Raw genomic sequence first — 114,021 nt, 5'->3', positions numbered from 1 at the left:
GTGAAGGATCCGATCAGCCGGTTGAACGGCGTCGGTACCGTCACGCTGTTCGGCTCGCAGTACGCGATGCGGATCTGGCTCGACCCGAACCGCCTGACGAACTACGGCCTCACGCCGGTCGACGTCAGCTCCGCGATCACCGCGCAGAACGTGCAGATCGCGGGCGGCCAGATTGGCGGCACGCCGGCGAAGCCGGGCACCATGCTGCAGGCGACGATCACCGAATCGACGCTGCTGCAGACGCCCGAGCAGTTCGGCAACATCCTGCTGAAGGTCAACCAGGACGGCTCGCAGGTTCGCCTGAAGGACGTCGCGCAGATCGGCCTCGGCGGCGAAAACTACAACTTCGACACGAAGTACAATGGTCAGCCGACCGCGGCACTCGGTATCCAGCTCGCGACCAACGCGAACGCGCTCGCAACCGCGAAGGCCGTGCGCGCGAAGATCGACGAACTGGCACCGTTCTTCCCGCACGGCCTCGTCGTGAAGTACCCGTACGACACGACGCCGTTCGTGAAGCTGTCGATCGAGGAAGTGGTCAAGACGCTGCTCGAAGGTATCGTGCTCGTGTTCCTCGTGATGTATCTGTTCCTGCAGAACCTGCGGGCGACGATCATCCCGACGATCGCGGTGCCGGTCGTGCTGCTCGGCACGTTCGCGATCATGTCGATGGTGGGCTTCTCGATCAACACGCTGTCGATGTTCGGCCTCGTGCTCGCGATCGGCCTGCTGGTCGACGATGCGATCGTGGTGGTCGAGAACGTCGAGCGCGTGATGGCCGAAGAGGGCTTGTCACCGAAGGAGGCGACCCGCAAGGCGATGGGCCAGATCACCGGCGCACTCGTCGGCGTGGCGCTGGTGCTGTCGGCGGTGTTCGTGCCGGTGGCGTTCTCGGGCGGTTCGGTCGGTGCAATCTATCGCCAGTTCTCGCTGACGATCGTGTCGGCGATGGTGCTGTCGGTGCTCGTCGCGTTGATCCTGACGCCGGCACTGTGCGCGACGATCCTCAAGCCGATCCCGCAAGGGCATCACGAAGAGAAGAAGGGCTTCTTCGGCTGGTTCAACCGCACGTTCAACAACAGCCGCGACAAGTACCACGTCGGCGTGCACCACGTGATCAAGCGCTCGGGCCGCTGGCTCATCATCTATCTGGTCGTGATCGTCGCGGTCGGCCTGCTGTTCGTGCGCCTGCCGAAGTCGTTCCTGCCCGATGAAGACCAGGGCCTGATGTTCGTGATCGTGCAGACGCCGTCGGGTTCGACGCAGGAAACGACCGCGAAGACGCTCGCGAACATTTCCGACTACCTGCTGAAGGACGAGAAGGAAATCGTCGAATCGGCGTTCACGGTCAACGGCTTCAGCTTCGCGGGCCGCGGCCAGAACTCCGGTCTCGTGTTCGTTCGCCTGAAGGACTACTCGCAGCGTCAGCATGCGAACCAGAAGGTGCAGGCGCTGATCGGCCGGATGTTCGGGCGCTACTCGGGTTACAAGGACGCAGTGGTGATCCCGTTCAACCCGCCGTCGATTCCTGAACTCGGTACGGCTGCCGGCTTCGACTTCGAACTGACCGACAACGCCGGTCTCGGCCACGATGCGCTGATGGCCGCGCGTAACCAGCTGCTCGGGATGGCTTCGAAGGATCCGACGCTGCAGGGCGTGCGCCCGAACGGCCTGAACGATACGCCGCAGTACAAGGTCGACATCGACCGCGAGAAGGCGAATGCACTCGGCGTGACGGCGGATGCGATCGACCAGACGTTCTCGATCGCATGGGCATCGAAGTACGTGAACAACTTCCTGGATACCGACGGCCGGATCAAGAAGGTGTACGTGCAGGCGGATGCACCGTTCCGGATGACGCCGGAAGACCTGAACATCTGGTACGTGCGCAACGGATCGGGCGGGATGGTGCCGTTCAGCTCGTTCGCGACCGGTCACTGGACGTACGGTTCGCCGAAGCTCGAGCGCTACAACGGCGTGTCGGCGATGGAAATCCAGGGTCAGGCCGCACCGGGCAAGTCGACCGGTCAGGCGATGGCCGCGATGGAAGGGCTCGCGAAGAAGCTGCCGGTCGGTATCGGCTATTCGTGGACCGGCCTGTCGTTCCAGGAAATCCAGTCCGGCTCGCAGGCGCCGATCCTGTACGCGATCTCGATCCTCGTCGTGTTCCTGTGTCTCGCGGCACTGTATGAAAGCTGGTCGATCCCGTTCTCGGTGATCATGGTGGTGCCGCTCGGCGTGATCGGTGCACTGCTTGCGGCGACGATGCGCGGTCTGGAAAACGACGTGTTCTTCCAGGTCGGCCTGCTGACGACCGTGGGCTTGTCCGCGAAGAACGCGATCCTGATCGTGGAGTTCGCGCGCGAACTGCAGCAGACGGAGAAGATGGGGCCGATCGAGGCCGCGCTGGAAGCAGCGCGCCTGCGGCTGCGTCCGATCCTGATGACGTCGCTCGCGTTCATTCTCGGCGTGATGCCGCTCGCGATCAGCAACGGCGCGGGTTCGGCCAGCCAGCACGCAATCGGTACGGGCGTGATCGGCGGGATGATCACGGCGACGTTCCTCGCGATCTTCATGATCCCGATGTTCTTCGTGAAGATCCGTGCGATCTTCAGCGGCGAGAAGGAAGACGTCGACGAGGCGCTGCGCCTGGCTCAGGAGCACTCGCACCACGAAGAGAAGCCGGGCAACGGCGACGAAGGCAACAAGGGACAGTGATGATGCAAAAACACGCTTTGACTGCAATCGCGGTCGCGCTCTTTGCCACGGGCTGCACGATGGCGCCGCATTACAAGCGGCCCGACGCGCCCGTCGCACAGGCGTACCCGGCCGGCGGCGTCTACGCGACGCAGCCGGGTGCGGCCGGCGCGCGCAGCGCGAACGGCCAGGCAGCGACCGCCATCGGCTGGCGCGAGTTCTTCGTCGATCCGCGCCTGCAGCGGCTGATCGAGATCGCGCTGAAAAACAACCGCGACCTGCGCGTGTCGGTGCTGAACATCGAGGCGGCGCGCGCGCAGTACCAGATCACGCGCGCGGAGCTGTTCCCGACGCTCGACGGCACGGGCACGGGCAGCATCCAGCGCGTGCCGCAAGGTCTGTCGCAGACGGGGGCGCCGTATATCTCGCGTGCCTACAACGTCGGTTTGTCCGCGTCGTGGGAGCTCGACCTGTTCGGCCGCGTGCAGAGCCTGAAGGACCAGGCACTCGCGCAGTACCTGTCGACGTCGTATGCACGGCAGGCATTCGAGATCTCGCTGGTGTCGCAGGTGGCCGATCAATACCTGACGCTGTTGTCGACCGACGACCTGCTGAAGGTCACGGAGGACACGCTGAAGTCCGCTCAGGCGCAGTACGACCTGACCAAGCTGCGGTTCGACAACGGCACGGGCTCCGAGCTCGAGCTGCGTCAGGCGCAGACAGTGGTCGAGCAGGCGCTGTCGAACCAGCAGCAGCAGGCGCGTGCGCGCGCTCAGGCACTGAACATGCTGGTGCAACTGATCGGCGAGCCGCTGCCGGACGACCTGCCGGCAGGCATGCCGCTCGACGCGCAGAACCTGCTGACGGACGTGCCGGCCGGGTTGCCGTCGGATCTGCTGACACGTCGTCCGGACGTGATGCAGGCCGAGCAGACGCTGCTGGCCGCGAATGCGAACATCGGTGCGGCACGCGCGGCGTTCTTCCCGCGCATCTCGCTGACGGGCGCATTCGGTACCGGCAGCCCGACGCTGGGCGGCCTGTTCAAGGCCGGCACGGCGGCGTGGTCGTTCGCGCCGCAGATCACGATGCCGATCTTCGAAGGCGGGCAGAACATCGCGAACCTGAATCTCGCGAACGTGCAGAAACGCATCGAGATCGCGAACTACGAGAAGGCGATCCAGTCGGCATTCCGCGAAGTGGCGGATGGTCTTGCCGCACGCGGCACGTACGACCAGCAGATCGCGGCGCTCGAGCGCAACGAGCACGCACAGCAGCGACGTTTCGACCTGTCGGACCTGCGTTACAAGAACGGCGTCGACAGCTACCTGTCGGTGCTGACCGCGCAGACGGATCTGTACTCCGCGCAGCAGACGCTGATCAACGCACGTCTGGCGCGCTGGACGAACCTCGTCACGCTGTACCGCGCATTGGGCGGCGGGTGGATCCAGCGGGCCGGCGAGACGCCGCGCGCGCCGGATGCGCCGGTCGACTACGACAAGGCGGCCGCTCCGGCGCCTGCGTCGTCGGCGGCGACGAACGGGTAAGTGAAAGGCGGGGCAGGAGCGGGCAACCGCTTCTGCCTGCCGGACCGGCGCGATGCAAAAGCGAAAACGCCACGGATGAAAATCCGTGGCGTTTTCGTTTTTGCGGCCGAATCGTGCGAGACCACGACGGTCGGCGTGACGATGACTGCATCGGATGCCGCTGATGCCGATCACGGCAGATACGCGTCCAGGTGCGATCAACCAGGCAGCCTGTACCGCACCGCACCGCACCGCACTGCAGGCGGCCCCCCCGAGCGCGCGAGGCACCCCGCGTAGCCCGGCCCCGCCAAGCAAAAACGCCACGGCATGCCGTGGCGTTTTCCGTTACCGCTTCGCGCCGTCGTCCGGCGCGTCGTGATCAGTGATGCACGTCGGCCGGGCGGCCGTCGAAGTCGTGTCCGGCGCGGCGGATCTCGCAGCGCGCATCCTTCTCGCCTTTCACGCCGTTGAACACGATGTTCAGGATCACGGCCGATGCCGACGCCAGCAGGATGCCGCTGTGCAGGATCGGGGCGAGCGCGGGCGGCAGCTTCGAGAAGAAGTGCGGCGACACGACCGGCACGAGGCCCATGCCGACGCTCACGGCGACGATGAACAGGTTGTGCGAGTTGTTCACGAAGTCGACCTTCGACAGCACCTTGATGCCGTTCGCGGCCACCATCCCGAACATCACGATGCCCGCACCGCCGAGCACGAACGGCGGCACCGATGCGACCACCTGCGCCATCTTCGGGAACAGGCCGAGCAGCACGAGAATCACGCCGCCCGTCGCACACACGAACCGGCTTTTCACGCCCGTCACGCCGATCAGGCCGACGTTCTGCGAGAACGACGTATGCGGGAACGAGTTGAAGATGCCGCCGATCAGCGTGCCGAGGCCGTCGACGCGCAGGCCGCGCACGAGGCGCTCCTGGTTGACCGGACGATCGACCATGTCGCCGACCGCGAGGAACATGCCGGTCGATTCGATGAACGTGACGAACATCACCGTGACCATCGTCACGATCGACAGCGGGTCGAAGTGCGGCATGCCGAAGTGGAACGGCATCACGATGCCGACCCACGGTGCGTGCGCGACGCCGTCGGTATTCACGCGGCCGATCGCGAACGCGATCGCGAAGCCGGCGACGATGCCGAGCAGCACCGAGATGTTCGCGATGAAGCCGCGGCCGAACTTGTTGATCAGCAGGATCAGCGTCAGCACGAGCAGCGACAGGCCGAGATAGACGGGGCTGCCGTACTCGGGGTTGCCGACGCCGCCGGCCGCCCAGTTGATGCCGACTTCCATCAGCGACAGCCCGATCACCGCGATCACGGTGCCGACCACCACTGGCGGGAAGAACCGCAACAGCTTGCCGATCATCGGCGCGAGCACGATGCCGATGATGCCGGCCGCGATCGTCGAGCCGAAGATGTCGAGAATGCCGAGGCCGGGGTTCGTGCCGATCGCGATCATCGGGCCGACTGCCGCGAACGTGCAGCCCATGATGACGGGCAGGCGGATCCCGAAGATCCACAGGCCCAGCGTCTGGATCAGCGTGGCGATGCCGCACGAAAACAGATCGGCGCTGATCAGGAACGCGATCTGGTCTTTCGGCAGCTTGAGTGCGGCGCCAACGATAAGCGGCACGGCAACAGCGCCGGCGTACATGACGAGGACGTGTTGCAGGCCAAGCGTTACCAGCTTGCCGGTCGGCAGCACCTCATCGCACGGATGGACCGTGTTCGATTGCATCTGTCTCACTCCATGATCTTGTTTTCGGGGTGATACGAAGTTATGCGGAATGAATCCACGCAACAAGAGCGCTGGGTACTATTCCGCTCTTTGCTGGTTCGATATGCCATTTCGGCATGAAACAGGGTGTCGATCATCGGGAAACTGCCGCAGGAGTGAGGGTTCCCGGTTTTATAGCCCTTCAAAATAGCGCTGGCCCCCATGTCAAATATCGGCCGCTTTATGGTGTGTATCGGGCAGGGCGCATAGCGGCAAAAAGTGCCTGGGGAAAATCGTGCCGGGTTAACCCGCGAGCGGCCGCTTTCACCGCCAACGTGCAGCCGGGTGAAACCCGGCCGGCCATGGCGATTTCGGCCGGCGCGGCGGCCGCAAAAGACGGGGCGTGCATCGCGATCCCGTTATCATCGACATCCGTTCATTCGAATTCGCCCTCACGTCATGCGCCTGCTCGGAATCGACCTCGGCACCGGCTCCGTCAAACTCGTCACGCTCGATGCCGACGGCGTCGAGCGTGCGGTCGCGAGCGAACCCTATGCGCTGTCGTCGCCGCGGCCCGGCTGGGCCGAGATCGCCCCCGACACGTGGTGGCAGGCGCTGGTGCGCGCGGCCGCGCGGTTGCCGGCCGGCGAGCGTGCGCAGGTCGCGGCGATCGGGTTCTCGGGGCAGATGCACGGCGTCGTGCTGATCGACGCGGCCGGGCAGCCGGTGCGGCCCGCGCTGCTGTGGCCCGACACGCGGGCGGTGCGCGAAGCGGATGAGGCCGGCTGGCCCGTCACGGGATCGCCCGTCGCCGGATTGCCCGTGGCCGGATCGCCCGTCGCCCCGAACCCCGTCGCGCCGGGTATGGCCGGCCCGCTGTTGCGCTGGCTGGCCGCTCACGAACCCGATGCACTGCGCGCCGCGCGCTGGGCCGTGCAGCCGAAGGACTGGTTGCGCATCGCGCTGGGCGGCGACGTCGCGGCCGATCCGAGCGACGCGTGCGCGACCGCGCTCGCGACGCCCGACGGCGCATGGGATCTCGCATTGATCGACGCACTCGGCCTGCCGGCCGACCGGTTCGCATCGGTGCAGCCGTCGACCGCGCGCTGCGGCACGCTCGGCGCACCGGCGGCGACGGCACTCGGCCTGCCCGCCGGCGTGCCGCTGGCGACGGGCGCGGCCGACACCGCATGCGCGGCCCTCGGCAGCGGGCTCGCCGCCGCCGGCGATGCGCTGCTGACGACGGGCAGCGGCGGCCAGATCGTCGTGCTCGCGGATGTGCTGCCGCCCGCGCGACGCGGGCTGCATCGCTATCGCGCGGCGGCCGGCGGCGGTTATTACACGATGGCCGCGATGCAGAACGTCGGGCTCGCGCTCGAAGCCGTGCGCGGCTGGCTCGGCTACGCGCAGTGGGCCGATGCGTACGACGATGCGTTCGCGCAGGCTGCGTCGGAACGTCTGTGCTTCCTGCCGTACCTGACGGGCGAGCGTTCGCCGTGGATGAACCCCGACGCGCGCGGCGGCTGGCTCGGCCTCGGGCTCGGTGACACGCGCGGCGCGATGATGCGCGCCGCGTTCGAAGGCGTCGCGTTCGCGTTGCGCGCCGGGCTCGATGCGATCCGCGATGCCGACCGCGGCGACCCGGTGACGACGCTGCGTCTCGCGGGCGGCGGCTCGGTCGATCCGCGCTGGCGCCAGCTGCTTGCCGACTCGCTGGGCGCGTCGCTTCACGCGATCGACTGCCCGAACGCCGCGACGCGCGGCGCCGCGCTGCTGGCGGGAGTCGCGATCGGGCACTGGCGGGAAGACGCGCTGCACGCGCTGGCGCCGGCCGCGTCGCCGGTTGCCGAGCCGCGTGACGATCGCTCGCTGGCCGCGCGCCACGCGCGCTTCATCGACCTGTATGCCCGGACGGATGCATGGTTCACGACGGGCGCTTAAAATCGGGCACTTGTTCTTTTGCGTCAGCGATGACGCATCGTGGCAAGCCGGCGGCCGTTTCCCGCACGCGATGCGCGGCGGAACCGGCCATCATGGCGAGCACGAGATTCTTTCGCCGTGCCGCGCGCGACGCCGCGCGGCACGGTTTCGACAGCTTTGCATGGAACCCGGTGCGAAGCATTGGGCCGGCGTCGGTGCTGGCGCACCCACGCCGGTCGACATGAGCGCCGACGCGCGAACCCGGGCCGACCTCACACACAGACAGGAGTCACACGATGAAGACGAAAGCCGCGATTGCATGGAAGGCGGGCGCACCGCTGACGATCGAGGAAGTCGATCTCGAAGGGCCGCGCGCAGGCGAAGTGCTGATCGAGGTGAAGGCGACGGGCATCTGCCACACCGACTACTACACGCTGTCGGGCGCCGATCCGGAAGGGATCTTCCCGGCGATCCTCGGCCATGAAGGCGCGGGCGTCGTGGTCGACGTCGGCCCCGGCGTCGGCACCGTGAGGAAGGGCGACCACGTGATTCCGCTCTACACGCCCGAATGCCGCGAGTGCAAGTTCTGCCTGTCGCGCAAGACCAACCTGTGCCAGAAGATCCGCGCGACGCAGGGCAAGGGCCTGATGCCCGACGCGACGTCGCGCTTCTCGCTCGACGGCAAGCCGCTGTTCCACTACATGGGGACGTCGACGTTCTCGAACTACATCGTCGTGCCGGAAATCGCGGTCGCGAAGGTGCGCGAGGACGCGCCGTTCGACAAGATCTGCTACATCGGCTGCGGCGTGACCACGGGCGTCGGCGCGGTCGTGTACTCGGCGAAGGTCGAGGCCGGCGCGAACGTCGTCGTGTTCGGCCTCGGCGGGATCGGCCTGAACGTGATCCAGGGCGCGAAGATGGTCGGCGCGGACAAGATCATCGGTGTCGACATCAACCCGAAGCGCGTCGAGCTCGCGAAGAAGTTCGGGATGACGCACTTCATCAACCCGAACGAAGTCGAGAACGTGGTCGACCACATCGTGCAGCTGACCGACGGCGGCGCGGATTACTCGTTCGAATGCGTGGGCAACGTGAAGCTGATGCGCCAGGCGCTCGAGTGCACGCACAAGGGCTGGGGCCAGTCGTTCATCATCGGCGTGGCGGCAGCGGGCGAGGAAATCAGCACGCGTCCGTTCCAGCTGGTGACGGGCCGCGAGTGGAAGGGCTCGGCGTTCGGCGGCGCGCGCGGCCGCACCGACGTGCCGAAGATCGTCGACTGGTACATGGAAGGCAAGATCAACATCGACGACCTGATCACGCATACGCTGCCGCTCGAGCGGATCAACGAAGGCTTCGACCTGATGAAGGCCGGCGAGTCGATCCGTTCGGTCGTGCTGTACTGACCGGGAGCGCACCGCGATGCTCGAACTCGTTTCCTCGCATGCGTGCCACGGCGGCGAGCAGCGTTTCTACCGTCACGATTCGGCGGCCATCGGCCTGCCGATGAAGTTCTCGGTGTACCTGCCGCCGCAGGCCGCGCACGGCCGCGTGCCGGCGCTGTTCTATCTCGCGGGCCTCACGTGCACCGACGAGACGTTCGCGATCAAGGCCGGCGCGCAGCAATTCGCGGCGCAGCACGGCATCGCGCTCGTGATGCCGGACACGAGCCCGCGCGGCGCGGGCGTGCCGGGCGAGACCGACGCGTGGGACTTCGGCGTCGGCGCGGGCTTCTATGTCGACGCGACCGAAGCGCCGTGGTCCGCGCATTACCGGATGGAATCGTACGTGACGGGCGAGCTGCGCGAACTCGTCACGGCCGAACTGCCGATCGACGGCGCGCGGCTCGGGATCTTCGGTCACTCGATGGGCGGGCACGGCGCGCTGACGCTTGCGCTGCGTCATCCCGGGCTGTACCGGTCGGTATCGGCGTTCGCGCCGATCGCCGCGCCGACACGCTGCCCGTGGGGCGAGAAGGCGTTCTCGGGTTACCTCGGCGCCGATCGCGACGCCTGGAAGGCACACGACGCGAGCGAACTCGTCGCGCGCGCCGATGCGCCGAAGTTCGCGGACGGCATCCTCGTCGATCAGGGCCTCGCGGATCAGTTCCTCGCGAACCAGCTCAACCCCGACGTGTTCGAAGCCGCGTGCGCGAAGGCCGGCCAGCCGCTGACGCTGCGCCGCCATCCGGGTTACGACCACGGGTACTACTTCATCTCGACGTTCATTGCCGATCACATCGCGCATCACGCGCGCGTGCTCGCGCGATGAGCGGGAAGGGGAGGACATAACGCATACGGCGACACGCGGCGCGCCGCACGAGCGGGTGCATGAAAAAACGCCGGCGCTGCCCTCGGGCACGCCGGCGTTTTCCATGGTCGTCGGGCGTCGATCAGTGGCGCCGCAACAGGCTTGCGCCGTACACGAGCGCCGACAGCGCGGTGATCCAGAAACTCGTCGGCCAGTCGGTGTGATACGCGAGCACGATGCCGAGCCATGCTTCGAACAACGCAAACAGCGCGGCGAGCAGCACGCCGGTCGACAGCCGCGTCGTCACGTTCTGCGCGGCGGCAGCCGGCCCGACCAGCAGCGTGAACACCAGCAGCACGCCGACGATCTGCGTGGCCGCGGCCACGGCGAGCGCGCACACCGCGAGGAACAGCATCGACACCGTGCGCAGCGACACGCCCTTGGCTTCGGCCAGTTCGGGCTGCAGCGACGCGAACAGCAGCGGCCGCGCGATCAGCGCGAGCGCGAGCAGGCTCACGGCGCCGATACCGGCGAGCACCGCGAGCGTGTCGTGGCTCACGGCGAGCACGTTGCCGAATAGCAGCGCGGTGACCTGCGTCGCGAACGACGTGTAGAAATGCAGGAACAGCAGGCCGAAACCCAGCGCACCCGACAGGATCACGCCGATCGCGACGTCGCGGCCCGCGAGCTTTTCGCCGAGCGCGCCCATCCCGATCCCGGCCGCGAGCGTGAAACCGACCATCCCCCAGATCGGCGAGATGCCGAGCAGCACCGCGCCCGTCGCGCCGGTGAAGCCGACGTGCGACAGCGCATGGCCGGCGAAGGTCTGCCCGCGCAGCACCAGGAAGTAGCCGACGATGCCCGCGAGCACCGCGACGATCCCCGACGCCGCGAAGGCGTTGATCATGAAGTCGTATTCAAACATCGTGCGAGTGCCCGGGATGAGCGTGTCCGTGGTGGTGATGGCCGTGGCCGCCGCCACCGCCGTGCGAGTGGCCGTCGTCGTCCTCGTGTTCGTGGTCGTGCTTCTCGATCTCGACGTCGCCCGACATCACGAAGATCTTGCCGTTCACGCGCATCACGTCGATCGGCGATCCGTAGAGCCGCGACAGCACGGGCTTCGTGATCACCTCGTCGACGGTGCCGAGCGCCGCGACGCCGTTGCCGAGATACAGCACACGGTCGAGCGCGTTCAGCAACGGATTCAGTTCGTGCGCGGAGAACAGCACGGTGATGCCGAGCTCGCGCTGCACGTTGCGCACGAGCTCGACGACGCCGCGCTGGTGGTTCGGGTCGAGGCTGATCAGCGGCTCGTCGAGCAGCAGCAGCTTCGGGCTGCCGAGCAGGCATTGCGCGAGCAGCAGGCGCTGCCGCTCGCCGCCGGACAGTTCCGACAGCGGCCGGCGGGCAAGCGCCGGGCCGCCGACGAGATCGAGCACGCGGTCGACGTCGCGGCGCGTCGCCGCGTTCGTGTGCGGCAGCCCCCAGCGGTGGCCGTCGGCGGCCATCGCGACGAAGTCGTAGCCGCGCATCCGGCGGTTCGCGAGGCCGCTGCGAATCTGCGGCATGTAGCCGATCGACGGGTTGCCGCGTACGACCGGCACGCCGCCGACGGACAGCGTGCCGGCCGACACGGGCACGAGGCCGAGCACCGCGCGCATCAGCGTCGTCTTGCCCGCGCCGTTCGGCCCGAGTACGCCGACGAATTCGCCGGGTTCGATCGCGAAGCTGACGTCGCGCAGGATCGTGCGTCCGCCCAGTTCGAGCGTGACGCGATCGACGGCGAGTGCGTGGGGAGTGGCGGTCATGGCGTTACGGTCGTTTATTTCTTGCCGGCGGCAAGCGCGGCCGAGAGCGCGTCGAGCTGGCCGGCCATCCATTGCTGGAAAGTCTTGCCGGCCGGCTGCGTCTCGGTGACGCTGACGGTCGGCACGCCGCCGTCGCGTGCGATCTTCAGCATGCGCTTGGTCATCGGTTCTTCGGCCTGGCTGTTGTAGATCAGCGCGCGTACCTGCTTCTTGCGCAGGTCGTTCTCGAACGCGGCGACGTCCTGCGCGCTGGCTTCGGTGTCGTTCATCGTCGCGAGCTGGAAGCGCTGGTTGCGCATGTCGAGGCCGATCGCGTCGGACAGGTAGCCGAACACCGGCTCGGTGGCCGTCACCGGCACGCCCTTGTACTGCGCGCGCAGCGCGGCGACCTTGTCGTCGACGGGCTTCAGCGACGCGACGAACTTCTGCAGGTTCGCATCGTATTCGGCCTTGTTCGCCGGATCGGCGCGGCCGAGTTCGGCCGCGATCGCGCGTGCGGCGGCCGGCATCGTCGCCGGGTCGTACCACAGGTGCGGGTTGTCGCCGGCCTTCTTGCCGACCAGGTCGGCGACGACGATCGTCGCGCGCTTCGCCTGCTTCGACGCGCCGAGCAGCTTGCTCATCCACGGATCGTAGTTGGCGCCGTTGTAGATCACGACCTGCGCGTGCTGGAGCGCGCGGGCCGTCTTCGGGCTCGCTTCGAACAGGTGCGGATCCTGGTCGGGATTGCTGAGGATGCTCGTCACCGCGACATGGCTGCCGCCGATCTGCGACGCGACGTCGCCGTAGAAGTTCTCGGCGGCGACGACGTTGACGGTCGCGGCCTGCGCGAACGCGGGCGCCGCGAGCGACAGCGCGGCGGCCGTGGAGACGGCAGCGGCGAGCCAGCGGACAGGCGTCAGGGCGCGCCGCGGCGCGCGCTTCAGGGCAATGGGCATGGAACTCCTCGTTGGAAGGGGGCGGCGCGTGTGCCGCCCGATACGCGTCAGCGTTGCGCGGGCTTGCGCTTGCAGTGTCCGCACAGGCCGCTCAGCTCGACGACCTGATGGTGGACTTCGAAACCGTGCGCGGGCTCGCTCGCGGACAACTGCTTCGCGAGGTCGCCGCCGGGAATCTCGACGGTGTCGCCGCACGAATCGCAGATCAGGAACTGGCCTTCGTGCGGGACGCCGATCTCGCAGCACGCGAAGAACGCGTTCTTCGATTCGATCCGGTGGATGAAGCCGTGCTCGACGAGGAAATCCAGCGCGCGGTAGACGGTCGTGGGCGGCACGCGGCCGCGCTGCGGCTCGAGCTCGGCGAGCAGGTCGTACGCGCCGATCGGGCGCTGCGCGGCCAGCACGCGTTCGTAGACCTGGCGGCGCAGCGGCGTCCACGCGAGCCCGTGCTCGGCGGCGAATGCGTCGGCCCGGGACAGCCGGGCGTCAATGGACGATGAGGTAGCCATGGCGTGAAGCTGGGCGTGAAACGAAGTATGGCGATGATATAACGTATCGCCGCGCCGTGCAGCGCGAATTCCCCTTTTCGTTCTCGCTCCGTCCCCTTCATCGCCGATCCGACCGCGCCGCACCGCGCGCGCCGCGCCTTGCCGGGCGCGCGTGGCGGGCCGCCGCGGTGCGCCGTCGTGCCGCAGCGCATCATAGAAAGCCGTCATGTTGCCTTGACAGCGCGAATCGCGTATCCGATCATTCGATCAACAACAGAGCAATTGATCGGTCGGCGAGCGTTAGTTCATATCGCGGCCGTCGTAAAGCAGAACGAACCGGAGACAGCCAGTGAGACTGGAAGACAAGGTTGCGATCCTGACGGGCGCCGCAAGCGGCATCGGCGAGGCGGTCGCGCAACGCTATCTGGACGAGGGCGCGCGCTGCGTACTCGTCGACCTGAAGCCTGCCGGCGGCTCGCTCGCGCGGCTCATCGAGGCGAACCCCGGCCGCGCGGCGGCCGTCACCGCGGACGTCACGCGCCGCGACGACATCGAGCGCATCGTCGCCACGGCGGTCGAGCGCTTCGGCGGCGTCGACATCCTGTTCAACAACGCGGCGCTGTTCGACATGCGCCCGATCCTCGACGAATCGTGGGACGTGTTCGACCGGCTGTTCGCGGTCAACGTGAAAGGGCTGTTCTTCCTGATGCAGGCCGTCGCGCAGCGGATGGTCGAGCAGGGGCGCGGCGGCAAGATCGTCAACATGTCGTCGCAGGCCGGGCGTCGCGGCGAGGCGCTCGTTTCGCACTACTGCGCGACCAAGGCCGCGGTGATCAGCTACACGCAGTCGGCCGCGCTCGCGCTCGCGCCGCACCGGATCAACGTGAACGGCATCGCGCCTGGCGTCGTCGACACGCCGATGTGGGAGCAGGTCGATGCGCTGTTCGCGCGTTACGAGAACCGGCCGCTCGGCGAGAAGAAGCGGCTCGTGGGCGAAGCCGTGCCGCTCGGCCGCATGGGCGTGCCGGGCGACCTGACGGGCGCCGCGCTGTTCCTCGCGTCGTCCGACGCCGACTACGTCACCGCCCAGACGCTGAACGTCGACGGCGGCAACTGGATGAGCTGACTTGACGCCGCTCGCATGCGTCACCTGCCGGCCGGCCTGCGACAGGGCGGCCGCGCCGCTCACCGCGGCCGCCGTCGAACGAGGAGGGCACGCCTGATGGCAGAGATCGTCGTCGCCGGCGAACTGCTGGCGGAATTCGTCGCCGCCGAGCGCGGCCAGGGTTTCGATTCGCCGGGCCTGTTCGCCGGGCCGTTCCCGAGCGGCGCGCCGGCGATCTTCGCCGACCAGGCCGCACGGCTCGGCGCGCGCGTCGCGTATGCGGGCTGCGTCGGCCGCGACGCGTTCGGCGATGCGATCGTCGCGCGGCTCGAGCGCGACGGTGTCGACGTCGCGCGCATCCGCCGCGTCGCACGTCCGACCGGCACCGCGTTCGTCGCGTATCGCGACGACGGCTCGCGCAGCTTCGTCTACAGTCTGTCCACCAGTGCGGCCGCGTGCGTCGATGCGTCCGATGTCGATACCGCGATGTTCGACGGCTGCCGCTATTTCCACGTGATGGGCTCGTCACTGACGAGCGAATCGGCGATCGCGGCCGTGCAGCGCGGCGTGATCGAGGCCGCACGCGCCGGCGCGAAGGTGTCGTTCGATCCGAACGTGCGCCCCGAGATGCTGAGTTTTCGCCCGATGCGCGCGGCGCTCGAGACGATGCTCGCCGCGTGCCACCTGTTCATGCCGAGCGAGGCCGATTTGCCGTTCTTCTGCGGGCCGCAGCCGGCCGAGCGTGCGATCGCGGGCCTGCTCGCGACGCATCCGCTGCTCGAGCGTGTCGTGCTGAAACGCGGCGCGCACGGCAGCGTTGCATTTGACCGCGCCAACCGCGTCGAAGCACCGGCCTTTCAGGTCGACGAAATCGACCCGACCGGCGCCGGCGACTGCTTCGGCGGCACGCTCGTGGCGAGCTTCGTCGCGGGCGTGCCGATCGATGCCGCATTGCGCCGCGCGAACGCGGCCGGTGCGATCGCGGTCACGCGGCGCGGCCCGATGGAAGGCAACAGCAGCGCGGCCGAGATCGACCGCTTCCTGACCGAACGAGGTATCGCATGTCCGGCCTGACGACCTTCGCCGAACGCCCGCGCACCGCCCACGCGGACGCAGTGCTGCGGATGATCTTCGATGCGAACCGCGCCGACGCGCAGCGCGGCATCTATTCGATCTGCAGCGCGCACCGGCTCGTGCTGGAGGCCGCGTGCGAAGCGGCGCGCGCGGATGGCTCGCCGCTCCTGATCGAGGCGACCTGCAACCAGGTGAACCATCTCGGCGGTTATACGGGCATGACGCCCGCCGATTTCCGCCGCGACGTCGACGCGATCGCCCGGCGTTGTGGGCTGGCGCCGTCGGCGCTCGTGCTCGGCGGCGACCATCTTGGGCCGAACCCGTGGCGGCACCGCCGCGCGGCCGATGCGATGCGCGAGGCGGGCGCGATGGTCGCCGCCTATGTGGAAGCCGGCTTCGAAAAGATCCACCTCGATGCGAGCATGGCGTGCGCGGACGATCCGGTGCGGCTCGACGATCGCACGATCGCCGCGCGCGCGGCCGAACTGTGCCGCGCGGCGGAAGCCGCGGCGGCGCGCGCCGGCATCGCGCCCGTCTACGTGATCGGCACCGAGGTGCCGACGCCGGGCGGTGAAGTCAGCGGCAACGACGGCGATGCGGCGATCGCGCAGATCGCGGTCACGCGCAGCGACAGCATCGCGGCGACGCTCGATGCGCACCGCGCCGCGTTCGCGGCGGCCGGGCTCGACGACGCGTGGGCGCGCGTCGTCGCGATCGTCGCGCAGCCGGGCGTCGACTTCGACGATCGCCACGTGCTCGACTACGACAGCGCGAAGGCCGCGGCGCTCGGCGCGAGTATCCTGCAGACACCGCGCCTCGTGTTCGAGGCGCATTCGACCGATTACCAGACCGAGGGTGCCCTCGCCGCGCTCGTGCGGGACCACTTCGCGGTGCTGAAGGTCGGCCCCGCACTGACGTTCGCGCTGCGCGAGGCGCTGTTCGCGCTGACCTTCATCGAGGACGCGCTGACCGGCGACGCCGGGCAGCGCTCGCGGTTGCGCGACGTGGTCGACGCCGCGATGCGCGCGCAGCCCGAGCACTGGGCGCCGTACTACCGCGGCGACGAAACCGAGCAGCGGCTCGCGCGCCAGTTCAGCTACAGCGACCGGATTCGCTACTACTGGCTGCAGCCGGCCGTCGCGGCCGCGGTCGAGCAACTGTTCGACAACCTCGCGCGGCAGCCGGTGCCGGAGACGCTCGTCGCGCAGTGGCTGCCGGATGTCTACGCGGCGTGCCGCACGGGCGGGCTCGCGAAGGAGCCGCGCGCGTGGGTGCGCCACCGGATACGCGACGTGATCGCGCACTATGCGCGCGCGTGCGGAATGCAGCGGCCGGCGTGACGGGCCGCGAAGGAAACGCAGGACCGACGACACTAGGGTCTGTTTCCATATGGAACGCACATGCGAATGCCCGAAATCGCTCGTCCCCCAAGGGGACTTCCTAACGGGGCGCAGGCAAGAAGTGAGGAGCGCCGTTTGGCCGAGCCAAACGCCCCGCAGGAAGTCCCCTTGGGGGACAAGCGACGAGCGACGCCGCCATGTGGGCGATTTCGGGCATTCCCGTGGAATGTATTTTTTTAGTTTGGGGTTGCCACGAGAACGGCCGCTCGCCGCGTTGCGCTCCTTGCGAATACGTCCAGTATTCGCAGCGTCGCGCGCCTCGCGAGCGGCCGTTCTCGTGGCAACGCATGTGCGTTCCATATGGAAACAGACCCTAACAAACACAGGAGACATGCCATGCAACGAAAGATGCTCGACGCCGCCGCACGCTGCTTCGCCGGAGCCGCGCTCGCGACGGCGGCCTGCGCCGCGTCCGCCGGCACGCTGACGATCGCGACGCTGAACAATCCCGACATGATCGAGCTGAAGAAGCTGTCGCCGGCGTTCGAGAAGGCGAACCCTGACATCAAGCTGAACTGGGTGATCCTCGAGGAAAACGTGCTGCGGCAGCGCGCGACGACCGACATCACGACCGGCAGCGGCCAGTTCGACGTGATGGCGATCGGCACCTACGAGACGCCGCAGTGGGGCAAGCGCGGCTGGCTCGCGCCGATCACGGGCCTGCCCGCCGACTACGACCTGAACGACATCGTGAAGACCGCGCGCGACAGCCTGTCGTACAACGGCCAGCTGTACGCGCTGCCGTTCTACGTCGAGAGCTCGATGACGTTCTACCGCAAGGACCTGTTCGCGGCGAAGGGGCTGAAGATGCCCGACCAGCCGACCTACGACCAGATCGCCGAGTTCGCGGACAAGCTCACCGACAAGGCGAAGGGGACCTACGGGATCTGCCTGCGCGGCAAGGCCGGGTGGGGCGAGAACATGGCGTACGTGTCGACGGTCGTGAACACGTTCGGCGGGCGCTGGTTCGACGAGAACTGGAATGCGCAGCTGACGTCGCCGGAATGGAAGAAGGCGATCACGTTCTACGTGAACCTGCTGAAGAAGGACGGCCCGCCGGGAGCGAGCTCGAACGGCTTCAACGAGAACCTGACGCTCACCGCATCGGGCAAGTGCGCGATGTGGATCGACGCGACGGTCGCGGCCGGGATGCTCTACAACAAGCAGCAGTCGCAGGTGGCCGACAGGATCGGCTTCGCGGCCGCGCCGGTCGCCGCCACGCCGAAGGGCTCGCACTGGCTGTGGGCGTGGGCGCTGGCCGTGCCGAAGACGTCGAAGCAGCAGGACGCCGCGCGCAAGTTCATCGCATGGGCGACGTCGAAGCAGTACATCGAGATGGTCGGCAAGGACGAAGGCTGGGCGTCGGTGCCGCCGGGCACGCGCACGTCGACCTACCAGCGCCCCGAGTACAAGGCCGCCGCACCGTTCTCGGACTTCGTGCTGAAGGCGATCGAGACGGCCGACCCGAACGATCCGTCGCTGAAGAAGGTGCCGTACACGGGCGTGCAGTACGTCGGGATTCCTGAATTCCAGTCGTTCGGCACGGTGGTCGGCCAGTCGATCGCCGGTGCGGTCGCGGGCCAGATGACGGTCGACCAGGCGCTCGCCGCCGGTCAGGCCGCCGCGGACCGCGCGGTGCGGCAGGCCGGCTACAAGAAGTAACGCGCCGGCAGTCACGCGGCCCGCGGCGTGCGCCGTTGCGCATGCCGCGGGCCGGCGAAGCCGAAAGGCGGGCGGGCCGTTCGCGCCCGCGCATCAACCGGAGGAACGCCGATCATGCGTCATTTACGTCTTCCCCTGAGCCATGCTCATGCGCCGTCGGTCGGCGACGCGTCGTCGCCGCCCGGCGCGCCGCGCCGCGCGCGCGGCGGCGCGAGCTGGCTCGTCTCGCCGTCCGTCGCGGTGCTGCTGCTGTGGATGTCGATCCCGCTCGCGATGACGATCTGGTATTCGTTCTCGCGCTACAACCTGCTGAACCCGGACGTGAAAGGTTTCGCCGGGCTCGACAACTACCGCTTCCTCGCGACCGATCCGTCGTTCCTGCCCGCGATCTGGCACACGCTCGTGCTGATCGGCGCGGTGCTCGCGATCACGGTGGTCGGCGGCGTGCTGATGGCCGTGCTGTTCGACCGCAAGTTCTACGGGCAGGGCGTCGCGCGCCTGTTCGCGATCGCGCCGTTCTTCGTGATGCCGACGGTGTCCGCGCTGATCTGGAAGAACATGATCCTGCACCCGGTGTACGGGCTCGTCGCGAATGCGATGCGCGCGCTCGGGATGACGCCGATCGACTGGTTCGCCGATTACCCGCTCACCGCGGTGATCATCATCGTCGCGTGGCAGTGGCTGCCGTTCGCGTTCCTGATCCTGTTCACCGCGATCCAGTCGCTCGACCAGGAGCAGAAGGAAGCCGCGCGCATCGACGGCGCGGGCCCGATCGCGATGTTCTTCTACATCACGCTGCCGCACCTGAAGCGCGCGATCGCCGTGGTCGTGATGATGGAGACGATCTTCCTGCTGTCGATCTTCGCGGAGATCTACACGACGACCGGCGGCGGCCCCGGCGACGCGACGACCAACCTGTCGTACCTGATCTACGCGCTCGGCCTGCAGCAGTTCGACGTCGGCCTCGCGTCCGCGGGCGGCATCATCGCCGTCGTGGTCGCGAACGTCGTGTCGTTCTTCCTGGTGCGGATGCTCGCGCGCAACCTGAAGGGGGAGTACGAGAAATGAGCGACCTGACCTTCGAAGGCCGGCGCGTGCCGGCCGTGTTCGACCTCGTGCGGCGTGCGCTGCCCGGCACGCTCGCGTGGCTGATCGCGCTCCTGCTGTTCTTCCCGATCTTCTGGATGGCGATCACCGCGTTCAAGACCGAGCAGCAGGCGTATGCGTCGACGCTGTTCTTCATGCCGACGCTCGACAGCTTCCGCGAGGTATTCGCGCGCAGCAACTACTTTTCGTTCGCATGGAATTCGGTGCTGATCTCGGCCGGCGTCACGGTGATCTCGCTGCTGTTCGCGGTGCCGGCCGCGTACGCGATGGCGTTCTTCCCGAACCACCGCACGCAGAAGGTGCTGCTGTGGATGCTGTCGACGAAGATGATGCCGTCGGTCGGCGTGCTCGTGCCGATCTACCTGCTGTGGAAAAACGCGGGGCTGCTCGACACCGTGTCGGGCCTCGTGATCGTCTACACGCTGATCAACCTGCCGATCGCGGTGTGGATGACCTTCACGTACTTCAACGAGATCCCGAAGGACATCCTCGAAGCCGGGCGCATCGACGGCGCGTCGACGTGGCAGGAGATCGTCTACCTGCTGATGCCGATGGCGCTGCCGGGGCTCGCCTCCACCGCGCTGCTGCTCGTGATCCTGTCGTGGAACGAAGCGTTCTGGAGCATCAACCTGTCGAGCTCGAACGCCGCGCCGCTCACCGTGTTCATCGCGTCGTACTCGAGCCCCGAAGGGCTGTTCTGGGCGAAGCTGTCCGCAGCTTCCCTGCTGGCGGTCGCGCCGATCCTGATCGTCGGCTGGCTGTCGCAGAAGCAGCTCGTGCGCGGGCTCACGTTCGGAGCCGTCAAATGACCGCGAACGTCCTGATCTGCGATTGCGACGGGGTACTGATCGACAGCGAGGCCGTGGCGGCCGACGTGATCGTGCGCGAGCTCGACGCGCGCTGGCCGGGCGTCGATGCGCGGCCGGCCGTGATGCCGTTGCTCGGGCTGCGCATCGAGCGCGTGCTGGCCGGCGCGGGCGACGCCGTCGGGCGCACGCTGTCGGCCGGCGATGTCGACGCGATCCGCCGCGCGGTCGAGGCGGCGGCCGTCAACGCGCCGATGGTCGACGGCATCGATGCGGCGCTGGACGCGATTCAGTTGACGACGGCCTGCGCGAGCAACAGCTACCGCGCCTACGTCGAGGCGGCACTGGCGCGCACGGGCCTCGCGCGCTTCTTCGGCGACCGGCTGTTCTGCGCGGATGCCGTCGCACGGCCGAAGCCCGCGCCGGACGTGTATCTCGCGGCCGCGCGTACGCTCGGCGTCGTGCCTGCCCAGTGCCTCGTGGTCGAGGACAGCGCGACCGGCATCACCGCGGCTGCCGCGGCCGGCATGACCGTGCTCGGCTTCGTCGGCGGCGGGCATGCGTCGGCCGCGCAGATCGACGCGCTGCGCGGGATCGGCGCGCGCCACGTATTCGACGACATGCACGAACTGCCCGGCTACGTCGCGCGCTGGCAGGCGACCGGCGCGGTGCTGCCGAACTAGCAACCACGAACGATTGCGCGCCGCGTTCGACGCGGCGCGTCTCGCATCACGAACGAACGGAGACAGATCATGGCAAGCGTGCTCCTGCGCAACATCGCGAAGCGCTACGACGAAACCGAAGTGCTGCGCAACGTGAACCTCGACATCGCCGACGGCGAATTCGTCGTGTTCGTCGGCCCGAGCGGCTGCGGAAAATCCACGCTGATGCGGATGATCGCGGGCCTCGAGGACATCTCGAGCGGCGACCTGCTGATCGACGGCGCGAAGGTCAACGACGTGCCGAGCGCGAAGCGCGGCATCGCGATGGTGTTCCAGTCGTATGCGCTGTACCCGCATATGACGCTGTACGACAACATGGCGTTCGGCCTGAAGCTCGCGGGCGCGAAGAAGCCCGAGATCGACCAGGCGGTGAAGAACGCCGCGAAGATCCTGCACATCGACCATCTGCTCGACCGCAAGCCGAAGCAGCTGTCGGGCGGCCAGCGGCAGCGTGTCGCGATCGGCCGCGCGATCACGCGCAAGCCGAAGGTGTTCCTGTTCGACGAGCCGCTGTCGAACCTCGACGCGGCGCTGCGCGTGAAGATGCGGCTGGAGTTCGCGCGGCTGCACGACGAGCTGAAGACGACGATGATCTACGTGACGCACGACCAGGTCGAGGCGATGACGCTCGCGGACAAGATCGTCGTGCTGTCGGGCGGCGCGGTGCAGCAGGTCGGCACGCCGAACGAGCTTTACCACGCGCCGGCGAACCAGTTCGTCGCGGGCTTCATCGGGTCGCCGAAGATGAACTTCCTGACGGGCACCGTCGATTCGGTCGATGCCGGCGGCGTGCTCGTGCGCTTCGACAGCGGCGAGACGCAGCGCGTCGCGGTCGAGGCGGCGGGGCTGCAGCGCGGCGCGGCGGTGACGGTCGGCGTGCGGCCCGAGCACCTGAAGGTCGAAACGGCGGCCACCGGCGTGGCCGCGCGGACGATGGCCGTGGAATCGCTCGGCGATGCCGCGTACCTGTATGCGGAGTCGGCCGTCGCGCCGGACGGGCTGATCGCGCGGATTCCGCCGCTCGACACCTACCGCACCGGCGAGGCCCTCCACGTGCACGCGCAGGCCGAGCACTGCCACCTGTTCGACGAACACGGCCAGGCGTTCCGCCGGCTGAGCGTGCACGCGAAGGCCGCATGACGGCCGGCCGCGGTCACAGCGGCAGGTGCGCGGCCATGTAATCGACGAACGCGCGCAGCTTCGGCGTCGGGTGGCGGCCCGACGGCCACAGCACGTAGATCGGCGTGCAGCTCGCGACGTGTTCGTCGAGCACCGCGCGCAGCGTGCCGTCCGCGAGCGCCTCGCGCACGAAGAAGACGGGCAGGCACGCGATGCCGAGCCCGCGCAGCGCGAAGCACAGGCGCGCTTCCGCACTGTTGCTGACCATCGCGACCGGCACTTCGGGCGGCGTGCCCGCGCGCGGCACGCGCAGCGGCCAGGTCTCGAGCTTGCCGCTGGTCGGGAAACGGTAGTGCAGGCAGCGGTGCTGCGCGAGATCGGCTGGCGTGCGCGGCGTGCCGTGCCGGTCGAGATAGCCGGGGGACGCGACGAGGTGCTGGCGGAAGTGGCCGAGCAGCCGCGACGACAGCCGGGAATCCGAGGGCTGGCCGGTGCGCAGCACCGCGTCGAACCCTTCGTCGACGACGTCGACGAGCCGGTCGCTGAAATCGATGTCGAGCTCGATCTCCGGATACGCGGCCATGAAATCGGCGAGCACCGGCAACAGCAGCGTGCCGATCGTCGGCAGGCTCACGCGCAAGCGCCCGCGTGGCGCTTCGGCACTGTGCGTCAGTTCCTGCTCGGCCGCGTCGAGCTCGGCGATCACGCGCCGGCACCGTTCGAGAAAGCGCGTGCCTTCGGCGGTCAACGTGATGCTGCGCGTGCTGCGGTGAAAGAGCCGCACCTTCAGCCGCGCCTCGAGCCGCGCGATGCGTTTGCCGATCGCCGAAGCCGACAGCCCGAGCGCACGTCCGGCCGCGACGAAACTGCGCGTTTCCGCGACCTGAACGAACACGACGAAGCCGCCGAGGTTTTCCATGCGAGTTCCCGATTGCGGACGCCGGCGTCCGGATTGTCCGGAACTCTACCCCGGTTTTTCTTCTTGCGTCGGCTCCCTACGATGAGCGCTCGTTCATTGTCGAGAGGTCACGTATGTCATCCCTGCCTGTCACCGCCTTGCGCGTGGAACCGGACGCCGCGCTGCGCCACCGGCTCGACGACGCGCTGGATCGCGCGCTCGCCGACGCGCGCATGGTCGGCGCGGTCGTGCTGGTCGCGCAGGACGGCGAGCTGCGTTATGCGCGTGCCGTCGGCCTTGCCGATCGGGAAGCCGGCACGCCGATGCGGGACGATGCGCTGTTCCGCCTGTCGTCGGTCACGAAGCCGGTCGTGGCGGCCGCCGCGATGCGGCTGGTCGCGGCGGGGCGCATCGAGCTCGACGAACCGGTCGCCCGCGCGTTGCCCGGATTCCGCCCGACGTTGACCGACGGCACGCCTCCCGTCATCACGTTGCGTCATCTGCTGTCGCATACGGCCGGCCTCGGCTACCGTTTCCTCGAAGCGGACGGCGACGGCCCGTATGCACGCGCCGGCGTGTCCGACGGAATGGACCGCTCGGGTCTCTCGCTCGCCGAGAACCTGCGGCGCGTCGCCAGCGTGCCGCTGCAGTTCGCGCCGGGTACGTCGTGGGGCTATTCGCTGTCGATGGACGTGGTCGGCGCACTGATCGAGGCAGTCGACGGGCGGCCGCTCGCCGACGCGGTCGCCGCGCTCGTCACGACACCGCTCGGGATGACCGACACCGCGTTCGTCGCGCACGACGCCGCACGCTTCGCGACCCCTTACGTGAGCACGCCGGGCGCCCCGCGCCGGATGGCGGACGTCGATCTCGTGCCGGTGTTCGACGGCACGATCGGCATCCGCTTCGAGCCGGCGCGCGTGTTCGATGCCGATGCGTGGCCGTCGGGCGGCGCGGGGATGGTCGGCACCGCACGCGATTGCGTGACGCTGCTCGACGCGCTGCGCACGGGCCGCGACGGCTGGCTCGAACCCGCATGGGTCGACGAGATGGCGCGCGTCCAGCCGGGTGCGCGCGAACTGCGGGATGCGCCCGGTTTCGGCTTCGGGCTCGGGTTCTCGGTGCTGCGCGATCCGGTGGCCGCGCGGTCGCCGGAGTCGGTCGGCACCTGGCGCGGGGGCGGCGCGTACGGGCATACGTGGTTCGTCGACCGCGCGGCGGGGCTGACGGCCGTCGCGCTGACCAACACGCTGTACGAGGGCCTCGACGGGCGGATCGTGACCGCGGTGCGCGATGCGGTCTACGGCGTCGAAACCGGGAGCGCGGCATGAGCGACTGCACGACGATCGATGACGAGCTGGCCGTTCAGCCGGTGCAGGCCGGTGCGCGCCTGCCGGTTGCGAACCTGCTGGCGCTCGCGACGGCCGCGTTCATCACGATTCTCACCGAGGCGTTGCCGGCCGGCCTGCTGCCGCTGATGAGCGCCGACCTGCGCGTGCCCGAGGCGCTGATCGGCCAGCTCGTGACCGTATATGCGCTCGGCTCGATCGTCGCGGCGATTCCGCTCGTCGCCGCGACGCGCGCGATGCGCCGGCGCACGCTGCTGCTCGCGGCGCTGGCCGGCTTCGTCGTGTCGAATGCGCTGACGGCCGTGTCGCCGTACTACGCGCTGACGCTCGCCGCGCGCTTCGTCGCGGGGATGGCGGCCGGGCTGCTGTGGGCGCTGCTCGCCGGCTACGCAAGCCGGATGGTCGATGCCTCGTTGCGTGGCCGGGCGATCGCGGTCGCGATGCTCGGCGCGCCGGTCGCGATGTCGATTGGCATTCCGGCCGGCACCGCACTCGGCGCGGCGCTCGGGTGGCGCGTCGCGTTCGCGGGTATCACGCTCGCGGCGCTCGTGCTGATCGGCTGGATCCGTTGGCGTCTGCCCGATTATCCGGGGCAGCAGGCCGGCGCGCGCGAGCCGGTGCTCGGCGTGATGACGCTGCCCGGCGTGCGGCCGGTGCTGATCGTGATGTTCGCGTACGTGCTGGCGCACAACATGCTGTATACGTACGTCGCGCCGTTTCTCGCGGGCGTGCGGATGGGCGCGCAGGTCGATGCGGTGCTGCTCGTGTTCGGTATCGCGTCGCTGGTCGGCATCGCGCTGACGGGCGCGTGGATCGGCGCCGCGCAGCGGCGGCTGACGCTCGCCAGCATCGCGTTGTTCGCCATCGCGGCGGCGATGCTCGGCGCCGGTTCCGGCATGGCGATCGTCTATGCGGGCGTCGCGCTGTGGGGGCTCGCGTTCGGCGGTGCGCCGACGCTGTTCCAGACGGCCACCGCGAACGCCGCGGGAGAGGCGGCGGATGTCGCGCAGTCGATGCTCGTGACGGTGTGGAACCTCGCGATCGCGGGTGGTGGTATCGCGGGCGGGATGCTGCTCGGCGCAACCGGGGCGGGCGCGATTCCGTGGGTGCTCGTCGCGCTGCTGGCGGCTGCGTGGGTCGGCGCATGGCGTGCTCGCCGGCATGCGTTTCCGGCGCCGCGCGCCGCGTGAGTTTGCAGTGCGCAGATGCGGGCGCGATCGCTGACGGCGCGTGAGAAGGAGGGGCTGAAACGGACTGCGGCAGGCAAGACGTATGCGGATATCGGATGGATTCTGTCCATCTATGACCGGACTGCGAAGTTTCACCTGATGACCGTGATGCGCAAGCTTCGTGCGGCCGACAAGGCGGAGGCCGTCATGAGGGCCACGATGCCCGGGTTTCTGCAGTGATGCGCGGTTAGTCCGGACGCGTCGGCGATCCGGTGTGCGGCGACCGTATGCGGTGACGGGAAGCCGGCACGCCGGCTACGCGTCCAGCGCCGCTCTCGCGCACGTCTCGTCGGTGACGAGCCCCGACATCCAGCCGCCGCGCAATGCGGCGATCACCGCATCGCGTTTCTTCGGGCCGCCCGCGAACGCGATCGTCGGGCGCTTCGGCGGCGTGGCGAGCGACACGCTCGTCACGCGCGTGCCGGTCGACACATCGATCAGCTTGCCTTGCGCGTCGATCGGCACGCCGAGCAGTTCGGCCACCGCGCCAAGCGCGGTCATCTCGTCGCGCTCCTGTTCGGTGATGAAGCCGTCTTCGTAGAGCGGGCAGTGCGGGCCGATGTTGCCGATCCCGACGAACGCGACGTCGGCCTGGCCCGACAGCGCCTCGACGATCCGGTACAGCCGGTGATTGCACCACTGCGCGCGCTCGGCGGCGCTGTCGGCGAACAGCGGCGCGGGCAGCAGGAAGTGCTTGCTGCCGGTTTTCTCGGAGATGTACTGCGCGACGTCGTAGCGGTTCGACGAACCGTCGGCCGCGATCGCGCCGACCATCGACACGAGGCGGTGCTGTGGGCGGTCGATCTGCGCGATCTGTGCGACCGCGGCCTTCAGCGTCCGGCCGCTGCTGACCGCGATCACCATCGGCCGTGTTTCGTTCAGGTAGCGCTCCATCACCTGCGCGCCGGCGACCGCCAGTTTGCGGTCGATCGCGTCGGGCGCATCGGCATCGACGGGCACGACTTCGCACATCGCGAGGCCGTAGCGCTTCGACAGCTGTGCGCCGAGGTCGAGACAGTCGGCGAGCTGGTGGTCGACGCGCACGCGGATCAGGTTCTTCTCGACCGCGAATGCGACGAGGCGCTGCGCGACCGGGCGCGACACCTGCAGCTTTTCCGCGATCTCGTTCTGCGTGTCGCCCGCGACGTAGTAGAGCCACGCGGCACGCGTGGCGAGATCGAGTTTTTCTGAGGACTTGGACACGATAGCGATTCGGTTCGGAGCTGGGGGGCCGCCCGCGGGCCGGCCGGCGGGCCGCATGACGGCATCCACTGTACCGCATGTCGCGCATGCGGCCGACGGCCGGCACGCGTGACGGGCGGCGCTTACGCGAGCCGTGCGCGCGACGGTTCGTACAGCGGCCGCACGTGGCGGTACAGCGAGCGAAACGCATCGAGGCGTTCGCGCAGCAGCGCATGGCGGGCGGCATCCGGCGTGTATTCGGCCCGCACCGGCGGCTTGGCCAGCACCGCATGCGGATCGCCGCCGACGGCCAGCCAGCCGAGCCGCGCCGCGCCGAGCGCCGCACCCGTTTCGCCGCCGCCGTGCTGGCGCGTGCGCACGTTCAGCGCATCGGCGATCAGTTGTGCCCAGTACGCGCTGCGCGCGCCGCCGCCGATCAGCGACAGCTGGGCGGTTTCGACGCCGGCCGCATGCAGCGCGTCGAGACCGTCGGCGAGGCCGAGCGTCACGCCTTCGAGCACCGCGTAGCCGAGATGCGCGCGTTCGGTCGCATGCGTCATCCCGAAGAACACGCCTTGTGCGTACGGATCGTTGTGCGGCGTGCGCTCGCCGGACAGGTAGGGCAGGAACAGCGGGGCCGTCGCGAGCGCGTCGGCGTCGAGCGCCTCGACTTCGGCGAGCAGGGCGGGCTCGTCGGTGCCGGTCAGCTTGCAGACCCAGCGCAGGCAGCTCGCGGCCGACAGCACGACGCTCATCAATTGCCAGCGGTCGGGAATCGCATGGCAGAACGCATGCACGGCCGATGCGGGGTTCGGCATGAAGCGATCGCCGACCACGCTCAGCACGCCGGACGTGCCGAGCGACACGAAGCCGTCGCCTGCGTGGATCGCACCGATGCCGAGCGCGCTCGTTGCGTTGTCGCCGCCGCCGCCGGCTACCACGACCGCCTCCGACAGCCCGAGTTCGCGCGCGATGTCCGCGCGCAGCGTGCCGGACGGCGCATTGCCTTCGACGATGCGCGGCATCTGGTCACGCGTCATTCCGCATGCGGCGAGCAGTGCATCGGACCAGTCGCGGCGCGCGACGTCGAGCCACAGCGTGCCGGCTGCGTCCGATGGATCGGACACCTTTGCACCGGTCAGCCGGAACCGCAGGTAGTCCTTCGGCATCAGCACGCAGGCAGTGGCCGCGAACACATCGGGTTCGTGCTTCGCGACCCACAGCAGCTTCGGCGCGGTGAAGCCCGGCATCGCGAGATTGCCGGCGAGGGCGTGGAGATCGGGCGCGCGTTCGGTGAGCAGCGCGCACTCGTCGGCGCTGCGCATGTCGTTCCACAGGATCGCGGGGCGCAGCACGCGATCGTCGCGGCCGAGCAGCACGGCGCCGTGCATCTGGCCCGACAGGCCGATGCCGCGCACGGCCGCGAACGCTTGCGGATGTCGTTCGCGCAGCGCAGCGAGCGCGGCGAGCGTGCCTTGCCACCAGTCGTCCGGATGCTGTTCGGCCCAGCGCGGATGCGGCCGCGACACGGTGAACGGCGAGCCGGCGGTGCCGACGACCGTGCCGTCCGGGGCGAGCAGCAGCACCTTCACTTCCGAAGTGCCGAGGTCGATGCCGAGATACATGAGCGATCCGTTCCGTCAGTGGGGAGTCGCTACTTTAGCCGCGCGGCCGTGCACGTGCCAAGGCAGGTTCGCCCCAATGCGCGTCAGTGCGCCGCGAGCCATGCATCGACCCGCGCGAGCCCGGCGCGCAACGCCTCGAACAGCGCCGGGTTGCCGGCGAGCGAACCCCACAGCGCGCGGCTTGCGCACAGCGCGGCGACCTGGTCGTCGGCCTCCGGATGGCCGGCCCCCGGACGGCCGGACCCCGGATGGCCGGCCCCGACGATCGCACGCGCGGCGCTTTCGTCCATCACGCCGTCCTGGTACGCGTACGGCAAGGTGCCGCGCGCCCAGCGTTCGAGAAAGCGCAGGAACAGCGCGGGCAGCACGGCGGTGGCGACCGGTGCCGCGCCGCGTGCGAACGATTCGACGAGCGTCGGTGCGATGAAGCCGGGGATCTTCGAGAAGCCGTCGGCCGCGACGCGCTGGTTCGTGTCGAGTACGTACGGGTTGCCGAAGCGTTCGAGCACGACGTCGCGGTAGCGCGCGAGATCGAGCGGGCTCGGCGTCAGGCACGGGATCACGTCCTGCGTCACGTAGTCGTGCGCGAAGCGCCGGATCGCCGCGTCGTGCGTGCCTTCGTGGATATACGTGTGGCCCGCGAGCGTGCCGGCCCACGCGATGCAGCTGTGCGTCGCGTTGAGGATGCGGATCTTCGCTTCCTCGTACGGGTGCACGTCGTCGACGAGTTCGGCACCGGCCAGCTCCCAGCGCGGCCGGCCGGCCGCGAAGCGATCCTCGATCACCCACTGGATGAACGATTCGCCCATCACCGGGCATGCGTCGTCGATGCCGGTGGCGGCCAGCACGCGCTCGCGCACGTCGGCGGTCGGGCGCGGCGTGATGCGGTCGACCATCGCGCTCGGTGTCGCGACGTTCGCATCGAACCACGCGAGCAGGTCGGCCTGCCCGCGCCGCTCGAGGAATTCGCGCATCCCCGCGCGAAAGCGCGCGCCGTTGTTGCGCAGGTTGTCGCAGCTCTGCAGCGTGAGCGGGCCCGCGCCGCGCTTCACGCGTTCGGCGAGCAGCGCCGCGAGCGCGCCGTACAGCGTCGTGCGCGCACCCTGTAGGTCGGCCGCGAGATCGGCATTCGCGACGTCGAGCCGGTTGTGTTCGTCGAGGTAGTAGCCGCCTTCGGTGACGGTGAACGACACGATCCGGCAGGCCGGATCGGCGCCGGCGTCGATCAGCGCGGCGAGATCGATCGACCAGGGCAGCACGCGCGTGATCGCGCGGATCGTCTCGTAGGCGCGCTCGCCTTGCGGCGTGACGGTCTCGAGCGTGTATTCGCCGTGCTGCGCGGCGAGCGCGTCCATCGTCGCGCGCATGTCGTCGCGGATGTTGCCGACGGTCAGCGACCAGCGCTCGTCGGGCGGCACGGCCGCGTTCACGCGATGCAGATACCACGCCTGGTGCGCGCGGTGAAACGAGCCCGCGCCGATGTGCAGCAGCACGGGCGTGCGGGCGGAGGGCGATGCGCTCATCCGGTGTCTCCTGTTCGTGCTAGATTTTCCTGCCGAGTACGAATACGATCATTTGCTCTGTGTGTGAGCGAATGATCGTATTCGGGCGAGCGAAAGTCAAGGCGGGGAAACGGCATTTCGATGGTGCGCTGCGGCGGCGGGCGGAATGAGCGGGCGGAAAGGGCGGACGGGCCGCCGGCCGGGAAGTGCCGTCAGCGTTCCTCGCGCGTCAACGCGACGAGTTCCTCGAGCAGCTTGCCGGCCGGAGCCGGCAGGATGCCGTGGCGGCGCCGGAACGCGGTGAGCGTGCGCACGGCGACGACTTCGCGCACGGGCAGCGTGTCGATCGTGCCGGCGCGCTGCTCGGCGCCGTACATCGGCTCGGCCATCCAGCTCGGGAAGCCGGCATGCGCGACGAGGCTTTTCAGCGTCGTGACCGAGCGCGTTTCGACCGCGCTGCCGACCGCCACGACGATGACGGCCGAATACACGCCAGCGCGGCGCCGCACGATGATGGTGACCGCGACGATCGTCTGCGTGCCGCTCGGCGGAATGCTGGCCGGCCTGTTCGCGCACGAAGTGCTGCCGCGCTACGGCTGGCGCGGGCTGTCCTTCGCGGGCGGCGCGTTGCCGCTCGTGCTCGGTTTCGTGCTCGTGCGTGCGCTGCCCGAATCGCCGCGCTATCTCGCGCGGCGCCCCGCGCGCTGGCCGGAACTCGGCGCGCTGCTCGCGCGGATGGAGCGGCCCGTCGCGCCGGGCACCGCATTTACCGACCTGAAGGACGCACGCGTGGCAGGCGGCCGCGGCGGCTTCGGCGCGCTGCTCGCCGTGCGGCGGCATATCCCGCGACTGTCACGTGCGGCAGCGCAGCCGCGCGAAGGGGAGGAACTGGCCCGCACGTCGTCGTGACGGCGGGCGAGTGGGGCGTTACAGCGTGGTGCGCACGTGCCAGAGCTCGGGGAACAGCACGACGTCGAGCATCTTGCGCAGGTACGGCGCACCGCTGGTGCCGCCCGTGCCCTGCTTGAAGCCGATGATGCGTTCGACGGTCGTCACGTGACGGAAGCGCCACTGGCGGAATGCATCCTCGAGATCGACGAGTTCCTCGGCCATCTCGTAGAGCTCCCAGTGCTGCTGCGGGTGGCGGTACACCTCGAGCCACGCGGCTTCGACCGTTTCGTCGTGCTGCGTCGGCTGCGTCCAGTCGCGCTCGAGCCGCGCTTGCGCGATCGGGAAACCGCGCCGCGCGAGCAGGCGGACGACCTCGTCGTAGAACGACGGCGCCTCGAGCGTCGTGCGCACCTGTTCGAGGATGTCGGGCCGGTGCGCATGCGGCTGCAGCATCTGCACGTTCTTGTTGCCGAGCAGGAATTCGAGCTGGCGGTACTGATACGACTGGAAGCCCGACGACTGCCCGAGATACGGCCGCATCGCCGAATACTCGGACGGCGTCATCGTCGACAGCACGTTCCACGCCTGCACCAGTTGCTCGAGGATCCGCGACACGCGCGCGAGCATCTTGAACGCGGGCGGCAGCGCGTCGGTGCGCACCGCGTCGAGCGCGCCGCGCAGCTCGAACAGCGCGAGCTTCATCCACAGCTCGCTCGTCTGATGCTGGATGATGAACAGCATCTCGTTGTGATCGGGCGACAGCGGATGTTGCGCGTCGAGGATCGAATTCAGCGACAGGTAGTCGCCGTAGCTCATCGACTTCGAGAAATCGAGCTGTGCGTTGTGCCAGCCGGCTTCGCCCGAGGCATCGCCCGGCACGTGCGGCGCTTCGTGTGCCGCTTGCGCCGCTTGTGCCGAAGGTGCGGCGCGTGCGCCCGAGAACGGGCAGCCCGCCGGCGCGTCGCCGCCGGGTGGCTGCATATGACCAGAATTCACGACTATCTCCAGATTTGAATGACGGGGCGCGGCGCGCAATCCGCGTGACCGCGGTGCGCGCCGGGCAAGGCCGGTCAGGTCACCGCGCCGCGTTCGGCGAACTCGGGCGCCTTCCAGGCGTCGGTGGCGAGGATGTCGCGCAGCGTCTCGACGGCATCCCACACGTCGACGAAGCGCACATAGAGCGGCGTGAAGCCGAAGCGCAGCACGTACGGCTCGCGGTAGTCGCCGATCACGCCGCGCGCGATCAGCGCCTGCATCACCTCGTAGCCGTGCGGATGCTCGAAGCTCGCTTGCGAGCCGCGCTGGTGATGCGCGCGCGGCGTGACGAGCTTCAGCGACAGGCCCGCGCAGCGTGCTTCGACGAGCGCGATGAAGGCATCGGTCAGCGCGAGCGATTTGCGGCGGATCGCCTGCATGTCGGTTTGCAGGAACACGTCGAGCCCGCATTCGACCATCGACATCGACACGATCGGCTGCGTGCCGCACAGAAAGCGCGCGATGCCCGGATCGGGCGCGAAGCCCGGCTGCATCGCGAACGGTGCGCGGTGGCCCCACCAGCCGGACAGCGGCTGCGAGAAGTGTGCGTGATGACGCTGCGGCACCCACACGAATGCGGGCGAACCCGGGCCGCCGTTCAGGTACTTGTACGTGCAGCCGACCGCGCCGTCGGCGCGCGCGCCGTTCAGGTCGACCGGCACCGCGCCGGCCGAGTGCGCGAGGTCCCACAGCATCAGCGCGCCCGCGTCGTGCACGAGCTGCGTGACGGCCGGCATGTCGTGCATGTAGCCGGTGCGGTAATTCACGTGCGTGATCATCGCGACGGCCGTGTCCGCGCCGAGCGCGGCCGGCAGGTCGGCCGGATCGTCGATCAGGCGCAGTTCATAGTTGCCGCCGAGCTGCTCGATCAGCCCCTGCGCGATATACAGGTCGGTCGGGAAGTTCGAGCGCTCCGACACGATCACGCGGCGCTCGGGCGCGCGCTCGGCCTGGTGGCGCAGCATCGCCGACAGCAGCTTGAACAGGTTGATCGAGATGGTGTCCGTGACGACCGTTTCGCCCGGCGCGCCGCCGATCAGCGTCGCGAGCTTGTCGCCGAGACGGCGCGGCAACGCGAACCAGCCGGCCGCGTTCCAGCTGCGGATCAGGCCTTCGCCCCATTCGGCGCCGATCACCTGCTGCGCGCGGGCGGCCGATGCGCGCGGCTGCGCGCCGAGCGAGTTGCCGTCGAGATAGATTACGCCGTCGGGCAGGGAGAACTGGTCGCGCAGCGGGGCGAGCGGATCGTCGCGGTCGAGCGCGAGCGCGTCTTCACGGGTCTTGATCATGATGTGGGTCGTCAGTCGGGGTAATCAGGAGGCACGCGCGGGCAGCGCGCGCAGCACCGCGCGCACGGGGCTCGCGTCGAGCGTCGCGAATTTCAGCGGCAGTGCAATCAGTTCGTAGTCGCCGGGCGGCACGTCGTCGAGCACGATGCCTTCGAGGATCGCCATCCGGTGCGCGCGCACGCGGTGATGTGCATCCATCGTCTTCGATTCCTGCGGGTCGAGCGACGGCGTATCGATGCCGATCAGCTTCACGCCGTGCGCGGCGAGCAGGTCGACGGTCCCGGGCGCGACCGCGCAGAAGTCGCTGTCCCACCGTTCGACGCTGGCGCGTGCATACGTGCGCAGCAGCACCCGCGGCGGCACGCCGTCGAGCGCGGCCGCGACATCGGCCGGCTGCACGACCGGCGATGCGCCGATGCAATGGATCACGCGGCACGGGCCGAGATAGGTGTCGAGCGGCACGGCGCCGATCGGCGCGCCGTCGGCGTCGTAATGCAGCGGCGCGTCGCAGTGCGCGCCCGTGTGCGGCGACAGCGTCAGGCGTGCGACGTTGACCGGCGAGCCGGCCTCCATCCGCCACACGCGTTCGACGGAAACCGGCGTATCGCCCGGCCACACGGGGGTGGCGGGGCTGACAGGCGGCGAGATGTCCCAGAGGGTGTCCATGGCATGACGATTCGGTGAGTCGATGCTTCGAATGATAGGTGGACGCTCGCAGAAAGTGCTTGCGAAATAAACATGGACAAACCGCCAGATTGGCAGATAATTCGACTCAGAGGGAAAACGGGGACCAAAAATGCACGCGATCACGCTCGATGCCACCGACTGCCGGATTCTGGCGGTACTGCAGGAAGAGGGCAGAATCAGCAATCTCGACCTGGCGGAACGCATTTCGCTTTCGCCATCCGCCTGCCTGCGCCGCATGCGCCTGCTCGAGGAGCAGGGCGTGATCGAGCACTATCGCGCGTGCCTGAGCCGCGAGAAGCTCGGCTTCGAGCTCGAGGCGTTCGTGCAGGTATCGATGCGCAACGAAGAAAATCAATGGCACGAGCGCTTCGCGGAAGCGCTGCGCGAATGGCCGGAGGTGGTCGGCGCGTTCGTCGTGACGGGCGAGAGCCACTATCTGCTGCGCGTGCTCGCGCACAACCTCAAGCATTACTCGGATTTCGTGCTGAACCGGCTCTACAAGGCGCCGGGCGTCATGGACATCCGTTCGAACATCGTGCTGCAGACGCTGAAGGACGAAGCCGGCGCGCCGGTCGGGCTGGCGCGCACGGGGGCGATCAAAGCGGTGTAAGGCCGTGGAAGCCGCCGCCGTGGAACACGAGCGGCGGTGTCGTGTCCGATGCGGTGCGCACGCCGCAGCGTTCGACCTCGCCGACGAAGATCACGTGGTCGCCTTCGTCATAGCGGCTGCGGTTGTGGCATTCGAACCATGCGAGCGCACCGTCGAGCACGGGCATCCCGGAGTTGCCGGCCGCATGCGCGATTCCTTCGAAGCGGTCGCCCTTGTAGGTCGAGAAGCGCTTGCACAGGTCGAGCTGCGAGGCCGCAAGCACGTTCACCACATAGTGGCTGTTGCCGCGGAACACGGGTGTCGACGCCGATTTGTGCGCGAGGCTCCACAGCACGAGCGGCGGATCGAGCGATACCGAGTTGAACGAGCTGGCGGTGATGCCGATCAGCTGCCCGGACGGCGCGCGCGTCGTGATCACCGTCACGCCCGTTGCGAACTGGCCGAGCGCCTGCCGGAAAGCGGCCGAGTCGAAATCCGGGGGATTGGCCTGGCTCATCGGGCAGCCTTCCGGAACGAGACGGGCGGGCGCGGCGCGACGCGAGCGGGGCGGGCACGGCGGACGAAAGGCGACAAGGCGGTCGATGGGGAAGGGGTGCGCATGGCCCGATTTTAGCGGAATCGGGGCCGCCGGGCCCGGCCAGGCGGCGCATCGAGGGGGCAGGGTGGCGTAGCGAACACTGCGGCGCGCGGCAGGACGGGCAATCGCGCGGGGCCGGCAACGCCGTTCTGTCGCGTTTTTCGAGCGGTGCCGCCGCGCGATCCCGCGCAGTTGCATTTCCCGACCGCCGATCCCCGCGCCATCTATCGCGCCGCCGCCAGTCCGAGCGACAGCGCGCCCGTCACGATCAGGCTCGACGCCCACACCGCATCGAGATTGAACCAGCTCCGCGACACGAACTTCAGCCCGAGATAGCGGTACACGAGCCACGCGAGCCCGCCGCCGGCGCCGATCATCGCGATTGCATGCACGGCCGCGACGACGAGCGCCATCCCGAGATGCGCATCGACGAGCGTGGCCGCTGCCCGGTGGCCGGCGTCCCGGTCGAGCCCGCAGAGCCCGAGGTAGATCGGCACCAGCATCAGCCCCGCGCCATGCGCGATCGCGACCGCGAACGACCACAGGCCGAGCCGCGCGGGCGGGATCCGCGCGAGCGCACGCGGATGCCGGCGCCGGATCAGCAGCACGGCGCCGAAGCCGATCACGAGCGCGCTCGCGCCGATCCGGATCGCCGACTGCCAGGCAAGCAGCGCGGCGAGCAGCCCGAACGGCAGCATCACCGCGAAGACCGCGAGCGCATGGCCGAGCGCGAGATAGCCGAGCGCCGCGACGAGCGCGCCGCCGCGGCGCGTCATCAGCGCGTTCGACACCGCGAGCGGCCAGCCCATCGCGGGGTTGAGCCCGTGATACACCCCGCTCGCGAGCACGGCCGCCCACAGCGCGAACTGGGCGTGAAGGCCGGCGTTCAACGCTTGACCGACGGATAGCAGAACGAGTCGGTCGAGCAGTCGCCGCCTTCGAGCCGGATCTGGTGCGCGCGATAACCTTCGGGGAACTCGACCCAGTAATCGTCGGCGAGCGTCAGCCCGCCTTCCGGCCCCGCATGCGCGAGCACCTGCGCGGCCGGCACGCCATCCGGATAAAACTGGTCGTCCCACGTCGAATAGAGCGAGTTGGTCCAGTACACGCGCCGGCCGTCGCGGCTGATCTCGACCATCTGCGGGCCGCCCGCGAATGCGCGGCCGTTCGAGTGCGGCGCACGGCGTGCGATGCCGCCGATGCGGACCGACCCCGCGAGCACCGGGTTGTGCGGGTCCGATACGTCGTACTGGCGCATCTCGCCGGTGCCCCAGCACGACACGTAGAGGAAGCGGTCGTCGAGCGACAGGTCGATGTCGGTCACGAGCGGCGGCACCGCGCCGAACGATTTCAGCAGCGGCGGCAGTTCGTCGGCCGCGGCCGGTTCGGCCGGGATGGTCGCGGTCTTCTTCACATGGAACTTGCCGCCTTCGCGCCACCAGGTCCAGATCGAGCCTTCGAGATTCGTCGTGTCGACCACGACGCCGACGAACCCGTATTCGCGCACCGGGTCGTGCGCGGGCCGCACTTCGAGCGCCATCTGGTGCTGCGCGCCGAGATCGATCGTCTGCACGTTGCGCCGCGCGCGCAGGTCCCAGAAATGCAGCCGGTGCCCGTATTTGTTCGCGAGCAGGTCCTCGGGCACGATGCCGTTCTCGAATTGCGGCGGCAGCGCCCATTCGCTCGACACCATGTAGTCGCGCGGCAGGTTCCACCAGAAGTCGTAATGCTTGTCCTGCGGGCCGCGGTCGATCTCCCAGCGGCCGAGCACGTCGAAGGTTTCGCAATCCATGATGAAGATGCCGGGCGCGCCGTCGGTGCCGTCCTTGCCCGCGCCGCCAAGCGTGCTCACATAGATGCCTTCGGGCCCGCAGTGAACGGTGTGCGGCCGCGAATAGCCGGTTTTCGAGAAGATCTCGTCGGGCTCGACGATCTTGTGGATGCGCGCCTGCGTCGGATGCGGCTTCGTGTCGATCACGTAGATGCGCGACGAGCGCAGGCCGGGGATGATCAGGAAGCGGCGTTCGAGGAACGCATGGCCGGTCAGCGGCGACAGCGACGACGAACAGGCATTCCAGCCGAAGTGGTGAAACTCGTCGCCGGTGTTCGGCATCGTCACCGTATGCACGATTTTTCCGTAGGTCGGCGAGCCGGGCTTCACGTCGATCACGGCGAGCGCGTCGGGTCTGGAAAAATCGGGGCTCAGCAACAACGTATAGGCAAACTCTTCCGCCGGCGCCTGCATCGCAAGCTCGGGCGAAGCGTGAAACGTCGGGTCAGGTCGCATGCTCATGGTGATGCCCTCTCGATGGGTTCGGATCGTTGACGCACGGCCGTTCGTTGCGGGCGTGCGGGTCGGGGTTGTCGCGCGGCGCGCGTGGCGCCGGCAGGCGCGATCGGCAGGCGGGTGCACGCGTCGGCGACACGTGCGGCGCGCCGTGCATCAGATCGTGAAAGCGGAGAAAGGCGGTGTTCCGGGTCGCCGCACGCGGGGCGAGACGGACGCACGGCAAGGAGGTGGCACGGTCGAAGCGGTAGCCCGCGATGCGGCGACGGCCGGGCGAGTGACGCGGGTGATGTCTGTTAAGGCATGCATATCGATGTTCCGGCAGATGATGTTTGCATCAGGGTCGGGCACGCATCGGGCGCTTTGCGCGAGGCAGCGGGTTTGCCGCCGCGCTCGCGCGTGCCTAAGTGTAGACGAGAAAGCGGGCGGCCGGTCGTGCGCGGTACCTGTGCAACCTGTCAGGTTCGCGCGCGAGTGAGATACTTGCCGCAGTGCCGTTGCGACCCGCCCCCGGGTGGGCAGCGGCGAGACGGAACGGTGGCGCCGGCGCATGCGTGCCGGCTGCCGACATCAACGAAGGACTGATTTCATGGTGAACGAGATGCTTGAAACCGCGACATTGGGAGGCGGGTGTTTCTGGTGCACGGAGGCGGTGTTTCTCGACGTCGACGGCGTGACGGCCGTCCAGTCGGGTTACGCGGGCGGCCATACGCGCAATCCCGGCTATCGCGACATCTGCGAAGGCGACACGGGCCACGCGGAAGTCGTCAACGTCACGTTCGATCCGGCGCGCATCGGCTATCGCGAGATCCTCGAGATCTTCTTCGCGACGCACGATCCGACCCAGTTGAACCGGCAGGGCAACGACGTCGGCACGCAGTACCGATCGGTCGTGTTCACGCATTCGGACGCGCAACGCGACACGGCGCTCGACGTGATCCGCGAGCTGGAGCGCGAGCAGGTGTTCGGGCAGCCGATCGTCACGCAGGTCGTGCCGCTCGACGGCAACTACTGGCCGGCCGAGGACTATCACCAGAACTATTACGCGCGTAACCCGGGGCAGGGCTACTGCTCGGTCGTGATCGGGCCGAAGCTCGCGAAATTCCGGCAGAAGTTCTCGCACCGGCTGAAGTCGCTGCGCGGCGCGTAAGCGCCGGAGCGGCGGGAGCCGGCGCAAACGGGCGTCAGGCCGCCTCGTTGCGCCACTGCGCGCACGCGGCGGCGATCTCGCGCGCGAGCGCGATGCACGACAGCGGCGCGGAGCCTTCCGCCTTGTTGTTGATCGTGATGATCACCGGCTGCCCGGCCAGCGCATAGCGCGCGGCCAGTTCGGCGAGCGCCGAGCGCGTGGCCGGATCCTCGTCGACGAGCTTGTCGAACGGCTCGTATTTCGCTTTCGCCTGTTCGTACCTGAAGCCGCTGTGCAGGCTCCAGCGCACGATCAGCGGGCCCGGCGCGTCGCCGTCGAGCAGGGCGAGCGCGGCCGCCTGGCGCAGCGCGTCGGGCATCCGTGCGTGCAGGCCGACGCAGTAGCGCACACCGAGCGCGGCGAGCGCGCGGATGAAACGCGGCGTGAGCAGGCTCGCGTCGCGAATCTCGATCGCATAGCGGGTGCCGTCGGCGTCCGGCGGCAGCGGCGGCAGCGCCGCGAAGAACGCGGCGAGCCGGTCGATCAGCGCGGCCGGCTGCGCGAGCAGCTGGTCGGGCAGCGGCGAGAACTGGAACACGAGCACGCCGGCTTTCCGGCCGAGCCCTTCGAGGCACGGCTGCACGAACTCGCGGGTGGCGAGCTGCGCGTCGAGGAAGGTCGGGTTCGGCCCCGACGGCTCGCCGCGCCGGCCGCGGATGACCGCGTCGGTCACGGAGGCCGGCGCCTTCACGACGAAGCGGAAATCGTCGGGCACCTGCTGCGCATAGCGCAGGTAATCGGCGACCGACAGCGGGCCGTAGAACGACCGGTCGAGGCTCACGCTCTTCAGCAGCGGATGCGCGCCGTACGCTTCGAGCCCTTCGCGCGACAGCTTGGTCTGCGCGAAATCGCCGTCGTAGACGATGCCGTCCCAGCCGGGGAAGTACCACGACGACGTGCCGAGCCGAACGTTCGGCGGCAGGCCGGCCGCTGCGTCGGCGACCTCGGGTGCGATCGGCGCGGGCAGCACGCCGCGTCGGCGCCGGCCTTTCTTCAGCGGCGCGGCCGGCGGGGACGGTTCGTCCCACAGCAGGCCGGAAGCGGCAGGCGGTGTTTCGTCGGAAGAACGGGAGCGGGAGCGCGGTGCCGGCTGCGCGTCGTCACGCGCGTCCGGTTTCACGTGTTCGTCGGTGCGGGCAGGCGGGCCGTCGTCCTCGGGCGACGCGCGTGCAGCGTCGGCCGGCACGCCGAACAGGTCGAATTGCCCGTCGGCGTGCGGCGCGTGCGCGTCGTCGTGCTGCTGTCGTTCCGGCGGCCCCTTGCGCCGCGTCCTGCCGTCACCCATGCATGCCCAGCGTGAAGCGCCGCCTAGCGCGGCAGCGCGTGTTCGTACATATAGCGCCGCGACCACGGCAGCGTTTTCGCGCTGCGTCCGGCCTTGCGGCACACGATCTGGAAGATCGACACGTCGTCGTGCTCGAACGCATACGCGCAGCCGGCGAGATATACGCGCCAGATGCGGAATTTTTCGTCGTCGACGAGTTGTCGCGCCGCTTCTGCCTTCGCCTCGAAGTTTTCCGTCCAGATGTCGAGCGTGCGCGCATAGTGCCGTCGCAGGCTTTCGACGTCAATCGCCTCCAGGCCGCCGCGCTGCGCGGCTTCCAGCGCGAGGCTGATGTGCGGCAGCTCGCCGTCCGGGAACACGTAGCGGTCGATGAACTCGCCGCCGCCGAGCGCCGTCTCGCCGCTTTCCGCGTCGGTCGACGTGATCCCGTGGTTCATCGCGATGCCGTCGTCGACGAGCAGGTCATGAATCCGCGTGAAATAGAGCGGCAGGTTCTTGCGCCCGACGTGCTCGAACATCCCGACACTCGTGATGCGGTCGAACTGGCCGTCGATCTCGCGGTAGTCCTGCAGCCGGATCTCGATCCTGTCCTCCAGCCCGGCCGCCTTCACGCGCGCGGTCGCGAGGTCGAACTGGTTCTGCGACAGCGTGACGCCGAGGCACCGCGCGCCGAACTTCTGCGCGGCGCGCAGCACGAGCGCACCCCAGCCGCAGCCGATGTCGAGCAGGCGCTGGCCGGGCTCGAGCTGGATCTTCGTCAGGATGTGATCGATCTTCTTGATCTGCGCGGTGGCGAGATCCTCGTCGCCGTTCTCGAAGTAGGCGCACGAGTACACCATGTTCTCGTCGAGCCACAGCTTGTAGAACTCGTTCGAGACGTCGTAGTGATACTGGATCGCCTTCTTGTCGGTGCTCTTCGAGTGATTGAAGTAGCGCTTCACGCGCGCGAGCTTGCTCGCGCTCGTCACCGTGCTGCGCGCGAGCGAGTAGCCGATGTTGATGATGTCCGACAGCTTGCCTTCGATGTCGATCTTGCCCTTCACATAGGCCTCGCCGAGATTGTCGAGGCTCGGTTCGAGCAAGAGCGGGAGCGCCGACGCGCTGTTCACCTTCAGCGTGACCTGCGGCGCGCTGAAGGTGCCGAAATCGAGTTGATCGCCGTTCCACAGCACGAGGCGTGCCGGTATGTTCGCTTTCGCCCGTACGTCGTCCGCCCACTGTGCCAGCTTCTTTTCCCAGAACATTTGGATTCTCCGTTTGTTCGTTGAATCGAATACAGCCAAGTATCTTGACCGGCGCCCGCCGCTTGCGTGGCGGGCGCCCGGATGCAACACGAGACACGACCGGCGTGCGCCGGCGCCGCGCTTACGGCGACAGGCGCGAGATCGACCAGCCTGACGAAGTGTTGGCGTCGCGCGTATAGAGCAGACGGTCGTGCAGCCGCGACGGGCGGCCCTGCCAGAACTCGATCGAGTCGGGCACGAGGCGGTAGCCGCCCCAGTGGGGCGGGCGCGGCGGGTTGTCGCCGTAGCGTTCGCTGACGGCCTTTTCCTGCGCTTCGAGCGTCGCGCGGCTGTCGATCACCGCGCTTTGCTCGGACGCCCATGCGCCGATGCGCGAGCCGAGCGGACGCGACGCGAAATAGCGGTCGCTTTCCTCGGCGCTGGTTTTCTCGATCCGGCCTTCGATGCGCACCTGGCGCTCGAGTTCGATCCAGTAGAACAGCAGCGCTGCCTGCGGATGCGCGGCGAGGTCGTGCCCCTTGCGGCTTTCGTAATTGGTGAAGAAGACGAACCCGCGTTCGTCGACGCCCTTGATGAGCACGATGCGTGCCGACGGCCGGCCGTCGGGGCCGACGGTCGCGAGCGTCATCGTGTTCGGCTCGGGCAGCTTGGCGGCAAGCGCCTCCTTGAACCAGCGGTCGAACTGGGCGAAGGGGTCGTGGGCGACATCGGCTTCGTCGAGCGAAGCACGCGAATAATTGATGCGGAGATCGGCGAGAGTCGTCATGTTATGCAAACGCTTCAATCTGGAACCATTGTAGCCAACGCGCAAGAAACGTGCGTGCACAGTGGCGCGTGCGAGCGGGGAGTTCAGGCAAAATAGAGGGCTGCACGACTTACGTTTTCCTTGCTGCCATGCCCGCCGCCGACACCGCCCCGCCCAGTTCTTCTGATCTTACCCCGACCCCGGAAATCCAGCTTGACGTGGATCGCGCGCGGCGCTTCGGCGGCGTCGCGCGGCTGTACGGCGCGCCGGCCGCCGCCGCGTTCGAGCGCGCGCACGTCGCGGTGATCGGGATCGGCGGCGTCGGGTCGTGGGTGGCCGAGGCGCTCGCACGCAACGCGGTCGGCACGCTCACGCTGATCGATCTCGACAACGTCGCGGAAAGCAATACGAACCGGCAGATCCACGCGCTCGACGGCAATTACGGCAAGCCGAAGGTGGACGCGATGGCCGAGCGGATCGCGCTGATCGATCCCGCGTGCCGCGTGAACCGGATCGAGGATTTCGTCGAGCCCGACAACTTCGACGCGCTGCTCGGCGGCGGTTTCGACTACGTGGTCGACGCGATCGACAGCGTGCGCACGAAGGTCGCGCTGATCGCGTGGTGCGTCGCGCAGCGTCAGCCGCTCGTCGTGGTCGGCGGCGCGGGCGGCCAGCTCGACCCGACGCGCATCCGGATCGACGATCTCGCACTGACGATCCAGGATCCGCTGCTGTCGAAGGTGCGCGCGCAGTTGCGCAAGCAGCACGGCTTTCCGCGCGGGCCGAAAGCGCGTTTCAAGGTCAGCGCCGTGTATTCGGACGAGCCGCTGATCTATCCGGAAGCGGCCGCCTGCGATCTCGAGGACGGCGCGGAGCCGTCCGCGGCCGCGCACGTCGCGGGGCTCAACTGTGCGGGATTCGGTTCGAGCGTGTGCGTGACCGCGAGCTTCGGCTTCGCGGCCGCCGCGCATGCGCTGCGCGCGATCGCGGCGCAGGCCGCCGGCTGAGCGGGCGACACGCGGGCGCGGGCGCCGGCGCGATGCCGCAGCGCGTGATGCGCGCCGCATGCGATGCGGGGCTGTTGCGCAGTCGGGCCGTTACGTGGTCGGGCTGTTACGCAGCCGGGCCGTTGCGGCCCGGCCGGTCGTCTCTCAGTTGAGCGCCATGCTCAGCTTGCGCCGCCACCCGGCGACGAGGTCCGGGCGGTCGCCGGCCAGCTCGAATACCGAGATCATCGTGCGGCGGCCGAGATCGTCGCCGTACGTGCGGTCGCGCGTGACGATTTCCAGCAACTGCTCCAGCGCCCCTTCATACGCACGCCGCGCGATCAGGCTCTGCGCGAGATCGAAGCGCGCGTCGAGATCGGCCGGGTTGGCCGCGATGCGCGCTTCGAGTGCGTCGGTCGGCGGCAGGTCGGCCGTGGCTTCGAGGGCGTCGAAACGAGTCTTGATCGCCTGGTAGCGCGGGTCGCCGCCTTGCACGGTCTGCGGCGACAGGCGTTCCGTCTCGGCGCGCGCGGCGTCGACCTGGTTGCTCGCGAGCAGCAGTTCGATCAGGTCGAGGCGTGCGTCGTCGAAGCCGGGATTCAGCGCGAGCGCTGCCTCGAGGTGCGTGAGCGCGTCGTCGTGGCGCTCTTCGGCCATCGCGTATTGCGCGGCGCGCCGTTCGGCTTCCTCGGGGGCCGGCAGCAGCCGGTCGAGAAAGGCGCGCAGCTGGCCTTCGGGCAGCACGCCGACGAACTGGTCGACCGGGCGCCCGTCGGCGAACGCGATCACGTGCGGGATGCTGCGGGTCTGGAAGTGCGCGGCGAGTTCCTGGTTCTCGTCGACGTTGACCTTCACGAGCTTCCAGCGGCCTTCGTAGTCGCCTTCGAGTTTTTCCAGCAGCGGGCCGAGCGTCTTGCACGGGCCGCACCACGGCGCCCAGAAGTCGACCAGCACGGGGGCGTCCAGCGACGCCTCGATGACGTCTTTCTCGAATGTGGCAAGCGTGGTGTCCATGTCGTTCTCTTTCGTTCGAATGTCGTCAGGATGGGGGCGGAGCGCCCCTTTTTCAACGCGGCTTCGACTCGGGCAGCGGAATCCACTCGGTCTCGCCCGGCACCTTGCCCATTTCCTGGCGCGTCCATGCTTCTTTCGCGCGTTCGATCGCCTCGCGGCTGCTGGCGACGAAGTTCCATTCGATGAAGCGTTCGCCGTCGATCTTGTCGCCGCCGAGCAGCATCGCGCGCGCGCCGCTGCCGCTCGTCAGCGTGACGGCGGCACCGGGCGCGAGCACGGCCATCTGCTCGGCGGGCACCGGCGTGCCGTCGATCGCGAGCTCGCCGTCGACCACGTAGACCGCGCGCTCCTCGTGCGACGCGTCGAGTTCGAGGCGGCCGCCGGCCGCGAATTCGGCTGCGACATACAGCGTGCGCGAGAACGTCGTGACCGGTGAGCGCAGCCCGAACGCATCGCCGGCGATCACCGTCAGCGACACGCCGTCCTCGTTGCGCTTCGGCAGCGTGTCGGCCGGATGGTGCTCGAACGACGGCTCGGTCGTCTCGTGCGCGCGCGGCAGCGCAACCCAGGTCTGGATCCCGTGCACGGTGTGGCCGTTTTCGCGCTGCGCGTCGGGCGTGCGTTCGGAGTGGACGATTCCACGGCCGGCCGTCATCCAGTTCACGTCGCCCGGCACGATCTCCTGCAGCGATCCGAGGCTGTCGCGGTGCAGGATCGCGCCGTCGAACAGGTAGGTGACGGTGGCCAGACCGATGTGCGGGTGCGGGCGCACGTCGAGCCCCGTGCCGGGCGGCAGCGTGGCGGGTCCCATGTGATCGAAGAAGATGAACGGGCCGACGAGGCGCGCGGCGAGTGCGGGCAGCGTGCGGCGCACCTGCAGGTTGCCGATGTCGCGCACGTGCGGCTTCAGCAGGGCTTTGATCGGGGCGGTCATGGCGGATCCTGTGGGGTGGCGGGGGAGATGCCGGTCATTGTACTGGCCGTCCGCCGCCGATTCCATTCGCGCCGCGCGGGTATCGGGCCGGGTGCCGAAACCCGGTAGACTGACCGGCTTCCCGGGAAAACGCCGGGCCGCCCCGGTATTTTTTGCCCCGCAGGCAGTCCCTTTGGGGGATCGCCTCCTCGGGCGCCTGGCGCAAAGCGACAGGGCTCGAGAGCACCTTGCACAACGATTCGACAATCGAGGAGACGCCGATGATGGCCCCGAAGGACTTGCTGCTTGCGCTGATCGTGATTCTGGCGTGGGGCGTGAACTTCGTCGTGATCAAGGTCGGCCTGCACGGCATGCCGCCGATGCTGCTCGGCGCGCTGCGCTTCACGCTCGCGGCCGTGCCCGCCGTGTTCTTCGTGCGCCGGCCGCAGATTCCGTGGCGCCTGCTGGTGCTGTACGGCGCGACGATCCAGCTCGGCCAGTTCGTGTTCCTGTTCACCGGCATGTACGTCGGCATGCCGGCCGGCCTCGCGTCGCTCGTGCTGCAGTCGCAGGCATTCTTCACGCTCGTGTTCGCGATGCTGTTCCTCGGCGAGCGGCTGCGCATGCAGAACCTGCTCGGGCTCGCGATCGCCGCGGGCGGGCTCGTCGTGATCGCGGCGCAGGGCGGCCGCGCAATGACGCTCGCGGGCTTTCTGCTGACGATCTGTTCGGCCGCGATGTGGGCGTTCGGCAACATCGTCACGAAGAAGGTCGGGAAAGCGAACCTCGTGTCGCTCGTCGTGTGGGCGAGCCTCGTGCCGCCCGTGCCGTTCTTCCTGCTGTCGCTGTGGTTCGAAGGGCCGCAACGGATCGCGACCGCGCTCGCCGGGCTGAACGGGGCGTCGATCTTCGCGGTCGTCTATCTCGCGTTCGTCGCGACGCTGCTTGGCTACGGGCTCTGGAGCCGCCTGCTGTCGCGCTATCCGGCCGCGCAGGTCGCGCAATTCTCGCTGCTGGTGCCGATCGTCGGCCTGGCTTCGTCGGCGCTGCTGCTCGACGAGCATCTGACGCGCGCGCAGCTGATCGGCACGGCGCTCGTGATGGGCGGCCTCGCGGTGAACGTGTTCGGCGGGAAACTGATGCGCCGCTTCGCGGCATCGTGACGCGCCGGCACGCGCTACGTGCCGGCGGCGGGGCGGGGTGGCCGAGTATGGCTGGATACGGCCGTCGGGCCGTCAGGCCATCCGGCTCTTCGCGAGCGGCGGGTTCGCGGCGAAATAACGCTTGATGCCGCGGAAGATCGCGTCGGCCATCTGGTCGCGATAGCTGTCGTCGTTCAGCCGGCTCTCCTCTTCCGGGTTGCTGATGAACGCGGTCTCGACGAGGATCGACGGAATGTCGGGGGCCTTCAGCACCGCGAACCCGGCCTGTTCGACCGAGCCCTTGTGCAGCTTGTTGATGCCGCCGACTTCCTTCAGCACGTAGTTGCCGTAGCGCAGCGAGTCGCGGATCTGCGCGGTCGTCGACATGTCGAACAGCGCGCGGTTCACGGCCGCATCCGCCGTCTTGATGTTGATGCCGCCGATCAGGTCGGACGAATTTTCCTTGTTCGCCATCCAGCGCGCCGCGGCGCTCGTCGCGCCGTGATCGGACAATGCGAACACCGACGAGCCGCGCGCGGACGGCGTCGTGAACGCGTCCGCATGGATCGACACGAAGAGATCCGCGCCCACGCGGCGCGCCTTCTGCACGCGCACGTTCAGCGGCACGAAGAAGTCGGCGTCGCGCGTCATCATCGCGCGCATGTTCGGCGCGGCGTCGATCTTCGCGCGCAGCTTCTTCGCGATGTCGAGCGCGATGTGCTTCTCGTACGTGCCGCCGCCGCCGATCGCGCCCGGATCCTCGCCGCCGTGGCCCGGATCGATCGCCACCGTCAGCAGGCGCACGGTGCCGCCCTTGCCGGATTTCGGTGCGGTGAACTTGTAGGTGTCGCCGTCGTCGTCGCTGTCGTCGCGGCGCGCGATGACCGGCGGCGGCTTGACGGCCGGCTTCGCGGGCGTCGAAGGCGTGCCGGCGGCGGGCGGCGTGTGCGGCGTGGCCGGCGTGTTCTGCGCGAAGCGCTGGAAGAACGCATCGCTGTTGTCGCCCGCGGCGGGCGGCGGGGTGCCCGGGCCGGCCAGCGTGGACGGCGGCTGCATCTGCTGCGCGCGCGCGGAGTCGTTGAGCGCCTGTTCCTTGCGTTCCGTCTGCGCGATCAGGTCGGACAGCGGATCGGGCGCGACGGCCGGATACAGGTCGAACACGAGCCGGTACTTGTAGGCGCCGACCGGCGGCAGCGTGAACACCTGCGGCTTCACCGAACCTTTCAGGTCGAACACCATCCGCACGACGTGCGGCTGATACTGGCCGACGCGCACCGACTGGATCTGCGGATCGTTCGGCGCGATCTTCGACACGAGATCGCGCAGCGCCTGGTCGAGATCGAGGCCGCTCAGGTCGACGACGAGGCGGTCGGGACCCTGCAGCAGCTGTTGGGTATTCTGCAGCGGCTGGTCGGATTCGATCGTGACGCGCGTGTAATCGCGTGCGGGCCACACGCGCACGCCGAGCACCGACGACGCGTGCGCGAGCCGCGGCGCGACGAGACCGAGCACCAGCGTCGACGCGCCCGCGCGCAGGATCTGGCGACGCCGCCAGTTGTGCGTCGCGGTGGCCGCCGATTCGATCGAGCGGAACGGTTTGATCAACATCTTTCGAGACATGCCTTTCCTGAAGCGCTGTACGCCCGGACGGTGAGGACGCGGCCGTCGCCATCCACGTCGAGCGAGAAAACCAGATCGGGTACGCCGAGCAGCGTGCCCGCCTGTTGTGGCCATTCGACGAGGCAGATCGCGCTGGAATTGAAATATTCGCGAAAGCCTGCGTCGGACCATTCGGCCGGATCGTTGAAACGATACAGATCGAAGTGATAGACCTCGAGTTCCCCATCCTCGCGTTCGAGTGCGTACGGCTCGACGAGCGTATAGGTCGGGCTGCGCACGCGCCCCGTGTGGCCGAGGCCGCGCAGGATGGCGCGCACGAGGGACGTCTTGCCCGCGCCGAGGTCGCCGACCAGCTGGATCTGCAGCCCGTCGAATGCATGCGCGCGGGCGAGCTCGGTGCGCGCCGCGTCGAGCGCGTGCGCGAAGCGGGTGCCGAAGGCCTCGGTCGCCGCTTCGTCGGCGAGCGCGATCACGCGCTCCGCGAGCAGGGCGGGCAGCATGGCGTCGTGAGGCGGTTGGCTGGGCGTGGCTGGCATTCTCGTAAAATAGTGCGATGAACCGATTACCGGAACTCGCCGCATCCGACAGGCCTTCGACTCGTGCCGAAGGCGCGGCACCGTGCGCGCTCGACGATGCGGCGTTGACTGCGCTCGCCGCGCGCATCAGGGCGTGGGGGCGCGAATTGGGTTTCGGGGCGATCGGCATCAGCGATACCGATCTCTCGGATGCCGAAGCAGGCCTCGCCGCCTGGCTGGAAGCCGGATACCACGGCGAAATGGATTATATGGCGAAACATGGGATGAAACGCGCGCGTCCGGCCGAACTTGTGGCCGGTACGCGACGCGTGATCTCCGCGCGGCTCGCCTATCTGCCGGCCCAAACACTCGCTGACGGTGCGCCCGGTGCACTCGTGCCGCACGACTGGCGCGCGCGCGAACGGGCCCGGCTCGACGATCCGCAGGCGGCCGTCGTGTCGATCTATGCGCGCGGCCGCGACTATCACAAGGTGCTGCGCAACCGGCTGCAGACGCTCGCCGAGCGCATCGAGCAGGCGATCGGCGCGTTCGGCTACCGCGTGTTCACCGATTCGGCGCCCGTGCTCGAGGTCGAACTCGCGCAGAAGGCCGGCGTCGGCTGGCGCGGCAAGCACACGCTGCTGTTGCAGCGCGATGCGGGTTCGCTGTTCTTCCTCGGCGAGATCTACGTCGACGTTCCGCTGCCGACCGACGCGCACACGTCGCCCGACACCGCGCCCGAGACGCCCGGCGCCCACTGCGGCAGTTGCACGCGCTGCATCGACGCATGCCCGACCGGCGCGATCGTCGAGCCGTACCGCGTCGACGCGCGCCGCTGCATCTCGTACCTGACGATCGAACTGAAAGGCAGCATCCCCGAGCCGCTGCGGCCGATGATCGGCAATCGCGTGTACGGCTGCGACGATTGCCAGCTCGTGTGCCCATGGAACAAGTTCGCGCAGGCCGCGCCCGTCGCCGATTTCGACGTGCGGCACGGCCTCGACCGCGCGACGCTCGTCGAGCTGTTCGCGTGGGATGCGGACACGTTCGATACGCGAATGCAGGGCAGTGCGATCCGGCGCATCGGCTACGAAAGCTGGCTGCGCAATCTCGCGGTCGGGCTCGGCAACGCGCTGCGCGCGGGTGAGGACCGGCTCGCGCCGCAGGCGCGCGAGGCGATCGTCGACGCGTTGCGCGCGCGGGCCGACGATCCGTCGCCGGTCGTGCGCGAGCATGTCGAATGGGCACTGCGTGCCGCGTGAAGGCGGCGTAAAGTGTCGTCGGCGCGCGGTGCTGCCGCGTGCATCCATCGGTCAGGAGAGGGCCATGTTCAATGCAGTCATCGACGCACCGTTCGGCAAGGTCGGCATCCGCACGGATGCCGCGGTGGTGCGCGAGATCGTCTATCTGCCCGAATCGGTGAAGCCGGTCGATCCGGATACGCCGCTCGCGAAGCGCGCGGTCAAGCAGATCGAACGTTACTTCGCGCGCGCGTCGGCGCGCTTCGACCTGCCGCTCGCCGAGGTCGGCAGCGCGTTCCAGCACCGCGTGTGGGACGTGATCAGCGATATCCCGCCCGGCACGGTGCTGACCTACGGCCAGGTCGCGAAGCGGATCGGCAGCGCGCCGCGCGCGGTCGGCCAGGCGTGCGGCGCGAACTACTTCCCGCTCGTGATCCCGTGCCATCGGGTCGTCGCGGCGGGCGGCCTCGGCGGTTTCGCGAACCACGACGACAACGGGTATTACCAGAAAGTGAAGCGCTGGCTGCTGGCGCACGAGGGCGTGCCGTACTGATGAGTGAATCGCTGATTTCCCCCGAAGCCGACGGCGATGCCGCCGCGGCGTCCCCCGCGCTGCTCGCGAGCCGCGCATCGATCGACGTGTTTTGCGATGCGCTGTGGCTCGAGCACGGGCTCGCACGCAACACGCTCGAGGCTTACCGGCGCGATCTGGTGCTGTTTTCCCAATGGCTGGCCGCGACCCACGACACGTCGCTCGATTCGGTCGACGAAGCGATGGTGACGGGCTACATCGCCGCGCGCAGCGACGGCAAGGCGACATCGTCGAACCGGCGGCTGTCCGTGTTCCGGCGCTATTACGGCTGGGCCGTGCGCGAGCATCGCGCGAGCGCCGACCCGACGCTGCGGATCTCGTCCGCGAAACAGGCGGCCCGGTTTCCGTCGACGTTGTCGGAGGCGCAGGTCGAGGCGCTGCTCGGCGCGCCGGATATCGGCACGCCGCTTGGCCTGCGCGATCGCACGATGCTCGAGCTGATGTATGCGAGCGGATTGCGCGTGAGCGAACTCGTGACGTTGAAGACCGTCGAGGTCGGGCTCAACGAGGGCGTCGTGCGCGTGATGGGCAAGGGCTCGAAGGAGCGGCTCGTGCCGTTCGGCGAAGTCGCGCACGGCTGGATCGAGCGCTATCTGCGCGATGCGCGGCCGGCGCTGCTCGGCGCGCGCGCGGCCGACGCGCTGTTCGTGACCGCACGCGGCGACGGGATGACGCGCCAGCAGTTCTGGAACATCATCAAGCGTCACGCGCAGCACGCGGACGTGCGCGCCCACCTGTCGCCGCACACGCTGCGGCATGCGTTCGCGACGCACCTGCTGAACCACGGCGCCGACCTGCGTGTCGTGCAATTGCTGCTCGGTCACAGCGACATCTCGACCACGCAGATCTATACGCACGTCGCGCGCGAGCGGTTGAAGACGCTGCACGCGCAACACCATCCGCGCGGTTAGCGCACGTTTCGCTGCGCAGGCCCCGGTGCGCGTACCGGCCTGCCTGCGTCAGACCAGCTCGCGCAGCTTGTGCTTCAGCACCTTGCCCGTCGATGCGGCCGGCAACGCGTCGAGGACGCGGATATGTGCGGGGCGTTTGTAAGGCGCGAGCCGCTCCGCACACCATGCGTGCAGCGCCGCTTCGTCGGCGGTCGCACCGGGCACCCGTTCGACGAACGCGAGCACTTCCTCGTTGCCTTCGACCGCACGGCCGATGACGGCCGCCTGCACGACGTCAGGGTGCGCGTTCAGCACCTGCTCGACTTCGACCGGATAGACGTTGAAGCCCGAGCGGATGATCAGCTCCTTGCTGCGACCCGCGATCGTTACCGCGCCGTCCGCCTCCTGCCGCGCGAGATCGCCGGTGCTCAGCCAGCCGTCCGGCGACACGGTCGCGCGGGTGGCGTCCGCGTTGCGGTAGTAGCCGAGCATCACGTTCGGCCCGCGTACGCGAATCTCGCCGACTTCGCCGGGCGGCACGTCGGTGCCGTCCGGTGCGACGATCCGCATCTCCACACCGGGAATCGGCACGCCGACCGAGCTGTCGGTGCGTGGCGCGTCGAGCGGTGTCTGCGTGATCGTCGGGCTGCTCTCGGTCATTCCGTAGCCGTTGTGCAGCGGCACGCCATACAGGCGCTCGACGCGTGCCTTCAGGTTCGTGTCGAGCGGCGAGCCGCCCGAATACGCGAAGCGCAGGCGCGGTGCGTGCCATGCGTGGCCGTGCGTGTGCAGGTGTTCGAGCAGCTTCGCGTGCATCGCGGGCACGCCCTGAAAGATCGTGACGCCTTCGTCGGCGAGCGCGACGCGCACGGCTTCCGGCGAGAAGCGCGGCGCAAGCCGCAGCGTCGCGCCCGCGTACAGGCTGCCGAGGCAGACCGACGCGAGCCCGTACACGTGCGACACGGGCAGCACCGTGTAGACGACGTCGTCGGGCGACACGCGGCGCAGCGCGCTCGACGTCGCCGCGATGAACAGCAGGTTGCGATGCGACAGCATCACGCCTTTCGGCGTACCGGTCGTGCCGGTCGTATAGATCAGTGCCGCGCATTGCGCGGCGCCGTCGGCGGCAACCGGTTCGCCCGGCGCGCTGGCGTCGACGCGATACGACCACGCGCCGATGTCGACCGGCAGTGCGCCGGCAGGTGTCGCGCCGTGCCGCGCGGCATGCGTGCGTGCGTCAGGCGATACGTCGGTGGTGAACGCGATCAGCTTCGGGCGCGCGTGCGCGGCGATCGCGTCGAGTTCGCCGGCCGACAATCGCGCGTTCGACACGAGCGCCCACGCGTCGAGGCGGGCGACCGCGAACAGCAGCACGATCTGCGCGACGCAGTTTTCGGCGACGATCATCACGCGGTCGCCGCCTTGCACGCCGAGGCCGGCGAGCAGCGCGGCCGCCGCATCGACGGCTTGCGACAGGTCGCCGTACGACAGCCGGCGTGCGTCCTCGATCAGCGCCGGATGCTCGGGCGCCTGGGCGGCCCGGCGTGCGGGCACGTCGGCGATGCGGCGGGGCAGCGCGGCGAGCAGTGCATCGACGTCGAGCGGCTCGGAAGAACGGAGGGGCGAGGACATGGCGTCTCCAGAAAAGGGGCGGGCGGCGGCCGACGAGGTTGGCGAACGATCGTGCCATGACGGCGCGTGCGCCACAATCGGCCATTCGGGCAATAGCGCTTCGCGATGTCCGCAATGATGATGGACGGAATCGCTGCGGCGACGCAGCAGGCCGCCCGGCGGAAAACGGGCCGCGAGTATACCGCCGGCGCGGGTGCGAGGGCCCAAGCGCCGAAGGGCGCGATTGCGCGCCAGCCGGTCGTTCACCATTAAAATGCCGCCATGAGCAAATCCAGACACGTGTCCGAAACCCCTGCCACCCAGCTGTTGCGCCGCCACGGCGTGGCGTTCGGCGAGCATCCGTACGACTACGTCGAGCACGGCGGCACCGGCGAATCGGCGCGCCAGCTCGGCGTCGACGAGCACAGCGTCGTGAAGACGCTCGTGATGGAAGACGAGCACGCGAAGCCGCTGATCGTGCTGATGCACGGTGACCGCACGGTATCGACGAAGAACCTCGCACGGCAGATCGGCGCGAAGCGCGTCGAACCGTGCAAGCCCGAGGTCGCGAACCGCCATTCGGGCTATCTCGTCGGCGGCACGTCGCCGTTCGGCACGCGCAAGACGATGCCCGTCTACGTCGAGGAGACGATCCTCGAACTGCCGACGATCTACCTGAACGGCGGCCGCCGCGGCTACCTCGTCAGTCTCGCGCCGGCCGTGCTCACGTCGCTGCTCGGCGCGCAGCCCGTACAGTGCGCCAGTGTCGACTGAGGGTTTCACCTTCGTGGCAGGCCGCGCCCGTTCGGTAGAATGGGCGCCGTTTCGGCTTGCGGGCTTGCCGCGCAGCCGTCCCTTTACCGATACGTTGAAAGAAGAGTCCACCGCATGCAGATCCTGCTCGCCGCCCTCGTTGCCTACCTGATCGGTTCGGTGTCGTTCGCCGTCGTCGTCAGCGGCGCGATGGGCCTGGCCGACCCGCGTTCGTACGGGTCGAAGAATCCCGGCGCGACCAACGTGCTGCGCAGCGGCAACAAGAAGGCCGCGATCCTGACGCTCGTCGGCGATGCGTTCAAGGGCTGGATTGCTGTCTGGCTCGCCCGCCACTTCGGCCTGCCCGACGTCGCGGTCGCATGGGTCGCGATCGCCGTGTTCCTCGGTCACCTGTATCCGGTGTTCTTCCGCTTCCAGGGCGGCAAGGGCGTCGCGACCGCAGCTGGCGTGCTGCTCGCCGTGCACCCGGTGCTCGGGCTCGCGACTGCGCTCACCTGGCTGATCGTCGCGTTCTTCTTCCGCTATTCGTCGCTCGCGGCGCTGGTGGCGGCCGTGTTCGCGCCGGTGTTCGACGTGTTCCTGTTCGGCACGGGCCACAACCCGGTCGCGTGGGCCGTGCTCGCGATGAGCGTGCTGCTCGTGTGGCGTCACCGCGGCAACATTTCGAAGTTGCTGGCGGGGCAGGAGAGCCGGATCGGTGACAAGAAGAAGGCGGCCGCGGATGGCGGCGCGCAGGACGGCGGCAAGGCCTGAGAAGGCGCGGCGCTTGCCACACGCCGGGCGCGCCGCGTGTGCGGGGCCCGGCAGGATGACGTGACGGATCGTCCGGCGATCAGTCGCGGAAGTTGTTGAAGTCGAGCGGCGTGTCGGTCACGTCCTTGCGCAGCATCGCGATCGTGCTCTGCAGGTCGTCGCGCTTCGTGCCCGACACGCGCACCGCGTCGCCCTGGATGCTCGCCTGCACCTTGATCTTGCTGTCCTTCACGAGCCGCACGATCTTCTTCGCGAGATCGCCGGTCACGCCCTTCTTCACGGTGACGATCTGCTTGACCTTGTCGCCGCCGATCTTCTCGACCTTGCCGTAGTCGAGGAAGCGCACGTCGACGTTGCGCTTGGCCAGCTTGCCGATCAGCACGTCCTTGACCTGGCCGAGCTTGAAATCGTCATCGGCGAACAGCGTCAGCTCGCGCTCCTTCTGCTCGACGCGCGCGTCGGAGCCCTTGAAGTCGAAGCGCGTCGAAATTTCCTTGTTCGACTGCTCGATGGCGTTCTTCACTTCGATCATGTTCGCTTCGGAAACGACGTCGAACGATGGCATGGCATTCCTCCCTTGAGATGCGGATGCCCGGCTCGCGCGCGGGCACTCGCTATAATTGCGGACTGTTTGCCATTTTACCGATGCCCCTCCGTTTGCCCAAGGCCGGCCATGCGCCGCCCGGGCGGACGTGACCGCGAATGCCGATGCCTCCTGACGATTCCGCCCTGTCGCTGCTTCCCGACCATCCGCTCGCCGCGCACAACACGTTCGGCATTGCCGCGACCGCGCGCCTTGCCGCGCGCGTCACGCATGCGTCGCAATTCGAGGCGCTCCATCGCGACCCGCGCGTCGCGAACCTGCCGCGGCTCGTGCTCGGCGGCGGCAGCAACGTCGTGTTCACGCGCGATTTCGACGGTATCGTGCTGCTCGACGAAATCAAGGGCCGCCGCGTCGTGCGCGAGGACGACGATGCCTGGTACGTCGAGGCCGGCGGCGGCGAGAACTGGCACGCATTCGTCGCATGGACGCTCGAGCACGGGATGCCCGGTCTCGAGAACCTCGCGCTGATTCCGGGTACGGTCGGCGCCGCGCCGATCCAGAACATCGGCGCATACGGTCTCGAGATGAAGGTGTATTTCGACTCGCTGGTCGCGGTCGAGCTGGCGACCGGGCGCAGCGAGCGCTTCGACGCCGCGCGCTGCGCGTTCGGCTATCGCGACAGTTTCTTCAAGCGGGAAGGGGCTGGCCGGTTCGCGATCGTGTCGGTGACGTTCCGGCTGCCGAAGCAATGGGCGCCGCGGCTCGGCTACGCGGACGTCACGCGCGAACTCGACGCCCGTGGCATCGCACCCGATGCGGCTGCGCCGCGTGACGTGTTCGACGCCGTCGTCGCGATCCGCCGCGCGAAGCTGCCCGATCCGCTCGTCCTCGGCAACGCGGGCAGCTTCTTCAAGAATCCGGTGATCGATGCCGCGCAATTCGATGCGCTGCGCGCCCGCACGCCCGAGATCGTGTCGTATCCGCAGCCGGATGGCCAGGTCAAGCTCGCGGCCGGCTGGCTGATCGACCGCTGCGGCTGGAAGGGGCGCGTGCTGGGCGCGGCGGCCGTGCACGACCGCCAGGCGCTCGTGCTCGTCAATCGCGGCGGCGCGACGGGCGCCGACGTGCTCGCGCTGGCGCGGGCGATCCAGGCCGACGTGCGCGCGCATTTCGGCGTCGAGCTCGAGCCCGAACCCGTCTGCCTGTAAGCGGGGTTTCGCACCGCTTTTCACATGGGTTGCCGGGTGCCGGCGCGTCAGTGCTTGAGGCGGCCGAGCAGCAGGAACTCCATCAGTGCCTTCTGCACGTGCAGGCGGTTTTCCGCTTCATCCCATACGACGCTCTGCGGGCCGTCGATCACGCCGGCCGTCACTTCCTCGCCGCGGTGCGCGGGCAGGCAGTGCATGAAGAGGGCGTCCGGGTTCGCGTGGCCCATCATCTCCTCGTCGACGCACCAGTCGGCGAATGCCTGCTTGCGGGCCTCGTTCTCGGCCTCGAAGCCCATGCTCGTCCACACGTCGGTGGTGACGAGATCGGCGCCCTTGCACGCTTCGTTCGGATCGTCGAACACTTCGTAGAACGGCGCGCTGTCGGGCGACACGAGCTTCATGTCGAGCGCGTAGCCGGGCGGCGTGGACAGGCGCAGCTTGAAGCCGAGGATCTGCGCGGCTTCGATCCACGTGTAGAGCATGTTGTTCGCGTCGCCGACCCACGCGACGGTCTTGCCGGCGATCGGGCCGCGGTGCTCGTAGTACGTGAAGATGTCGGCGAGCACCTGGCACGGGTGGTATTCGTTCGTCAGGCCGTTGATCACCGGCACGCGGGAGTTGTCCGCGAAGCGCTGGATGATCTCCTGCTCGAACGTACGGATCATGATGATGTCGACCATCCGCGAGATCACCTGCGCGGAATCCTCGACGGGTTCGCCGCGACCGAGCTGCGTGTCGCGCGTGCTCATGAAGACGGCGTGGCCGCCGAGCTGGAAGATCCCGGCTTCGAACGACAGGCGCGTGCGCGTCGAGTTCTTCTCGAAGATCATCGCGAGCGTGCGGTCGTGCAGCGGGTGATAGGTCTCGTAGTTCTTGAACTTGCGCTTCAGGATACCCGTGCGTTCGAGCACGTACTCGTAGTCTTCCAGCGAGAAATCCTTGAACTGCAGGTAGTGACGAATGGTTTTGGCGGTCATGAAGCGAAATGCGGCGGGTTGCACCCGGCAGCAAGGCCGGACGGCGCCGCCGTCGGGTGTGGATAACTCAAAGCAGCATAAAGGATTTTCTGTGCTTTGACGAGCCGGGGAGAGAAGCGGGGCGCGATCGCCGTGCGTTGCGGGCGGCACAGGAGGAGGGGTGTCGGAACGACGCGCGATGGCGCGCTGCGGTATAATCCAAAAGTTTTCTCCAGCCCGGCAGGCAAGCCTCTTCGCGCTCTGCCGGACACAAGCCGTGCGCTGCACAAATCCGGTGCAGTCCGCCGGCGGCACACGTCGACGTCTCGTTTTCGGGATCTCGGAATGCTTGTGCCGCCGTCCGTTTCAGCTTTGTGTTCGCGTATCCAGGCGCCGTTGCCTGGACATCGCCGGGCCGTCACTTGGGTAACCACATGGCTGAAACCCCTCCGACCGAATTCTTCATCCAGGGCATCACGAAAGACGGGAAAAAGTTTCGCCCGAGCGACTGGTCGGAACGTCTGGCCGGTGTGATGGCCTGCTTCGGGCCGGGGGCGAGCGGGCCGAACGCGCGCCTCAAGTATTCGCTCTACGTGCGTCCGACGATGCTCGGCGACCTCAAATGCGTGATCCTCGATTCCCGGCTGCGCGACGTCGAGCCGATGGCGTTCGATTTCGTGCTGAATTTCGCGAAGGACAACAACCTCGTCGTCACCGAGGCGTGCGAACTGCCGGACTACGACGCGAAGAAGTGATGCCGGCACGGGCGAGGGCGCATGCGGCGCCCACCCTGGCACATGTCGCCGGCCCGCAGGATGTGCGCGGGCGACAGGCGACAAAAAAGCCCGCCTAGGCGGGCTTTTTTGCGATCGCAGGAAACAGGAACGCCCGCGTGAGCGGGCGTACCGGAGTTACGCTGCTGCCTGCAGACCCTTGACGGCCGCGGCGAGGCGGCTCTTGCTGCGAGCGGCCTTGTTCTTGTGAACGATCTTCTTGTCGGCGATCGTGTCGATCGTTTTCACGGCAGCCTTGAACAGCTCGGCAGCCTTTGCCTGGTCGCCGGCTTCAACAGCCTTGCGAACCGACTTGATCGCGGTACGGAATTTCGAGCGCAGCGCCGAGTTGTGCGAGTTTGCCTTCGCGGCCTGGCGGGCGCGCTTGCGTGCTTGTGCGGAGTTAGCCATGACGGTTCCTTATCCTGTCCTGTTTCCAGAGCTTGGAGCCTGACGGCCAAGCGCTGCTTTTCGATCCGTCCCCTGAGAACGATTGCCCAGGGGCGCATAAAAAAACGGTGATTTTAACCGAGGCCGGGACATGAAAACGGCAGTTGCCGTGCATGTACGAGCCCAGAAACCGGCGATTATAGCAACAAAATCAAGCGAGTGGCAAGTTGAACGTGACAACCGTCGGGCGGGGCACCGGCGGCGTGCGCGCTTTTCGGCATCGGCCGCTGGCCGGGCCACGCAACGTCCGTATAATAAGCGCCCCATGAATCTATTCCGAGCCCTGCTGACGGTCAGCGGCTTCACGCTGCTGTCGCGCGTGACCGGACTGGCCCGCGAGACGCTGATCGCCCGTGCGTTCGGCGCCAGTCAATACACCGACGCGTTCTACGTCGCCTTCCGTATCCCGAACCTGCTGCGCCGCCTGTCCGCCGAAGGCGCGTTCTCGCAGGCGTTCGTGCCGATCCTCGCCGAGTTCAAGAACCAGCAGGGGCACGATGCGACGAAAGCGCTCGTCGACGCGATGTCGACGGTGCTGGCGTGGGCACTTGCCGTGCTGTCGGTCTTCGGGATCGCCGGCGCATCGTGGGTCGTGTTCGCGGTCGCGTCCGGCCTGCACACCGACGGCCAGGCGTTCCCGCTCGCGGTCACGATGACGCGGATCATGTTCCCGTACATCGTGTTCATCTCGCTGACGACGCTCGCATCCGGCGTGCTGAACACGTACAAGAGCTTCTCGCTGCCCGCGTTCGCGCCGGTGCTGCTCAACGTCGCGTTCATCGCCGCGGCCGTGTTCGTCGCGCCGCACCTGAAGGTGCCGGTGTTCGCGCTTGCATGGGCCGTCATCGTCGGCGGCGTGCTGCAGTTCCTCGTGCAGCTGCCGGGCCTGAAGAAAATCGACATGGTGCCGCTGATCGGCCTCAACCCGGTGCGCGCGCTGCGCCACCCGGGCGTGAAGCGCGTGCTCGCGAAGATGGTGCCCGCGACGTTCGCGGTGTCGGTCGCGCAACTGTCGCTGATCATCAACACCAACATCGCGTCGCGGCTCGGGCAGGGCGCCGTGTCGTGGATCAACTACGCCGACCGCCTGATGGAATTCCCGACGGCGCTGCTCGGCGTCGCGCTCGGCACGATCCTGCTGCCGAGCCTGTCGAAGGCGCACGTCGACGCCGATTCGCACGAGTATTCGGCGCTGCTCGACTGGGGGCTGCGCGTCACGTTCCTGCTCGCGGCACCGAGCGCGCTCGCGCTGTTCTTCTTCGCGACGCCGCTCACGGCGACCCTTTTCAACTACGGCAAGTTCGACGCGCATACCGTCACGATGGTCGCGCGCGCGCTCGCGACATACGGGATCGGCCTCGTTGGCATCATCCTGATCAAGATCCTCGCGCCGGGCTTCTATGCGAAGCAGGACATCAAGACGCCCGTCAAGATCGCGATCGGCGTGCTGATCGTCACGCAGATCTCGAACTACGTGTTCGTGCCGCTGATCGGCCACGCGGGCCTGACGCTGAGCATCGGCGTCGGCGCGTGCCTGAATTCGCTGCTGCTGTTCCTCGGGCTGCGCAAGCGCGGCATCTACCAGCCGTCGCCGGGCTGGCTGCGCTTCTTCGTGCAGCTGATCGGCGCGGCGCTTGTGCTCGCGGGCCTGATGCACTGGCTGTCGATCAGCTTCGACTGGACCGGGATGCGTACGCAGCCGCTCGATCGCATCGCGCTGATGGCCGCGTGCCTCGTGCTGTTCGCTGCACTATATTTCGGTATGTTGTGGGTGATGGGCTTCAAATACGCTTATTTCAGAAGGCGCGCCAAGTGACGACCGCAATGACCCGCGTCCTCGACTACTTCAGCACGCTCGTGGCAGACGACGACAGCCTGCCCGTCACGGAAGCGGCGCTGTCGCTGGCACAGGACGCCTATCCCGACCTCGACCTGCAGGGCACGCTGGCCGAACTCGACATGCTGGCGGCGCGGCTGCGCCGGCGGCTCGCCGACGACACGGACCTGAAGGGCCGCGTCGCCGCGCTGAACGGCTTCTTCTTCCGCGAGCTCGGCTTCGCGTGCAATCACAACGATTACTACGACCCCGATAACAGCCACCTGAACGCCGTGCTGAAGCGGCGGCGCGGGATTCCGATCTCGCTGTCGGTGCTGTACCTGGAGCTTGCCGAGCAGATCGGCGTGCCGGCGCGCGGCGTATCGTTCCCCGGCCATTTCCTGCTGCGCGTCACGCTGCCGGACGGCGACCTGATCATCGACCCGGCCAACGGCCATTCGCTGTCCGAAGCCGAGATGGTCGAGATGCTCGAGCCATACGTCGCGCGTGCGGCCGGTGCGGTCGACAGCGCGTTGCGCGCACTGCTGCAGCCGGCGACGAGCCGCGAGATCATCGCGCGGATGCTGCGCAACCTGAAGACGATCTATCTTCAGACGGAGCGCTGGCAACGGCTGCTCGCGGTGCAGCAGCGGCTCGTGATCCTGTTGCCCGAGCATCTCGACGAAGTCCGCGACCGCGGTTTCGCGTATGCGCGGCTCGACTACCTGCGCCCCGCACTCGAGGATCTCGAGCAGTATCTCGGCGAGCGGCCGGACGCGGACGACGCGACCGTCGTCGAATCGCAAGTGACCGAGTTGCGGCAGCGGATGCAGCGCGACGGCGAGGACTGAGCCGCCGCCGTGCTGCCTGCCGGAACCGTGAATGACAAAACGCCCGCGATGCGGGCGTTTTTTTGCGTGCTCATTTTGGCTGCATCCGGATCGCGCCGTCGAGGCGGATCACTTCGCCGTTGAGCATCGGATTCTCGACGATCTGACGCACCAGCAGCGCGTATTCGGCCGGTTTGCCGAGTCGCGGCGGGAACGGCACCATCGCGCCGAGCGCGTCCTGGACGTCCTGCGGCATGCCGAGCAGCATCGGCGTCTCGAACAGGCCGGGCGCGATCGTCATCACGCGGATGCCGTTGCGCGACAGGTCGCGCGCGATCGGCAGCGTCATGCCCGCGACGCCGGCCTTCGACGCCGCGTACGCGGCCTGGCCGATCTGCCCGTCGAATGCGGCGACCGACGCGGTGCTGACGATCACGCCGCGCTCGCCTTCCGCGGTTGGCGCGGTGGCGGCCATCGCGGCGGCCGCGAGCCGGATCATGTTGAACGTGCCGACGAGGTTCACGTTGATCGTCTTCGCGAACACGTCGAGCGGATGCGCGCCGTCCTTGCCGAGGGTCTTGGCGGCGGGCGCGATGCCGGCGCAGTTCACGAGGCCGCGCAGCGTGCCCGCGCGCGTCGCTGCGTCGACGGCCGCCTGCGCGTCGGTCTCGCTCGACACGTCGCAGTGCACGAAGATGCCGCCCAGCTCGGTCGCGAGCGCGGTGCCTGCCGTGTCGTTCAGGTCGGCGAGCACGACCGTGCCGCCTGCTTGCGCGAGCATCCGCGCCGTGCCGGCACCGAGGCCGGATGCGCCGCCCGTGATCAGAAATACGTTGCCACGAATGTCCATGACTGTCTCCGTGTCGACCGCCCTTGGCGCTTCAGCGCTTAGGGCGGTCTCATGCAAGGCGGTCCCATGCAAGGCGGTCCCATGCAAGGCGGTCCCATGCAAGGCGGTCGACCGCTCTTGGCGCTTCAGCACAAGTTACGCTTCCGGGGCAATGCGGTTGCCTGATTCTTGCCCCGTGATCGGTTGAAATGCCGGCGCACCGGTAATGCAGACGCCCGCACCCGGCCGATTGTACGGGGCCCCCTCACGCGGCGGCGATACCAGAACGGTCGTGCGAATTCCGCCCGGGCAAAAAAAAAGCCGCCCGGGGAGGGCGGCTTGCGGTTGCGCGACGCGCTGCTTACTTCAGTGCGTCAAACGCGCGCTCGCGGATTTCCTCGACGGCGCCGAGGCCCGAGATCTTGCGATACTGCGGCGCCTTCAGGCCGTTTTCCTCGCCGCGCTGCGCCCAGTCGCCGTAGTACGTGATCAGCGGCTTGGTCTGCGCTTCGTACACTTCGAGACGCTTCTTGACGGTTTCTTCCTTGTCGTCGTCGCGCTGGATCAGCGGCTCGCCCGTCACGTCGTCGTGGCCTTCGACCTTCGGCGGGTTGAACTTGACGTGGTACGTGCGGCCCGATGCCGGGTGCGTGCGGCGGCCGCTCATGCGCTCGATGATTTCCGAGAACGGTACGTCGATCTCGAGCACGTAGTCGATCGCGACGCCCGCTTCCTTCATCGCGTCAGCCTGCGCGATCGTGCGCGGGAAGCCGTCGAACAGATAGCCGTTCGCGCAGTCGGCTTCCTTCAGGCGCTCCTTGACGAGGCCGATGATCAGCGCATCCGGAACGAGCTTGCCGGCGTCCATGTAGCCCTTCGCCTCGACGCCGAGCGGCGTGCCGGCCTTCACGGCCGCGCGCAGCATGTCGCCCGTCGAGATTTGCGGGATGCCGAACTTTTCCTTGATGAAGTTTGCCTGGGTGCCCTTTCCCGCGCCGGGCGCGCCCAACAGGATCAAACGCATGGTGATATCTCCAGTATGTAGATTCGTGTGGCGAGACGCAAAAAGCGCCGCGACGGTGGGCGCGGCGCTTGCCTGGCGCGCGGCGGACCGGTCTGATGCGGCGCGTCGGGTTGAGCGACGCGCGGCTGCCGGCAGGGCCGCGGGCGGGGTCAAGCGAGGACGCGCTGGTCGCGGACGGCTCGCACAATCGCCTGATTATGCCACGGGTTATTTTCGTCCCGGCTGAAAAAGGGCCTGCACGCGTGCGAGATCGGCCGGCGTGTCGATGCCGGCTTCGGGCGCGGACTCGGTGATCAGCACCGCGATGCGCTCGCCGTGCCAGAGCGCGCGCAGCTGCTCGAGCTGCTCGGCCTGTTCGATCGGCGCCTGCGCAAGCGACGGATACGTGCGCAGGAAACGCGCGCGATACGCATAGAGGCCGATGTGCCGATAGACCGGGAAAGCAGGCGCAGGCATGGCTGCGACGTCGGGCCAGTGCGGCTGGTACGCGTCCCGGCTCCATGGAATCGGCGCGCGCGAGAAGTACAGCGCGACGCTCTGCGCGTCGAGCGCGACCTTCACGACGTTCGGGTTGAACACGTCGGCCGCGTCGTGGATCGGGTGGGCGGCCGTCGCAATCGCGCACGCCGGATGCGCGGCGAGGTGCGACGCTACGTCGCGCACGAGTACGGGGTCGATCAGCGGCTCGTCGCCCTGAACGTTGACGACGACGGTGTCGTCGCTCCACCCGAACGTCGCCGCGACTTCCGCGAGACGGTCGGTGCCGGACGGATGGTCGGCGCGCGTCAGCACCGCTTCGAAGCCGTGATCGCGCGCGGCATCGAGCACGCTCTGCGCGTCGGACGCGACGAGCACCTGCTGCGCGCCCGCTTCACGTGCACGCTCGGCGACGCGCACGACCATCGGCTTGCCGCCGAGATCGGCGAGCGGCTTGTTCGGGAGCCGCGTCGACGCGAGCCGGGCGGGAATGACGGCGATGAAGGGTTGCGGGTGAGTCATCGGGACGGGCGGTGAAGAGAACGGAGCGGGCGGCGCGCCTGGCGCGGGTCGCCCGGAGGGTTCGGCGCCCTGGCCGCGGACGGGCCGCGGCTCGGGCTGGGTCGGACGGCTTAGCGGCCGGCCGGGTCGACCGGCGTGCCTTCGACGGTCTGGCGCGCTTCGTCGACCAGCATCACGGGGATGCCGTCGCGGATCGGGTAGGCGAGCTTGTCCGCGTTGCAGATCAGCTCCTGCGCGGCACGGTCATAGTGGAGCGGGCCTTTGCAGATAGGGCACACAATGATTTCAAGCAGGCGAGCGTCCACGGAGTTTCTCCACAACGAGGGCAATGAGGCGAGGGTCGAGCGCGGCTTCGACGGGGACGACCCACAGTCGAGCGTCGCGCCAGGAAGCGCCCAATTTTACTGCATCCTTCTCGGTGATCAGGATCGCGTCGACGGCGTCGTCGACGAACGGATTGTCGGCGAACGCATAGTGATCGGGCAGCGCGCGCGTCGCGGGCGCGAGACCGGCCGCGCGCAGCGTCGCGAAGAAGCGTTCCGGCGCGCCGATGCCGGCCGCGGCGAGGACGCGCTCGTTCGCGAATTGCGACAGCGGGCGGCGCAGCGCCGGCTGGTCGAGGTGCCACGCGGCGCCCGGCGTGAGCGCGAGCGAATAGGTGTCGGGCCACGGCGGCAGCGCGCCGCTGTACGGATCGTTGACGAGCGTCGCGTCGCGGTGCCGCGACAGCGGCTCGCGCAACGGCCCGGCCGGCAGCAGGAAGCCGTTGCCGCCGAGCCGGTGGTCGAACACGACGAGCTCGACCGTGCGCGCGAGGCGGTAGTGCTGCAGGCCGTCGTCGCTGACGATCACGTCGACGTCCGGATGCGCGGCGCGCAGCGCCTGCGCGGCCGCGACACGATCCGGGCAGACCCAGACCGGCGCACCGGTGCGGCGTGCGATCAGGAGCGGCTCGTCGCCGCCCGCGCCGGCGCGCGACGCGGCCGTGACGGCGGTCGGCGCCTTCACGTTCGCGCCGTAGCCGCGCGACACGATGCCGGGTGTGAAGCCGGCTGCCCGCAACGCGTCGACGAGCGCGATCACGGTCGGCGTCTTGCCGGTGCCGCCGACGGTCACGTTGCCGACCACGACGACGGGCACGCCGACGTCGACCGGCTTCTTCCAGCCCTGCGCGTAGGCGGTGCGCCGCAGCGCCGCGCACAGGCCGAACACGCACGCGAACGGCGTGAGTGCCCACGCGAGCGCGCCGCGGCGCTGCCATTCGCGCGTCAGGCGCGCTTCGAGCCGGGCGAGCGGGCCGTCGGGCGCGCTCATCGGGCCGGGCGCGGCAGGTCGTGCGCCGCGGCGTGGGACGGATTCGTCAAGGCGGATTCTCCGTTGGGCGGCGCATGCCGCGGGGTCTGCGGAAGGCGGCACTCTAGCGCGCCGCAGGCGGGCGCGGCAAGCGCGACCGGCCGACGCAGCCCACGGGGCCGGATCGCGACGGCTTGTGGATAACTCTGTGAAGAACTCCCCGCTCGAATGAGTCAAACGCCCGCCGGGTGGGCCTCGAATCGGATGAGAATCGTTTCGAAAGTTTTAAAAATATATAAAAATCAATGTGTTATCTCAAATCGTCTGGATTTTTCCGCGGTTTTCGGGCGTTTCAAGCCGACGATTGCCAAAGTGTGGACACCTTCCGCGCGTCACCGCGCCCGCGCCCGGCGCTGGACGTCGCGCGCGTGTCGGACTATCGTGTCGCCGCCAGCATTCATCCGACCGTCCATGCCTTCCGACTCCCCATTTGCCGCACCGGGTGCCACCCGCGGCGGCGACGAAGTGATACCCGTTTCGGCGCTCAATCGCGCGATTTCGACGATGCTCGAGCGCTCGTTTCCGCTGCTGTGGATTTCGGGCGAAGTGTCGAATTTCACGCGCGCCGCGAGCGGCCACTGGTATTTCTCGATCAAGGACCAGCAGGCGCAGATGCGCTGCGTGATGTTCCGCGGCCGCGCGCAATACGCGGAATTCACGCCGCGCGAGGGCGACCGCATCGAGGTGCGCGCGGTCGTGACGATGTACGAGCCGCGCGGCGAAGTGCAGCTCAACGTCGAGGCCGTGCGGCGCACGGGCCAGGGGCGCCTGTACGAGGCGTTCCTGAGGCTGAAGGCGCAGCTCGAGGGCGAGGGGCTCTTCGCGCCCGAGCGCAAGCGGCCGCTGCCGGCCCACCCGCGCGCGATCGGCATCGTCACGTCGCTGCAGGCCGCCGCGCTGCGCGACGTGCTGACCACGCTCGCGCGCCGCGCGCCGCACATTCCGGTGATCGTCTATCCGGCGCCCGTGCAGGGTGCGGGCTCGGCGGAAAAGCTCGTCGCGGCCGTCGAGACCGCGAATGCGCGCCGCGAGGTCGATGTGCTGCTGGTCTGTCGCGGCGGCGGCTCGATCGAGGATCTGTGGTCATTCAACGACGAGGCGCTGGCGCGCGCGATCGCGGCGAGCGAACTGCCGGTCGTGAGCGGCGTCGGGCACGAGACTGATTTCACGATCGCGGACTTCGCGGCCGACCTGCGCGCGCCGACGCCCACCGGCGCCGCCGAGCTCGCGAGCCCGCAGCGCGCACTGCTGCTGCGCGAGGTCGGCGAGCGCCAGCGTGCGCTCGCACGCGGCATGGAACGCCGGCTGGAGCAGCGCGCGCAGCAGCTCGACTGGCTCGCGCGCCGGCTGGTGAGCCCGGCCGAGCGGCTGCAGCGGCAGCGCACGCACGTCGAGCAGCTTGCCGTGCGGCTGGCGTCGGCGGCGTCGCGGCCGGTGCGCGACGCGCGCGCGCGGTTCGCGCTCGCGCAGTTGCGCTGGCAGCGCGCGCGCCCCGATCCGTCGCAGGCGCGCCAGGCACTCGCGGGGCTGTCGCAGCGTCTTGCGCTCGCATTGCAGCGCCGTCACGAACGCGACACGGCTCGCGTGTCAGCCTGTGCGGCAAGGCTCGAGGTGTTGAGCCCGCAGCGCACCCTCGAGCGCGGTTATGCGGCGCTGATCGATGCGCAGACGGGCCGCGCGGTGCGCACGCCGAACGCATTGAAGCCGCAGCGCCGCCTGACCGTGCATCTTGCCGAAGGCTCGGCCGACGTGTCGCTCGCCGACGTGCAGCCGCGCCTCGCCGATACGATCTGACGTGAGCGGCGCACGCGCCGCGACCGGGGAAAACGCGCGGGAACGGCGGTTGCGCGGTATCGGCTCGTCCCCGTGGACGATGCGCGAACATCGCTTTTCCGCATACCGCGGATAAATGGCCCGTGAGTTTGCGGGGTTATTCGTCCTCGCCTACAATCGGACGCTCGGCAGCATTCAACACAAGCCCCCCTACATACTCAACGAAGGAATCGCCATGGCTCATACGCTCCCGCCGCTCCCGTACGCTGAAGACGCACTCGCGCCGACCATCTCGCTCGAGACGATCCAGTACCACTACGGCAAGCACCATCAGGCTTATGTGACGAACCTGAACAATCTGATCCCGGGCACGGAATTCGAAAACCTGTCGCTGGAAGAGATCGTGAAGAAGTCGTCGGGCGGCATCTTCAACAACGCCGCGCAAATCTGGAACCACACGTTCTTCTGGAACAGCCTGTCGCCGAACGGCGGCGGCGCACCGACGGGCGCACTGGGCGACGCGATCAACGCGAAGTGGGGTTCGTACGACGCATTCAAGGAAGCGTTCACGAAGGCCGCAGTCGGCACGTTCGGTTCGGGCTGGGCATGGCTCGTGAAGAAGGCTGACGGTTCGCTCGACATCGTGTCGACGAGCAACGCAGCAACCCCGCTGACGACGGCCGACAAGGCACTGCTGACGATCGACGTGTGGGAACACGCGTACTACATCGACTACCGCAACGCACGTCCGAAGTTCGTCGAAGCGTTCTGGAACATCGTGAACTGGGACTTCGCAGCGAAGAACTTCGCGTAAGGTCCGGCACCTGCGCGCCGCTACGGCGCGCGGTACCCAGCAGAAAAGCCCTCGAAACGAGGGCTTTTTTGTTTTTGCCGCTGCGGAACGTGCCGCGCGTGCCCGGTCAGGCGAGGAGGCCGAGCCCCCAGCCGAGCGCCGCGCTCGCGATCACGACGGCCCACGGCGGCACGCGCCAGAACACCAGCGCGACGAATGCGACGAGTGCCGCGGCCAGGTCGCGCGGCGCCATGATCGTGTCGGTCCAGACCGGGTGATAGAGCGCCGCGAGCAGCAGCCCGACGACGGCCGCGTTCACGCCCGCGAGCGCGGCCTGCATCCGCGTGCTGCGGCGCAGGCGCTCCCAGAACGGCGCGGTGCCGGCCACCAGCAGGAACGACGGCGCGAAGATCGACACCAGCGCGATCGTGCCGCCGAGCCAGCCGGTCGGCGCCTGGCGCAGCGACGCGCCGAGGAATGCCGAGAACGTGAACAGCGGCCCCGGCACGGCCTGCGCGACGCCATAACCGGCCAGGAACGCCGCATCGCCGACCCAGCCGGGCGCGACCACGGCCGCCTGCAGCAGCGGCAGCACCACGTGGCCGCCGCCGAACACGAGCGCGCCCGTACGGAAGAACGCATCGACGACGGCAAGCGTATCGGAGCGCAGCGCGCGGGCCGCGAACGGCAGTATGACGAGGAGTGCGGCGAACAGCGCGAGCCACAGCACGCCCGCGCGCGGCGACACGTGCAGCGGCAACGGATCATGGGTGCCGCGCGCCGGCTGCGGCAGCAGCACGAGGCCGGCCAATCCGGCCGCGACGATCACGGCAACCTGCGTCCACGCGGCCGGCGCGAGCAGCGCGACGCTGGCGGCCGCGGCCATCAGCGTGACGCGGCGCGCATCCGGGCACAGCGTGCGTGCCATGCCCCACACGGCCTGCGCGATCACGGCGACCGACACGATGCGCAGCCCGTGCAATGCACCGGCTTCGCTCGGCGCGCCCGTCGCGTGCACGCCGAGCGCGAACAGCATCATCAGCAGCGCCGACGGCAGCGTGAAGCCGAGCCACGCGGCGAACATGCCCGCGTAGCCGGCGCGCGCGAGGCCGATCGCCATCCCGACCTGGCTGCTCGCGGGCCCCGGCAGGAACTGGCACAGCCCGACGAGATCCGCGTAGGTGCGCTCGGTAAGCCAGGCGCGCCGTGTGACGAACTCGGTGCGGAAGTAGCCGAGATGCGCGACCGGGCCACCGAACGACGTGAGGCCGAGCCGCAGGAATGCGATGAACACCGGCCACGGATGGCGGGAGGGAGCGGAGGCGGTCGACGTGCTCAAGGCGGGGCGGACGGATGAACGGACGAGCCGCCACGATAGCGCAACGCGGCGACGGCGGGGTGGGCCGCGTGACGGCGCTGCCGCGGCTCAGCGCATGCCGTCGGGCAGCCCGCTCGCACGCCGCAGCGCGTCGACGTCGACGAGCTCGATTTCACCGACGTGCAGCCGCACGACGCCGTCGGCCTGCAGCGCCTTCAGCAACTGGTTGGTGGTCTGCCGCGTCAGCGACAGCATCGCCGCGAGCTTTTCCTGCGACAGCCGGATGCGGGTGCGGCCGGCGCTGATCCCGCCGTAGCCGTCGGCGATCATCAGCAGGCGGGCGGCGAGCCGCTGCGCGGCCGGCATCACGCTCATCGACTCGACGGTCAGGAAGCTCAGGCGCAGCTTCTGCGCCATCAGCAGCGCGAATTGCCGCCAGTATTGCGGCGTCGCGTCGAGAATCGCGAGCAGCGCGGCCTGCGGGACGTGCAGCAGCAGTGCGTCGTCGAGCGCGATCGCGTCGTGCGTGCGCGGCTGGCCGTCGAACAGCGCGATTTCGCCGAACCACGTGACGGGCTCGGCGACCGTCAGCAGCGCCTCCTTGCCCTGCGGATCGACCGCACCTATCGTGAGTGAACCGGCCAGTACCGCGTACAGCCCGCACGGCGGGTCGCCACGCCGGAACAGCGCATGGCCGGCCGGCAGCCGGCGCAGCGCCGCGCGGGCGAGCAGGTCCGCGCGCAACGCGGGCGGCAGCGCGGCGAACCACGAGTTCGCTTCGATCTGCGGCAGGTACGGGGCGAGCGAAGAGGGCATGGGTACGCGATGTCGGGTAGCTGACAGAGGTTCTCGGGCGTGACGCGCATCATAGCGCCCAACAACCTGCCAGGAGACGCGATGAAGACGCTCGAAGACCATCTTTCCCAGTATGCGGCCTACCACCGCGACGCGCGCAACATCGCGACGCATCTGGTCGGGATCCCGATGATCGTATTCGCGGTCGAGGTGCTGCTGTCGCGGCCGGTGCTCGGGATGCTGGCCGGCGTCGCGCTGTCGCCGGCGCTGCTGCTCGGCGCCGCGTTCGCGGTGTTCTACCTGCGGCTCGACCTGCGGTTCGGGATCGTGATGACCGCGCTGTTCGCGCTGGGCCTGTGGGGCGCGCAGGCGCTCGCGTTGCTGCCGACCGCGCAATGGCTCGCGACCGGCATTGGCGCGTTCGTCGTCGGCTGGATCGTCCAGTTCGTCGGGCACTGGTTCGAAGGGCGCAAGCCCGCCTTCGTCGACGATCTGGTCGGCCTGATGGTCGGGCCGCTGTTCGTCGTCGCCGAGGTCGCGTTCTTCGCGGGACTACGCGGCGAAGTGCGCCGCGAAGTCGAGCGGCGGGCCGGCCCCGTGCACGGCGGCGCGCATTCGCATGTCTGACGCACCGGTCTGCGTATTCGGCGCAGGCGCCGTCGGCTGCTATCTCGGCGGACGGCTCGCGGCGGCCGGCGCGAAGGTGACGCTCGTCGGCCGCGCACGGATCGGCGATGCGATTCGTCGGCACGGGCTGACGCTGACCGACCGGCGCGGCTATCGCGCAACGCTCGCCCCGGCCGATGTCGTGTTCACGACCGATCCGGCGGTTGCGGCGGCCGCGCGGCTCGTGCTCGTGGCGGTGAAATCGGCCGCGACGCGTGAGGCCGCGGCGCAGCTTGCCGGCGTGCTGCGGCCCGGCACGGTCGTGATCAGCTTCCAGAACGGCCTGCACAATGCCGACGTGCTGCGCGAGGCGCTGCCGCAAGCAACCGTGCTGGCCGGCATGGTGCCGTTCAACGTGATCGAGCGCGAGCCCGGCGCGTTTCACCAGGGCTCGGCCGGCGCGCTTGCGGCCGACGCGTCTCCCGCGCTGCAGCCGTTTGCCGACGCATTCGCGCGCGCCGGGCTGCCGCTCGAACTGCATCGCGACATGCGGGCCGTGCAGTGGGCGAAGCTGCTGCTCAACCTGAACAACGCGGTCAATGCGCTCGCGAACCTGCCGCTGCGCGACGAACTCGCGCAACGTGCGTACCGGCGCTGCGTCGCGCTCGCGCAGCGCGAAGCGCTGCACTGCCTGGCGCGGGCCGCGATCCGGCCCGCGCGGTTGACGCCGTTGCCGGCCGCGTGGATCCCGGCCGTGCTCGACTTGCCCGATTTCGCGTTCCGCGTGCTCGGCGGCCGGATGCTCGCGATCGACCCGCTCGCGCGTTCGTCGATGTCCGACGATCTCGCGGCGCAGCGTGCGACGGAAGTCGAGTGGATCAACGGCGAGGTCGTGTGGCTGGCCGCGCGCTTCGGCACGCAGGCGCCCGTCAATGCGCGACTGTGCGCGCTCGTGCATGACGCGGAACGTGCGGCGGTGCGCCCGGCCTGGCGCGGCGACGCGCTGTGGGCCGAGTTGACCGCGCAGGCGGTGCGCGCGGGCGACGTGCGGGCCGCGTAGGGGCCGCGCAAGCCGACGCGCGGGGCGTGGGGGGCCGCACGGCAGGTGCTGCGGCCAAGATGCCGGGCGGCACGTTGTACATGAGCTGGCGGGTGGCCGGCAACGGCGCGTTGCGCGACGAGCGCGGCCGCCTTTACATGCTGCTCGATTCGTCGCGGATGCGGGCGGCGCTCGGCGCGGGCACGCAGGTGATCGACGATCACGAGGTCGTCAGCGCATCGTCCGGCAAGCGCGTGCACCGGCTGATCGTGCGCAGGGCCGCCGCCGCGTGAGCGCGGCGCGGCGGCGCGCTCATTCGCGGTTGAGTGCCGCTTCCCAGTTGATGTCGACGCACAGCACCTGCATGCCGGTCGCGACCGGCGCGGCGATCGACGCGGTCACGCACAGGTGCGCCTCGTTGATCGACAGGTAAGGGGACGTCAGGTGCACGTGGCCCGGCGCGCGCATCGCGTCGATGAAGTACGGGCGCCGTTCCCAGCTCGCGCCTTCCGAGTGCAGCAGCGGCCGGAAGCGCTTGGCGCGCTGCGATACGCTGCCGCGCGCGAGCACGTTGTCGCCGATCTGGCGCCCCGATGCGTCGAGCAGGAAACACCGGGCGGTCTCGGGCAGCCCGAGTACGACGGCCGCCGCATCGGTAAGCGGCTCTCCCGCGCCGAGCTTCCGGCTTGCTTCCTCGAGCGCCGCGACGTACGGCGCGAGCCGTTCCGCCTGCGTGCGCTCGCGTTGCGCGACGCGCAGCCGCAATGCGGCCGACAGCGTATCCATGCAGCCCGCGGCGGCCTGCGGCTGCACCGGTTCGACGCTCGGCCCCGCGAAATACTGGCCCTGCACGAAATCGACGTCGCACTCGAGGGCGATCAGCGCGTCGCGCTCGGTTGCGAGCCCGCCCATCAGCACGAGCTGACCGGATTCGTGCAGCAGCGACACGAGCCCCGGCAGCACGCGTTCGAGATGCGAGTGCTCGCTTGCCTGCGCGAGGATGCCGCGATCGAGCGTGACGATGTCGGGATGCAGGTGCCACACGCGGTCGATGTTCGAATGCTTCGCGCCGAACCCGACCAGCGCGATCAGGAAGCCGGCCTTGCGCAGCCCGTCGACGATCGCCGCGTAGCGCGGCGTTTCGCCGCCCGCCTGCTCGGGCACTTCGAGCACCACGCGATGCGGCGGCAGCCCGAGCGCCTTCAGGTTCGCGAGCAGGGCGTCGCTGTAGACGGTGTCCATCAGCGCGGCCGGATGCAGGCTCAGGAAGAGCCATTCGTCATGACTGTCGAACGCGTGGAAGTTGCCGAGATGCAGCGATTCGGCGAGCCGGCCGAGCTCGAGCAGGTCGCCGCGCCGCGCCGCCTGCGTGAACACCTCGTGCGACGCCACCTGGCGGCTGTCCTCGTCGTGCGCACGCAGCGACGCGTGATAGCCGATCGCGCGGCGGTGCGACACCGAGAAAACGGGCTGGAACACGCTGAACACGGTGTAGCCGCCGTACAGCACGGTGCGCCGGTTCCCGTCGTCGCCGGCGATGGGGCGGGGCGGCTGAAAGCCGGGGGGATCGATTTCGATCATGCTCATGATGTCGGCCGAAGGAAGACTGCCAGTTTACCTAGAGAATAGGCGAGCAAGAAGCGTGCACGGCATCGTACCCCGTGCGGCGGCGCGTCGCGGCCGGGCCGTCGGTCATCGCCGGCGCATCGAACGGCCCGCGCTGCACCGCAATGGTGCGCGCCGACCCGGTTCGGCGCGCGCCGCGCGTCACGCGCGTTCGGAAGGGTCGGTCTTGCGCGCGGTGCTGCGGATCTCGGGCGCGAGCTGCGCGAAGATCCACGCGGAAGCGGCCGTGATGATCCCGACGCAGATGAAGGTCGCATGGAACGCCGGCAGCGTGTTGCTCGGCGTCACGGTGCGCAGCATGCCCGTGAACGTCGCGAGCAGCGCCCCCGCGACCGTGACGCCGAGGCTCATCGACAGCATCTGCACGAGCGAGAACAGGCTGTTGCCGCTGCTCGCGCCGCCCGTGCCGAGATCCTTGAGCGTCAGCGTGTTCATCGCGGTGAACTGCATCGAGTTGAAGCCGCCGAACAGCGCGAGATGCACGACCTTCACCCAGACCGGCACCGTGTCGCGCATCAGCGCGAAGCTCGCCATCATCACGCCGACCATGATCGTGTTCACGAGCAGCACCTTGCGATAGCCGTAGCGCGTGATCAGGCGCGTGATGATCCGCTTCGAGAACATTCCGGCCGCCGCCACCGGCAGCATCATCAGCCCGGCCTCGAACGCCGAGTAGCCGAGGCTCACCTGCAGCAGCAGCGGGATCAGGTACGGCATCGCGCCGCTGCCGATCCGCGCGAACAGGTTGCCGAGCAGCCCGACGCTGAACGTGTGGATCCTGAACAGCTCGAGCGAGAAGATCGGCTGCGGCGCGCGCACCGCGTACAGGCCGTATGCGACGAAGCACGCAAGGCTCAGGATCAGCAGCACGAGCACGGCCGCGTGCTGCATGCCGAGATCGGCGAGCCCGTCGAGCGACAGCGAGATCGCGACCATGCCGATCGTCAGCAGCAGATAGCCCTTCAGGTCGAAGCGGCCGACGGCCGGGTTGCGCGAATCGGGCATCGAATAGAAGGTCGCGATGCAGCCCGCGACGCCGACCGGCACGTTGATCAGGAAGATCCAGTGCCACGACGCGATCTTCACGAGCCAGCCGCCGAGCGTCGGCCCGATCAGCGGGCCGATCAGGCCGGGAATCGCGACGAACGACAACGCGGACAGGTAGCGTTCGGCCGGGAACGTGCGCAGCACCGCGAGTCGTCCGACCGGCAGCAGCATCGCGCCGCCGACCCCCTGTACGACGCGGAACGCGACGAGTTGCTGCAGCGTATGCGCGTTCGCGCACAGCAGCGAGCCGAGCGAGAACACCAGGATCGCGCTGAAGAACACGCGCCGCGTGCCGAAGGTATCGGCGAGCCAGCCCGACACGGGGATCATCACCGCCATCGTCAGCGAGTACGCGATCACGACCGATTGCATGCGCAGCGGCGACTCGCCGAGGCTCGCGGCCATCGACGGCAGCGCCGTGTTGACGATCGTCGAGTCGAGCGTCTGCATGAAGAAGCCCGTTGCGACGAGCCAGAGCATCACGGTGAGGTTCTTTTCGCCGGGAGCGGCGGCAGGCGGGCGCTGGAACATGGGGACGGGGCGGTGGTGCGGGACAGCCGACATTGTAGGGAAAGCCGTCGCGCCGTGCAGGTTCGGCGCAAGGGCGGTGCGAAGTCCGGCCGGCGGGTGCCTGTCCTCGTCGAGCGACCGGTACAGTTCAGCCGAAAGTGTTCGTCGCCGTATCTGTCCGTGTGCTGCCGCTGTCCGAAATACTGGTGCCATCGGACCCGTGCGACCAGGAGGCTGCCATGCGCGAACTGCGACTTTACGTGATCGAAGGCGACGAGCCGGCCGGTCGGTGGCGGATCGTCGATCGCACCGCGCTGGAGGTGGCCGACGGCGAGGTCTGGGTGACGATCGAGGGCCGGATCGACGATCACTGGCTCGGCGCCGGCGATTCGCTGACGCTCACGCCCGGCATGCGCGTCTGGGTCAGCGCGGGGGCGCACGGCGCGACGTTCGCGTTCGGTCCGCTCGACGCGCCCGCCGTGCGCGCCGCCCAGGCGTGGTGGCGGCCGCTCGTCGCATGGCGCGACGGCCGGCGTCACGCGCCCGCATCGCTGCCGACGTAGCCCCCCGGCGCTGGCGGATCGGCTTGCGTCCTCGTATTGCTCGGGCGCATGCGCGATCCGGCCGGCCGTGCAGTCATCGGCGATCCGCGTGGTCGGCGAGCCCGGTGCCGGGATGCGCCGGTCGCGCGAATGCCCGCCGACGTATCCCGAGCGTTTCGCTGCGGCACGGCGGCGTGCGAACTGCCGCATTTCGTCCGCGCGGTAGCAGCGGAGCCTGGCCGTGCCGCCCGGCAGCGAGCGCAGCGGGGCACGGTTCACATGCGCATGGAGGGGCACGCCGGCACCGAGGATGCCGGCGGACTTGCCGTGCGTTGGGGATGTCGGGCGCGGCTGCGCCCGCCGGGGAGTTGGCGATACATCCGCGCTACGACCGTGTGCGAGGTGCCGATTCGCACAATCAGGATTGCTCGCGACGGTCGCGAATTCTAGACTCGATCCTGTCTCCCCCACGGCCCGTCCCGCCATGACACCCGAATTCGCGTTGACGCATCTGTGGCGGCTCGCACACGGCGACCCCGACGCGCTCGCACGCGCGACCGTGACGGGGCAGGACCCGACGCTGCCGTCGACCTTCCGGGTCGGCACGCTGGCCGCGGCGACGATCGCGGCAGCCGGGCTCGCGGCGGCCGAATGCCATCGGCTTCGCACGGGCGTTGCGCAAACCGTCGACGTATCGGTGCGCGACGCGCTCGTCGCGTTCCGCAGCGAACGCTATCTGCGCGTGGACGACGGCCCGCCGCCGGAGTTGCGTCATCCGGTGACGGGCTTCTACGAGACGCGCGACGGACGCTGGATTCAGTTGCACGCAAACTTCCCGCATCACCTGCAGGGGATTCTCGGTGTGCTCGGCTGCGGCGCGCAGCGGGACGATGTCGCCGCGGCGATCCGCACGCGGGACGGCGCAGCACTCGACACCGCGCTGGCCGAGGCCGGGCTGTGCGCCGCATTGATCAGAACGCCTGACGAGTGGGCGGCGCACGAGCAGGCGCGTGCGATCGCCGCGCTGCCGCTGTTCGAGATCGAGCGGATCGGCGATGCCCCCGCCGAGCCGATCGGCGAGGGCGATGCCGGCCAGCCGCTCGCCGGTGTGCGCGTGCTCGATCTCACGCGGATCATCGCGGGGCCGGTCGCGGGCCGCACGCTGGCGTCGCACGGCGCGCAGACACTGCTCGTCAACGGCCCGCACCTGCCGAACATCGCGCCGCTCGTGATCGACAACGGGCGTGGCAAGCGTTCGACGTGGATCGACCTGCGCGACGACGCGGGCATCGATACGCTGCACGCGCTCGCTCGTGATGCGGATGTGTTCCTGCAGTCGTACCGGCCCGGTGCGCTCGCGGCGCGTGGCTTCGGGCCGCGAGCGCTGGCGGCGCGGCGGCCCGGCATCGTGTGCGTGTCGATATCCGCGTACGGGCATGCGGGGCCGTGGGCGCAGCGGCGCGGCTTCGACAGTCTCGTGCAGTCGGCGAGCGGGATCGCGTGGCAGGAACAGCAGGCCGCACACGCGAACGCGCCGCGCCACCTGCCGTGCCAGGCGCTCGATCACGCAACGGGTTATCTCGCGGCGTTCGGCGCGATGATCGCGCTCGCGCGCCGGGCACGCGAAGGGGGAAGCTGGCACGTGCGACTGTCGCTCGCGCAGACGGGACGCTGGCTGCAGTCGTTCGGTACCGTGCCGGACGGCCTGCAGGCACCCGATTTCGCGCGCACCGATGTATGCGACCGGATCGAGCGCGTCGCGTCGCCGTTCGGCATGCTCGACGCGGTGCGGCCCGCCGAGCGGTTATCGGTGACACCGCCGTCGCTTGCGCGCCCGTCCGTGCCGCTCGGCACCGACGATGCGTGCTGGCTGTAAGCGCCGGCGGCGCGGCCGGCGTTACTTGCGCAGTTCGACGACGAAGTCGTAGTAGTCGTTGCGGCAGTAGGTATCGGTCAGTTCGATCGCGCGCTGGTCCGACGTATAGCCGATTCGTGTGATCAGCAGCAGCGCGTCGTGCGGTGCGATGCCCATCTGCTCGGCGATCTCGTCGGTCGCGTTGACCGCGCGGAAATGCTGCAGCGCGCGCACGATCGGCGTGCCGCGTGCTTCGAGATAGCTGTACAGCGACCCGCCGATTGCCTGTGGATCGGGGATCAGCGTCGCGGGAAACGTCGAATTCTCGACGGCCATCACGATGCCGTCGGCGAGGCGCAGGCGCTTCAGGCGCGTGACCGATGCGGCCGGCGACAGCCCGAGCTGGATCACTTCGTCGCGGTTCGCCGGCTGGATCTCGCGTGCGATCCATTGCGAGCTCGGCTTGAAGCCGCGCCGTTCGAGCATTTCGCTGAAGCTCGACAGCCGCGACAGCGGATCCTCGTAGCGCGGCTGGATGAAATTGCCGGCGCCCTGCGTGCGGCGAATCAGGCCTTGCTCGACGAGCAGCGCGATCGCCTTGCGCGCGGTGATGCGCGATACGCCCAGTGCATCGGACAGCACGCGCTCGGAGGGCAATGCCTCACCGGCTGTCCAGCGGTTGTCGTGGATCGCGTCGCCGAGCTTGCGGGCGAGCTGCAGGTAGAGCGGCGTGTCGTTGTCGGGGTCGGGGCGCAGGTCCTGCCAGCGGTCGTCCGTGGATGCCTTCATGGAGTGGGTATCGATCAGGTTGCGGCCATTCTAAGTCATCACGTGGCGCCGTTATAGCCGGTTTTTGCCGTGCAATAGGTGAATTGCGCGCCGATTGACTACACTGATGCGTCGTATTCCATGCCTGGGTCGCGGTGCGCGGCCACGAATCCGCAACGAGGAACGCATGACAGACACGATCGCCACGGTCGTCCTGCCGGACGGCGAGACGATTCCGAAGCTTGGCCTGGGCACGTGGGAGATGGGCGAGCGGCCGGCCCGGCGCGCGGACGAGATCGCCGCGCTGCGCGAAGGCGTCGCGCTCGGGATGACGCTGGTCGATACGGCCGAGATGTACGGCGACGGCGCGACCGAGGCGCTCGCGGGCCTGCGCGACGACGTGTTCCTCGTCAGCAAGGTCTATCCGCACCATGCGAGCGGGCGCGGTGTCGTTGCCGCGTGCGATGCGAGCCTCAAGCGCCTGCGTACCGATCGCCTCGACCTGTATCTGCTGCACTGGCGCGGCTCGGTGCCGCTCGACGAAACGGTCGAAGGCTTCGAAGCGCTGCAGCGCGCGGGCAAGATCCGTCACTGGGGTGTCAGCAACTTCGATACGGCCGACATGGCCGAGCTCGTCGATGAAGCCGGTGGCGGCGCGTGCGCGACCAACCAGATCCTCTACAACATCGCGCGGCGCGGCCCGGAATTCGACCTGCTGCCATGGCTTGCCGGGCACGGGATGCCGGCGATGGCCTACAGCCCGGTCGATCATGGACGGCTGCCGAAGCGCTCGCCGCTCGACGAGATCGCACGGCAGCGCGGGGTGTCGGTGATGCGCGTCGCGCTTGCGTGGGTGCTCGCGCAGCCGGGGGTTTTCGCGATCCCGAAGGCGTCGCGCATCGAACACGTGCGCGACAACCGGGCTGCGCTCGATTTCATGTTCAGCGACGACGAACGCGCGCAGCTTGACGCGTACTTCCGTCCGCCACGCAGCAAGCGCGCGCTCGAGATGCTCTGACGACGCCCGGCCGGGCAACGCGGCAGGTCAGTGGTTGCCTCCGGAGGATCCGCCGTTGCCGTGACCGCCGCCATGGCCGTTCCCGCTGCCATGGCCATTGCCGACACCGTTGGCCCCGCCATTGCCGGCGCCGCCGCTGCCGTTTCCATTGCCGTTGCCACCGCCATTGCCGTGGCCGCCGTTGCCACCGTCGCCATGGCCGCCGTCACCGTGGCCGCCGCCATCGCCGTTGCCATGGCCACCGCCGTTACCGTGACCGCCGCCATCGCCGTTGCCATGGCCACCGCCGTCACCGTGGCCGTCGCCGCTGCCGTGACCACCGCCGTTACCGTGACCGCCGCCGTCGCCGCTGCCATGGCCACCGCCGTTACCGTGACCGCCGCCGTCGCCGCTGCCATGGCCGCCGCCGTTACCGTGACCGCCGCCATCGCCGCTGCCATGGCCACCGCCGTCACCGTGACCGCCGCCATCGCCGTTGCCATGGCCGCCACCATTGCCGTGACCACCACCATCGCCGTTGCCATGGCCACCGCCGTTACCGTGACCGCCGCCGTCACCGCTGCCATGGCCACCGCCGTCACCGTGGCCGCCGCCGTCACCGTGGCCGCCGCCGTCACCGTGGCCACCGCCGTCACCGTGGCCACCGCCGTCACCGTGGCCGCCCCCATCGCCGTGACCACCGCCGTCGCCATGGCCGCCACCGTTGCCATGGCCGCCACCGTTGCCGTGACCGCCGCCACCGGAAGAACCGCCGCCGGAAGAACCGCCACCGGAAGAACCGCCACCGGAAGAACCGCCACCGGAAGAGCCGCCACCGGAAGAGCCGCCACCGGAAGAACCGCCGCCGGAAGAACCGCCACCGGAAGAACCGCCACCGGAAGAACCGCCACCGGAAGAGCCGCCACCGGAAGAGCCGCCACCGGAAGAGCCGCCACCGGAAGAACCGCCGCCGGAAGAACCGCCACCGGAAGAACCGCCACCGGAAGAACCGCCACCGGAAGAGCCGCCACCGGAAGAGCCGCCACCGGAAGAGCCGCCACCGGACGAGCCACCACCGGAAGAGCCACCACCGGAAGAGCCACCACCGGAAGAGCCACCACCGGAAGAGCCACCACCGGAAGAGCCACCACCGGAAGAGCCACCACCGGAAGAACCACCACCGGAAGAACCACCACCGGAAGAACCACCACCGGACGAGCCACCACCGGACGAGCCACCACCGGAAGAACCACCACCAGAAGAACCACCACCGGACGAGCCACCCCCGGAAGACCCTCCCGAACCACCGTTACCAGACGCGTTGCCACCGCGGCCCGAGCCACCCGAACCGCTCGTGCCGCCGGATGTTCCGCTCGTCGTTCCGCCGACGCCGGCAGGTCCGACGGTACCGTTCCCGTTGCTTCCGCTTCCGCTGCCGCCGCCACTGCCATTTCCGCTACTGGGGCTGCTGCCGCTGCCATTGCCGGTCGCACCTGCGCCGTTCCCGCCGGCGTGCCCGCCGGCGAAGACGTGCACCGAGCACGCAGCCGGATTCGCTGCGCACGGCGAAGCGTCGTCGACCAGCATCATGATGGCGTCCGCGCCGGCAACGGCATCGGGCGCGGAGTCCGGTGTCGCGTCCTGTGCGACGGCATACGAGCAGCAGCACGCGAACGCGGCTGCGGCGAACAAGGTTGCGCGATGGCACCGTCCCGTCGTGCGGAACGGTCGTTTCGTCTTGAGCATCATGGCCTCCCCATGCGCGCGATGCCTCGTCGCCGCGCGGCAATCTACGTGTAGTGCAGGGGGCCGGTAAAGGTTCGTAGTCCTGTCGGCAGCCGATCGCCTTCGGGCCGGCGCTGGACGCCAGCCTCGATCGCGGAGCGGCATGCGGGCCCGCCGTGCGAAGCCCTATCTGCTAGATCCGTGCCATCGGCCGCTTGAGCCCGCGGCACAAGGCGCGCGCAGCGCGCGACGGCGCATGCAACGTCTTTGGTAGGAGTTTTGTTTCCGGAATGAAACGTCTGAGCTAAGTTCAGCGCGCGGGCGCATCGGCCGCGCGCTGCCAGCGGTGGAACAGGATCGATGCGATCCAGCAGACGAGGAACAGGGCGACGATGCCGTAGCCGATCGAGCCGAAGCGCTCGCCGACCGCATCGAGCGCGTCGCGCAGGGGGCCCGTCAGCGACAGCTTGTCGGCCAGCAGGCCGGCTGCCTCGATCCCGCCGATCGCCAGCGCGACGGCCGCCGACACGAACGTGATGCTCGCGTTGTAGAGCAGCTTGCGCTGCGGATCGTCCATCGCCCAGCCGTACGCGTGAATCATCAGCACGTTATCGGTCGAGTCGATCAGCGTCATGCCGGCGGTGAAAAGCGCGGGAAACAGCATGACCGTATAGACCGGCAGCCCCTGGCTCGCCTGTGCGGCCGCGATCGCGAGCAGGCCGATTTCGGTTGCAGTATCGAAACCGAGCCCGAACAGCACGCCGACCGGATACATGTGCCAGCTCTTCGACACGAACCGGAACAGCGGACGCAGCAGCCGGGACACGAGCCCGGCCGGGCGGTGCACGTGCGCCGCATCGTGCGCGTGCCCGTGCCCATGCCCGTGCGTGCCGCGATAGCGCCGCCACACGTCGCGCAGGATCGCCAGGTTCACGCACGCGAGCACGAGCAGGAAGGTGGCCGATACCGCCGTGCCGATCGTGCCGCCGATCTCGCGGAACGCATCGAACCGGTCGCGCAGCGCGAATGCCGTCAGCGCGATGCCGAGCGTCGCGGCGATCACGATCGTCGAATGGCCGAGCGAGAAGAACAGCCCGACGCTCACCGGACGCTGGCCGTCCTGCATCAGCTTGCGCGTCGCAACGTCGATCGCGGCGATGTGATCGGCGTCGACCGCGTGACGCAGCCCGAGCCCGTAAGCGATCGCCGCGGTGCCGAGCAGCAGCGGATGATCGCGCAACACGGCGAGCGCCCACAGCCAGACGGCGGCGTTCGCGGCGATCAGGCCGGCATAGAGGATCAGCAGGCGGCGCAGGGCAGGGGTGGGCGGCATCGGGATGGTTCCATCTGACGAATCGCGCTGCATTGTGGCACGCGAAAAAAATACCGGTCGTGCCGATCAAAAAAGCCGCGCGCACGGCGTGCACGCATGAAAAAAGGCCCGTCCGGTTCCGGACGGGCCTTGCTGCGTGCGACAGCGCGAGATCGCGCCGCGCTTACTTCACTTTCGCGCTGATCACGCCTTCCGATACGTTGGCCGGCGTTTCCGCGTACTGCTTGAACTCCATCGTGTAGGTTGCGCGGCCCTGCGTGGCCGAACGCAGCGACGTCGAATAGCCGAACATCTCCGCGAGCGGCACCTCGGCGCGCACGAGCTTGCCGCCGCCGCCCGCGATGTCTTCCATCCCCTGCACGATGCCGCGACGGCTCGACAGGTCGCCCATCACGTTGCCCATGAATTCCTCGGGCGTCTCGACCTCGACCGCCATCATCGGCTCGAGCAGCACCGGCTTCGCACGGCGCATCGCTTCCTTGAACGCCATCGAACCGGCCATCCGGAACGCGTTTTCGTTCGAGTCGACGTCGTGGTACGAGCCGAACGTCAGGTGCACCTTCACGTCGACGACCGGGTAGCCCGCGAGCACGCCGCTCTTCAGCGTTTCGGTGATGCCCTTGTCGACGGCCGGGATGAATTCACGCGGAATCACGCCGCCCTTGATCTCGTCGAGGAACTCGTAGCCCTTGCCGGGGTTCGGCTCGAGCGTGATCACCGCATGGCCGTACTGACCGCGGCCACCCGACTGCTTGACGAACTTGCCCTCGATGTCGGACGCCGTCGTGCGCACCGTCTCGCGATACGCGACCTGCGGCTTGCCGACCGTCGCTTCGACGCCGAATTCACGCTTCATCCGGTCGACCAGGATTTCGAGGTGAAGCTCGCCCATCCCCGAAATGATCGTCTGGCCGGACTCTTCGTCGGTCTGCACGCGGAACGACGGATCTTCCTGCGCGAGACGGTTCAGCGCGAGGCCCATCTTTTCCTGGTCGGCCTTCGTCTTCGGCTCGACGGCCTGCGAGATCACCGGTTCCGGGAATTCCATCTTCTCGAGGATGATCGGCTTCGTCGGGTCGCACAGCGTGTCGCCGGTGGTCGCTTCCTTCAGGCCGACGGCGGCCGCGATGTCGCCCGCGCGCACTTCCTTGATTTCCTTGCGCTCGTTCGCGTGCATCTGCAGGATCCGGCCGAGCCGTTCCTTCTTGTCCTTGGTCGCGTTCAGCACTGTGTCGCCGGATTCGACGACGCCCGAATACACACGGAAGAAGATCAGCTGACCGACGAACGGGTCGGTCATGATCTTGAACGCGAGCGACGAGAACGGCTCGTCGTCGCTCGGATGACGTTCCGCCGGCTTTTCCGGATCGTGGAAGTCGTGGCCGAGGATCGCGGGCACGTCGACGGGCGACGGCAGGTAGTCGATCACCGCGTCGAGCATCGCCTGCACGCCCTTGTTCTTGAACGCGCTGCCGCACAGCATCGGCACGATCTCGTTCGCGATCGTGCGCTTGCGCAGCGCGGCCTTGATCTCGTCCTCGGTCAACGATTCATGGTCGTGCAGATACTTCTCGAGCAGTTCCTCGCTGGCTTCGGCCGCGGCCTCGACCATCTTCTCGCGCCATTCGTGCGCGAGCTCGACGAGGTTCGCGGGGATGTCCTCGTACGTGAACTTCACGCCCTGGCTTTCGTCGTCCCACACGATCGCCTTCATCTTCACGAGGTCGACGACGCCCTGGAAATGATCCTCCGCGCCGATCGGAATCTGGATCGGCACGGCGACGCCTTTCAGGCGCTCGCCGATCTGCCGCTGCACGCGGAAGAAATCGGCGCCGATGCGGTCCATCTTGTTGACGAACGCGATGCGCGGCACCTTGTACTTGTTGGCCTGGCGCCAGACGGTTTCGGACTGCGGCTGCACGCCGCCGACCGAGTCGTAGACCATGCACGCGCCGTCGAGCACGCGCATCGAGCGCTCGACTTCAATCGTGAAGTCGACGTGCCCGGGCGTGTCGATGATGTTGATCCGGTGCTCCGGATAGTTGCCGGCCATGCCCTTCCAGAAGGCCGTGGTCGCGGCCGACGTGATCGTGATGCCGCGTTCCTGCTCCTGCTCCATCCAGTCCATCGTGGCCGCGCCGTCGTGCACTTCACCGATCTTGTGGCTCACGCCGGTGTAAAACAGGATGCGCTCGGTCGTCGTGGTCTTGCCGGCATCGATGTGAGCACTGATCCCGATATTGCGATAGCGCTCGATGGGGGTTTTGCGGGGCACGTGAACCTCCTTAGGTTCGGATCGTAAGCGGGCCGGCTGGGCCGGCCCGGGCTGGACTAGCGAGATTTAAAGGATAGCGCTTGTCCGTGGCTTTTGCAGATGCGGGCAGTGTTTGCCGAATCAAGGCGGGCGCCGGCGGCGGCAGGCGAAAAAAAGCCGGCGCGCAACGGGCGGCCGGCTTCGGTCGGTACGCGGCGCGGGTCGGCGGCGCGGCGATATCCGTTACTGGGCTTGCGGCAGCCCTTCGAGCTTCATGCCGGGCTTGATGCCCTTCGCCGCGAACCAGCCCTTGCTCATTTCGAGGGCATAGACGCCGTTGTTGCGCGGGCAGTGGTTGTCGGTCGTCTCGGCCTTCATCTCGTCAATGTCGGTGATCGTGCCGTCCGCGCGGATGAACGCGATCGACAGCGGGATCAGCGTGTTCTTCATCCAGAAGCAGTGCACCGCGTTCTCGTTGAACACGAACAGCATGCCTTCGTTCGGCGCGAGCTGCGAACGGTACATCAGCCCCTGTTCGCGGTCGGGGTCGTTCGCGGCGACGGCCGCGTCGATCACGTACATGCCGGCGCGCAGCTTCACGCGCGGGAATTCGCTCGGCTGCTTGGCGCCGGGCGGCACTTGCGCGCTGGCGGCCTGCATGCCGAGCGCGAGGACGGCGAGCGCGGCGGGAAACACGGCGGCGCGCGCAAGGCGGCCGAGCGACGAGCGCAGGGAGAATTGCACAGCAAGGCTCCTATCTGGAAAACAAGACCCGCATGGTACGCGATGCGCGCAGACGGGCACAAAAAAGAAAAAGGCAGATCGCCTTGCGGTGATCTGCCTTTCAACGCCGTAAGAACGGCAAGACTGCGTGTTCTTGACTGCGTTATTACAGCAAGCTTACTTAGTTCGAAGCAGCTGCCGGTGCTGCTGCGTCGCTTGCTGCAGCCTTCTTCGATGCCTTGTGGTGCTTCTTGGCTGCGTGGTGCTTCTTAGCAGCGTGCTTAGCCGGTGCCGAAGCAGCTTCAGCAGCAGCCGGAGCAGCTTCCGGAGCCGATGCTTGTGCGAATGCAGCCGTTGCGAAGAGGCCAGCGACCAGAGCGGCGATCAGTTTGTTCATGTTGTGTTCCTCAGCTTTAGTTAATTAACCAAATGACCCGGCAATAGGAGTCATGTCGTCTAACGGTGCCATCCACCTTTCGGTTGACAGACGCTTCGAGAAATTTCTCATTGCGCTGCGGGCGCCGAATCGTATTCGATAAAAACGTCGCTTTCGTGACGCAAACACGGCTCGGCTGCCAATGCCGGATAGCTAAGGTTGGCATCTGCGTGGTTTAACGCGCGATCTTCGCGGGCGGTTGACGAAAAAGATGACGAAAAATTCGCCCGTCCCGAATTCGTCATCCGGCGGGCGCGAAACCGTCCCACGGCGCGCGCGGCGGCAGCGCGATTGTTTCTCCCGGTGCAATGTCGAGCGCGAATATATCCAGTGCACCGATGCCGACGCGTACCAGGCGCAACGTCGGGAAGCCGACGGCCGCCGTCATCCGGCGCACCTGCCGGTTCTTGCCTTCGGTGATCGCGAGTTCGATCCACGTCGTCGGGATCGCGGCGCGGTAGCGGATCGGCGGGTTGCGCGGCCACAGCGCGTCGGGCGGTTCGATGAATTCGGCGCGGCATGGCCGCGTCACGTAGTCGCCGAGGTCGACGCCGCGCGCGAGCGCCTTCAGGTCGGCGGCGCCCGGCGCGCCCTCGACCTGTGCCCAGTAGCGCTTCACGAGCTTGTGGCGCGGCTCGGCGATGCGCGCCTGCAGCGCGCCGTCGTCGGTGAGCAGCAGCAACCCCTCGCTGTCCGCGTCGAGCCGGCCGGCCGCGTAGACGCCGGGCGTTTTTACCCAGTCGCCGAGCGACGGGCGCGTCTCGTGCGCGGAAAACTGGCAAATCGTGCCGAACGGCTTGTTGAGGGCGATCAGGTTCATGGCGGGTCGTCCGCCCGGCGCGCCGCGGGAGGCGGGGGCGGGCGGTCTATGGCAAATGGCGGAATCTTAATGCATAATACGGAACGCCAAGTCCTCTGTCTTATATAAGACATAAGTGGGGTCTTGATACGCAGTGCCGCGGTTCATGCCGAAGTGCCCGGTTGGGGCGCTAGAATAGCGGCTCGCTGTTGCCGTCACGGGGTGGCCATGCCGCGCCCCCGCCGCGCGCGCAGCTTCGACCAGCATCACCTGCTCAGCCACGTCACTGGAGTCGATCATGCCGTATCAGCACATCAAGGTTCCGGAAGGCGGTGACAAGATCACCGTCAACAAGGACTTCTCGCTCAACGTTTCCGATCAGCCGATCATTCCCTATATCGAAGGCGACGGTACGGGCTTCGATATCACGCCGGTCATGATCAAGGTTGTCGACGCGGCGGTCGCGCATGCCTACAAGGGCAAGCGCAAGATCCACTGGATGGAGATCTTCGCGGGCGAGAAGGCGACGAAGGTGTACGGCCCGGACGTGTGGCTCCCGGACGAAACGCTGCAGGTGCTCAAGGAATACGTGGTGTCGATCAAGGGGCCGCTCACGACCCCGGTCGGCGGCGGCATCCGTTCGCTGAACGTCGCGCTGCGCCAGGAACTCGACCTGTACGTGTGTCTGCGCCCGGTGCAGTACTTCAAGGGCGTGCCGTCGCCGGTGCGCGAGCCGCAAAAGATCGACATGGTGATCTTCCGCGAGAACTCGGAAGACATCTACGCGGGCATCGAATGGGCCGCGGGCTCCGAGCAGGCGAAGAAGGTCATCAAGTTCCTGCAGGACGAGATGGGCGTGAAGAAGATCCGCTTCCCGGAAACCTCGGGGATCGGCGTCAAGCCCGTGTCGACCGAAGGCACCGAGCGTCTCGTGCGCAAGGCGATCCAGTACGCGATCGACAACGATCGCAAGTCGGTCACGCTGGTGCACAAGGGCAACATCATGAAGTTCACGGAAGGCCTGTTCCGTGACGCCGGCTACGCGCTGGCGCAGAAGGAATTCGGCGGCGAGCTGATCGACGGCGGCCCGTGGATGCGCGTGAAGAACCCGAAGACGGGCAACGAGATCGTCATCAAGGATTCGATCGCCGATGCGTTCCTGCAGCAGATCCTGCTGCGCCCGGCCGAATACGACGTGATCGCCACGCTGAACCTGAACGGCGACTACATCTCCGACGCACTGGCCGCGCAGGTCGGCGGCATCGGGATCGCACCGGGTGCGAACCTGTCGGATTCGGTCGCGATGTTCGAGGCGACGCACGGCACGGCGCCGAAGTACGCGGGCAAGGATTACGTGAACCCGGGTTCCGAGATCCTGTCGGCGGAAATGATGCTGCGCCACCTCGGCTGGACGGAAGCAGCCGACACGATCATCGCCGCGATGGAGAAGTCGATCCTGCAGAAGCGCGTCACGTACGACTTCGCGCGCCTGATGGAAGGTGCGACGCAGGTGTCGTGCTCGGGCTTCGGTGAAGTGCTGATCGAGAACATGTAAGTCCCCTTCCGGGGTGGGCCGGCAGGTTGCCGGCCGCCCCGGCGCTGACTGCCGGCGCCGGAGCGTTTCGTGGATGGCAGGTTTGTTGGCAGGGCGGTCCGGCATGCGGGCCGCGGCGCCGCGATGCGGCCCGGAGGCCCTGCAAGGTAGAACATGACGGCCCTCGCAACACCACCGCCCGGCTGAGCCGGCGCGCCCCTTTCGCGACCGACCCGGTCGCTCCCCGCCGGTTACCGCCGGCGCTCCTCAGTCCAAATTTTCACGTAGCAACGCATCGACCATGTCCACTTCGCCCAAGATCATCTACACCCTCACTGACGAAGCGCCCGCGCTCGCGACCTATTCGCTGCTGCCGATCGTCAAGGCCTTCACGCGTTCGTCCGGCGTCGCCGTCGAAACGCGCGACATCTCGCTCGCCGGCCGCATCGTCGCGGCATTCGCAGACATCCTGCCGCCCGAGCAGAAGGGTTCCGACGATCTGGCCGAACTGGGCCAGCTCACGCTGAAGCCGGAAGCGAACATCATCAAGCTGCCGAACATCAGCGCATCGGTGCCGCAGCTCAAGGCCGCGATCGCCGAACTGCAGGCGCAGGGCTACGCGCTGCCGGCCTACCCGGAAGATCCGTCGACGGACGAAGAGAAGGCGGTCAAGGCCCGCTACGACAAGATCAAGGGCAGCGCGGTGAACCCGGTGCTGCGCGAAGGCAACTCCGACCGCCGCGCGCCGCTGTCGGTCAAGAACTACGCACGCAAGCATCCGCACAAGATGGGCGCCTGGAAAGCCACGTCGAAGGCGCACGTCGCGCACATGAGCGAAGGCGACTTCTACGGCAGCGAGAAGTCGGCGCTGATCGCCGAAGCCGGCAGCGTGAAGATCGAACTCACGACGACCGACGGCGCGAAGAAGGTGCTGAAGGAAAAGACGGCCGTGAAGGCGGGTGAAGTCATCGACGCATCGGTGATGAGCCGCAACGCGCTGCGCAGCTTCATCGAAGCGCAGATCGCCGACGCGAAGGCGCAGGACGTGCTGTTCTCGGTGCACCTGAAGGCGACCATGATGAAGGTCTCGGACCCGATCCTGTTCGGTCACTTCGTGTCGGTGTTCTACCGCGACGCGCTTGCGAAACACGCAGACGTGCTGGCGCAGGCCGGTTTCAACCCGAACAACGGGATCGGCGACCTGTACGCGCGCCTGAAGGACCTGCCGGCCGACACGCGCGAAGCGATCGAAGCCGACATCAAGGCCGAATACGCGGTGCGTCCGCGCCTTGCGATGGTCAACTCGGACAAGGGCATCACGAACCTGCACGTGCCGAGCGACGTGATCGTCGACGCTTCGATGCCGGCGATGATCCGCGATTCGGGCGGCATGTGGGGCCCGGACGGCCAGCTGTACGACGCGAAGGCCGTGATTCCGGATCGTTGCTACGCCGGTGTCTACCAGGCCGTGATCGAGGACTGCAAGCAGCACGGCGCGTTCGATCCGGTCACGATGGGCAGCGTGCCGAACGTCGGCCTGATGGCGCAGGCGGCTGAAGAATACGGTTCGCACGACAAGACGTTCCAGATTCCGGCGGATGGCGTCGTGCGCGTCACCGACGAAGCGGGCAACGTGCTGCTCGAGCATGCGGTGGAATCGGGCGACATCTGGCGCATGTGCCAGACGAAGGACGCACCGGTGCAGGACTGGGTCAAGCTCGCAGTCAACCGCGCACGCGCGACCGGCGCACCGGCCGTGTTCTGGCTCGATCCGGCACGCGCACACGACGCGCAGATCATCGCGAAGGTCGAGCGTTACCTGAAGGATCACGACACGAACGGCCTCGACATCCGCGTGATGACGCCGGTCGACGCGACGCGCTTCTCGCTCGAGCGCATCCGTGCGGGCAAGGACACGATCTCGGTCACCGGCAACGTGCTGCGCGACTACCTGACCGACCTGTTCCCGATCATGGAACTCGGCACCAGCGCGAAGATGCTGTCGATCGTGCCGCTGATGGCCGGCGGCGGGATGTTCGAAACGGGTGCGGGCGGTTCCGCGCCGAAGCACGTGCAGCAGTTCGTCGAGGAAGGCTTCCTGCGCTGGGATTCGCTCGGCGAATTCCTCGCGCTCGCGGCATCGCTCGAACACCTCGGCAACGCGTACCAGAACCCGAAGGCGCTCGTGCTCGCGAAGACGCTCGACCAGGCGACCGGCAAGTTCCTGGACGAGAACAAGTCGCCGGCGCGCAAGGTCGGCGGCCTCGACAACCGCGGCAGCCACTTCTACCTGTGCCTGTACTGGGCGCAGGCGCTGGCCGAGCAGACCGAGGACGCGGCGCTGAAGGCGCAGTTCGAAGGCGTGGCGAAGTCGTTGTCCGACAACGAAGCGCGCATTCTGGAAGAACTGGCTGCCGCGCAAGGCAAGGCGCAGGCCATCGGCGGCTACTACCGTCCGAACGTCGACCTGACGAGCCAGGCGATGCGCCCGAGCGCGACGCTGAACGCCATCGTCGACGCGGTCGCCTGACGCGGGCCGCGCGATCGCGCGAGTCGAAGCAAGTGACGGCGCGGCGGGCCAGGCTGCCCTCCGCCTGTTACAAGAAAAAAACGCCCTGGTCGCCCGGGGCGTTTTTTGTTGCAGGCTTGCCATTCAGACGTGAACGATTTCCCATTCGGCGATTTCGTGCGGCACTTCGAGCGTTGCCGTGTCCAGTTCGGACAGTTGCTCGCAGTCGCCGCGGGAGATGTGGTCGGCCGCCACTTCGGGGCACGAGAATGCGCCGAGCAGGGCGTTGCCGAACGTCGCTTCCCAGCCACCGTTACCCGGCAGGATGTAGAACGACCCGAGCGCTGAACCAAAGCGAAATCCCTTCATTTCCGTTCTCCCTTTCTGATCACAAGCGATTCTGTTGTGCCGCCTGCCGGTTCGACCGGCTGTGGCCCGACTGGCTGCTTGCGCCGCGTTCCGTATCGAACGTCGTGGCGAAGCGTCAGTGCATGGGACAAAGTCTACGTCCGCGACCCGGTTGGATGGTGCATGTTGAACGGCTCCACTAAACAAAAATTCTCTTTATAAAACAAATATTTGCATTCTGCATTTTGTATTGCGGAACGTTTTTTGGCATCGCGAAACGGGAAATTTGTGCCCTGCACCACGAATTTTTACAACGCAGAGACTTGTTCCGCATCGTGAAATATTGACGGGTTTGCGAACCGGTGACGCGGCCGACGCCGGGGCGCGGCTGAACGGCGGGTGCCGGGCGGCCGCCTGGAGACTGCATGGGGCGGGCGGTGATTGGTGTTGGGGGAGCGAGTGAAGGGCTGCGGATCGCCGATCGACGATGCCGGTCGATGCGTGCTGAATCCAGCGCGGCGTTGTCGAGTGTGCGGCGTATCGCCGCCCGTCCGGCGGCGAAGCGTCTCGATATGAGCCAGCGGTTATGATGACGCGGGCATCAGGATTGGCGTCGCGCATCGGCGCTTCAGCCGGCGGCGCGGGTGTCGCGGCGGCCGCGCGACGCAGCATGGATAACGAGGAACGATTTGATGATACGGAGAACCTTCCTGTCGCGCGCCATCGGAGTCGCGGCCGCGTCGCTGTTCGCCCGCGCCGCGTGGGCGCAGCATGCCGGTCACGCCGGCATGGCCGGCATGGACTCGATGGACGACATGCCCGGCATGTCGTCCATGTCAGGAATGGCGGGTCACGGGCAGCACGGCAAGTCCGCCCCGGCCGCGCTTGCTGCCGCCGACGCGCTGCCGGCCGGCGCGCCGCTCGCGGCGCTGCGTACGCTCGCGAACGAAAGCCGCGAGCCCGGCACGTTCCGGGCCACGCTGGTGGCGCAGCCGGTTGCGCGCCCGATGCTGCACGGTGCGCGGCCGACCACGTTCTGGCAGTTCGGCGCGGGCACGCAGGGCCCCGTCGTTGGTCCACTGATCGACGTGCGCGAGGGCGACACGGTCGAGATCAAGTTCGTGAACAAGCTGCCGCAATCGTCGACGATCCACTGGCACGGCCTGCCGGTGCCGCCCGACCAGGACGGCAACCCGTCCGATCCCGTCGCGCCCGGCGCGTCGCGCGTGTACCGCTTCACGTTGCCGAAGGGGAGCGCCGGTACCTACTGGTATCACCCGCATCCGCACATGATGACGGCCGAGCAGGTGTTTCGCGGGCTCGCCGGCCCGTTCGTCGTGCGCGCCGCGGACGATCCGCTGGCGGGCTGGCCCGAGCGCAACATGTTCGTGTCGGACCTGAAGCTTGCGCGTGACGGCACGATTGCGCCGAACGACATGATGGACTGGATGAACGGCCGCGAAGGCCAGTTCGTGCTGGTCAACGGCGCGCGCCGGCCGCGGATCGACGTCGCGGGCGACGAGCGCTGGCGCGTGTGGAACGCGTGCAGCGCGCGCTACTTGCGTATTGCGTTCGACGACGGCCGTGCATTCGAGCACGCGGGCACCGACGGCGGGCTGTTCGACGCGCCGCGCCGCGTCACGTCGCTGCTGATCGCGCCGGGCGAACGTGCGGAGCTGCTGGTGCGCGCCGGCGATCGCGCGTCGCGCGCGGTGCTGCAGGCGGCCGAATACGACCGCCGCAAGATGTCGATGTCGCACGATGACGGGCACGGCAGCCTGCCGGCCGATCCGGCACTGGCGCTGGCCGACGTCGCGTTTGCGCCGGCCACCGCGCGCGTGCTGCCGACGACATTGCGTGCGGTGCCGCCGCTGGGCGAGCCGGTTGCGCACAAGGAGGTCGCGTTCGGCGAGGAGATGGATATGGACGCGATGATGAAGGGGGGCGCACACGGCCGCCCGGCGGGCATGCGCTTCACGATCAACGGCGACACCTACGCGCCGCACCGTGCGACGCTGACGAGCCGCGCTGGCGATGTCGAGCGCTGGACGATCCGCAACGGCACCGACATGGATCACCCGTTCCACCTGCACGGCACGCAGTTCCAGGTGATCGAGCGGGCATCGGGCGGTTCGCGCACGAGCGAACCGTTCCGTGCATGGCGCGATACCGTGAACGTGCGCAGCGGCGAAACCGTGACGATTCTCGTCACGCAGGACATGCGCGGAGAGCGCATGTTTCATTGCCACATTCTCGAACACGAGGATCTCGGCATGATGGGCACGCTGAAGGTCGTGTAACGAAGTGACGATTATGTTTCACGTGCCGGATGAGTATCCGATCTGCGTGTGTGACAAGACAATATGTGTTCAATTATCGGGATTGAACGAAAAGGCCGGCCAATCGATAATCGATTGGCTGGCCTCGAAAAAAAAGAAACCCGGCGCAATGCGCCGGGTTTCTTCGTCTGATATCCGGTGCCTTATACGGCCTGGATGTTCGACGCTTGCTTGCCCTTCGGCCCTTGGACGACGTCAAAGCTCACCTTCTGGCCTTCCTTCAGCGTCTTGAAGCCATTCATGGTGATAGCCGAGAAGTGCGCAAACAGATCCTCACCGCCCTCATCGGGAGTGATGAAACCGAAGCCCTTCGCGTCGTTGAACCACTTAACGATACCAGTTGCCATTTCCTACTTCCCCTGTCACACAGTCGCTGCTACTTACCACGAGCACGCTCGAAAAGCTAAACGACCGGAAAATGCAGCCGTTCCCCCCTCACAAGCTCACCTCGGCCTCTTTCAACTTGCCGACCGGCCAATTGAAAAAAGTGCCAGCTTGATTGTTGGCGCTCTTTATTGGAGTGTCAAGTGGAATTTTTAGACGTTTAGAGGGACGTTGTAAAGAACCCATTTTCAGGGTTTTTCCGGCTTTGCTTGGCAGCACGCGGCCAAGCGCGAGGACTTGAAAAGCCGCATAATCGGCTCATATACCAGGCTCGAGTGACACGCGTTCGAGTCGTCCCGGCTTGTGGGATACTGGATGCGGACACGACGTTCCGGTGCGGTTCCCCCTGACGGTTCGTGTTCCGCGCCACGCGTGAAAGCCGGCACCGCAGCCGGCTTTCGTATGGCACGAAGAAGATCGCGTGTTCCGGGATTCCGGGGAGGGCGCCGGCCGGTCGGTCGGGTAATGGCAGGATTGCGGGCCTGTCCGAGTTGTTTAGAATGGGTGTATGGCGATTATCCCGGACAAGCAGGACAGCACCGTCCTGGAACGCAAGCAGCAGAAGCTCAAGCCGCCTTCGATGTACAAGGTGGTGCTGCTGAACGACGACTTCACGCCGATGGAATTCGTCGTGATGGTGGTCCAGGAGTATTTCAAGAAGGATCGCGAGACGGCCACGCAGATCATGCTGAAGGTCCATCGCGAAGGGCGAGGGGTTTGTGGGGTCTATACGCGGGACATCGCGTCGACCAAGGTTGAGCAAGTCGTTACCCATGCGCGGCAGGCCGGGCATCCGCTGCAGTGCGTGATGGAGGAAGCATGATTGCCCAGGAATTGGAAGTCAGCCTGCACATGGCGTTCATGGAAGCACGCCAGGCGCGCCATGAGTTCATAACGGTCGAGCATTTGCTGCTGGCCCTGCTGGATAATCCGACGGCAGCCGAGGTGTTGCGCGCGTGCGCGGCCAACATCGAGGACTTGCGTCAGAACCTGCGCAATTTCATCCACGACAACACACCTACCGTCCCGGGTACCGACGATGTCGATACCCAGCCGACGCTCGGTTTCCAGCGCGTGATTCAGCGCGCGATCATGCACGTCCAGTCGACGTCGAACGGCAAGAAGGAAGTCACCGGCGCGAACGTGCTGGTCGCGATCTTCGGCGAGAAGGATTCGCATGCCGTCTACTACCTGCAGCAGCAGGGCGTCACGCGCCTGGACGTCGTGAACTTCATTTCGCACGGCATCGCGAAGACCAACGGCGGCGAAGCCGCCAAGTCGGCCGACGCGAGCGCGGAAAGCGAAGACGCGAACGCGCAGAAGGAAACGCCGCTCGCGCAATTCACGCAGAACCTGAACCAGATGGCGAAGGACGGCCGCATCGATCCGCTGATCGGTCGCGAGCCCGAGGTCGAGCGCGTGGTCCAGGTGCTGTGCCGTCGCCGCAAGAACAATCCGCTGCTCGTCGGCGAGGCCGGCGTCGGCAAGACCGCGATCGCGGAAGGGCTCGCCTATCGCATCACGCGCGGCGAAGTGCCGGACATCCTTGCGAACGCGCAGGTCTACTCTCTCGACATGGGCGCGCTGCTCGCGGGCACCAAGTACCGCGGCGATTTCGAGCAACGTCTGAAGACGGTGCTGAAGGAGCTGAAGGAGCGTCCGCACGCGATCCTGTTCATCGACGAAATTCATACGCTGATCGGCGCGGGCGCCGCGTCGGGCGGCACGCTCGACGCGTCGAACCTGCTGAAGCCGGCGCTGTCGTCGGGCACGCTCAAGTGCATCGGCGCGACCACGTTCACCGAGTATCGCGGCATCTTCGAGAAGGATGCGGCGCTGTCGCGGCGCTTCCAGAAGGTCGACGTGAGCGAGCCGACCGTCGAGCAGACGGTCGCGATCCTGCGCGGGCTGAAGTCGCGCTTCGAGGAGCATCACGGCGTCAAGTATTCGTCGGGCGCACTGTCGGCCGCGGCCGAACTGTCGGCGCGCTTCATCACCGACCGTCACCTGCCGGACAAGGCGATCGACGTGATCGACGAGGCGGGCGCCGCCCAGCGCATCCTGCCGAAGTCGAAGCAGAAGAAGACGATCGGCAAGAGCGAGATCGAGGAAATCATCTCGAAGATCGCGCGCGTGCCGCCGCAGAGCGTGTCGCAGGACGATCGCAGCAAGCTGCAGACGCTCGACCGCGACCTGAAGAGCGTCGTGTTCGGCCAGGATCCGGCGATCGATGCGCTCGCCGCCTCGATCAAGATGGCGCGCGCGGGCCTCGGCAAGATGGACAAGCCGATCGGCGCGTTCCTGTTCTCCGGCCCGACGGGTGTCGGCAAGACCGAAGTGGCGCGCCAGCTCGCGTTCACGCTCGGCATCGAGCTGATCCGCTTCGACATGTCGGAATACATGGAGCGTCATGCGGTGAGCCGCCTGATCGGCGCGCCGCCGGGCTACGTCGGGTTCGACCAGGGCGGCCTGCTGACCGAAGCCGTCACGAAGAAGCCGCACTGCGTGCTGCTGCTCGACGAAATCGAGAAGGCGCATCCGGACATCTTCAACGTGCTGCTGCAGGTGATGGACCACGGCACGCTGACGGACAACAACGGCCGCAAAGCGGATTTCCGCAATGTCATCATCATCATGACGACGAACGCGGGCGCCGAGTCGATGCAGAAGGCGACGATCGGCTTCACGACGCGCCGCGAGACGGGCGACGAGATGACCGACATCAAGCGCCTGTTCACGCCGGAGTTCCGCAACCGCCTGGATTCGATCATCAGCTTCCGCTCGCTCGATGAGGAAATCATCATGCGTGTGGTCGACAAGTTCCTGATCCAGCTCGAGGAACAGCTGCACGAGAAGAAGGTCGACGCGCTCTTCACCGATGCGTTGCGCAAGCATCTCGCGAAGCACGGCTTCGACCCGCTGATGGGCGCGCGGCCGATGCAGCGGCTGATCCAGGACACGATCCGGCGCGCGCTGGCCGACGAGCTGCTGTTCGGCAAGCTCGTCAACGGCGGCCACGTGACGGTCGATGTCGACGAAAACGACAAGGTGCAGTTGTCGTTCGACAAGCTGGCGAATCCGCCGCACAAGCCGAACGAAGAGACGGTCGAAGTCGAGTAAGCGATAATTCGTTGTTCATGCGAACGGCGCGGGAAGTTCTCCGCGCCGTTTCGTTTTATCCGGCGCCGGCGGCGCGATGGTGGTGCAGGGGAGTGGTAACGCAGTGACACAACAACAACGGACGTTCGACGACATCGTCGCACGCGAACAAGGGTTGCGCCACGCGCTGACGTCGGGGCAGATGGCGATGATCGCGATCGGCGGCGCGATCGGCACGGGCCTGTTCCTCGGCAGCGGGTTCGCGATCGGGCTCGCCGGCCCGAGCGTGCTGGTCTCGTATGCGATCGGCGCGCTGATCGCGCTGCTGCTGATGGGCGCGCTCGCGGAAATGACGGTCGCGCATCCGACCGCCGGCTCGTTCGGCGCGTATGCCGAGCACTACGTCGGCCCCCTCGCCGGCTTCCTGGTGCGTTATGCGTACTGGTTCGCGGTGGTGTTCGCGATCGGCACCGAGATCAGCGCGATCGCCGTGTTCATGAAGTACTGGTTCCCGGCCGTGCCCGGCTGGTACTGGGTGATCGGCTTCTCCGCGCTGCTGATCGCCGTGAATCTCGCGAGCGTCACGCTGTACGGCACGGTCGAATACGCATTCTCGCTGCTGAAGATCGCGGCAATCGTCGTGTTCATCGTGCTCGGCGCGTATCTCGTGTGGTCGGCGCCGGTCGCATCCGGCATCGGGTTCGCGAACTACACCGCGCACGGCGGCTTCATGCCGAAGGGGCCGTGGGGCACCTGGGTCGCGGTGATCGTCGCGATCTTCAGCTACATGAGCATCGAAGCCGTCGCGATCGCGGCCGGCGAGGCGCGCGATCCGCAGCACGCGGTCACGCGCGCATTCCGCTCGACCGTGTTCCGGCTCGTCCTGTTCTACCTGCTGACGTTGTCGCTGATGCTCGCGATCGTGCCGTGGACGCAGGCCGGCACCGACGAAAGCCCGTTCGTGAAGGTGATGGCCGCGACCCACGTGCCGTACGCGGCGGGCGTGATCAACTTCGTGTTGCTGATCGCGGCGCTGTCGGCGATGAACAGCCAGCTTTACGTGACGACGCGGATGATGTTCAGCCTGTCGCGTGCGCGGCTCGCGCCCGCGGTGTTCGGCCGGCTCGGCACGAACGGCGTGCCGCGCGCGGCGCTGTGGATCTCGACCAGCGGCGTCGCGGTCGCGGCCGTGCTGGTCGCGCTCGTGCCCGACACCGCGTTCACGGTGATGATGGCGATCGCGATGTTCGGCGCGCTGTTCACATGGTTGATGATCTTCGTCACGCACCTGCGCTTCCGTTCGCGGTATCGCGGCCCCGCGCTCGCGTTCCGGATGTGGGGGCACCCGTTCGGCAGCCTGCTCGGTGCGGGGCTCGTCGCGGCGATCCTGTTCACGACCGCGTTCACGCGCGAATTCCGGATGACGATGGTGGTCGGCGTCGTGTTCGTCGTGCTGCTCACGCTCGCGTACGCGCTGCACTACCGGCACCAGCACGCACGCTGACGGTACCGGCGCGGCCGCCCGCGCCGTTTTTTCCGGTCGCTAAGGTTCCGTTAAGCCCGCGGCGACTACATTCGATCCTGCCTGCAAGGCGGGCGCGGCATGCGCCGGCTCGCCGCTTTCCTGCAAAAAGGGGTGCGAATGAACAAACTTCCCGAAATCACGCTCGCGTTCTGGATCATGAAGATCTGTGCGACGACGCTCGGCGAAACCGGCGGCGACCTGCTGTCGATGACGCTGAACGTCGGTTATGCGGTGAGCTCGATCCTGCTGTTCGGTTTCTTTCTCGTGACGCTGGGTGCGCAACTCAGGACGACGCGTTATCGCCCGGCGATCTACTGGGCCGTGATCGTCGCGACGAGCACGGCCGGCACGACGATGTCCGATTTCATGGATCGCACGCTCGGCCTCGGTTATGCGGCCGGCTCGTCGATCCTGGTCGCGATCCTGCTGGCCATTTTCGCCGTGTGGCGGCTCAGCGGCGAATCGCTGTCGGTCGACCTGATCCGCACGCGCAAGGTCGAGCTGCTGTACTGGATCGCGATCCTGTTCTCGAACACGCTGGGCACCGCGCTCGGCGACTTCCTCGCGGACAGCTCGGGGCTTGGCTTCGGCGGCGGCGCGCTGCTGATCGGCGGGTTGCTCGCGGCGATCGTGCTTGCGCACTATTTCACGCGGATCTCGGGCGTGCTGCTGTTCTGGGCCGCGTTCGTGCTCACGCGGCCGTTCGGTGCGACGATCGGCGATCTGCTGACGAAGCCGGTTGCGAAGGGGGGCCTCGCGCTCGGTACGATCGGTTCGTCGACGGTGCTGCTCGGCGTGCTGGTCGCACTGGTGATCTACGCGATCGTCGCCCAGGCGCGGCAGCGCGACCTTGCGCCCGCGCGGATCGCGCAACCCGTCGAAGAGTGACGGAGACGGAAAGGAAAAAGGGGCCGCGAGGCCCCTTTTTCATTGTGCCGTTCAGTGACGGCCGGTGCTGCCGAAGCCGCCCTCGCCGCGATCGCTTTCCGCGAAGTCGTCGACGATGTTGAACTGCGCCTGCACGACCGGCACGATCACGAGTTGCGCGAGCCGCTCGAACGGATTCAGTACGAACTCGGTCTGGCCGCGGTTCCACGTCGAGACCATCAGCTGGCCCTGGTAGTCGGAATCGATCAGGCCGACGAGGTTGCCGAGCACGATCCCGTGCTTGTGGCCGAGGCCTGAGCGCGGCAGGATCAGCGCGGCGTAGCCGGGATCGGCGAGGTGAATCGCGAGGCCGGTCGGCACGAGCGTCGTTTCGCCCGGCTGCAGCGTGACCGGCGCGTCGAGGCATGCGCGCAGGTCGAGGCCCGCGCTGCCGGTGGTTGCATAGGCGGGCAGGTAGTCGCGCATGCGCGCGTCGAGAATCTTCAGGTCGAGTTTCATGCGGTCGTCGAATCGGTCGGGAAGGGCGCGGCGGCAAGCACCGCCGCGCGGGAGATCAGATCAGGCGGTTGTCGGGCAGGCGTTTCGCGATTTCCGCGACGAGCGTGTGCGCGAGTTCGTCTTTCGGTGCGCGCGGCAGGCGCGTGAGGCCGGTGGCCTCGAACAGCACGACTTCGTTGTCGTCGCGGCCGAACGTCAGCGGGCCGAGGTTGCCGACGAGCAGCGGCACGTTCTTGCGTTTGCGCTTCTCGTCGCCGTGCACGTCGAGGTCGCCGCTTTCGGCCGCGAACCCGACGCAGTACGGCGGATCGGGCAGCGCCGCGACCGACGCGAGGATGTCCGGGTTCTCGACGAATGCGAGCGCGGGCATCTTGCGGTCGGCCGTCTTCTTCATCTTGTGCTCGGCCGGCTGGGCGACGCGCCAGTCGGCGACCGCGGCCACCGCGATGAAGATGTCGGCGTCGTTCACGGCATGCATCACCGCGTCGTACATCTGCTGGGCCGTCTGCACGTCCTGCCGGTAGACGCCCCACGGCGTGTCGAGCGCGACCGGCCCCGCGACGAGATGCACGTCGGCGCCGGCCTGCTGCGCGGCGCGCGCGAGCGCGAAGCCCATCTTGCCGCTCGAGCGGTTCGTGAGGCCGCGTACCGGGTCGAGCGGTTCGAACGTCGGGCCGGCCGTGATCAGCACGCGCCGGTGCGCGAGCACCTTCGGCGCGAAGTGCGCGACGATCGCTTCATAGATCGCCTCGGGCTCGAGCATGCGGCCGTCGCCGACTTCGCCGCACGCCTGCGCACCCGAATCCGGGCCGAGTACCGACACGCCGTCCGCGCGCAGTTGCGCGGCGTTGCGTTGCGTGGCCGGGTTCTGCCACATCTGGCGGTTCATTGCGGGGACGACGAGCAGCGGGCAATCGCGCGCGACGCACAGCGTCGACAGCAGGTCGTCCGCGAACCCGTGCGCGAGCTTCGCGAGGAAATCCGTCGACGCGGGCGCGATCACGATCGCGTCGGCTTCGCGCGACAGGTCGATGTGCGCCATGTTGTTGTCGATGCGCGCGTCCCACTGGCTCGTATAGACGGGCCGGCCCGACAGCGCCTGCATCGTGACGGGCGTGATGAACTGGGTAGCGGCTTCGGTCATCGCGACCTGTACGGTGGCGCCTGCCTTCACGAGCAGCCGCGTGAGCTCGGCGATCTTGTAGCAGGCGATGCCGCCCGTCAGGCCGAGAACGAGGTGTTTTCCTGCGAGTTCTGCTTGTGCCAACTCAGGCCTCCAAGGGTCAAACGGAACGGCCGGCGCGAAGCCGGCCGTCGACGCCGAGTATGCGCGCTTAGCGCGAGCCGCGCACGCGACGCAGTTCGTCGTAGATCAGCAGCACCGCGCCGATCGTGATCGCGGAATCGGCGAGGTTGAACGCCGGGAAGTGCCAGGCGCCGAGGTGGAAATCGAGGAAGTCGATCACGTGGCCGTAGACGAGCCGGTCGATCACGTTGCCGAGCGCGCCGCCGAGGATCAGTGCGAGCGACACGCTGAACAGCCGCTGGTGGCCGTGGCGCTTCAGCAGGAAGCAGATCACGAGCGTCGCGCCGATGCCGAGCGCGGTGAACGCCCAGCGCTGCCAGCCGCTCGCGGTCGACAGGAAACCGAACGCGGCGCCGCGGTTGTACACCAGCACGAGGTTGAAGAACGACGTCAGCGCATGCTGCGCGCCATACACGAACGTTTTCAGGATCGCGATCTTCGACAGCTGGTCGAACAGGATCACGATCAGCGAAATGCCCAGCCAGGGCGCAAGCGCACCGCTGGCCGGTTTCGACAGGGTTTTCGCCATATTCAAGCAGCGCTCCGGATTTCGCCGTTTTCGAACAGGTTGGAGAAGCAGCGGCCGCACAGCGTCGGGTGATCGGCGTGCGCGCCGACATCTTCGCGGTAGTGCCAGCAGCGTTCGCACTTCTGGTACTTCGACGCCGCGACGTCGACGCTTTCCTGCGCTTCGTCGTCGACCTTGACGACCGTCGCGGCCGACGTGATCAGCACGAACTTGAGATCGTCGCCGAGGCTCGTGAGCGCGTCGTAGCGTGCGCCGCTCGCATGCACGGCGACTTCGGCCTGCAGCGACGAACCGATGCGGTTCGCGGTGCGCGCTTCCTCGAGCGCCTTCGTCACGTTGCCGCGCACGTCGCGCAGCAGCGCCCACTTCTCGATCAGCGCGGCCGAGCCGGCGACTTCTGGATACGCGTAGTAGGTTTCCGTGAAGATCGTGTCGCTGGCCGGCTGGAACACCTTCCACGCTTCTTCCGCCGTGAACGACAGGAACGGCGCGAGCACGCGCAGCAGGCCGTGCGTGAGGTGGTACAGCGCGGTCTGCGCGGAGCGGCGCGCGCGCGAATCGGCCGCGCTCGTGTACAGGCGGTCTTTCAGCACGTCGAGGTAGAAGCCGCCGAGATCTTCCGAGCAGTACGTCTGCAGCTTCGCGACGACCGGGTGGAATTCGTACTTCTCGTAGTGGCCGAGCAGTTCCGTCTGCAGTTGCTGCGAGAACGCGACCGCATAACGGTCGATCTCGAGCCAGTCCTCGACGGGCACCGCGTGCTGCGCGAAGTCGAAGTCCGACAGGTTCGCGAGCAGGAAGCGCAGCGTGTTGCGGATGCGGCGATAGCCTTCGGTCACGCGCTTCAGGATTTCCTCGGAGATCGCGAGCTCGCCCGAATAGTCGGTCGATGCGATCCACAGGCGGATGATTTCCGCGCCGAGGCGGTTCGCGACTTCATGCGGATCGATGCCGTTGCCGAGCGACTTGCTCATCTTGCGGCCTTCGCCGTCGACCGTGAAGCCGTGCGTGAGCAGGCCCTTGTACGGCGCACGGCCGTCGATCATCGACGCGGTCAGCAGCGACGAGTGGAACCAGCCGCGGTGCTGGTCCGAGCCTTCGAGGTAGAGGTCGGCCGGGAACTGCAGCTGATCCTTGTGCGAGCCGCGCAGCACGTGCCAGTGCGTCGTGCCCGAGTCGAACCACACGTCGAGCGTGTCGCGGTTCTTTTCGTACAGGTTCGCGTCGTCGCCGATCAGCTCGCGCGGGTCGAGCGTTTGCCATGCTTCGATGCCCGACTGCTCGACGCGCTTCGCGACTTCCTCGAGCAGCTCGAGCGTGCGCGGGTGCAGCTCGCCGGTTTCCTTGTGCACGAAGAACGCCATCGGCACGCCCCATTGGCGCTGGCGCGACAGCGTCCAGTCGGGACGGTTCGCGATCATGCTGAACAGGCGCTGCTTGCCCCACGACGGGTAGAACGCGGTGGCGTCGATGCCTTCGAGCGCGGTTTCGCGCAGCGTCTTGCCGCCGTCGCGCGGCGTCACGTCCATGCCGGCGAACCACTGCGACGTCGCGCGGTAGATGATCGCCGTCTTGTGACGCCAGCAGTGCATGTAGCTGTGCTTGTAGTGCTCGCTGCGCAGCAGCGAGCCGGCTTCGCGCAGCGCGTCGACGACCTTCGGGTTCGCGTCCCAGATCGACAGGCCGCCGAACAGCGGCAGCGATTCGATGTAACGACCGTCGCCCATCACCGGGTTGATGATGTCCGAGTCGGTCATCCCGTGCGCCTTGCACGACTGGAAGTCCTCGATGCCGTATGCCGGCGACGAGTGCACGACGCCGGTACCGGTGTCGGTCGTCACGTAGTCGCCGAGGTAGACGGGCGCGGTGCGCTTGTAGCCGGGGTGGGCCGATGCGAGCGGGTGGTGGAAGCGCAGGTTCGCGAGCTTCACGCCCGGCGCGGTCGCAACGACGCGGCCGGTCAGCTTGAAGTCAGCCATGCAGGCTTCGACGCGTTCTTCCGCGATGATCAGCAGCCCGCGCTCGGTGTCGACCAGCGCGTAGACGATTTCCGGATGGAGGTTCAGCGCCTGGTTCGCGGGGATCGTCCACGGCGTGGTGGTCCAGATCACGATGCCGCCGTCGGCGCGCGGCAGCGCCGGCAGGCCGAACGCCTGCGCGGTCTTTTCCGGTTCCGCGAACGCGAACATCACGTCGATCGTCGGGTCGGTGCGGTCCTTGTACTCGACTTCCGCTTCCGCGAGCGCCGAGCCGCAGTCGAAGCACCAGTTCACCGGCTTCAGCCCGCGATACACGTAGCCCTTCTCGATGATCTTGCCGAGCGCGCGGATCTCTTCCGCCTCGTTGACGAAGTTCATCGTCTTGTACGGGTTGGCCCAGTCGCCGAGCACGCCGAGACGCTTGAAACCGACCTTCTGCTTCTCGATCTGCTCGGTCGCGTACGCGCGCGCCTTGCTCATCACTTCGGCCGCCGGCAGCGACTTGCCGAACTGCTTCTCGATCTGGATCTCGATCGGCATCCCGTGGCAATCCCAGCCGGGTACGTACGGTGCGTCGAAGCCGGCCATGTTGCGCGACTTGACGACGATGTCCTTCAGGATCTTGTTGACGGCGTGGCCGAGGTGGATGTCGCCGTTCGCATACGGCGGGCCGTCGTGCAGGATGAACTTCGGCCGGCCCTTGCTGGCCGCGCGGATCTTCTCGTAGAGGCCGCGTTCTTCCCATTCCTTGACCCACTGCGGCTCGCGCTTGGGCAGGTCGCCGCGCATCGGGAACGGCGTGTCGAGCAGGTTGACCGGATACTTGGCCTGCGGTTTCGAATCGGCTTTCTTGTTGCTCATGATGGGATCGCTATCTAAATCGGGAGACGCGCGAGCGTCGTGAATCGGGGATGCGCGCGAGTGAGCGGCGCGAGGGTGCGGCGCCAGGCGCCGCCGTCCGGATCAGCTAATTCGGTCGGTGGCCGACGTCGAGAAGCCCGTGGCGCGGCTGCCCGGCGCACGGTCGCGCTCGATGAAGTACGCGCGTGCATTCGCGACGTCCAGCGCGATCGCGCGCGACAGCGCCTCGAGATCGTCGAATTTCGCTTCGTCGCGCAGCTTTTTCAGGAATTCGACGCGGATGAGCTTGCCGTACGCGTCGCCGTGCCAGTCGAGCAGGTGGACCTCGAGCAGCACGCGGCCGGAATCGTCGACGGTCGGGCGCAGCCCGAGGCTCGCGACGCCCGGCAGCGGGGTGGGGCCGAGGCCGTGCACCTGCACGACGAAGATGCCCGCGAGCGCCGGACGCTTGTGCGCGATCGGCAGGTTCAGCGTCGGGAAGCCGAGGTCGCGGCCGAGCTTCAGCCCGTGCGCGACGTGGCCGCTGATCGCATAGCCGTGGCCGAGCGCCTGCGCGGCCGCGTCGAGATCGCCCGCGGCGAGCGCGGTACGCACGCCCGAGCTGGAGATGCGTGTGCCGTCGCTGCCCGCGACCGTACCCATTTGCTCGACCTCGAAGCCGTACTGTTCGCCGGCCGCCTTCAGCGTGTCGAAGGTGCCCGCGCGCTTCGCGCCGTAGCAGAAATCGTCGCCGACCATCATCCAGCGCGTGTGCAGCCCGCCGACCAGCGTGCGTTCGACGAACGCCTGCGGCGACTGGCTCGCGAACGTGTGATTGAAGTGCTCGACGACGACGCGGTCGACACCGTGGTCGCGCAGCGCCTCGAGCTTGTCGCGCAGCATCGCGATGCGCGGCGGCGCGCCGGCGGGGTTGAAGAATTCTCGCGGGTGCGGCTCGAACGTCATCACGCACACGGGCAGGCCGCGCGCGTCCGCTGCCGCGCGCACGCGCGCGAGCAGGGCCTGGTGGCCGCGATGGACACCGTCGAAGTTGCCGATCGTCAGCGCGCACGGGGCGCGGCTCTCGGCGTTGGGCAGGCCGCGGAAGACTTTCACGATAGCGGATGCAGCGTCGGGGAATGGGCGGTGGGATGCCGCAAAGCAGAAGATTATAAACGTTCGGGCGGGCCGGCGGCCGAGAAGGCGGGAAACGCGGGGGCGAATGGTAAAATTCGCGGATGAAAAAACTCGTGATCCTGATTTCCGGTCGCGGCAGCAACATGGAGGCCATCGTCCGCGCGTGCGCGCAGGAACGCTGGCCGGCCGAGATTGCCGCCGTGATCGCCAACCGGCCCGACGCGGCCGGACTGGCTTTTGCCGCGTCGCACGGGGTGGCGACGGCGGTGGTCGACCACCGCTCGTTCGATGGCCGCGACAGCTTCGACGCGGCGCTCGCCGCCGAGATCGACCGGTTCGCGCCCGATCTCGTCGTCCTCGCCGGCTTCATGCGCATCCTCACGCCCGCATTCGTCAGACGATACGAAGGCCGGTTGCTGAACATCCATCCGTCGCTGCTGCCGAGCTTCAAGGGCATCCACACGCATCAGCAGGCGCTCGATGCGGGTGTCGCGCTGCATGGCGCGAGCGTGCATTTCGTCATCCCCGAGCTCGACAGCGGCGCGATCGTCGCGCAGGGCGCGGTGCCCGTGCGCGCGGGCGACGACGCGGCGGCGCTCGCGCAGCGCGTGCTGGCGGTCGAGCATGTGCTGTATCCGCGCGCGGTGCGCTGGTTCATCGAGGGCCGTTTGCGCCTCGAGAACGGCCGCGCAGTGGTGGCGCCGGAAGAGGCGCGCTGGATTTTCGCGGATCAACCGCATACCGAAACGAGTGAGGGCGTATGAAGCTGCACGGATTCCTGATCGGCCAGACCGAGACTTTGCTGGCCGAGGTGCTGAAGTTCGCCGGCCCCGCCGACGCGACGACGAGCCGGTTCTTCCGCGCGCACCCGAAGCTCGGGCATGCCGAGCGCGGTGTGATCGCCGAGGCGGTGTTCGCGGTGCTGCGCCGGAAAATGGAGTTTTCGCACCTCGCCGAGAGCGGCACCGGTACGCCGGCACGACGCCTCACGCTGCTCGGCCTGATGCAGACGGTCGGCCGCAATGCGCTGAAGCCGTTCCTGTCGGACACCGAGTCGGCCTGGCTCGAGCACGTGTCGAAAATCGACCCGGCGAGCCTGCCGGTGCGCATTCGCACGAACCTGCCCGACTGGATTCATCAGGCGCTGTCGGCCCGTTTCGACGCCGACGAGCTCGCGCAGCTTGCCGCCGCGCTGAACTATCCGGCGCCGCTCGACCTGCGCGCCAACGCGCAGAAGGCGAGCCGCGACCAGGTCATCGACGGGCTGCGCGCGAGCGGCATCGACGCGGGCGCGACCCCGTTCGCACCGTTCGGCGTGCGCGTGGTCGGCAAGCCGGCGCTGACGCGCCTGAAGCTGTTCGAGGAAGGCGCGATCGAGGTGCAGGACGAAGGTAGCCAGCTGCTGTGTTCGCTGGTCGCGCCGCGCCGCGGCGAGATGGTCGTCGATTTCTGCGCGGGCGCGGGCGGCAAGACGCTCGCGCTGGGCGCGATGATGCGCTCGACCGGGCGCCTCTATGCGTTCGACGTGTCGGAGAAGCGCCTCGCGAAGCTGAAGCCGCGCCTCGCACGCAGCGGGCTGTCGAACGTGAACCCGGTGCTGATCGACAGCGAGCACGACGCGAAGATCAAGCGGCTCGCCGGCAAGATCGACCGCGTGCTGGTCGACGCGCCGTGCAGCGGCCTCGGCACGCTGCGCCGCAATCCGGACCTGAAGTGGCGCCAGACGCGCACCGCGATCGATGAACTCACGCCGAAGCAGGCGTCGATCCTCGCGAGCGCCGCGCGCCTGGTGAAGAAGGGCGGCCGGCTCGTCTACGCCACCTGCAGCGTGCTCGACGCCGAGAACGAACGCATCGTCGAGCAGTTCCTGGCCGACCATCCCGAGTTCGTGCTGGTGCCGGCGCAGAAGGTGCTGGATGACCAGCGCATCGCGCTCGAGACCGGCGACTACCTGTCGTTGTGGCCGCACCGTCACGCGACCGACGGCTTCTTCGCCGCGGTCCTCGAACGGCGCGCCGCGCAGTAACGGCTGCCCGGACTGACGATGGAAAATCTGCAGAGCCGCCTGCTGTCGCACCGGCTGGAATCGGTCATTCGTGACTTCCACCAGCCGGTGATGATCTGGCAGGCGGCGATCCTCGTCGGCGCGCTGTGTTTCGCATGGGTGACCGCGCGCTTCGTGCACGGCCGCATCGATGCACGCCGCCGGGCGGCCGGCCGCGCGCCCGGCGCGGGCGCGCAAAGCCTGAAGCGCGCGCTGTTCCCGTTGTTCGGCAGCGTCTTCGTCGGCGCCGCGCAACTCGCGTTCGACCCGTTCATGTCGACGTCGCTGCTGTCGCTGGCGCTCGTGCCGTTGTTCGGCATCGGGCTGATCTACGTGCTGTTCTTCTTCGCGCGGCGCGTGTTCGCACGCGACGGCCACACGCATGCGTGGCTGTCGATCGTCGAGAAGATCGTGTCGACCGTCGTGTGGGCCGCGATGGTGCTGACCGTGCTGGGCATTCAGCGCGACGTGCTGGGCTGGCTCGACAGCGTGCAGTTCCGCGTCGCCAACGCGCACCTCACGCTGCTGTCGGTGATTTCCGGCGCGCTGTGGGTATGCGTGACGCTGATGGTCGCGATGTGGCTGGGCTCGGTGCTCGAGGATCGCCTCACGCGCGCAAGCACGCTCGACGCGAACCTGAAGGTCGTGCTGTCGCGGGTCGGCCGCGCGCTGCTGGTATTCGCGGCGATCTTGATCGGGCTGTCGCTGGTCGGCATCGACGTGACGGTGCTCGGCGTGTTCGGCGGCGCGGTGGGTGTCGGCCTCGGTTTCGGGCTGCAGAAGATCGCCAGCAACTACGTGTCGGGCTTCATCATCCTGCTCGACCGCTCGCTGCGGCTCGGCGACGCGATCAGCGTCGGCGGGCTGCAGGGCGTCGTCACGCAGATTCGCACGCGCTACACGGTCGTGCGCGGCCTCGACGGCAACGAGACGCTGATTCCGAACGAGAAACTGATCACCGACGTCGTGCAGAACCAGTCGTCGTACCTGACGCGCGGCTACGCGAAGGTCGCGGTGCAGGTCGCGTACACCAGCGATGTCGAGCACGCGCTCGTGTTGCTCGCCGATGCGGCCAGGGATGTGCCGCGCGTGCTGGCGGAACCGGCTCCGACCCCGTATCTGGTCGGTTTCGGTGCGGACGGGATCGACCTGGAGCTCGGTTTCTGGATCGAGGACTCGGCGAAAGGGACGTCCGGCGTGCGTTCGACCGTGAACCGCAATATCTGGCGGCTGTTCAGCGAGCACGGGATTTCGATCCCGTTCCCGCAGCGCGAAGTGCGGGTCGTGGGGCTGCCCGACGGCCTTTCTGCCGCCGGCGTGGCGGCCGGCAACGGCGCGGTGGACGGGCGTGCACCGGCTGCTTAGCGCAGGCCGGTCGCCAAACGTATCGACCCCGCGGTCGGAACCGGATCGCGGGCCGTTCCGAGTCCGCCCATGGACTGCGCCTGTTGCGTCAGGGCAAGAAAATGTTCATTTTTTACAAAGACTTGGAACGGTTGAAGTAAAATTCTGGTCTACACGCGGTATGCTTTCATTTTTCTGACGCTTGGCGCGGGCCGGCGTCGCTCTCATCACAGGTAACTGCCTTGTTGAATTCCCTGCTCGATTTTCTTTCCCACGGGCTCCTGCATTTTTCGTGGTGGCAGGTCGCGCTGTTCGCGCTCGCCGTCACGCACGTCACGATCATCGGCGTGACGGTCTACCTGCACCGCTGCCAGGCGCATCGCGCACTCGAGCTGCATCCGATCGCGAGCCACTTCTTCCGCCTCTGGCTGTGGATGACGACCGGCATGCTGACGGGTCAGTGGGCCGCGATTCACCGCAAGCACCATGCGAAGTGCGAGACCGAGGAAGATCCGCACAGCCCGCAGACGCGCGGCATCTGGAAGGTGTTCCTCGAGGGCGCCGAGCTGTATCGCGCGGAAGCGAAGAATGAAGAGACGATGCGCAAGTTCAGCCACGGCACGCCGAACGACTGGATCGAACGCAACATCTACTCGAAGTACCCGATCCTCGGCGTGAGCCTGATGATGGTGATCGACGTCGCGCTGTTCGGCGTGCTCGGCCTGACAGTGTGGGCCGTGCAGATGGTCTGGATTCCGTTCTGGGCGGCTGGCGTCGTCAACGGCTTCGGTCACTTCTGGGGTTATCGCAACTTCAACTCGGCCGACGCGAGCACGAACCTGTTCCCGTGGGGCATCGTGATCGGCGGCGAAGAGCTGCACAACAACCACCACACGTTCGCGACGTCGGCGAAGCTGTCGAACAAGTGGTACGAGTTCGACATCGGCTGGATGTACATCCGCATCATGTCGGCATTCGGTCTCGCGAAGGTGAAGAAGGTCGCACCGACGCCGCGCCTGAACAAGCCGAAGACGGTGCTCGACCAGGAAACGCTGCAGGCCGTGCTGTCGAACCGCTACGAAGTGATGGCGCGCTACGGCAAGGCCGTGAAGCGCGCATACCGCCAGGAGCTCGCGCACCTGAAGGAAATCGGCGGCGAGAAGTACCAGCTGATGCGTGGTGCGCGCAAGTGGTTCCACAAGGATGCCGACGGCCTCGACGAGCCGCAGAAGAAGCTGCTGCCGGAAATCTTCGCGAACAGCCAGAAGCTGCACACGTACTTCCAGCTCCGCCAGGATCTGGCCGCGATCTGGGATCGTTCGACCGCATCGCGCGAACAGCTTCTCGCGCAATTGCAGGATTGGTGCCATCGCGCAGAACAAAGCGGCATCAAGGCGCTGCAGGAATTCGCGACGCGCCTGCGCCGCTACGCCTGATTCGAAATCGATTAGAATCTAAGGACGTCAAAAACCCCGCGTTGGCGGGGTTTTTTATTTGGGCTTCCGGTTTTTGAAGTTGACCGGTAGGGCCGGATTTGTATGAGGCTTGGGGTGGCGGCGAATGGTTGCCCCGGGGCGAGCACAGGGGTGAGGCCGGAGGGAGCGCCAAGGCGCTGATGCTGGTCGACCGCGAAGCATGGATCGAAGTAAATGCTAAAGCGCCAGCTTGGATCGACCGCGAAGCATGGGATCGAAGTAAGCGCCAAAGCACTAGCTTGGATCGACCGCGAAGCATGGGATCCAAGTAAGCGCTAAAGCGCCAGCTTGGATCGACCGCGAAGCATGGGATCCAAGTAAGCGCTAAAGCGCTAACTTGGATCGACAGGAGATATGGAGATGCAATCGACGATCAAACCCGTCGAATACGATCGGCCCGTCGCAGCAGGGACCGTGTGCGGCGTGGGGCAAGCATGGGCCAAGGTGCCCGACGCACCGTCCGCCGAAGAGCGCGCTGCACTGAAGGCACGTATCAAGGCGCTACTCGTGCGTGAAAAGGCCGTCCTGGTCGCGCACTACTACGTCGACGCCGAATTGCAGGAACTGGCCGACGAAACGGGCGGCTGTGTCGCCGACTCGCTCGAAATGGCCCGCTTCGGCCGCGATCACGACGCGCAGACACTGGTCGTCGCCGGCGTGCGCTTCATGGGCGAAACCGCGAAGATCCTGAGCCCGAACAAGCGGATCCTGATGCCCGACCTCGATGCGTCCTGCTCGCTCGACCTCGGCTGCCCGGTCGACGAATTCTCGGCGTTCTGCGATGCGCATCCCGACCGTACCGTCGTCGTCTACGCGAATACCAGCGCCGCCGTGAAGGCGCGCGCGGACTGGATGGTCACGTCGTCGATCGGGCTCGAGATCGTGGCCGACCTGCATGCGCGCGGCGAGAAGATCATCTGGGCGCCGGATCGCCATCTCGGCAGCTACATCCAGAAGAAAACCGGCGCGGACATGCTGTTGTGGCAAGGCTCGTGCCTCGTCCACGACGAGTTCAAGGGCATCGAACTCGACCTGCTGCGCGCCGAGTATCCGGACGCGAAGGTGCTCGTCCACCCCGAATCGCCGGAAAATGTCGTCGCACAGGCGGACGTCGTCGGCTCGACGACGCAATTGATCGACGCAGCCGTGAAGTTCGACGCGACGCGCTTCATCGTCGCGACCGATCTCGGCATCCTGCACAAGATGCAGCTTGCGGCGCCGGGCAAGACCTTCATCGCCGCACCGACGGCCGGCAACAGCGCAACCTGCAAGAGCTGCGCACATTGCCCGTGGATGGCGATGAACGGCCTCGCGAACCTCGCCGACGTGCTCGAACGCGGTCACAACGAGATCTTCGTCGATCCCGCGATCGGCGAGCGTGCACGTCTGCCGATCGACCGGATGCTCGATTTCGCAGCGGCGCACAAGAAGCGCGTGCAGGCGAGCGGCGATCTGCAGCGCGACCAGCAACTGTTTGCGAACGTGGGGGCTGCATGACGAACGCAGCCGTATCCCCGCTGTTCGACGTCGTCCGCGAGCAATACGGCGCGGCATTCGACGACGCGATCGCGCGCAACGTGGCCGATGCGATCGCGGAAGACGTCGGCACGGGCGACCAGACCGGGCGGCTCGTACCGGCCGGCGGGCGCCGCCGGGCGCGCATCATCGTGCGGGAAGACGCCGTGCTGTGCGGCGTGCCGTGGTTCGAGGCCGTGATTGCGCGAATCGATCCGGCGATCGTCGTGGAATGGCGTTATCGCGAAGGCGACCGGATGACGCCCGATTCGACCGTCTGCGAACTCGAAGGGCCGGCACGTGCACTGCTGACGGCCGAGCGCAACGGACTGAACTTCCTGCAATTGCTGTCGGGTGTCGCGACTGCAACACGCCGTTACGTCGAACGCGTCGAAGGCACGCGCGCGAAGATCCTCGATACGCGCAAGACACTGCCGGGCCTGCGGCTCGCGCAGAAATACGCAGTGCGTGTCGGCGGCGGCGAGAACCAGCGTCTCGCGCTGTATGACGGCATCCTGATCAAGGAGAACCACATCGCAGCGGCAGGCGGTGTCGGCGAGGCGCTCGACGCGGCGTTCGCGCTGGAGTCGGGCGTGCCCGTGCAGGTCGAAGTCGAGACGCTCGCGCAACTCGATACGGCGCTCGCGCATCGCGCGCAGTCGGTGCTGCTCGACAACTTCACGCTCGACATGATGCGTGAAGCGGTGCGTGTCGCGAACGGCAAGGCTGTGCTCGAAGTGTCGGGCGGCGTCAATTTCGATACGGTGCGTGCGTTCGCGGAAACGGGTGTCGACCGTATCTCGATCGGCGCGCTGACGAAGGACGTGCGCGCGACGGACTATTCGATGCGTATCGTCGACTGACCGCGCGACATACCGTCTGACGAAAAAAAGCCGCTGGCGCGCAAACGCCAGCGGCTTTTTTGTGGGCCGCAGCCGGGAACGGCGTGACGGTCAGCGGCGCGAGCGGGGCGTGAGCACGCTCGGCAGTGCCTTCGGCAGCGTGTTCGGCCAGTCGCGGCTGTAGTGCAGCCCGCGGCTTTCGCGGCGCGAGTACGCGCTTTTCACGATCAGTGTCGCCACGTCGACGAGGTTGCGCAGTTCGAGCAGGTCGCGCGTCACGCGGAAGTTCGCGTAGTACTCCTGGATCTCGTCGCGCAGCAGCGACAGTCGGTGCTTCGCGCGTTCGAGGCGCTTGTCGGTACGCACGATGCCGACGTAGTTCCACATCAGGCGGCGCAGCTCGTCCCAGTTGTGCGCAACGACGACTTCCTCGTCCGCATCCGACACGCGGCTTTCGTCCCACGCGGGCAGCGTGGCGGGCGTTTCGGCATCGAAGCCGGCCGCCTCGATCGCCCCGGCCGCCGCGCGGCCGATCACGAGACATTCGAGCAGCGAGTTGCTCGCGAGCCGGTTCGCACCGTGGAGCCCGGTGTACGACGTTTCGCCGACCGCATACAGGCCCGCGAGATCGGTGCGCCCGGCGAGATCGGTGACGACGCCGCCGCACGTATAGTGTGCGGCCGGCACGACGGGAATCGGCTGCTTCGCGATATCGATGCCGAATTCGAGGCAGCGCGCGTGGATCGTCGGGAAGTGCTCGCGCAGGAACGCTTCCGGCTGGTGGCTGATGTCGAGATATACGCAGTCGATCCCGCGCTTCTTGATCTCGAAGTCGATCGCGCGTGCGACGATGTCGCGCGGTGCGAGTTCGGCGCGCGGATCGTGCGCGGGCATGAAGCGCGTACCGTCGGGCAGCTTCAGCAGGCCGCCTTCGCCGCGCACGGCTTCCGAGATCAGGAACGACTTTGCATACGGATGGAACAGGCAGGTCGGGTGGAACTGGATGAATTCCATGTTGGACACGCGGCAGCCCGCGCGCCACGCCATCGCGATGCCGTCGCCGGTCGCGGTGTCGGGGTTCGTCGTGTACAGGTAGACCTTGCCGGCGCCGCCCGTTGCGAGCACCGTATGCGGCGCCTCGATCGTGATCGTGCGGTCGTTGTCGACGTCGAGCGCATACAGGCCGTGACAGCGGCGGCCGGGCAGGCCGAGGCGGTCCGACGTGATCAGGTCGATCGCGTGGTGGTTTTCGAAGAACGTAATGTTCGGATGCTGGCGCGCCCGCGCCGACAGCGTCGCGAGCACCGCGTGGCCGGTCGCGTCGGCCGCGTGGATGATCCGGCGGTGGCTGTGGCCGCCTTCGCGCGTGAGGTGGAAGCCGAGCTCGGCTGCGTCGTCCTTCGTGAACGGCACGCCCTGGGAGATCAGCCATTCGATCGCTTCGCGGCCGTGCTCGACGATGTAGCGCGTCGCGCCTTCGTCGCACAGCCCGCCGCCGGCGACCAGCGTGTCGTCGACGTGGTTCTCGATGCTGTCCGCCGAATCGAGGACGGCCGCGATGCCGCCTTGCGCGTTATCGCTTGCCCCCTCCATCATCGAACGTTTCGCGATCAGCGCGACACGTCGCGTGCTGGCCAGGTTGAGTGCGACCGACAGCCCTGCCAGGCCGCTGCCGACGATCGCCACGTCGAATTTCATGCTGCATCTCCATCGTTACGCTTTTGATCTTGTGCGTTCCGGCGGCCGCAGCCGCGGAAAGGGGAGAGCATACCGCGTCGCGCCGGAGCGTGCGCGCAAAACAAAAAGCCCCGCATGTGCGGGGCTTTTCGGTCGCCGTCAGGCTGGCAGAAACCGGAGATTACTTGATCTTGGTTTCTTTGTATTCCACATGCTTGCGGACGACGGGATCGAACTTCTTGATCGCCATCTTTTCCGGCATGTTGCGCTTGTTCTTCGTGGTCGTGTAGAAGTGACCCGTACCAGCGGTCGACTCAAGCTTGATCTTGTCGCGTGCGCCTTTTGCCATGATTGTGCTCCTTGGGCTTAGGCTTCGCCGCGTGCGCGCAGGTCAGCGAGCACGGAATCGATGCCGTTCTTGTCGATCAGGCGCAGGCCGGCGTTCGAGACGCGCAGGCGCAC

101 protein-coding genes and 3 pseudogenes (2 of these 104 running past the window's edge) are annotated in these 114,021 nt (G+C 67.8%); 51 read left to right on the top strand and 53 right to left on the bottom strand.

Annotated elements, in window-relative coordinates; genetic code table 11:
* Window positions 1-2,718, top strand: partial view of an efflux RND transporter permease BpeB gene (bpeB, locus tag PQB87_RS14670; protein ID WP_059490398.1) — the 3' portion only. 483 nt of this gene lie to the left of the window's left edge; only the last 2,718 of its 3,201 coding nucleotides appear in the window; its start codon lies off the left edge, out of view; its stop codon occupies window positions 2,716-2,718.
* Window positions 2,718-4,241 carry an efflux transporter outer membrane subunit gene (locus PQB87_RS14665; protein ID WP_489242262.1) on the top strand — a complete coding sequence of 508 codons (1,524 nt, stop codon included), beginning with the start codon at window positions 2,718-2,720 and terminating at the stop codon, window positions 4,239-4,241. Before bpeB ends, PQB87_RS14665 begins: the two co-directional genes overlap by 1 nt.
* 358 nt (window positions 4,242-4,599) lie before the next feature.
* On the opposite strand, the gene PQB87_RS14660 is transcribed toward PQB87_RS14665, so the two are convergent.
* Window positions 4,600-5,976, bottom strand: coding sequence for a nucleobase:cation symporter-2 family protein (locus PQB87_RS14660; protein WP_021159518.1), 1,377 nt, complete (start codon window positions 5,974-5,976; stop codon window positions 4,600-4,602).
* 438 nt (window positions 5,977-6,414) lie between these two features.
* Between PQB87_RS14660 and PQB87_RS14655 the strand changes: the two genes are divergently transcribed.
* From PQB87_RS14655 to fghA, 3 genes are all read left to right on the top strand, one after another.
* Complete coding sequence (locus PQB87_RS14655; protein WP_489242260.1) at window positions 6,415-7,896, top strand: xylulokinase; 1,482 nt, start codon at window positions 6,415-6,417, stop codon at window positions 7,894-7,896.
* A gap of 275 nt (window positions 7,897-8,171) precedes the next feature.
* Complete coding sequence (locus PQB87_RS14650; RefSeq protein WP_006483756.1) at window positions 8,172-9,278, top strand: S-(hydroxymethyl)glutathione dehydrogenase/class III alcohol dehydrogenase; 1,107 nt, start codon at window positions 8,172-8,174, stop codon at window positions 9,276-9,278.
* Between the two features lie 16 nt (window positions 9,279-9,294).
* Window positions 9,295-10,143: an S-formylglutathione hydrolase gene (fghA, locus tag PQB87_RS14645; RefSeq protein WP_233345270.1), complete on the top strand. Its 849-nt coding sequence runs from the start codon at window positions 9,295-9,297 to the stop codon at window positions 10,141-10,143.
* Between the two features lie 121 nt (window positions 10,144-10,264).
* On the opposite strand, the gene PQB87_RS14640 is transcribed toward fghA, so the two are convergent.
* The 4 genes from PQB87_RS14640 to PQB87_RS14625 are packed head-to-tail and all read right to left on the bottom strand — an operon-like array spanning window position 10,265 to window position 13,377.
* Window positions 10,265-11,047: a metal ABC transporter permease gene (locus PQB87_RS14640; protein WP_027789245.1), complete on the bottom strand. Its 783-nt coding sequence runs from the start codon at window positions 11,045-11,047 to the stop codon at window positions 10,265-10,267.
* Complete coding sequence (locus PQB87_RS14635) at window positions 11,040-11,930, bottom strand: ABC transporter ATP-binding protein (RefSeq protein WP_021159524.1); 891 nt, start codon at window positions 11,928-11,930, stop codon at window positions 11,040-11,042. Before PQB87_RS14635 ends, PQB87_RS14640 begins: the two co-directional genes overlap by 8 nt.
* A 14-nt stretch (window positions 11,931-11,944) precedes the next feature.
* A complete protein-coding gene (locus PQB87_RS14630) occupies window positions 11,945-12,868 on the bottom strand; it encodes a metal ABC transporter solute-binding protein, Zn/Mn family (protein ID WP_059590590.1) in 924 nt (307 codons plus the stop codon).
* Window positions 12,869-12,915: 47 nt separating this feature from the next.
* A complete protein-coding gene (locus PQB87_RS14625) occupies window positions 12,916-13,377 on the bottom strand; it encodes a Fur family transcriptional regulator (protein ID WP_011546084.1) in 462 nt (153 codons plus the stop codon).
* A gap of 328 nt (window positions 13,378-13,705) precedes the next feature.
* Here PQB87_RS14625 and PQB87_RS14620 point away from each other — a divergent pair, with 328 nt between their 5' ends.
* From PQB87_RS14620 to PQB87_RS14585, 8 genes are all read left to right on the top strand, one after another.
* Window positions 13,706-14,482, top strand: coding sequence for an L-iditol 2-dehydrogenase (locus PQB87_RS14620; protein ID WP_321967574.1), 777 nt, complete (start codon window positions 13,706-13,708; stop codon window positions 14,480-14,482).
* Window positions 14,483-14,578: 96 nt separating this feature from the next.
* Entirely contained in the window at window positions 14,579-15,535 is a 957-nt protein-coding gene (locus PQB87_RS14615) for a sugar kinase (RefSeq protein WP_233345271.1), read from the top strand.
* A complete protein-coding gene (locus PQB87_RS14610) occupies window positions 15,523-16,875 on the top strand; it encodes a D-tagatose-bisphosphate aldolase, class II, non-catalytic subunit (protein ID WP_489242254.1) in 1,353 nt (450 codons plus the stop codon). The genes PQB87_RS14615 and PQB87_RS14610 overlap by 13 nt, the downstream gene beginning before the upstream one ends.
* Window positions 16,876-17,271: 396 nt before the next feature.
* Entirely contained in the window at window positions 17,272-18,597 is a 1,326-nt protein-coding gene (locus tag PQB87_RS14605; RefSeq protein WP_021159529.1) for an ABC transporter substrate-binding protein, read from the top strand.
* Between the two features lie 114 nt (window positions 18,598-18,711).
* Complete coding sequence (locus tag PQB87_RS14600) at window positions 18,712-19,665, top strand: carbohydrate ABC transporter permease (RefSeq protein ID WP_021159530.1); 954 nt, start codon at window positions 18,712-18,714, stop codon at window positions 19,663-19,665.
* Complete coding sequence (locus PQB87_RS14595) at window positions 19,662-20,513, top strand: carbohydrate ABC transporter permease (protein ID WP_027789251.1); 852 nt, start codon at window positions 19,662-19,664, stop codon at window positions 20,511-20,513. Before PQB87_RS14600 ends, PQB87_RS14595 begins: the two co-directional genes overlap by 4 nt.
* On the top strand, window positions 20,510-21,193 hold the full coding sequence (locus PQB87_RS14590) for an HAD family hydrolase (RefSeq protein WP_048024959.1): 684 nt from the start codon (window positions 20,510-20,512) through the stop codon (window positions 21,191-21,193). Before PQB87_RS14595 ends, PQB87_RS14590 begins: the two co-directional genes overlap by 4 nt.
* Before the next feature lie 69 nt (window positions 21,194-21,262).
* Entirely contained in the window at window positions 21,263-22,372 is a 1,110-nt protein-coding gene (locus PQB87_RS14585) for an ABC transporter ATP-binding protein (protein ID WP_489242250.1), read from the top strand.
* 13 nt (window positions 22,373-22,385) lie between these two features.
* Here the strand turns inward: PQB87_RS14585 and PQB87_RS14580 are convergent, their stop codons facing one another.
* Window positions 22,386-23,270 (bottom strand): LysR family transcriptional regulator, encoded by an 885-nt coding sequence (locus PQB87_RS14580; RefSeq protein ID WP_060067532.1) that lies wholly within the window; start codon window positions 23,268-23,270, stop codon window positions 22,386-22,388.
* A 113-nt stretch (window positions 23,271-23,383) separates the two neighbouring features.
* Here PQB87_RS14580 and PQB87_RS14575 point away from each other — a divergent pair, with 113 nt between their 5' ends.
* From PQB87_RS14575 to PQB87_RS14565, 3 genes are read left to right on the top strand one after another with little or no spacing between them, the layout of a single operon-like run.
* Window positions 23,384-24,580, top strand: coding sequence for a serine hydrolase domain-containing protein (locus tag PQB87_RS14575; RefSeq protein ID WP_489242247.1), 1,197 nt, complete (start codon window positions 23,384-23,386; stop codon window positions 24,578-24,580).
* Window positions 24,577-25,788: an MFS transporter gene (locus PQB87_RS14570; protein WP_175829543.1), complete on the top strand. Its 1,212-nt coding sequence runs from the start codon at window positions 24,577-24,579 to the stop codon at window positions 25,786-25,788. Before PQB87_RS14575 ends, PQB87_RS14570 begins: the two co-directional genes overlap by 4 nt.
* A 15-nt stretch (window positions 25,789-25,803) precedes the next feature.
* Window positions 25,804-26,007 carry a helix-turn-helix domain-containing protein gene (locus PQB87_RS14565; protein WP_153488753.1) on the top strand — a complete coding sequence of 68 codons (204 nt, stop codon included), beginning with the start codon at window positions 25,804-25,806 and terminating at the stop codon, window positions 26,005-26,007.
* 75 nt (window positions 26,008-26,082) lie between these two features.
* On the opposite strand, the gene PQB87_RS14560 is transcribed toward PQB87_RS14565, so the two are convergent.
* The 4 genes and pseudogenes from PQB87_RS14560 to PQB87_RS14545 all read right to left on the bottom strand — a co-directional run.
* Entirely contained in the window at window positions 26,083-27,030 is a 948-nt protein-coding gene (locus PQB87_RS14560; protein WP_059688549.1) for a sugar-binding transcriptional regulator, read from the bottom strand.
* Between the two features lie 122 nt (window positions 27,031-27,152).
* Window positions 27,153-28,634 carry a xylulokinase gene (xylB, locus tag PQB87_RS14555; protein ID WP_060206935.1) on the bottom strand — a complete coding sequence of 494 codons (1,482 nt, stop codon included), beginning with the start codon at window positions 28,632-28,634 and terminating at the stop codon, window positions 27,153-27,155.
* Between the two features lie 83 nt (window positions 28,635-28,717).
* Complete coding sequence (gene dalD / locus PQB87_RS14550) at window positions 28,718-30,157, bottom strand: D-arabinitol 4-dehydrogenase (RefSeq protein ID WP_489242244.1); 1,440 nt, start codon at window positions 30,155-30,157, stop codon at window positions 28,718-28,720.
* Between the two features lie 191 nt (window positions 30,158-30,348).
* A pseudogene (locus tag PQB87_RS14545) lies at window positions 30,349-30,591 on the bottom strand (type 2 periplasmic-binding domain-containing protein); the annotation flags it as partial.
* On the opposite strand from PQB87_RS14545, the pseudogene PQB87_RS14540 reads away from it, so the two are divergent.
* A pseudogene (locus PQB87_RS14540) lies at window positions 30,581-30,964 on the top strand (MFS transporter); the annotation flags it as partial. The pseudogenes PQB87_RS14545 and PQB87_RS14540 overlap by 11 nt on opposite strands.
* 99 nt (window positions 30,965-31,063) lie before the next feature.
* On the opposite strand, the gene kynA reads toward PQB87_RS14540, so the two are convergent.
* From kynA to kynB, 3 genes are all read right to left on the bottom strand, one after another.
* Complete coding sequence (gene kynA, locus PQB87_RS14535; RefSeq protein ID WP_111938806.1) at window positions 31,064-32,008, bottom strand: tryptophan 2,3-dioxygenase; 945 nt, start codon at window positions 32,006-32,008, stop codon at window positions 31,064-31,066.
* Window positions 32,009-32,097: 89 nt separating this feature from the next.
* Complete coding sequence (kynU, locus tag PQB87_RS14530) at window positions 32,098-33,351, bottom strand: kynureninase (RefSeq protein WP_217444083.1); 1,254 nt, start codon at window positions 33,349-33,351, stop codon at window positions 32,098-32,100.
* Window positions 33,352-33,375: 24 nt separating this feature from the next.
* On the bottom strand, window positions 33,376-34,017 hold the full coding sequence (gene kynB, locus PQB87_RS14525) for an arylformamidase (RefSeq protein WP_021162542.1): 642 nt from the start codon (window positions 34,015-34,017) through the stop codon (window positions 33,376-33,378).
* Window positions 34,018-34,147: 130 nt separating this feature from the next.
* Here kynB and PQB87_RS14520 point away from each other — a divergent pair, with 130 nt between their 5' ends.
* Window positions 34,148-34,648, top strand: a complete 501-nt coding sequence (locus tag PQB87_RS14520; RefSeq protein ID WP_006477992.1) for an Lrp/AsnC family transcriptional regulator — start codon at window positions 34,148-34,150, stop codon at window positions 34,646-34,648.
* Here PQB87_RS14520 and PQB87_RS14515 read toward each other — a convergent pair.
* The 3 genes from PQB87_RS14515 to PQB87_RS14505 form a co-directional block, all read right to left on the bottom strand.
* Window positions 34,635-35,144, bottom strand: a complete 510-nt coding sequence (locus tag PQB87_RS14515; protein ID WP_060067549.1) for a flavin reductase family protein — start codon at window positions 35,142-35,144, stop codon at window positions 34,635-34,637. The two genes, PQB87_RS14520 and PQB87_RS14515, sit on opposite strands and share 14 nt — an antisense overlap.
* Window positions 35,145-35,449: 305 nt before the next feature.
* Window positions 35,450-36,115, bottom strand: a complete 666-nt coding sequence (locus PQB87_RS14510; protein WP_027789263.1) for a hypothetical protein — start codon at window positions 36,113-36,115, stop codon at window positions 35,450-35,452.
* A complete protein-coding gene (locus PQB87_RS14505) occupies window positions 36,112-37,518 on the bottom strand; it encodes a selenium-binding protein SBP56-related protein (protein WP_027789264.1) in 1,407 nt (468 codons plus the stop codon). Before PQB87_RS14505 ends, PQB87_RS14510 begins: the two co-directional genes overlap by 4 nt.
* Window positions 37,519-38,101: 583 nt before the next feature.
* Here PQB87_RS14505 and msrA point away from each other — a divergent pair.
* Window positions 38,102-38,662, top strand: a complete 561-nt coding sequence (msrA, locus tag PQB87_RS14500) for a peptide-methionine (S)-S-oxide reductase MsrA (protein WP_041492935.1) — start codon at window positions 38,102-38,104, stop codon at window positions 38,660-38,662.
* Between the two features lie 34 nt (window positions 38,663-38,696).
* On the opposite strand, the gene PQB87_RS14495 is transcribed toward msrA, so the two are convergent.
* From PQB87_RS14495 to pdxH, 3 genes are all read right to left on the bottom strand, one after another.
* A complete protein-coding gene (locus PQB87_RS14495) occupies window positions 38,697-39,986 on the bottom strand; it encodes a DUF72 domain-containing protein (protein WP_489242240.1) in 1,290 nt (429 codons plus the stop codon).
* Window positions 39,987-40,009: 23 nt separating this feature from the next.
* Window positions 40,010-41,230 carry a class I SAM-dependent methyltransferase gene (locus tag PQB87_RS14490; protein WP_489242238.1) on the bottom strand — a complete coding sequence of 407 codons (1,221 nt, stop codon included), beginning with the start codon at window positions 41,228-41,230 and terminating at the stop codon, window positions 40,010-40,012.
* 121 nt (window positions 41,231-41,351) lie between these two features.
* Complete coding sequence (pdxH, locus tag PQB87_RS14485) at window positions 41,352-41,996, bottom strand: pyridoxamine 5'-phosphate oxidase (protein ID WP_489242236.1); 645 nt, start codon at window positions 41,994-41,996, stop codon at window positions 41,352-41,354.
* 128 nt (window positions 41,997-42,124) lie between these two features.
* Between pdxH and PQB87_RS14480 the strand changes: the two genes are divergently transcribed.
* Window positions 42,125-42,982 carry a tRNA threonylcarbamoyladenosine dehydratase gene (locus PQB87_RS14480; protein ID WP_489242234.1) on the top strand — a complete coding sequence of 286 codons (858 nt, stop codon included), beginning with the start codon at window positions 42,125-42,127 and terminating at the stop codon, window positions 42,980-42,982.
* A gap of 144 nt (window positions 42,983-43,126) precedes the next feature.
* On the opposite strand, the gene trxA is transcribed toward PQB87_RS14480, so the two are convergent.
* A complete protein-coding gene (trxA, locus tag PQB87_RS14475) occupies window positions 43,127-43,975 on the bottom strand; it encodes a thioredoxin (RefSeq protein ID WP_059484357.1) in 849 nt (282 codons plus the stop codon).
* A gap of 52 nt (window positions 43,976-44,027) precedes the next feature.
* A complete protein-coding gene (locus tag PQB87_RS14470; RefSeq protein WP_021162553.1) occupies window positions 44,028-44,909 on the bottom strand; it encodes a pirin family protein in 882 nt (293 codons plus the stop codon).
* A 263-nt stretch (window positions 44,910-45,172) separates the two neighbouring features.
* Between PQB87_RS14470 and PQB87_RS14465 the strand changes: the two genes are divergently transcribed.
* Window positions 45,173-46,051 carry an EamA family transporter gene (locus tag PQB87_RS14465; protein WP_489242847.1) on the top strand — a complete coding sequence of 293 codons (879 nt, stop codon included), beginning with the start codon at window positions 45,173-45,175 and terminating at the stop codon, window positions 46,049-46,051.
* Between the two features lie 72 nt (window positions 46,052-46,123).
* Here the strand turns inward: PQB87_RS14465 and PQB87_RS14460 are convergent, their stop codons facing one another.
* Both PQB87_RS14460 and tsaE read right to left on the bottom strand, forming a co-directional pair.
* A complete protein-coding gene (locus PQB87_RS14460; protein WP_048024927.1) occupies window positions 46,124-47,650 on the bottom strand; it encodes an N-acetylmuramoyl-L-alanine amidase in 1,527 nt (508 codons plus the stop codon).
* Window positions 47,632-48,186 (bottom strand): tRNA (adenosine(37)-N6)-threonylcarbamoyltransferase complex ATPase subunit type 1 TsaE, encoded by a 555-nt coding sequence (gene tsaE / locus PQB87_RS14455; protein ID WP_048024926.1) that lies wholly within the window; start codon window positions 48,184-48,186, stop codon window positions 47,632-47,634. The genes PQB87_RS14460 and tsaE overlap by 19 nt, the downstream gene beginning before the upstream one ends.
* 17 nt (window positions 48,187-48,203) lie before the next feature.
* On the opposite strand from tsaE, the gene queG reads away from it, so the two are divergent.
* The 3 genes from queG (at window position 48,204) to xerD (ending at window position 50,909) form a co-directional block, all read left to right on the top strand.
* Window positions 48,204-49,427, top strand: a complete 1,224-nt coding sequence (gene queG, locus PQB87_RS14450) for a tRNA epoxyqueuosine(34) reductase QueG (protein WP_174416066.1) — start codon at window positions 48,204-48,206, stop codon at window positions 49,425-49,427.
* A gap of 64 nt (window positions 49,428-49,491) precedes the next feature.
* On the top strand, window positions 49,492-49,959 hold the full coding sequence (locus PQB87_RS14445; RefSeq protein ID WP_021162558.1) for a methylated-DNA--[protein]-cysteine S-methyltransferase: 468 nt from the start codon (window positions 49,492-49,494) through the stop codon (window positions 49,957-49,959).
* The gene (gene xerD / locus PQB87_RS14440; protein WP_489242230.1) at window positions 49,959-50,909 is read left to right on the top strand and encodes a site-specific tyrosine recombinase XerD; all 951 of its coding nucleotides are present in this window, start codon (window positions 49,959-49,961) and stop codon (window positions 50,907-50,909) included. The genes PQB87_RS14445 and xerD overlap by 1 nt, the downstream gene beginning before the upstream one ends.
* A gap of 48 nt (window positions 50,910-50,957) precedes the next feature.
* On the opposite strand, the gene PQB87_RS14435 is transcribed toward xerD, so the two are convergent.
* Window positions 50,958-52,520: a class I adenylate-forming enzyme family protein gene (locus PQB87_RS14435; protein ID WP_489242228.1), complete on the bottom strand. Its 1,563-nt coding sequence runs from the start codon at window positions 52,518-52,520 to the stop codon at window positions 50,958-50,960.
* Between the two features lie 261 nt (window positions 52,521-52,781).
* Between PQB87_RS14435 and ybaK the strand changes: the two genes are divergently transcribed.
* Window positions 52,782-53,273 carry a Cys-tRNA(Pro) deacylase gene (gene ybaK / locus PQB87_RS14430; protein WP_042977134.1) on the top strand — a complete coding sequence of 164 codons (492 nt, stop codon included), beginning with the start codon at window positions 52,782-52,784 and terminating at the stop codon, window positions 53,271-53,273.
* A 114-nt stretch (window positions 53,274-53,387) separates the two neighbouring features.
* Window positions 53,388-54,026 carry a glycerol-3-phosphate 1-O-acyltransferase PlsY gene (gene plsY, locus PQB87_RS14425; protein WP_059484351.1) on the top strand — a complete coding sequence of 213 codons (639 nt, stop codon included), beginning with the start codon at window positions 53,388-53,390 and terminating at the stop codon, window positions 54,024-54,026.
* Window positions 54,027-54,105: 79 nt separating this feature from the next.
* On the opposite strand, the gene PQB87_RS14420 is transcribed toward plsY, so the two are convergent.
* Window positions 54,106-54,591, bottom strand: coding sequence for a YajQ family cyclic di-GMP-binding protein (locus tag PQB87_RS14420; protein ID WP_021162564.1), 486 nt, complete (start codon window positions 54,589-54,591; stop codon window positions 54,106-54,108).
* Window positions 54,592-54,728: 137 nt separating this feature from the next.
* Here PQB87_RS14420 and murB point away from each other — a divergent pair, with 137 nt between their 5' ends.
* Complete coding sequence (murB, locus tag PQB87_RS14415) at window positions 54,729-55,778, top strand: UDP-N-acetylmuramate dehydrogenase (RefSeq protein WP_042977136.1); 1,050 nt, start codon at window positions 54,729-54,731, stop codon at window positions 55,776-55,778.
* Between the two features lie 47 nt (window positions 55,779-55,825).
* Here murB and argF read toward each other — a convergent pair whose 3' ends face one another.
* A complete protein-coding gene (argF, locus tag PQB87_RS14410; RefSeq protein ID WP_027789281.1) occupies window positions 55,826-56,755 on the bottom strand; it encodes an ornithine carbamoyltransferase in 930 nt (309 codons plus the stop codon).
* Window positions 56,756-57,168: 413 nt separating this feature from the next.
* Between argF and PQB87_RS14405 the strand changes: the two genes are divergently transcribed.
* Window positions 57,169-57,489, top strand: a complete 321-nt coding sequence (locus tag PQB87_RS14405; protein ID WP_021162567.1) for a DUF3579 domain-containing protein — start codon at window positions 57,169-57,171, stop codon at window positions 57,487-57,489.
* Window positions 57,490-57,645: 156 nt separating this feature from the next.
* Here the strand turns inward: PQB87_RS14405 and rpsT are convergent, their stop codons facing one another.
* A complete protein-coding gene (gene rpsT, locus PQB87_RS14400; protein ID WP_006482211.1) occupies window positions 57,646-57,918 on the bottom strand; it encodes a 30S ribosomal protein S20 in 273 nt (90 codons plus the stop codon).
* A 304-nt stretch (window positions 57,919-58,222) separates the two neighbouring features.
* On the opposite strand from rpsT, the gene murJ reads away from it, so the two are divergent.
* On the top strand, window positions 58,223-59,773 hold the full coding sequence (gene murJ / locus PQB87_RS14395; RefSeq protein WP_111938798.1) for a murein biosynthesis integral membrane protein MurJ: 1,551 nt from the start codon (window positions 58,223-58,225) through the stop codon (window positions 59,771-59,773).
* An 8-nt stretch (window positions 59,774-59,781) separates the two neighbouring features.
* Window positions 59,782-60,624 (top strand): SirB1 family protein, encoded by an 843-nt coding sequence (locus PQB87_RS14390; RefSeq protein WP_489242223.1) that lies wholly within the window; start codon window positions 59,782-59,784, stop codon window positions 60,622-60,624.
* 70 nt (window positions 60,625-60,694) lie between these two features.
* Here PQB87_RS14390 and PQB87_RS14385 read toward each other — a convergent pair whose 3' ends face one another.
* The 5 genes from PQB87_RS14385 to lpxK all read right to left on the bottom strand — a co-directional run bounded on the left by PQB87_RS14385 (window position 60,695) and on the right by lpxK (window position 64,769).
* Entirely contained in the window at window positions 60,695-61,453 is a 759-nt protein-coding gene (locus PQB87_RS14385; protein WP_489242221.1) for a 3-hydroxyacyl-CoA dehydrogenase, read from the bottom strand.
* Window positions 61,454-61,793: 340 nt separating this feature from the next.
* The gene (gene adk / locus PQB87_RS14380; protein WP_021162571.1) at window positions 61,794-62,456 is read right to left on the bottom strand and encodes an adenylate kinase; all 663 of its coding nucleotides are present in this window, start codon (window positions 62,454-62,456) and stop codon (window positions 61,794-61,796) included.
* Window positions 62,457-62,663: 207 nt separating this feature from the next.
* Window positions 62,664-63,455: a 3-deoxy-manno-octulosonate cytidylyltransferase gene (kdsB, locus tag PQB87_RS14375; protein WP_489242219.1), complete on the bottom strand. Its 792-nt coding sequence runs from the start codon at window positions 63,453-63,455 to the stop codon at window positions 62,664-62,666.
* A gap of 110 nt (window positions 63,456-63,565) precedes the next feature.
* The gene (locus tag PQB87_RS14370) at window positions 63,566-63,760 is read right to left on the bottom strand and encodes a Trm112 family protein (RefSeq protein ID WP_006482216.1); all 195 of its coding nucleotides are present in this window, start codon (window positions 63,758-63,760) and stop codon (window positions 63,566-63,568) included.
* Window positions 63,741-64,769 (bottom strand): tetraacyldisaccharide 4'-kinase, encoded by a 1,029-nt coding sequence (gene lpxK / locus PQB87_RS14365; RefSeq protein ID WP_059623902.1) that lies wholly within the window; start codon window positions 64,767-64,769, stop codon window positions 63,741-63,743. The genes PQB87_RS14370 and lpxK overlap by 20 nt, the downstream gene beginning before the upstream one ends.
* Before the next feature lie 450 nt (window positions 64,770-65,219).
* On the opposite strand from lpxK, the gene xseA reads away from it, so the two are divergent.
* Together xseA and sodB are read left to right on the top strand one after the other, a co-directional pair.
* Entirely contained in the window at window positions 65,220-66,602 is a 1,383-nt protein-coding gene (gene xseA / locus PQB87_RS14360; RefSeq protein WP_059688532.1) for an exodeoxyribonuclease VII large subunit, read from the top strand.
* A 214-nt stretch (window positions 66,603-66,816) separates the two neighbouring features.
* Complete coding sequence (gene sodB, locus PQB87_RS14355) at window positions 66,817-67,395, top strand: superoxide dismutase [Fe] (RefSeq protein WP_011352986.1); 579 nt, start codon at window positions 66,817-66,819, stop codon at window positions 67,393-67,395.
* A gap of 106 nt (window positions 67,396-67,501) precedes the next feature.
* Here sodB and chrA read toward each other — a convergent pair whose 3' ends face one another.
* Both chrA and PQB87_RS14345 read right to left on the bottom strand, forming a co-directional pair.
* Window positions 67,502-68,713, bottom strand: coding sequence for a chromate efflux transporter (gene chrA, locus PQB87_RS14350; RefSeq protein WP_222155924.1), 1,212 nt, complete (start codon window positions 68,711-68,713; stop codon window positions 67,502-67,504).
* A gap of 87 nt (window positions 68,714-68,800) precedes the next feature.
* Complete coding sequence (locus tag PQB87_RS14345) at window positions 68,801-69,508, bottom strand: Crp/Fnr family transcriptional regulator (RefSeq protein WP_059688522.1); 708 nt, start codon at window positions 69,506-69,508, stop codon at window positions 68,801-68,803.
* Window positions 69,509-69,589: 81 nt separating this feature from the next.
* Here PQB87_RS14345 and PQB87_RS14340 point away from each other — a divergent pair, with 81 nt between their 5' ends.
* From PQB87_RS14340 to PQB87_RS14330, 3 genes and pseudogenes are all read left to right on the top strand, one after another.
* Complete coding sequence (locus PQB87_RS14340; RefSeq protein ID WP_222155923.1) at window positions 69,590-70,114, top strand: Mpo1 family 2-hydroxy fatty acid dioxygenase; 525 nt, start codon at window positions 69,590-69,592, stop codon at window positions 70,112-70,114.
* A complete protein-coding gene (locus tag PQB87_RS14335) occupies window positions 70,107-71,153 on the top strand; it encodes a 2-dehydropantoate 2-reductase (protein ID WP_222155922.1) in 1,047 nt (348 codons plus the stop codon). The genes PQB87_RS14340 and PQB87_RS14335 overlap by 8 nt, the downstream gene beginning before the upstream one ends.
* Window positions 71,154-71,212: 59 nt before the next feature.
* A pseudogene (locus tag PQB87_RS14330) lies at window positions 71,213-71,425 on the top strand (SAM-dependent methyltransferase); the annotation flags it as partial.
* A 19-nt stretch (window positions 71,426-71,444) separates the two neighbouring features.
* On the opposite strand, the gene PQB87_RS14325 reads toward PQB87_RS14330, so the two are convergent.
* Both PQB87_RS14325 and mdtD read right to left on the bottom strand, forming a co-directional pair.
* A complete protein-coding gene (locus PQB87_RS14325; RefSeq protein WP_021156380.1) occupies window positions 71,445-72,719 on the bottom strand; it encodes an EAL domain-containing protein in 1,275 nt (424 codons plus the stop codon).
* Between the two features lie 180 nt (window positions 72,720-72,899).
* Window positions 72,900-74,336, bottom strand: a complete 1,437-nt coding sequence (gene mdtD / locus PQB87_RS14320) for a multidrug transporter subunit MdtD (RefSeq protein ID WP_059623909.1) — start codon at window positions 74,334-74,336, stop codon at window positions 72,900-72,902.
* A 218-nt stretch (window positions 74,337-74,554) separates the two neighbouring features.
* Between mdtD and PQB87_RS14315 the strand changes: the two genes are divergently transcribed.
* Both PQB87_RS14315 and PQB87_RS14310 read left to right on the top strand, forming a co-directional pair.
* A complete protein-coding gene (locus tag PQB87_RS14315; RefSeq protein ID WP_021156384.1) occupies window positions 74,555-74,878 on the top strand; it encodes a DUF2917 domain-containing protein in 324 nt (107 codons plus the stop codon).
* Between the two features lie 463 nt (window positions 74,879-75,341).
* Window positions 75,342-76,733: a CoA transferase gene (locus PQB87_RS14310; RefSeq protein ID WP_489242213.1), complete on the top strand. Its 1,392-nt coding sequence runs from the start codon at window positions 75,342-75,344 to the stop codon at window positions 76,731-76,733.
* A gap of 21 nt (window positions 76,734-76,754) precedes the next feature.
* On the opposite strand, the gene PQB87_RS14305 is transcribed toward PQB87_RS14310, so the two are convergent.
* On the bottom strand, window positions 76,755-77,501 hold the full coding sequence (locus PQB87_RS14305; RefSeq protein ID WP_021156386.1) for a GntR family transcriptional regulator: 747 nt from the start codon (window positions 77,499-77,501) through the stop codon (window positions 76,755-76,757).
* Window positions 77,502-77,667: 166 nt separating this feature from the next.
* Between PQB87_RS14305 and PQB87_RS14300 the strand changes: the two genes are divergently transcribed.
* Window positions 77,668-78,498 (top strand): aldo/keto reductase, encoded by an 831-nt coding sequence (locus PQB87_RS14300; RefSeq protein WP_489242211.1) that lies wholly within the window; start codon window positions 77,668-77,670, stop codon window positions 78,496-78,498.
* Window positions 78,499-78,525: 27 nt separating this feature from the next.
* Here the strand turns inward: PQB87_RS14300 and PQB87_RS14295 are convergent, their stop codons facing one another.
* The 6 genes from PQB87_RS14295 to PQB87_RS14270 all read right to left on the bottom strand — a co-directional run bounded on the left by PQB87_RS14295 (window position 78,526) and on the right by PQB87_RS14270 (window position 85,768).
* Window positions 78,526-80,223 carry a hypothetical protein gene (locus PQB87_RS14295; protein WP_489242846.1) on the bottom strand — a complete coding sequence of 566 codons (1,698 nt, stop codon included), beginning with the start codon at window positions 80,221-80,223 and terminating at the stop codon, window positions 78,526-78,528.
* A gap of 289 nt (window positions 80,224-80,512) precedes the next feature.
* Window positions 80,513-81,535 carry a HoxN/HupN/NixA family nickel/cobalt transporter gene (locus tag PQB87_RS14290; RefSeq protein WP_196487762.1) on the bottom strand — a complete coding sequence of 341 codons (1,023 nt, stop codon included), beginning with the start codon at window positions 81,533-81,535 and terminating at the stop codon, window positions 80,513-80,515.
* Window positions 81,536-81,698: 163 nt separating this feature from the next.
* Complete coding sequence (fusA, locus tag PQB87_RS14285) at window positions 81,699-83,810, bottom strand: elongation factor G (RefSeq protein WP_059686571.1); 2,112 nt, start codon at window positions 83,808-83,810, stop codon at window positions 81,699-81,701.
* 222 nt (window positions 83,811-84,032) lie between these two features.
* Window positions 84,033-84,533, bottom strand: a complete 501-nt coding sequence (locus PQB87_RS14280; protein WP_027786657.1) for a DUF192 domain-containing protein — start codon at window positions 84,531-84,533, stop codon at window positions 84,033-84,035.
* Window positions 84,534-84,693: 160 nt separating this feature from the next.
* Entirely contained in the window at window positions 84,694-84,909 is a 216-nt protein-coding gene (locus PQB87_RS14275) for a hypothetical protein (RefSeq protein WP_011352970.1), read from the bottom strand.
* A 280-nt stretch (window positions 84,910-85,189) separates the two neighbouring features.
* Window positions 85,190-85,768, bottom strand: a complete 579-nt coding sequence (locus tag PQB87_RS14270; RefSeq protein WP_021163328.1) for a pseudouridine synthase — start codon at window positions 85,766-85,768, stop codon at window positions 85,190-85,192.
* Between the two features lie 277 nt (window positions 85,769-86,045).
* Between PQB87_RS14270 and icd the strand changes: the two genes are divergently transcribed.
* A complete protein-coding gene (icd, locus tag PQB87_RS14265) occupies window positions 86,046-87,302 on the top strand; it encodes an NADP-dependent isocitrate dehydrogenase (protein ID WP_006478026.1) in 1,257 nt (418 codons plus the stop codon).
* Between the two features lie 280 nt (window positions 87,303-87,582).
* Window positions 87,583-89,811 (top strand): NADP-dependent isocitrate dehydrogenase, encoded by a 2,229-nt coding sequence (locus tag PQB87_RS14260; protein ID WP_059621138.1) that lies wholly within the window; start codon window positions 87,583-87,585, stop codon window positions 89,809-89,811.
* Between the two features lie 123 nt (window positions 89,812-89,934).
* On the opposite strand, the gene PQB87_RS14255 is transcribed toward PQB87_RS14260, so the two are convergent.
* On the bottom strand, window positions 89,935-90,159 hold the full coding sequence (locus PQB87_RS14255) for a hypothetical protein (protein WP_006490888.1): 225 nt from the start codon (window positions 90,157-90,159) through the stop codon (window positions 89,935-89,937).
* A gap of 671 nt (window positions 90,160-90,830) precedes the next feature.
* Here PQB87_RS14255 and PQB87_RS14250 point away from each other — a divergent pair.
* Window positions 90,831-92,438 carry a multicopper oxidase family protein gene (locus PQB87_RS14250; RefSeq protein ID WP_489242206.1) on the top strand — a complete coding sequence of 536 codons (1,608 nt, stop codon included), beginning with the start codon at window positions 90,831-90,833 and terminating at the stop codon, window positions 92,436-92,438.
* A 182-nt stretch (window positions 92,439-92,620) separates the two neighbouring features.
* Here the strand turns inward: PQB87_RS14250 and PQB87_RS14245 are convergent, their stop codons facing one another.
* On the bottom strand, window positions 92,621-92,824 hold the full coding sequence (locus tag PQB87_RS14245) for a cold-shock protein (RefSeq protein ID WP_006488945.1): 204 nt from the start codon (window positions 92,822-92,824) through the stop codon (window positions 92,621-92,623).
* A gap of 545 nt (window positions 92,825-93,369) precedes the next feature.
* Between PQB87_RS14245 and clpS the strand changes: the two genes are divergently transcribed.
* The 4 genes from clpS to PQB87_RS14225 all read left to right on the top strand — a co-directional run bounded on the left by clpS (window position 93,370) and on the right by PQB87_RS14225 (window position 98,373).
* Complete coding sequence (gene clpS / locus PQB87_RS14240; protein ID WP_006398529.1) at window positions 93,370-93,684, top strand: ATP-dependent Clp protease adapter ClpS; 315 nt, start codon at window positions 93,370-93,372, stop codon at window positions 93,682-93,684.
* Entirely contained in the window at window positions 93,681-95,981 is a 2,301-nt protein-coding gene (gene clpA / locus PQB87_RS14235) for an ATP-dependent Clp protease ATP-binding subunit ClpA (protein ID WP_027786662.1), read from the top strand. The genes clpS and clpA overlap by 4 nt, the downstream gene beginning before the upstream one ends.
* Window positions 95,982-96,084: 103 nt before the next feature.
* Complete coding sequence (locus PQB87_RS14230) at window positions 96,085-97,464, top strand: amino acid permease (protein ID WP_174414884.1); 1,380 nt, start codon at window positions 96,085-96,087, stop codon at window positions 97,462-97,464.
* Window positions 97,465-97,602: 138 nt separating this feature from the next.
* Window positions 97,603-98,373, top strand: a complete 771-nt coding sequence (locus tag PQB87_RS14225) for a COG4705 family protein (RefSeq protein WP_489242202.1) — start codon at window positions 97,603-97,605, stop codon at window positions 98,371-98,373.
* Between the two features lie 51 nt (window positions 98,374-98,424).
* Here PQB87_RS14225 and dut read toward each other — a convergent pair whose 3' ends face one another.
* The 5 genes from dut to PQB87_RS14200 all read right to left on the bottom strand — a co-directional run bounded on the left by dut (window position 98,425) and on the right by PQB87_RS14200 (window position 104,641).
* Window positions 98,425-98,871, bottom strand: a complete 447-nt coding sequence (dut, locus tag PQB87_RS14220) for a dUTP diphosphatase (protein ID WP_021160741.1) — start codon at window positions 98,869-98,871, stop codon at window positions 98,425-98,427.
* A 55-nt stretch (window positions 98,872-98,926) separates the two neighbouring features.
* On the bottom strand, window positions 98,927-100,138 hold the full coding sequence (gene coaBC, locus PQB87_RS14215) for a bifunctional phosphopantothenoylcysteine decarboxylase/phosphopantothenate--cysteine ligase CoaBC (RefSeq protein WP_027786665.1): 1,212 nt from the start codon (window positions 100,136-100,138) through the stop codon (window positions 98,927-98,929).
* Window positions 100,139-100,205: 67 nt separating this feature from the next.
* Window positions 100,206-100,706: a signal peptidase II gene (gene lspA / locus PQB87_RS14210; RefSeq protein ID WP_021160743.1), complete on the bottom strand. Its 501-nt coding sequence runs from the start codon at window positions 100,704-100,706 to the stop codon at window positions 100,206-100,208.
* Window positions 100,707-100,708: 2 nt separating this feature from the next.
* Window positions 100,709-103,546, bottom strand: a complete 2,838-nt coding sequence (ileS, locus tag PQB87_RS14205) for an isoleucine--tRNA ligase (protein WP_060325268.1) — start codon at window positions 103,544-103,546, stop codon at window positions 100,709-100,711.
* A gap of 102 nt (window positions 103,547-103,648) precedes the next feature.
* Complete coding sequence (locus tag PQB87_RS14200) at window positions 103,649-104,641, bottom strand: bifunctional riboflavin kinase/FAD synthetase (RefSeq protein WP_060062674.1); 993 nt, start codon at window positions 104,639-104,641, stop codon at window positions 103,649-103,651.
* A 122-nt stretch (window positions 104,642-104,763) separates the two neighbouring features.
* On the opposite strand from PQB87_RS14200, the gene purN reads away from it, so the two are divergent.
* From purN to nadC, 6 genes are all read left to right on the top strand, one after another.
* Complete coding sequence (purN, locus tag PQB87_RS14195) at window positions 104,764-105,426, top strand: phosphoribosylglycinamide formyltransferase (RefSeq protein ID WP_021160746.1); 663 nt, start codon at window positions 104,764-104,766, stop codon at window positions 105,424-105,426.
* Window positions 105,423-106,688 carry an RsmB/NOP family class I SAM-dependent RNA methyltransferase gene (locus PQB87_RS14190; RefSeq protein ID WP_021160747.1) on the top strand — a complete coding sequence of 422 codons (1,266 nt, stop codon included), beginning with the start codon at window positions 105,423-105,425 and terminating at the stop codon, window positions 106,686-106,688. Before purN ends, PQB87_RS14190 begins: the two co-directional genes overlap by 4 nt.
* Window positions 106,689-106,706: 18 nt before the next feature.
* Complete coding sequence (locus PQB87_RS14185) at window positions 106,707-108,071, top strand: mechanosensitive ion channel family protein (RefSeq protein WP_059686578.1); 1,365 nt, start codon at window positions 106,707-106,709, stop codon at window positions 108,069-108,071.
* Between the two features lie 221 nt (window positions 108,072-108,292).
* A complete protein-coding gene (locus PQB87_RS14180) occupies window positions 108,293-109,486 on the top strand; it encodes a DesA family fatty acid desaturase (protein ID WP_027786669.1) in 1,194 nt (397 codons plus the stop codon).
* A gap of 399 nt (window positions 109,487-109,885) precedes the next feature.
* Window positions 109,886-111,022: a quinolinate synthase NadA gene (gene nadA / locus PQB87_RS14175; RefSeq protein ID WP_489242196.1), complete on the top strand. Its 1,137-nt coding sequence runs from the start codon at window positions 109,886-109,888 to the stop codon at window positions 111,020-111,022.
* Window positions 111,019-111,903 (top strand): carboxylating nicotinate-nucleotide diphosphorylase, encoded by an 885-nt coding sequence (gene nadC, locus PQB87_RS14170; protein ID WP_060229174.1) that lies wholly within the window; start codon window positions 111,019-111,021, stop codon window positions 111,901-111,903. Before nadA ends, nadC begins: the two co-directional genes overlap by 4 nt.
* A gap of 90 nt (window positions 111,904-111,993) precedes the next feature.
* Here the strand turns inward: nadC and nadB are convergent, their stop codons facing one another.
* From nadB to rpmB, 3 genes are all read right to left on the bottom strand, one after another.
* Window positions 111,994-113,580 carry an L-aspartate oxidase gene (gene nadB / locus PQB87_RS14165; protein WP_021160752.1) on the bottom strand — a complete coding sequence of 529 codons (1,587 nt, stop codon included), beginning with the start codon at window positions 113,578-113,580 and terminating at the stop codon, window positions 111,994-111,996.
* Window positions 113,581-113,740: 160 nt separating this feature from the next.
* Window positions 113,741-113,908, bottom strand: a complete 168-nt coding sequence (rpmG, locus tag PQB87_RS14160; protein ID WP_006478046.1) for a 50S ribosomal protein L33 — start codon at window positions 113,906-113,908, stop codon at window positions 113,741-113,743.
* Between the two features lie 17 nt (window positions 113,909-113,925).
* A protein-coding gene (rpmB, locus tag PQB87_RS14155; RefSeq protein ID WP_004186391.1) for a 50S ribosomal protein L28 crosses the window boundary here: on the bottom strand, window positions 113,926-114,021 show its 3' end. Its footprint extends 138 nt past the window's final position; the window shows 96 of its 234 coding nt (coding positions 139-234); the start codon falls outside the window, past its right edge; the stop codon is at window positions 113,926-113,928.

The organism is Burkholderia sp. KL41 (assembly GCF_057005415.2).
The sequence above is the reverse complement of the archived record's forward strand: the minus strand, read 5'-3'. Positions and strand labels throughout refer to the sequence as shown.

Coding starts and splice junctions, on each gene's coding strand:
- PQB87_RS14255 (WP_006490888.1), bottom strand. CDS start 90,159: ATGAAGGGATTTCGCTTTGGTTCAGCGCTCGGGTCGTTCTACATCCTG.
- PQB87_RS14590 (WP_048024959.1), top strand. CDS start 20,510: ATGACCGCGAACGTCCTGATCTGCGATTGCGACGGGGTACTGATCGAC.
- PQB87_RS14420 (WP_021162564.1), bottom strand. CDS start 54,591: ATGCCATCGTTCGACGTCGTTTCCGAAGCGAACATGATCGAAGTGAAG.
- sodB (WP_011352986.1), top strand. CDS start 66,817: ATGGCTCATACGCTCCCGCCGCTCCCGTACGCTGAAGACGCACTCGCG.
- xylB (WP_060206935.1), bottom strand. CDS start 28,634: ATGTATCTCGGCATCGACCTCGGCACTTCGGAAGTGAAGGTGCTGCTG.
- PQB87_RS14405 (WP_021162567.1), top strand. CDS start 57,169: ATGGCTGAAACCCCTCCGACCGAATTCTTCATCCAGGGCATCACGAAA.
- PQB87_RS14275 (WP_011352970.1), bottom strand. CDS start 84,909: ATGAACAAACTGATCGCCGCTCTGGTCGCTGGCCTCTTCGCAACGGCT.
- murB (WP_042977136.1), top strand. CDS start 54,729: ATGCCGATGCCTCCTGACGATTCCGCCCTGTCGCTGCTTCCCGACCAT.
- nadC (WP_060229174.1), top strand. CDS start 111,019: ATGACGAACGCAGCCGTATCCCCGCTGTTCGACGTCGTCCGCGAGCAA.
- PQB87_RS14445 (WP_021162558.1), top strand. CDS start 49,492: ATGTTCAATGCAGTCATCGACGCACCGTTCGGCAAGGTCGGCATCCGC.
- PQB87_RS14310 (WP_489242213.1), top strand. CDS start 75,342: ATGACACCCGAATTCGCGTTGACGCATCTGTGGCGGCTCGCACACGGC.
- dut (WP_021160741.1), bottom strand. CDS start 98,871: ATGAAACTCGACCTGAAGATTCTCGACGCGCGCATGCGCGACTACCTG.
- PQB87_RS14520 (WP_006477992.1), top strand. CDS start 34,148: ATGCACGCGATCACGCTCGATGCCACCGACTGCCGGATTCTGGCGGTA.
- ileS (WP_060325268.1), bottom strand. CDS start 103,546: ATGAGCAACAAGAAAGCCGATTCGAAACCGCAGGCCAAGTATCCGGTC.
- PQB87_RS14305 (WP_021156386.1), bottom strand. CDS start 77,501: ATGAAGGCATCCACGGACGACCGCTGGCAGGACCTGCGCCCCGACCCC.
- PQB87_RS14625 (WP_011546084.1), bottom strand. CDS start 13,377: ATGGCTACCTCATCGTCCATTGACGCCCGGCTGTCCCGGGCCGACGCA.
- murJ (WP_111938798.1), top strand. CDS start 58,223: ATGAATCTATTCCGAGCCCTGCTGACGGTCAGCGGCTTCACGCTGCTG.
- PQB87_RS14605 (WP_021159529.1), top strand. CDS start 17,272: ATGCAACGAAAGATGCTCGACGCCGCCGCACGCTGCTTCGCCGGAGCC.
- PQB87_RS14570 (WP_175829543.1), top strand. CDS start 24,577: ATGAGCGACTGCACGACGATCGATGACGAGCTGGCCGTTCAGCCGGTG.
- xerD (WP_489242230.1), top strand. CDS start 49,959: ATGAGTGAATCGCTGATTTCCCCCGAAGCCGACGGCGATGCCGCCGCG.
- PQB87_RS14655 (WP_489242260.1), top strand. CDS start 6,415: ATGCGCCTGCTCGGAATCGACCTCGGCACCGGCTCCGTCAAACTCGTC.
- PQB87_RS14480 (WP_489242234.1), top strand. CDS start 42,125: ATGCCCGCCGCCGACACCGCCCCGCCCAGTTCTTCTGATCTTACCCCG.
- purN (WP_021160746.1), top strand. CDS start 104,764: ATGAAAAAACTCGTGATCCTGATTTCCGGTCGCGGCAGCAACATGGAG.
- PQB87_RS14615 (WP_233345271.1), top strand. CDS start 14,579: ATGGCAGAGATCGTCGTCGCCGGCGAACTGCTGGCGGAATTCGTCGCC.
- nadA (WP_489242196.1), top strand. CDS start 109,886: ATGCAATCGACGATCAAACCCGTCGAATACGATCGGCCCGTCGCAGCA.
- PQB87_RS14290 (WP_196487762.1), bottom strand. CDS start 81,535: ATGCCGCCCACCCCTGCCCTGCGCCGCCTGCTGATCCTCTATGCCGGC.
- PQB87_RS14260 (WP_059621138.1), top strand. CDS start 87,583: ATGTCCACTTCGCCCAAGATCATCTACACCCTCACTGACGAAGCGCCC.
- PQB87_RS14460 (WP_048024927.1), bottom strand. CDS start 47,650: ATGTCTCGAAAGATGTTGATCAAACCGTTCCGCTCGATCGAATCGGCG.
- rpmG (WP_006478046.1), bottom strand. CDS start 113,908: ATGGCAAAAGGCGCACGCGACAAGATCAAGCTTGAGTCGACCGCTGGT.
- PQB87_RS14495 (WP_489242240.1), bottom strand. CDS start 39,986: ATGGGTGACGGCAGGACGCGGCGCAAGGGGCCGCCGGAACGACAGCAG.
- PQB87_RS14435 (WP_489242228.1), bottom strand. CDS start 52,520: ATGTCCTCGCCCCTCCGTTCTTCCGAGCCGCTCGACGTCGATGCACTG.
- PQB87_RS14505 (WP_027789264.1), bottom strand. CDS start 37,518: ATGAGCATGCGACCTGACCCGACGTTTCACGCTTCGCCCGAGCTTGCG.
- plsY (WP_059484351.1), top strand. CDS start 53,388: ATGCAGATCCTGCTCGCCGCCCTCGTTGCCTACCTGATCGGTTCGGTG.
- queG (WP_174416066.1), top strand. CDS start 48,204: ATGAACCGATTACCGGAACTCGCCGCATCCGACAGGCCTTCGACTCGT.
- PQB87_RS14565 (WP_153488753.1), top strand. CDS start 25,804: ATGCGGGCGCGATCGCTGACGGCGCGTGAGAAGGAGGGGCTGAAACGG.
- icd (WP_006478026.1), top strand. CDS start 86,046: ATGCCGTATCAGCACATCAAGGTTCCGGAAGGCGGTGACAAGATCACC.
- PQB87_RS14300 (WP_489242211.1), top strand. CDS start 77,668: ATGACAGACACGATCGCCACGGTCGTCCTGCCGGACGGCGAGACGATT.
- adk (WP_021162571.1), bottom strand. CDS start 62,456: ATGCGTTTGATCCTGTTGGGCGCGCCCGGCGCGGGAAAGGGCACCCAG.
- PQB87_RS14345 (WP_059688522.1), bottom strand. CDS start 69,508: ATGCCCTCTTCGCTCGCCCCGTACCTGCCGCAGATCGAAGCGAACTCG.
- PQB87_RS14640 (WP_027789245.1), bottom strand. CDS start 11,047: ATGTTTGAATACGACTTCATGATCAACGCCTTCGCGGCGTCGGGGATC.
- PQB87_RS14250 (WP_489242206.1), top strand. CDS start 90,831: ATGATACGGAGAACCTTCCTGTCGCGCGCCATCGGAGTCGCGGCCGCG.
- PQB87_RS14660 (WP_021159518.1), bottom strand. CDS start 5,976: ATGCAATCGAACACGGTCCATCCGTGCGATGAGGTGCTGCCGACCGGC.
- pdxH (WP_489242236.1), bottom strand. CDS start 41,996: ATGACGACTCTCGCCGATCTCCGCATCAATTATTCGCGTGCTTCGCTC.
- PQB87_RS14470 (WP_021162553.1), bottom strand. CDS start 44,909: ATGACCGCCCCGATCAAAGCCCTGCTGAAGCCGCACGTGCGCGACATC.
- PQB87_RS14465 (WP_489242847.1), top strand. CDS start 45,173: ATGGCCCCGAAGGACTTGCTGCTTGCGCTGATCGTGATTCTGGCGTGG.
- kdsB (WP_489242219.1), bottom strand. CDS start 63,455: ATGACTCACCCGCAACCCTTCATCGCCGTCATTCCCGCCCGGCTCGCG.
- lspA (WP_021160743.1), bottom strand. CDS start 100,706: ATGGCGAAAACCCTGTCGAAACCGGCCAGCGGTGCGCTTGCGCCCTGG.
- kynA (WP_111938806.1), bottom strand. CDS start 32,008: ATGCAGCCACCCGGCGGCGACGCGCCGGCGGGCTGCCCGTTCTCGGGC.
- kynU (WP_217444083.1), bottom strand. CDS start 33,351: ATGATCAAGACCCGTGAAGACGCGCTCGCGCTCGACCGCGACGATCCG.
- PQB87_RS14630 (WP_059590590.1), bottom strand. CDS start 12,868: ATGCCCATTGCCCTGAAGCGCGCGCCGCGGCGCGCCCTGACGCCTGTC.
- PQB87_RS14600 (WP_021159530.1), top strand. CDS start 18,712: ATGCGTCATTTACGTCTTCCCCTGAGCCATGCTCATGCGCCGTCGGTC.
- PQB87_RS14315 (WP_021156384.1), top strand. CDS start 74,555: ATGCGCGAACTGCGACTTTACGTGATCGAAGGCGACGAGCCGGCCGGT.
- mdtD (WP_059623909.1), bottom strand. CDS start 74,336: ATGTTCCAGCGCCCGCCTGCCGCCGCTCCCGGCGAAAAGAACCTCACC.
- PQB87_RS14325 (WP_021156380.1), bottom strand. CDS start 72,719: ATGAGCATGATCGAAATCGATCCCCCCGGCTTTCAGCCGCCCCGCCCC.
- PQB87_RS14610 (WP_489242254.1), top strand. CDS start 15,523: ATGTCCGGCCTGACGACCTTCGCCGAACGCCCGCGCACCGCCCACGCG.
- PQB87_RS14295 (WP_489242846.1), bottom strand. CDS start 80,223: ATGCTCAAGACGAAACGACCGTTCCGCACGACGGGACGGTGCCATCGC.
- xseA (WP_059688532.1), top strand. CDS start 65,220: ATGCCTTCCGACTCCCCATTTGCCGCACCGGGTGCCACCCGCGGCGGC.
- PQB87_RS14665 (WP_489242262.1), top strand. CDS start 2,718: ATGATGCAAAAACACGCTTTGACTGCAATCGCGGTCGCGCTCTTTGCC.
- PQB87_RS14340 (WP_222155923.1), top strand. CDS start 69,590: ATGAAGACGCTCGAAGACCATCTTTCCCAGTATGCGGCCTACCACCGC.
- clpA (WP_027786662.1), top strand. CDS start 93,681: ATGATTGCCCAGGAATTGGAAGTCAGCCTGCACATGGCGTTCATGGAA.
- rpsT (WP_006482211.1), bottom strand. CDS start 57,918: ATGGCTAACTCCGCACAAGCACGCAAGCGCGCCCGCCAGGCCGCGAAG.
- PQB87_RS14335 (WP_222155922.1), top strand. CDS start 70,107: ATGTCTGACGCACCGGTCTGCGTATTCGGCGCAGGCGCCGTCGGCTGC.
- PQB87_RS14390 (WP_489242223.1), top strand. CDS start 59,782: ATGACCCGCGTCCTCGACTACTTCAGCACGCTCGTGGCAGACGACGAC.
- nadB (WP_021160752.1), bottom strand. CDS start 113,580: ATGAAATTCGACGTGGCGATCGTCGGCAGCGGCCTGGCAGGGCTGTCG.
- PQB87_RS14490 (WP_489242238.1), bottom strand. CDS start 41,230: ATGTTCTGGGAAAAGAAGCTGGCACAGTGGGCGGACGACGTACGGGCG.
- PQB87_RS14575 (WP_489242247.1), top strand. CDS start 23,384: ATGTCATCCCTGCCTGTCACCGCCTTGCGCGTGGAACCGGACGCCGCG.
- dalD (WP_489242244.1), bottom strand. CDS start 30,157: ATGAGCGCATCGCCCTCCGCCCGCACGCCCGTGCTGCTGCACATCGGC.
- kynB (WP_021162542.1), bottom strand. CDS start 34,017: ATGGACACCCTCTGGGACATCTCGCCGCCTGTCAGCCCCGCCACCCCC.
- argF (WP_027789281.1), bottom strand. CDS start 56,755: ATGACCGCCAAAACCATTCGTCACTACCTGCAGTTCAAGGATTTCTCG.
- PQB87_RS14635 (WP_021159524.1), bottom strand. CDS start 11,930: ATGACCGCCACTCCCCACGCACTCGCCGTCGATCGCGTCACGCTCGAA.
- ybaK (WP_042977134.1), top strand. CDS start 52,782: ATGAGCAAATCCAGACACGTGTCCGAAACCCCTGCCACCCAGCTGTTG.
- trxA (WP_059484357.1), bottom strand. CDS start 43,975: ATGGACACCACGCTTGCCACATTCGAGAAAGACGTCATCGAGGCGTCG.
- fghA (WP_233345270.1), top strand. CDS start 9,295: ATGCTCGAACTCGTTTCCTCGCATGCGTGCCACGGCGGCGAGCAGCGT.
- PQB87_RS14190 (WP_021160747.1), top strand. CDS start 105,423: ATGAAGCTGCACGGATTCCTGATCGGCCAGACCGAGACTTTGCTGGCC.
- tsaE (WP_048024926.1), bottom strand. CDS start 48,186: ATGCCAGCCACGCCCAGCCAACCGCCTCACGACGCCATGCTGCCCGCC.
- PQB87_RS14595 (WP_027789251.1), top strand. CDS start 19,662: ATGAGCGACCTGACCTTCGAAGGCCGGCGCGTGCCGGCCGTGTTCGAC.
- clpS (WP_006398529.1), top strand. CDS start 93,370: ATGGCGATTATCCCGGACAAGCAGGACAGCACCGTCCTGGAACGCAAG.
- PQB87_RS14585 (WP_489242250.1), top strand. CDS start 21,263: ATGGCAAGCGTGCTCCTGCGCAACATCGCGAAGCGCTACGACGAAACC.
- msrA (WP_041492935.1), top strand. CDS start 38,102: ATGGTGAACGAGATGCTTGAAACCGCGACATTGGGAGGCGGGTGTTTC.
- PQB87_RS14270 (WP_021163328.1), bottom strand. CDS start 85,768: ATGAACCTGATCGCCCTCAACAAGCCGTTCGGCACGATTTGCCAGTTT.
- PQB87_RS14650 (WP_006483756.1), top strand. CDS start 8,172: ATGAAGACGAAAGCCGCGATTGCATGGAAGGCGGGCGCACCGCTGACG.
- PQB87_RS14245 (WP_006488945.1), bottom strand. CDS start 92,824: ATGGCAACTGGTATCGTTAAGTGGTTCAACGACGCGAAGGGCTTCGGT.
- lpxK (WP_059623902.1), bottom strand. CDS start 64,769: ATGAGCGCGCCCGACGGCCCGCTCGCCCGGCTCGAAGCGCGCCTGACG.
- PQB87_RS14580 (WP_060067532.1), bottom strand. CDS start 23,270: ATGGAAAACCTCGGCGGCTTCGTCGTGTTCGTTCAGGTCGCGGAAACG.
- PQB87_RS14515 (WP_060067549.1), bottom strand. CDS start 35,144: ATGAGCCAGGCCAATCCCCCGGATTTCGACTCGGCCGCTTTCCGGCAG.
- PQB87_RS14225 (WP_489242202.1), top strand. CDS start 97,603: ATGAACAAACTTCCCGAAATCACGCTCGCGTTCTGGATCATGAAGATC.
- PQB87_RS14385 (WP_489242221.1), bottom strand. CDS start 61,453: ATGGACATTCGTGGCAACGTATTTCTGATCACGGGCGGCGCATCCGGC.
- PQB87_RS14185 (WP_059686578.1), top strand. CDS start 106,707: ATGGAAAATCTGCAGAGCCGCCTGCTGTCGCACCGGCTGGAATCGGTC.